At 45.6% G+C, this 115,343-nt stretch carries 111 protein-coding genes, 1 riboswitch and 1 other annotated feature (2 of these 113 running past the window's edge); of the genes, 88 read left to right on the plus strand and 23 right to left on the minus strand.

Annotation, left to right across the window (positions count from 1 at the left end; translation table 11 throughout):
- The 3 genes from Q0785_RS00620 to Q0785_RS00630 form a co-directional block, all read left to right on the plus strand.
- Positions 1 to 704 carry the end of a DASS family sodium-coupled anion symporter gene (locus Q0785_RS00620; RefSeq protein ID WP_298823774.1) on the plus strand. It extends 718 nt beyond the left edge of the window, so 704 of the gene's 1,422 nt are visible here — the last part of the coding sequence; its start codon lies beyond the left edge, outside the window; it ends in the stop codon at positions 702 to 704.
- Between the two features lie 63 nt (positions 705 to 767).
- Positions 768 to 1,937 (plus strand): CaiB/BaiF CoA-transferase family protein, encoded by a 1,170-nt coding sequence (locus Q0785_RS00625; protein WP_298823776.1) that lies wholly within the window; start codon positions 768 to 770, stop codon positions 1,935 to 1,937.
- A 30-nt stretch (positions 1,938 to 1,967) separates the two neighbouring features.
- Positions 1,968 to 3,143 (plus strand): acyl-CoA dehydrogenase family protein, encoded by a 1,176-nt coding sequence (locus tag Q0785_RS00630; protein ID WP_298823778.1) that lies wholly within the window; start codon positions 1,968 to 1,970, stop codon positions 3,141 to 3,143.
- Between the two features lie 73 nt (positions 3,144 to 3,216).
- Here Q0785_RS00630 and Q0785_RS00635 read toward each other — a convergent pair whose 3' ends face one another.
- A complete protein-coding gene (locus Q0785_RS00635) occupies positions 3,217 to 4,650 on the minus strand; it encodes a M20 family metallopeptidase (RefSeq protein ID WP_298823780.1) in 1,434 nt (477 codons plus the stop codon).
- 238 nt (positions 4,651 to 4,888) lie between these two features.
- Positions 4,889 to 5,116: a binding site (T-box leader), on the plus strand.
- Positions 5,117 to 5,207: 91 nt separating this feature from the next.
- On the opposite strand from Q0785_RS00635, the gene Q0785_RS00640 reads away from it, so the two are divergent.
- Together Q0785_RS00640 and serA are read left to right on the plus strand one after the other, a co-directional pair.
- A complete protein-coding gene (locus tag Q0785_RS00640) occupies positions 5,208 to 6,371 on the plus strand; it encodes an alanine--glyoxylate aminotransferase family protein (RefSeq protein ID WP_298823782.1) in 1,164 nt (387 codons plus the stop codon).
- A complete protein-coding gene (serA, locus tag Q0785_RS00645) occupies positions 6,368 to 7,954 on the plus strand; it encodes a phosphoglycerate dehydrogenase (protein WP_298823784.1) in 1,587 nt (528 codons plus the stop codon). Before Q0785_RS00640 ends, serA begins: the two co-directional genes overlap by 4 nt.
- 42 nt (positions 7,955 to 7,996) lie before the next feature.
- Here serA and Q0785_RS00650 read toward each other — a convergent pair whose 3' ends face one another.
- Complete coding sequence (locus Q0785_RS00650; RefSeq protein WP_298823786.1) at positions 7,997 to 8,782, minus strand: HAD family hydrolase; 786 nt, start codon at positions 8,780 to 8,782, stop codon at positions 7,997 to 7,999.
- Between the two features lie 138 nt (positions 8,783 to 8,920).
- Here Q0785_RS00650 and Q0785_RS00655 point away from each other — a divergent pair, with 138 nt between their 5' ends.
- Entirely contained in the window at positions 8,921 to 10,024 is a 1,104-nt protein-coding gene (locus Q0785_RS00655; protein WP_298823788.1) for a nitric oxide synthase oxygenase, read from the plus strand.
- Positions 10,025 to 10,037: 13 nt separating this feature from the next.
- Positions 10,038 to 10,253 (plus strand): hypothetical protein, encoded by a 216-nt coding sequence (locus tag Q0785_RS00660; protein ID WP_298823790.1) that lies wholly within the window; start codon positions 10,038 to 10,040, stop codon positions 10,251 to 10,253.
- Between the two features lie 261 nt (positions 10,254 to 10,514).
- Here the strand turns inward: Q0785_RS00660 and Q0785_RS00665 are convergent, their stop codons facing one another.
- On the minus strand, positions 10,515 to 11,258 hold the full coding sequence (locus tag Q0785_RS00665; RefSeq protein WP_298823792.1) for an SDR family NAD(P)-dependent oxidoreductase: 744 nt from the start codon (positions 11,256 to 11,258) through the stop codon (positions 10,515 to 10,517).
- 196 nt (positions 11,259 to 11,454) lie between these two features.
- Here Q0785_RS00665 and Q0785_RS00670 point away from each other — a divergent pair, with 196 nt between their 5' ends.
- The 49 genes from Q0785_RS00670 (at position 11,455) to Q0785_RS00910 (ending at position 61,935) form a co-directional block, all read left to right on the plus strand.
- Positions 11,455 to 12,174 carry a YebC/PmpR family DNA-binding transcriptional regulator gene (locus Q0785_RS00670; RefSeq protein WP_223639411.1) on the plus strand — a complete coding sequence of 240 codons (720 nt, stop codon included), beginning with the start codon at positions 11,455 to 11,457 and terminating at the stop codon, positions 12,172 to 12,174.
- Between the two features lie 210 nt (positions 12,175 to 12,384).
- On the plus strand, positions 12,385 to 13,965 hold the full coding sequence (locus tag Q0785_RS00675; protein ID WP_298823802.1) for a class I adenylate-forming enzyme family protein: 1,581 nt from the start codon (positions 12,385 to 12,387) through the stop codon (positions 13,963 to 13,965).
- Positions 13,958 to 15,184: an acyl-CoA dehydrogenase family protein gene (locus Q0785_RS00680; protein WP_298823804.1), complete on the plus strand. Its 1,227-nt coding sequence runs from the start codon at positions 13,958 to 13,960 to the stop codon at positions 15,182 to 15,184. Before Q0785_RS00675 ends, Q0785_RS00680 begins: the two co-directional genes overlap by 8 nt.
- Before the next feature lie 12 nt (positions 15,185 to 15,196).
- Complete coding sequence (locus Q0785_RS00685; protein WP_298823806.1) at positions 15,197 to 16,180, plus strand: NADPH:quinone oxidoreductase family protein; 984 nt, start codon at positions 15,197 to 15,199, stop codon at positions 16,178 to 16,180.
- Positions 16,181 to 16,196: 16 nt separating this feature from the next.
- The gene (locus Q0785_RS00690; protein WP_298823808.1) at positions 16,197 to 16,973 is read left to right on the plus strand and encodes an enoyl-CoA hydratase/isomerase family protein; all 777 of its coding nucleotides are present in this window, start codon (positions 16,197 to 16,199) and stop codon (positions 16,971 to 16,973) included.
- Between the two features lie 65 nt (positions 16,974 to 17,038).
- Entirely contained in the window at positions 17,039 to 18,154 is a 1,116-nt protein-coding gene (gene dctP, locus Q0785_RS00695; protein ID WP_298823810.1) for a TRAP transporter substrate-binding protein DctP, read from the plus strand.
- Positions 18,155 to 18,235: 81 nt separating this feature from the next.
- Positions 18,236 to 19,558 carry a TRAP transporter large permease gene (locus Q0785_RS00700; RefSeq protein WP_298823812.1) on the plus strand — a complete coding sequence of 441 codons (1,323 nt, stop codon included), beginning with the start codon at positions 18,236 to 18,238 and terminating at the stop codon, positions 19,556 to 19,558.
- 23 nt (positions 19,559 to 19,581) lie between these two features.
- Positions 19,582 to 20,130, plus strand: coding sequence for a TRAP transporter small permease subunit (locus Q0785_RS00705; protein ID WP_298823814.1), 549 nt, complete (start codon positions 19,582 to 19,584; stop codon positions 20,128 to 20,130).
- Between the two features lie 27 nt (positions 20,131 to 20,157).
- A complete protein-coding gene (locus Q0785_RS00710; RefSeq protein ID WP_298823816.1) occupies positions 20,158 to 20,742 on the plus strand; it encodes a TetR/AcrR family transcriptional regulator in 585 nt (194 codons plus the stop codon).
- A gap of 97 nt (positions 20,743 to 20,839) precedes the next feature.
- Positions 20,840 to 21,586 carry a 2-phosphosulfolactate phosphatase gene (locus Q0785_RS00715; protein WP_298823818.1) on the plus strand — a complete coding sequence of 249 codons (747 nt, stop codon included), beginning with the start codon at positions 20,840 to 20,842 and terminating at the stop codon, positions 21,584 to 21,586.
- A 13-nt stretch (positions 21,587 to 21,599) separates the two neighbouring features.
- A complete protein-coding gene (locus Q0785_RS00720; RefSeq protein ID WP_298823819.1) occupies positions 21,600 to 22,385 on the plus strand; it encodes an enoyl-CoA hydratase-related protein in 786 nt (261 codons plus the stop codon).
- Positions 22,386 to 22,406: 21 nt separating this feature from the next.
- Entirely contained in the window at positions 22,407 to 23,252 is an 846-nt protein-coding gene (locus tag Q0785_RS00725) for a 3-hydroxyacyl-CoA dehydrogenase NAD-binding domain-containing protein (protein ID WP_298823821.1), read from the plus strand.
- Positions 23,245 to 24,315, plus strand: coding sequence for a phosphotransferase family protein (locus Q0785_RS00730; RefSeq protein ID WP_298823823.1), 1,071 nt, complete (start codon positions 23,245 to 23,247; stop codon positions 24,313 to 24,315). The genes Q0785_RS00725 and Q0785_RS00730 overlap by 8 nt, the downstream gene beginning before the upstream one ends.
- Positions 24,316 to 24,343: 28 nt before the next feature.
- Positions 24,344 to 24,784 carry a MaoC family dehydratase N-terminal domain-containing protein gene (locus tag Q0785_RS00735; RefSeq protein WP_298823824.1) on the plus strand — a complete coding sequence of 147 codons (441 nt, stop codon included), beginning with the start codon at positions 24,344 to 24,346 and terminating at the stop codon, positions 24,782 to 24,784.
- Entirely contained in the window at positions 24,784 to 25,152 is a 369-nt protein-coding gene (locus tag Q0785_RS00740) for a MaoC/PaaZ C-terminal domain-containing protein (RefSeq protein WP_298823826.1), read from the plus strand. Before Q0785_RS00735 ends, Q0785_RS00740 begins: the two co-directional genes overlap by 1 nt.
- Positions 25,153 to 25,199: 47 nt before the next feature.
- Complete coding sequence (locus tag Q0785_RS00745; protein WP_298823829.1) at positions 25,200 to 25,973, plus strand: glucose 1-dehydrogenase; 774 nt, start codon at positions 25,200 to 25,202, stop codon at positions 25,971 to 25,973.
- Between the two features lie 30 nt (positions 25,974 to 26,003).
- Entirely contained in the window at positions 26,004 to 27,527 is a 1,524-nt protein-coding gene (locus Q0785_RS00750; RefSeq protein ID WP_298823831.1) for an AMP-binding protein, read from the plus strand.
- A gap of 12 nt (positions 27,528 to 27,539) precedes the next feature.
- Positions 27,540 to 28,931, plus strand: coding sequence for a TIGR00366 family protein (locus Q0785_RS00755; RefSeq protein ID WP_298823832.1), 1,392 nt, complete (start codon positions 27,540 to 27,542; stop codon positions 28,929 to 28,931).
- A 20-nt stretch (positions 28,932 to 28,951) separates the two neighbouring features.
- Positions 28,952 to 29,938 carry a quinone oxidoreductase gene (locus tag Q0785_RS00760; protein ID WP_298823834.1) on the plus strand — a complete coding sequence of 329 codons (987 nt, stop codon included), beginning with the start codon at positions 28,952 to 28,954 and terminating at the stop codon, positions 29,936 to 29,938.
- Positions 29,939 to 30,072: 134 nt separating this feature from the next.
- On the plus strand, positions 30,073 to 31,377 hold the full coding sequence (rpoN, locus tag Q0785_RS00765; protein WP_298823836.1) for an RNA polymerase factor sigma-54: 1,305 nt from the start codon (positions 30,073 to 30,075) through the stop codon (positions 31,375 to 31,377).
- A 286-nt stretch (positions 31,378 to 31,663) separates the two neighbouring features.
- Positions 31,664 to 32,302 carry an MBL fold metallo-hydrolase gene (locus Q0785_RS00770; protein WP_298823838.1) on the plus strand — a complete coding sequence of 213 codons (639 nt, stop codon included), beginning with the start codon at positions 31,664 to 31,666 and terminating at the stop codon, positions 32,300 to 32,302.
- A gap of 27 nt (positions 32,303 to 32,329) precedes the next feature.
- Positions 32,330 to 33,334 carry a thiamine pyrophosphate-dependent dehydrogenase E1 component subunit alpha gene (locus Q0785_RS00775; RefSeq protein WP_223639510.1) on the plus strand — a complete coding sequence of 335 codons (1,005 nt, stop codon included), beginning with the start codon at positions 32,330 to 32,332 and terminating at the stop codon, positions 33,332 to 33,334.
- Between the two features lie 14 nt (positions 33,335 to 33,348).
- Positions 33,349 to 34,329 (plus strand): alpha-ketoacid dehydrogenase subunit beta, encoded by a 981-nt coding sequence (locus Q0785_RS00780; RefSeq protein ID WP_298823841.1) that lies wholly within the window; start codon positions 33,349 to 33,351, stop codon positions 34,327 to 34,329.
- Positions 34,330 to 34,412: 83 nt separating this feature from the next.
- Positions 34,413 to 35,582: a dihydrolipoamide acetyltransferase family protein gene (locus tag Q0785_RS00785; RefSeq protein WP_298823842.1), complete on the plus strand. Its 1,170-nt coding sequence runs from the start codon at positions 34,413 to 34,415 to the stop codon at positions 35,580 to 35,582.
- Between the two features lie 17 nt (positions 35,583 to 35,599).
- Complete coding sequence (locus Q0785_RS00790; protein WP_298823844.1) at positions 35,600 to 36,367, plus strand: SDR family NAD(P)-dependent oxidoreductase; 768 nt, start codon at positions 35,600 to 35,602, stop codon at positions 36,365 to 36,367.
- A gap of 147 nt (positions 36,368 to 36,514) precedes the next feature.
- Complete coding sequence (locus tag Q0785_RS00795) at positions 36,515 to 38,422, plus strand: sigma-54-dependent Fis family transcriptional regulator (RefSeq protein WP_298823846.1); 1,908 nt, start codon at positions 36,515 to 36,517, stop codon at positions 38,420 to 38,422.
- Positions 38,423 to 38,643: 221 nt separating this feature from the next.
- Positions 38,644 to 39,792 carry an acyl-CoA dehydrogenase family protein gene (locus Q0785_RS00800; RefSeq protein ID WP_298823848.1) on the plus strand — a complete coding sequence of 383 codons (1,149 nt, stop codon included), beginning with the start codon at positions 38,644 to 38,646 and terminating at the stop codon, positions 39,790 to 39,792.
- Positions 39,793 to 39,806: 14 nt separating this feature from the next.
- Positions 39,807 to 40,391: a TetR/AcrR family transcriptional regulator gene (locus Q0785_RS00805; protein WP_223639527.1), complete on the plus strand. Its 585-nt coding sequence runs from the start codon at positions 39,807 to 39,809 to the stop codon at positions 40,389 to 40,391.
- 13 nt (positions 40,392 to 40,404) lie between these two features.
- Positions 40,405 to 41,907 carry a long-chain fatty acid--CoA ligase gene (locus Q0785_RS00810; protein ID WP_298823851.1) on the plus strand — a complete coding sequence of 501 codons (1,503 nt, stop codon included), beginning with the start codon at positions 40,405 to 40,407 and terminating at the stop codon, positions 41,905 to 41,907.
- Positions 41,908 to 42,038: 131 nt separating this feature from the next.
- Positions 42,039 to 43,169, plus strand: a complete 1,131-nt coding sequence (gene dctP, locus Q0785_RS00815; RefSeq protein ID WP_298823853.1) for a TRAP transporter substrate-binding protein DctP — start codon at positions 42,039 to 42,041, stop codon at positions 43,167 to 43,169.
- Positions 43,170 to 43,220: 51 nt separating this feature from the next.
- Complete coding sequence (locus Q0785_RS00820) at positions 43,221 to 44,528, plus strand: TRAP transporter large permease (RefSeq protein ID WP_298823855.1); 1,308 nt, start codon at positions 43,221 to 43,223, stop codon at positions 44,526 to 44,528.
- A gap of 13 nt (positions 44,529 to 44,541) precedes the next feature.
- A complete protein-coding gene (locus Q0785_RS00825) occupies positions 44,542 to 45,048 on the plus strand; it encodes a TRAP transporter small permease (RefSeq protein WP_298823857.1) in 507 nt (168 codons plus the stop codon).
- The gene (locus tag Q0785_RS00830; RefSeq protein ID WP_298823859.1) at positions 45,045 to 46,226 is read left to right on the plus strand and encodes an acetyl-CoA C-acetyltransferase; all 1,182 of its coding nucleotides are present in this window, start codon (positions 45,045 to 45,047) and stop codon (positions 46,224 to 46,226) included. The genes Q0785_RS00825 and Q0785_RS00830 overlap by 4 nt, the downstream gene beginning before the upstream one ends.
- A complete protein-coding gene (locus Q0785_RS00835) occupies positions 46,219 to 47,121 on the plus strand; it encodes a nitronate monooxygenase (RefSeq protein WP_298823861.1) in 903 nt (300 codons plus the stop codon). The genes Q0785_RS00830 and Q0785_RS00835 overlap by 8 nt, the downstream gene beginning before the upstream one ends.
- Complete coding sequence (locus Q0785_RS00840; protein WP_298823863.1) at positions 47,105 to 47,923, plus strand: enoyl-CoA hydratase-related protein; 819 nt, start codon at positions 47,105 to 47,107, stop codon at positions 47,921 to 47,923. The genes Q0785_RS00835 and Q0785_RS00840 overlap by 17 nt, the downstream gene beginning before the upstream one ends.
- A gap of 163 nt (positions 47,924 to 48,086) precedes the next feature.
- Positions 48,087 to 49,490 (plus strand): MBL fold metallo-hydrolase, encoded by a 1,404-nt coding sequence (locus tag Q0785_RS00845; RefSeq protein WP_298823865.1) that lies wholly within the window; start codon positions 48,087 to 48,089, stop codon positions 49,488 to 49,490.
- 83 nt (positions 49,491 to 49,573) lie between these two features.
- Positions 49,574 to 49,948, plus strand: a complete 375-nt coding sequence (locus Q0785_RS00850; protein ID WP_298823867.1) for a hypothetical protein — start codon at positions 49,574 to 49,576, stop codon at positions 49,946 to 49,948.
- 166 nt (positions 49,949 to 50,114) lie between these two features.
- On the plus strand, positions 50,115 to 51,359 hold the full coding sequence (locus Q0785_RS00855) for a dicarboxylate/amino acid:cation symporter (protein ID WP_298823869.1): 1,245 nt from the start codon (positions 50,115 to 50,117) through the stop codon (positions 51,357 to 51,359).
- A 180-nt stretch (positions 51,360 to 51,539) separates the two neighbouring features.
- Complete coding sequence (locus Q0785_RS00860) at positions 51,540 to 52,523, plus strand: LacI family DNA-binding transcriptional regulator (RefSeq protein ID WP_298823871.1); 984 nt, start codon at positions 51,540 to 51,542, stop codon at positions 52,521 to 52,523.
- The gene (gene rbsK, locus Q0785_RS00865) at positions 52,520 to 53,401 is read left to right on the plus strand and encodes a ribokinase (protein ID WP_298823873.1); all 882 of its coding nucleotides are present in this window, start codon (positions 52,520 to 52,522) and stop codon (positions 53,399 to 53,401) included. The genes Q0785_RS00860 and rbsK overlap by 4 nt, the downstream gene beginning before the upstream one ends.
- Positions 53,398 to 53,784 (plus strand): D-ribose pyranase, encoded by a 387-nt coding sequence (rbsD, locus tag Q0785_RS00870; RefSeq protein ID WP_298823875.1) that lies wholly within the window; start codon positions 53,398 to 53,400, stop codon positions 53,782 to 53,784. The genes rbsK and rbsD overlap by 4 nt, the downstream gene beginning before the upstream one ends.
- 18 nt (positions 53,785 to 53,802) lie before the next feature.
- Entirely contained in the window at positions 53,803 to 55,305 is a 1,503-nt protein-coding gene (locus Q0785_RS00875; RefSeq protein WP_298823877.1) for a sugar ABC transporter ATP-binding protein, read from the plus strand.
- On the plus strand, positions 55,286 to 56,230 hold the full coding sequence (rbsC, locus tag Q0785_RS00880; protein ID WP_298823879.1) for a ribose ABC transporter permease: 945 nt from the start codon (positions 55,286 to 55,288) through the stop codon (positions 56,228 to 56,230). Before Q0785_RS00875 ends, rbsC begins: the two co-directional genes overlap by 20 nt.
- A 13-nt stretch (positions 56,231 to 56,243) precedes the next feature.
- On the plus strand, positions 56,244 to 57,167 hold the full coding sequence (gene rbsB / locus Q0785_RS00885; RefSeq protein ID WP_298823881.1) for a ribose ABC transporter substrate-binding protein RbsB: 924 nt from the start codon (positions 56,244 to 56,246) through the stop codon (positions 57,165 to 57,167).
- Between the two features lie 121 nt (positions 57,168 to 57,288).
- Positions 57,289 to 57,558, plus strand: coding sequence for a hypothetical protein (locus Q0785_RS00890; protein WP_298823883.1), 270 nt, complete (start codon positions 57,289 to 57,291; stop codon positions 57,556 to 57,558).
- A gap of 262 nt (positions 57,559 to 57,820) precedes the next feature.
- Positions 57,821 to 59,323, plus strand: a complete 1,503-nt coding sequence (gene dacB, locus Q0785_RS00895) for a D-alanyl-D-alanine carboxypeptidase/D-alanyl-D-alanine-endopeptidase (protein ID WP_298823885.1) — start codon at positions 57,821 to 57,823, stop codon at positions 59,321 to 59,323.
- 140 nt (positions 59,324 to 59,463) lie between these two features.
- Entirely contained in the window at positions 59,464 to 60,186 is a 723-nt protein-coding gene (locus tag Q0785_RS00900; RefSeq protein ID WP_298823887.1) for a gamma-glutamyl-gamma-aminobutyrate hydrolase family protein, read from the plus strand.
- Positions 60,187 to 61,140 carry a dipeptidase gene (locus tag Q0785_RS00905; RefSeq protein ID WP_298823889.1) on the plus strand — a complete coding sequence of 318 codons (954 nt, stop codon included), beginning with the start codon at positions 60,187 to 60,189 and terminating at the stop codon, positions 61,138 to 61,140.
- A gap of 15 nt (positions 61,141 to 61,155) precedes the next feature.
- Positions 61,156 to 61,935 (plus strand): methyltransferase domain-containing protein, encoded by a 780-nt coding sequence (locus Q0785_RS00910; RefSeq protein WP_298823892.1) that lies wholly within the window; start codon positions 61,156 to 61,158, stop codon positions 61,933 to 61,935.
- A 49-nt stretch (positions 61,936 to 61,984) separates the two neighbouring features.
- Here Q0785_RS00910 and Q0785_RS00915 read toward each other — a convergent pair whose 3' ends face one another.
- The 3 genes from Q0785_RS00915 to Q0785_RS00925 form a co-directional block, all read right to left on the minus strand.
- The gene (locus Q0785_RS00915) at positions 61,985 to 62,890 is read right to left on the minus strand and encodes a YihY/virulence factor BrkB family protein (RefSeq protein ID WP_298823895.1); all 906 of its coding nucleotides are present in this window, start codon (positions 62,888 to 62,890) and stop codon (positions 61,985 to 61,987) included.
- Between the two features lie 266 nt (positions 62,891 to 63,156).
- Positions 63,157 to 64,464: a hemolysin family protein gene (locus Q0785_RS00920; RefSeq protein ID WP_298823897.1), complete on the minus strand. Its 1,308-nt coding sequence runs from the start codon at positions 64,462 to 64,464 to the stop codon at positions 63,157 to 63,159.
- A gap of 88 nt (positions 64,465 to 64,552) precedes the next feature.
- A complete protein-coding gene (locus Q0785_RS00925) occupies positions 64,553 to 65,182 on the minus strand; it encodes a YfbR-like 5'-deoxynucleotidase (protein WP_223639635.1) in 630 nt (209 codons plus the stop codon).
- 251 nt (positions 65,183 to 65,433) lie between these two features.
- Here Q0785_RS00925 and Q0785_RS00930 point away from each other — a divergent pair, with 251 nt between their 5' ends.
- From Q0785_RS00930 to Q0785_RS00940, 3 genes are all read left to right on the plus strand, one after another.
- Positions 65,434 to 65,910, plus strand: coding sequence for a metal-dependent hydrolase (locus Q0785_RS00930; RefSeq protein WP_298823902.1), 477 nt, complete (start codon positions 65,434 to 65,436; stop codon positions 65,908 to 65,910).
- Positions 65,911 to 65,972: 62 nt separating this feature from the next.
- On the plus strand, positions 65,973 to 66,161 hold the full coding sequence (locus Q0785_RS00935) for a hypothetical protein (protein WP_298823905.1): 189 nt from the start codon (positions 65,973 to 65,975) through the stop codon (positions 66,159 to 66,161).
- Between the two features lie 461 nt (positions 66,162 to 66,622).
- Entirely contained in the window at positions 66,623 to 68,269 is a 1,647-nt protein-coding gene (locus Q0785_RS00940; protein WP_298823908.1) for a DASS family sodium-coupled anion symporter, read from the plus strand.
- A 547-nt stretch (positions 68,270 to 68,816) separates the two neighbouring features.
- Here the strand turns inward: Q0785_RS00940 and Q0785_RS00945 are convergent.
- Both Q0785_RS00945 and Q0785_RS00950 read right to left on the minus strand, forming a co-directional pair.
- On the minus strand, positions 68,817 to 70,016 hold the full coding sequence (locus Q0785_RS00945) for an MFS transporter (RefSeq protein WP_298823911.1): 1,200 nt from the start codon (positions 70,014 to 70,016) through the stop codon (positions 68,817 to 68,819).
- 193 nt (positions 70,017 to 70,209) lie between these two features.
- Positions 70,210 to 70,641: a hypothetical protein gene (locus Q0785_RS00950; RefSeq protein WP_223639653.1), complete on the minus strand. Its 432-nt coding sequence runs from the start codon at positions 70,639 to 70,641 to the stop codon at positions 70,210 to 70,212.
- A gap of 316 nt (positions 70,642 to 70,957) precedes the next feature.
- On the opposite strand from Q0785_RS00950, the gene Q0785_RS00955 reads away from it, so the two are divergent.
- The 23 genes from Q0785_RS00955 to Q0785_RS01065 all read left to right on the plus strand — a co-directional run bounded on the left by Q0785_RS00955 (position 70,958) and on the right by Q0785_RS01065 (position 94,455).
- Positions 70,958 to 71,635: an SOS response-associated peptidase gene (locus tag Q0785_RS00955; RefSeq protein ID WP_298823916.1), complete on the plus strand. Its 678-nt coding sequence runs from the start codon at positions 70,958 to 70,960 to the stop codon at positions 71,633 to 71,635.
- A 46-nt stretch (positions 71,636 to 71,681) separates the two neighbouring features.
- Entirely contained in the window at positions 71,682 to 72,530 is an 849-nt protein-coding gene (locus Q0785_RS00960; protein WP_298823919.1) for a patatin family protein, read from the plus strand.
- A gap of 51 nt (positions 72,531 to 72,581) precedes the next feature.
- Positions 72,582 to 73,040: a GNAT family N-acetyltransferase gene (locus Q0785_RS00965; protein WP_298823923.1), complete on the plus strand. Its 459-nt coding sequence runs from the start codon at positions 72,582 to 72,584 to the stop codon at positions 73,038 to 73,040.
- 71 nt (positions 73,041 to 73,111) lie between these two features.
- Positions 73,112 to 73,561 (plus strand): Lrp/AsnC family transcriptional regulator, encoded by a 450-nt coding sequence (locus tag Q0785_RS00970; RefSeq protein ID WP_298823925.1) that lies wholly within the window; start codon positions 73,112 to 73,114, stop codon positions 73,559 to 73,561.
- Positions 73,562 to 73,842: 281 nt separating this feature from the next.
- Positions 73,843 to 74,784, plus strand: coding sequence for a nickel ABC transporter permease (gene nikB / locus Q0785_RS00975; RefSeq protein ID WP_298823927.1), 942 nt, complete (start codon positions 73,843 to 73,845; stop codon positions 74,782 to 74,784).
- A gap of 15 nt (positions 74,785 to 74,799) precedes the next feature.
- Positions 74,800 to 75,687 (plus strand): ABC transporter permease, encoded by an 888-nt coding sequence (locus tag Q0785_RS00980; protein WP_298823930.1) that lies wholly within the window; start codon positions 74,800 to 74,802, stop codon positions 75,685 to 75,687.
- A gap of 22 nt (positions 75,688 to 75,709) precedes the next feature.
- The gene (locus Q0785_RS00985; protein WP_298823933.1) at positions 75,710 to 77,263 is read left to right on the plus strand and encodes an ABC transporter substrate-binding protein; all 1,554 of its coding nucleotides are present in this window, start codon (positions 75,710 to 75,712) and stop codon (positions 77,261 to 77,263) included.
- A 7-nt stretch (positions 77,264 to 77,270) separates the two neighbouring features.
- On the plus strand, positions 77,271 to 78,287 hold the full coding sequence (locus Q0785_RS00990) for an ABC transporter ATP-binding protein (RefSeq protein WP_298823935.1): 1,017 nt from the start codon (positions 77,271 to 77,273) through the stop codon (positions 78,285 to 78,287).
- Positions 78,250 to 79,248, plus strand: a complete 999-nt coding sequence (locus Q0785_RS00995) for a dipeptide ABC transporter ATP-binding protein (RefSeq protein WP_298823937.1) — start codon at positions 78,250 to 78,252, stop codon at positions 79,246 to 79,248. Before Q0785_RS00990 ends, Q0785_RS00995 begins: the two co-directional genes overlap by 38 nt.
- A gap of 63 nt (positions 79,249 to 79,311) precedes the next feature.
- Positions 79,312 to 80,916 carry a gamma-glutamyltransferase family protein gene (locus Q0785_RS01000; RefSeq protein WP_298823939.1) on the plus strand — a complete coding sequence of 535 codons (1,605 nt, stop codon included), beginning with the start codon at positions 79,312 to 79,314 and terminating at the stop codon, positions 80,914 to 80,916.
- Positions 80,910 to 81,509 (plus strand): chromate transporter, encoded by a 600-nt coding sequence (locus tag Q0785_RS01005; protein WP_298823941.1) that lies wholly within the window; start codon positions 80,910 to 80,912, stop codon positions 81,507 to 81,509. Before Q0785_RS01000 ends, Q0785_RS01005 begins: the two co-directional genes overlap by 7 nt.
- On the plus strand, positions 81,506 to 82,039 hold the full coding sequence (locus tag Q0785_RS01010) for a chromate transporter (protein WP_298823943.1): 534 nt from the start codon (positions 81,506 to 81,508) through the stop codon (positions 82,037 to 82,039). Before Q0785_RS01005 ends, Q0785_RS01010 begins: the two co-directional genes overlap by 4 nt.
- Positions 82,040 to 82,219: 180 nt before the next feature.
- Entirely contained in the window at positions 82,220 to 82,702 is a 483-nt protein-coding gene (locus tag Q0785_RS01015; RefSeq protein ID WP_298823945.1) for an Rrf2 family transcriptional regulator, read from the plus strand.
- A gap of 21 nt (positions 82,703 to 82,723) precedes the next feature.
- On the plus strand, positions 82,724 to 82,957 hold the full coding sequence (locus tag Q0785_RS01020) for a DUF896 domain-containing protein (protein ID WP_298823948.1): 234 nt from the start codon (positions 82,724 to 82,726) through the stop codon (positions 82,955 to 82,957).
- 19 nt (positions 82,958 to 82,976) lie between these two features.
- A complete protein-coding gene (hslO, locus tag Q0785_RS01025; protein WP_298823950.1) occupies positions 82,977 to 83,858 on the plus strand; it encodes an Hsp33 family molecular chaperone HslO in 882 nt (293 codons plus the stop codon).
- A gap of 226 nt (positions 83,859 to 84,084) precedes the next feature.
- On the plus strand, positions 84,085 to 84,687 hold the full coding sequence (locus Q0785_RS01030; RefSeq protein WP_223640354.1) for an alpha/beta hydrolase: 603 nt from the start codon (positions 84,085 to 84,087) through the stop codon (positions 84,685 to 84,687).
- 162 nt (positions 84,688 to 84,849) lie between these two features.
- On the plus strand, positions 84,850 to 85,821 hold the full coding sequence (gene glsA / locus Q0785_RS01035; RefSeq protein WP_298823953.1) for a glutaminase A: 972 nt from the start codon (positions 84,850 to 84,852) through the stop codon (positions 85,819 to 85,821).
- 123 nt (positions 85,822 to 85,944) lie between these two features.
- Complete coding sequence (locus Q0785_RS01040) at positions 85,945 to 87,993, plus strand: catalase (RefSeq protein ID WP_298823955.1); 2,049 nt, start codon at positions 85,945 to 85,947, stop codon at positions 87,991 to 87,993.
- A gap of 125 nt (positions 87,994 to 88,118) precedes the next feature.
- A complete protein-coding gene (locus Q0785_RS01045) occupies positions 88,119 to 89,249 on the plus strand; it encodes a DUF2382 domain-containing protein (protein ID WP_298823957.1) in 1,131 nt (376 codons plus the stop codon).
- 228 nt (positions 89,250 to 89,477) lie between these two features.
- Positions 89,478 to 89,678 (plus strand): YwbE family protein, encoded by a 201-nt coding sequence (locus Q0785_RS01050; RefSeq protein WP_223639735.1) that lies wholly within the window; start codon positions 89,478 to 89,480, stop codon positions 89,676 to 89,678.
- A 65-nt stretch (positions 89,679 to 89,743) separates the two neighbouring features.
- Entirely contained in the window at positions 89,744 to 90,271 is a 528-nt protein-coding gene (locus Q0785_RS01055) for a general stress protein (protein WP_298823963.1), read from the plus strand.
- Between the two features lie 612 nt (positions 90,272 to 90,883).
- Positions 90,884 to 93,010 (plus strand): ATP-dependent helicase, encoded by a 2,127-nt coding sequence (locus Q0785_RS01060; RefSeq protein WP_298823965.1) that lies wholly within the window; start codon positions 90,884 to 90,886, stop codon positions 93,008 to 93,010.
- Positions 93,011 to 93,186: 176 nt separating this feature from the next.
- Entirely contained in the window at positions 93,187 to 94,455 is a 1,269-nt protein-coding gene (locus tag Q0785_RS01065; RefSeq protein WP_298823967.1) for an MFS transporter, read from the plus strand.
- 16 nt (positions 94,456 to 94,471) lie between these two features.
- Here the strand turns inward: Q0785_RS01065 and Q0785_RS01070 are convergent, their stop codons facing one another.
- Positions 94,472 to 94,786: a DUF3243 domain-containing protein gene (locus Q0785_RS01070; protein ID WP_223639749.1), complete on the minus strand. Its 315-nt coding sequence runs from the start codon at positions 94,784 to 94,786 to the stop codon at positions 94,472 to 94,474.
- A gap of 159 nt (positions 94,787 to 94,945) precedes the next feature.
- Between Q0785_RS01070 and Q0785_RS01075 the strand changes: the two genes are divergently transcribed.
- Positions 94,946 to 95,818: a VLRF1 family aeRF1-type release factor gene (locus Q0785_RS01075; protein WP_298823970.1), complete on the plus strand. Its 873-nt coding sequence runs from the start codon at positions 94,946 to 94,948 to the stop codon at positions 95,816 to 95,818.
- A 32-nt stretch (positions 95,819 to 95,850) separates the two neighbouring features.
- Here Q0785_RS01075 and Q0785_RS01080 read toward each other — a convergent pair whose 3' ends face one another.
- Positions 95,851 to 96,531 (minus strand): hypothetical protein, encoded by a 681-nt coding sequence (locus tag Q0785_RS01080; RefSeq protein WP_298823972.1) that lies wholly within the window; start codon positions 96,529 to 96,531, stop codon positions 95,851 to 95,853.
- Between the two features lie 143 nt (positions 96,532 to 96,674).
- Between Q0785_RS01080 and Q0785_RS01085 the strand changes: the two genes are divergently transcribed.
- The gene (locus Q0785_RS01085; protein WP_298823974.1) at positions 96,675 to 97,037 is read left to right on the plus strand and encodes a VOC family protein; all 363 of its coding nucleotides are present in this window, start codon (positions 96,675 to 96,677) and stop codon (positions 97,035 to 97,037) included.
- Positions 97,038 to 97,092: 55 nt separating this feature from the next.
- On the opposite strand, the gene Q0785_RS01090 is transcribed toward Q0785_RS01085, so the two are convergent.
- Both Q0785_RS01090 and Q0785_RS01095 read right to left on the minus strand, forming a co-directional pair.
- Entirely contained in the window at positions 97,093 to 97,737 is a 645-nt protein-coding gene (locus Q0785_RS01090) for a hypothetical protein (protein WP_298823978.1), read from the minus strand.
- Positions 97,737 to 98,567, minus strand: a complete 831-nt coding sequence (locus Q0785_RS01095) for an ABC transporter ATP-binding protein (RefSeq protein WP_298823980.1) — start codon at positions 98,565 to 98,567, stop codon at positions 97,737 to 97,739. Before Q0785_RS01095 ends, Q0785_RS01090 begins: the two co-directional genes overlap by 1 nt.
- Before the next feature lie 194 nt (positions 98,568 to 98,761).
- Here Q0785_RS01095 and Q0785_RS01100 point away from each other — a divergent pair, with 194 nt between their 5' ends.
- Positions 98,762 to 99,739 carry an iron-siderophore ABC transporter substrate-binding protein gene (locus tag Q0785_RS01100; protein ID WP_298823983.1) on the plus strand — a complete coding sequence of 326 codons (978 nt, stop codon included), beginning with the start codon at positions 98,762 to 98,764 and terminating at the stop codon, positions 99,737 to 99,739.
- A complete protein-coding gene (locus tag Q0785_RS01105) occupies positions 99,739 to 101,700 on the plus strand; it encodes an iron ABC transporter permease (RefSeq protein WP_298823985.1) in 1,962 nt (653 codons plus the stop codon). The genes Q0785_RS01100 and Q0785_RS01105 overlap by 1 nt, the downstream gene beginning before the upstream one ends.
- Positions 101,701 to 101,810: 110 nt before the next feature.
- On the opposite strand, the gene hmpA (Q0785_RS01110) is transcribed toward Q0785_RS01105, so the two are convergent.
- Together hmpA (Q0785_RS01110) and hmpA (Q0785_RS01115) are read right to left on the minus strand one after the other, a co-directional pair.
- Positions 101,811 to 102,992, minus strand: coding sequence for an NO-inducible flavohemoprotein (hmpA, locus tag Q0785_RS01110; RefSeq protein ID WP_298823987.1), 1,182 nt, complete (start codon positions 102,990 to 102,992; stop codon positions 101,811 to 101,813).
- 828 nt (positions 102,993 to 103,820) lie between these two features.
- Complete coding sequence (gene hmpA, locus Q0785_RS01115; protein ID WP_298823991.1) at positions 103,821 to 105,005, minus strand: NO-inducible flavohemoprotein; 1,185 nt, start codon at positions 105,003 to 105,005, stop codon at positions 103,821 to 103,823.
- Positions 105,006 to 105,102: 97 nt separating this feature from the next.
- Between hmpA (Q0785_RS01115) and Q0785_RS01120 the strand changes: the two genes are divergently transcribed.
- On the plus strand, positions 105,103 to 105,537 hold the full coding sequence (locus Q0785_RS01120; protein WP_298823994.1) for an Rrf2 family transcriptional regulator: 435 nt from the start codon (positions 105,103 to 105,105) through the stop codon (positions 105,535 to 105,537).
- A gap of 32 nt (positions 105,538 to 105,569) precedes the next feature.
- Here Q0785_RS01120 and Q0785_RS01125 read toward each other — a convergent pair whose 3' ends face one another.
- From Q0785_RS01125 to Q0785_RS01135, 3 genes are all read right to left on the minus strand, one after another.
- Complete coding sequence (locus Q0785_RS01125) at positions 105,570 to 105,992, minus strand: pyridoxamine 5'-phosphate oxidase family protein (protein WP_298823996.1); 423 nt, start codon at positions 105,990 to 105,992, stop codon at positions 105,570 to 105,572.
- A gap of 86 nt (positions 105,993 to 106,078) precedes the next feature.
- On the minus strand, positions 106,079 to 106,972 hold the full coding sequence (locus tag Q0785_RS01130) for a DMT family transporter (RefSeq protein ID WP_298823998.1): 894 nt from the start codon (positions 106,970 to 106,972) through the stop codon (positions 106,079 to 106,081).
- A 106-nt stretch (positions 106,973 to 107,078) separates the two neighbouring features.
- A complete protein-coding gene (locus Q0785_RS01135) occupies positions 107,079 to 107,309 on the minus strand; it encodes a hypothetical protein (protein ID WP_298824000.1) in 231 nt (76 codons plus the stop codon).
- Between the two features lie 213 nt (positions 107,310 to 107,522).
- Here Q0785_RS01135 and Q0785_RS01140 point away from each other — a divergent pair, with 213 nt between their 5' ends.
- Complete coding sequence (locus Q0785_RS01140; RefSeq protein ID WP_298824002.1) at positions 107,523 to 108,542, plus strand: STAS domain-containing protein; 1,020 nt, start codon at positions 107,523 to 107,525, stop codon at positions 108,540 to 108,542.
- Between the two features lie 787 nt (positions 108,543 to 109,329).
- Here Q0785_RS01140 and pepT read toward each other — a convergent pair.
- The 6 genes from pepT to Q0785_RS01170 form a co-directional block, all read right to left on the minus strand.
- Positions 109,330 to 110,547: a peptidase T gene (gene pepT / locus Q0785_RS01145; protein ID WP_298824005.1), complete on the minus strand. Its 1,218-nt coding sequence runs from the start codon at positions 110,545 to 110,547 to the stop codon at positions 109,330 to 109,332.
- Between the two features lie 255 nt (positions 110,548 to 110,802).
- On the minus strand, positions 110,803 to 112,008 hold the full coding sequence (locus tag Q0785_RS01150) for a M20 family metallopeptidase (RefSeq protein WP_298824008.1): 1,206 nt from the start codon (positions 112,006 to 112,008) through the stop codon (positions 110,803 to 110,805).
- A gap of 27 nt (positions 112,009 to 112,035) precedes the next feature.
- Positions 112,036 to 112,869, minus strand: a complete 834-nt coding sequence (locus tag Q0785_RS01155) for a MetQ/NlpA family ABC transporter substrate-binding protein (protein WP_298824010.1) — start codon at positions 112,867 to 112,869, stop codon at positions 112,036 to 112,038.
- A 38-nt stretch (positions 112,870 to 112,907) separates the two neighbouring features.
- Entirely contained in the window at positions 112,908 to 113,558 is a 651-nt protein-coding gene (locus Q0785_RS01160) for a methionine ABC transporter permease (protein WP_298824014.1), read from the minus strand.
- Positions 113,548 to 114,579 carry a methionine ABC transporter ATP-binding protein gene (locus Q0785_RS01165; protein WP_298824017.1) on the minus strand — a complete coding sequence of 344 codons (1,032 nt, stop codon included), beginning with the start codon at positions 114,577 to 114,579 and terminating at the stop codon, positions 113,548 to 113,550. The genes Q0785_RS01160 and Q0785_RS01165 overlap by 11 nt, the downstream gene beginning before the upstream one ends.
- A 138-nt stretch (positions 114,580 to 114,717) precedes the next feature.
- Positions 114,718 to 114,833: riboswitch (SAM riboswitch) on the minus strand.
- A 121-nt stretch (positions 114,834 to 114,954) separates the two neighbouring features.
- Positions 114,955 to 115,343, minus strand: the 3' portion of a protein-coding gene (locus Q0785_RS01170) for a glycerol-3-phosphate acyltransferase (protein ID WP_298824020.1). The gene runs 256 nt beyond the window's last position; 389 of the gene's 645 nt are visible here — the last part of the coding sequence; its start codon lies beyond the right edge, outside the window; the stop codon is at positions 114,955 to 114,957.

Raw genomic sequence — 115,343 nt, forward strand, 5'->3', positions numbered from 1 at the left:
CATTGCCGGAAGAGCAGAGCTATTTTCCGGCAATCAAAGAAGAAATGACCGAAAAGCTGAAAGAGTTAGGACCCGTCAATGCCCGAGAAATTCGTTGCTTGGCTATTCTGTTGACGATTGTGATCTTTTGGCTGACTGAGCCTCTTCATGGTCTGCATCCAAGCGTTCCCGCACTAGCCGGTGTGGTGTTGATGGCATTGCCCATTATCGGCGTCGCTGCATGGGAGCCTGTCGTCCGCATCAACTACAATACCGTTTTGTTGATCAGCGTCACCTTATCGATGGGCTATACATTTGTGGATTCAGGCGCTGCAACCACCATCAGCCAATACTTGAGTGTCGGTTGGTTTATGCAGCTTATTCAAAATCCATTTTCTGCCGTGGTGGTCGTCATTGTCCTGGCTCAGATTTTCCATAAAATGATTTCCAATGTTGCCACCGCTGTTGTTGTCCTGGTGCCGATCGTCATCAGTGTAGCCCAAAATGCGGGAATCAATCCCCTGGCCATTGCTTTTACAACAGGCTTGACCTGTCTTTTCGGATTTGTCCTGATTGTTGAATCCATGCCGAACCTGATTGCCCACAGCACGGGAATGATTTCCCAGAAAGATTTTTTGAAACCTGGTTTATACGCTACTGTCATTTCAATGGCGGCAACTGTTCTGGTCGCCGCCACTTGGTGGAATTGGATTGGGTTGATATGATTTTGCCCAGTTTGAAAAGATGGATTTTCTGTTCATCAATCGAATCAACAAGGAGGAATTCATATGTTGCCATTGGAAGGCATTACCGTCGTTTCTTTGGAGCAGGCTGTTGCAGCACCTTTTGCAACTAGGCAATTAGCCGATTTGGGTGCCCGGGTCATCAAAGTGGAACGACCGGGAGTGGGTGATTTCGCCCGGAATTATGATAAGACTGTGAAAGGACTGGCCAGCCACTTTGTCTGGATCAATCGCTCCAAAGAGTCGTTGGCGCTGGACCTTAAGCAGGAAGAGGCCAAAGAGGTACTGCATAAATTATTGGAAAAGGCCGACGTTTTCCTTCATAACCTGGCGCCTGGCGCAGTGGATCGCCTTGGATTCAGCGCTGAGGAATTGAAGGTGAAATATCCGAAGCTGATCATCTGCTCCATTTCGGGATATGGCACCTTCGGCCCGTATACCAATAAAAAAGCTTATGACTTACTGATCCAATGCGAAGCAGGCCTGGTTTCCGTAACCGGGACGGAAGATACCCCTTCCAAAGCCGGAATCTCCATTGCAGATATTGCGGCGGGAATGTATGCCTATACCGGGGTGTTGACCGCCATCATCTCACGCTACAAAACAGGGAAAGGTGCGATTATTGAAGTGTCCATGCTGGAAGCGCTGGCGGAATGGATGGGTTATCCGCTCTATTATTCCGCTTACGGAGACAATGAACCGCCGCGGACCGGAGCAAGCCACGCTACAATTTATCCGTATGGCCCTTTTGAAGCGGGGGATGGCAAAATGGTCTTCATGGGGATCCAAAACGAACGGGAATGGGTGGAATTCTGTGAAAGGGTTTTGGATAACCCTGAGCTGGCGGTTGACCCTTTGTTCAACAGCAATTCCCAGCGGGTGGTCAATAAAACAGCACTGAAAACCATCATTGAAGACGTATTTCAAGGAATGGATTCCGGGCAGGCCATCGAACGGCTGGAACAGTCCCGGATCGCCAATGCACGCCTCAATACCATGAACGAACTTGTCGACCACCCGCAATTAGCGGCACGCGACCGCTGGCGGGAAGTGGATTCGCCAGTGGGGAAATTGAAGGCGCTTATCCCGCCGGTCACTTCAGATGAAGTCGATACCGTCATGAATCCGATACCGGAAGTCGGGGAACATACGCATTCCATTTTGTCGGAGTTTGGATTTTCTGAACAGCAAATAACTAAGTTGACCACACAATGAAAAGGCAGCATTCGAAAGGGGAAAATGGAAATGGCGAAATTAACGCAGCAGGAAAGAGAACAATTACGGCAGGAAGTGCGGAAACTGTGTTCAGAATTCCCGAATTCCTATTGGAGAAAGCTGGACCTTGAGCGGGAGTACCCTTACGAATTTGTGGATGCGTTGACAAAAAGCGGCTATCTTTCCGCATTGATTCCTGAACAGTATGGCGGCAAAGGATACGGCATGACAGAAGCGACCATCATTCTGGAAGAGATTAACCGCTCCGGGGGCCACGCCGCTGGCTGCCATGCCCAGATGTATACAATGGGTGCCTTATTGAAGCATGGCAGTGAAGAGCAGAAACAACAGTATCTGCCCGGCATCGCAGATGGCTCGATTCGCTTCCAGGCTTTCTCGGTGACGGAAGAGAAAGCCGGCTCCAATACCACCGCAATCGAAACCTTCGCTGAAAAAACAGCAGATGGCTACCGGGTCAACGGCCATAAAAACTGGACCAGCCGGCTTTTGCAATCCGATTTGTTGATGTTGCTGGCACGCACGACGCCGCTTGCGGATGTGGGGGAAAAGAGGGCTGAAGGGCTTAGCCTGTTCCTCGTCGATTTGCGGATCATCCGCGAACAGCAGCCCGAATCCTTGGTAGTGGAACCGGTTCGGGCCATGTTCAATTACGCAACCAATCAAGTTTGGTACAAGGATATGGAAATTCCGGCCGAATGCCTGATCGGGGAAGAAGGCAAAGGGTTCCGTTATGTATTGGACGGGATGAACGCAGAGCGGACCTTATTGGCAGCGGAAGCGATTGGCGATGGTTATTTCTTCATCGACAAAGCCACCAGCTATGCCAATGAACGGGTAGTATTCAACCGGAAGATCGGAGAAAATCAAGGCATCCAATTCCCGATTGCCCGGGCTTATGCAGCGATCAAAGCCGCTGATTTGATGCGCTACGAAGCGGCAAAAAGATTTGACGAAAATGAGAAATTCGGTGAACAGGCCAACTTGGCGAAATTTCTGTCAAGTGAAGCAAGCTGGCAGGCGGCCAATGTCTGCCTGGATACATTCGGAGGCTATGGATTCGTCGATGAGTATGACGTCGAGCGGAAATTCAGGGAGACCCGGATGTACCAAGTAGCACCCGTCAGCAACAATATGATTTTGGCTTATCTCGGCCAGAATGTACTGAAGATGCCGCGCTCCTATTAATAGCCATAAGAAAAAGACGGCAGAAATTTTTCTGGCGTCTTTTTTGCGTCTATAAGAATGTTTACTTCTTACGTTATTTCAAAGCAGAGGGCTGAACCCCTTCCGGAATCGGACAGGTATAAGGCTCTTTCGCACGCTTCGCTTCGTGTTCAGCTTTGATCGCCTGCAGGTCTCTAGGGTTATTGAACAAATGGATGGCGGTATTCGCCATGGCCTCAGAGGACAAGAGCATGCCGCTGTGTGCAAATGAACTGATGCCTTGCGTCACCATCTGCCATGTGTGAAGAGGCGTGCCGAGGGCCGATGTGGCCGTTGTCACTTGAGCAGTTGGAACAATCCAGCTGACATCCGAAACGTCGGTGGAACCTGCCATAACTTCATCCGAAGGGACATATTCAGAAATCACATCCGCAAGATATTTTCCTTCGAACTCGCTGCCATCTCCGCTGTAGCCAAAAGTTTTCATGCCGGCGAGAAAATTATTTTTTTCTCCTTCAGATAAAGTCTGCCAAATTCCGGCAGCGAATTCCTTTTCTTCTTCAGTGGGCTGGACTGCTCCGGCTTCCTGCAATTTCTCATTTAGAATCGCCTCCAATGTCCGGTTCGGTTCATAGTTGGAGCAGGCTTTATCGAAGACGATCGTCATATCGGTTTCTGTCATCAATGCAGCACCTTCCGCGATTTTGCAGACGCGTTTGTAGATTTCATCGACTTGCCCCACTTTCGGCGCACGGATCAAATACAGAACCTCCGCTTCCGACTGGACAACATTTGGTGAAAATCCGCCGCTGTTGGTGATGGCGTAATGCATCCGTGCCTCCTGGACGACATGTTCGCGCAAGTAATTGGCGCCGACATTCATCAGTTCTACCGCATCCAATGCACTGCGTCCTAAATGCGGTGAATTTGCTGCGTGCGAAGCCACTCCTTTGAAACGGAAATAGACTTGATAATTGGCGAGGCTCGATAAGCTCATGATGGAATTGGCATAGGAAGGGTGCCAGGTCAAAGCGACATCCAAACCATCGAAGGCGCCTTCACGTACCATGAAGGTTTTGCCGGAGCCGCCTTCTTCAGCGGGACAGCCGTAAAATTTCACGGTTCCGTCGATTTTATTTTCAGTGAGATAAGCTTTGACGGCATATGCCGCTGCAAGTGAACCGGTGCCGAGCAGGTTGTGGCCGCAACCGTGGCCGATGCCACCTGGTACCAAGGGCTCTTGCTGTGTAGAGTTCGCTTTTTGGCTGAGGCCGGAAAGGGCGTCGAATTCACCTAGAAATCCGATGACCGGCTTTCCTTCTCCATAGGTTGCCACAAATGCGGTTTCAATGCCGGCTACTCCGCGTTCGACTGAAAATCCCTCTTTCTCCAGTTCATCAGCTAAGAAAGCAGCGGACTCAAATTCTTCGTAGCGCGTTTCAGGATGTTCCCACACGTATTGGCTGATTGATTCGAAGTGGTCTCTGTTGCTTGATAAGTAGTTAGTGACAGAAGAGTTAATTGCCATGTCAATTCCTCCTTTGAAATAAATTCATAATCATTATAACAAAAATATGTTCTTTTCCGGAAATGAGGTTGAATTGGTCCACTTCACCGAATTATGAAAATATTTTTTCGTTTTTATTAGAGCATGGGGCTTCTGGGTTTGTGAAAGATGGAAACGTTTGCAAAGAAGTCTAAATATTTTTTATATATTGACAACGTATTTTAGGCTGTATATGATGGAGTCAATTCAAATATACAGATTAACTATATTGATGGAGATACGCTTTATGCAGGGGAATCTCAAGAGAGCTGATGGTTGGTGAAAATCAGTGGTTTCGGCATTTGGCAGCACTTCTGAATAGATGGATTGAATACCCCAGTAGGTCCATCCGCTTCATGTCCGTTACGCATGTGAACCAATGAGACTGTCAGTTTTTTGACGGTGAATTAGGGTGGTACCGCGAAATGGAAGACTCTTCGCCCCTTGCATCTTTATGTAAGGGCGGAGAGTCTTTTTTGTCGTCTTTATACAATCACTGCCCGCAAAAGCGGGGAAATCGAGAGGGGAATGAAATCATTATGCTGACTGACCAACAAATTTTACGAATCCCAGGACCAACGCCAATTCCACCGAGTGTCCAACGTGCAATGGCACAACCGATGATCGGCCACCGTGGACAGAGTACATCCGAAATGATCAGTGACATCAGACCGAGATTGAAACGCGTTTTTGGAACCAAGCAGGAAGTTGTCATTTTGACGGGGAGTGGGACTGCGGGGCTGGAAACCGCAGTGGTTAATACAGTTGCTCCTGGTGAAGAAGTTTTGGTTCTCGTAACCGGTGCATTCGGTGATCGTTTTGCGAAGATTTGTAAAGCATATGGTATTCACACCCACGTTTTCGAAGTGGAATGGGGTCTTGCAGTCGATCCGGAAGCTGTAAAGAATTTTCTTGTGGAACATCCTGAAATTAAGGTAGTCTTCTCCACCTTCTGTGAAACTTCCACTGGCGTGCTGAACCCGATCAAGGAATTGGCAGCAGCTGTCAAAGAAGTATCTGAGGCGCTCGTCATTGTAGATGGTGTATCTTGTGTGGCGGGAACGGAAACCCAAATGGATAAATGGGGAATCGATGTTGTAGTCACCGGTTCACAAAAAGCCTTTATGCTTCCGGCAGGCCTATCATTCGTAGCGGCAAGTGACCGTGCATGGAAGAAGATCGAAGCGAACCCCCAGCCACGTTTTTACCTGGACCTTAAAAAACACAGAGACAATATTCTAAAAGACACAACGCCGTTCACTCCGGCTCTGTCGATTTTATTCGGATTGCAGCAAGTACTCCAATTGCTGGAGGAAGAAGGATTGGAAGCAGTATACGCAAGACATCACTTGATGAAGGATATGACCCGTGCTGCGTTTAAAGCATTGGGCATTCCGTTACTGACTTCTGACAAAGATGCATCACCGACAGTTACAGCCGTGAAACCGGATGATTTTGATGCGGAAGAATTCCGTAAAGTGATGAAGAAGGAATTTGCATTAGAAGTGGCTGGGGGCCAACAGCATCTGGCGAAAAAGATTTTCCGCATCGGCCACATGGGCTATTGTTCTCCGGCAGATATGCTGCAGACAATTGCCGCAATGGAAATCGGATTGGTCAAAGTAGGAAAAGAAATCGAACTCGGTAAAGGAATTGCCGCTGCACAGCAAGTCTTTTTAACAGAAGGGAAGAAAACCAAATGACTTTTCATGTATTGATCAGCGATCCACTCAGCGAAGAGGGGATTTATCCCCTGCGCCAGGCAAACGGCGTAAACATCGTCATGGAAACCAACTTAACTCCGGAACAATTGGGAGAGCGCATTGATGGGTTTGATGCCCTGCTTGTCCGTAGCCAGACCCAGGTGACACGGGAACTGATTGAAAAAGCATCAAACTTGAAAATTATCGGACGTGCAGGTGTCGGCGTCGACAATATCGATCTGGAAGCTGCTACAGAACATGGCATCATCGTCGTCAATGCGCCGGATGGCAATACCAACTCGGCCGCTGAGCATACCATGGCGATGCTGATGTCTATGGCACGCAAAATTCCACAGGCGTTCCACGCGCTGCGCAATCAAAAATGGGATCGTAAATCATATGTCGGCGTGGAATTGAAGAACAAAACACTTGGAGTTGTCGGCTTTGGCCGAATCGGACAGGAAGTGGCAGCACGTGCAAAAGGACAGCGGATGAACGTCATTGCCTATGATCCATTCTTGACTGCTGAAAAAGCGGAAAAGCTGGGTGTGGATTTTGGATCAGTGGAAGATGTTCTGAAAGTGGCGGATTTTGTTACTGTCCATACGCCTTTGCTGAAAGAAACCAAGCACTTGATCAATAAAGAAGCCTTTGAAATCATGAAAGACGGCGTCCAGATCGTCAACTGTGCACGCGGCGGCATCATCGATGAAAACGCATTGTTCGACGCAGTGAAATCAGGGAAAGTAGCCGGCGCTGCACTTGACGTTTTTGAACAGGAACCGATGATTGACTTCCGACTATTGGATTTACCGGAAATTATCGCAACGCCTCATCTGGGCGCCAGCACATTTGAAGCTCAGGAAAGTGTAGCTGTAGATGTCAGCATGGACGTGGTCAGCTACTTCACGACTGGAACTGTCCGAAACTCAGTGAACCTGCCGTCAGTACCGAAAGAGATCATGAAGAAAATCGAACCTTACTTTGATTTGTCAGAGCGTTTGGGTGCCTTTTTAACTGATTTAAGCGGTGCGGCCGCAGAGGAAGTTACGGTTCGCTATGCTGGAGATTTGGCTAATATGGAAGTGGGGCCATTGACGCGCAATATGCTGAAAGGCATGCTGAAGCGCCATCTTGGCAAGCACGTCAACGATGTCAATGCAATGTATATCGCCAATCAAAAAGGAATTGTGGTCAGCGAACAAAAGACTACGGAATCGAAAGGGTTTACGAGCCTGATCACTGTGGAAGTGAAAACAGCAAAAGGCACAAGAAAAGCCGCTGGAACGCTGTTGAATGGACAAGGTGCACGTATCGTTAAAGTGGATGATTATTTGGTGGATGTAGTGCCGGAAGGCCATCTGCTGTATGTTCGCCACAATGACCGTCCAGGCGTCATCGGGCGTGTCGGAACTTTGCTTGGCCAGGAAAACGTCAACATTGCGACGATGCAGGTTGGGCGCTCGAATGTCGGTGGAGACGCCATTATGATGTTATCGATTGATAAGCCTGCAGAATCAAGCAGCCTGGAGCAATTATCGAAACTGGATGAAATCCAGGGAGTCACACCCATCAACCTATAAGAAACACAAAAGAGGTCCTCATAGCGAGGACCTCTTTTGTGTTTAAATTTGTTCCAGCAGTTGAAGCAATTCCTCCAAATGCTGGATTTCGTATGTTGGGATGATGGATTCATGGGGAGCTTTTTGTTCCCGGTTGACCCAGACGGAGCGAATCCCTGCTTTTTCAGCACCAATAATATCTGTCATGAGGTTATCACCGACCATCAGCACGTCATCAGCAGAAAAATCGAATTTCGATAAGGCATGATGGAAGATGTCCGGATCTGGTTTGCCTTTACCGAACGCGCCAGAGATGACGATGTGATCAAAGTAAGGAGCGATTTCCGGTGTGATTTCAAGTTTGGTCTGCTGAAGGCTTGGCGAACCGTTGGTCAATAAAAGCAATTGATAATGGCCTTTTAAATCTTCCAGCACTTTTAAACTTTCTTCGTAGAGGATCGGGTTTCTTTTGCGCGCTTCGGGGAAGTATTCCGCAAGTTGAGCTCCAATGTCAGGGCTGTCGATGCCGATTTTTTTCAGTCCGGCTGTCCAGGATTCGCGGCGATATGCCGGTACAATGGTTTTCATCTGCTGAAAATCAGTTCCTTCATCGTCAAAATTCCCCCATAATCCTTCGAAAGGATTGATGCCGATCATCTTGGTGAATTCATATGTATTGTATCCTGCATAAAGCTCGGTCGCTGCAGCTCTTACCGCTTCTTCCAAACCTGGACAGTCCTGGCCTGTCAATTCTTCAGCCAACTGGCAGGTTTCCTCGAATGCTTTTTCAACACTTTTTTTATCCCATAATAAGGTATCATCCAAATCGAAAAAAATCGCTTTGACCATCGCTGTGAGCTCCTCCTGACAATATCTTTACTTTGTTCTAGTGTACTGGAAAAACGAATAAAAACATAGGCAGTTCAGAGTTCTGTCACTGAAAAGAATAAGGTGCAGGTGATATGATAGGGGCAAGGAGTGAATGCAATGACAATAAGCAATTCGACTATGCTTTTATTGGAAGAAGCCACTGACTATATAGAGATCTGCTGCTACGAATTAGGGAAGAGTGAGCGTCAGAAAGCTGACAGGCTGCTCGAGGTTATAGAGGAAATTGAAACCACTGGAACTTATACCCATACTTTTGAAGAACTGGAGCATGGAGCACGTATGGCATGGCGAAATAATAACCGCTGCATCGGTCGATTGTTCTGGAATTCACTGACGGTTTTTGACGAACGGCATCAAACGACTGTAGAAGGGATTTTTGATGCCTTGATCCAGCACATCGACTATGCTTCGAATAACGGCAAAATCCGTCCAGCCATAACGGTGTTCCGTGCTGAGCAGGAAAATGGAGAATCCATGCGTTTATGGAACCATCAACTGATCCGTTATGCGGGATACGAAACTGCAGAAGGCATCATCGGTGATCCAGGTTCAGTGGAATTCACGAAATATTGCCAGGAACTTGGTTGGCAGGGAGCTGGAACGGCTTTCGATGTTTTGCCTTTAGTGATTCAGCTGCCAGGAGACGTGCCTTTTCTGAAAGCGATTCCGGAGCAGTCGATCATGGAGGTCGACATCACCCATCCCGAAATTCCAGCATTTTCACAACTCGGCATCAAATGGTATGGAGTTCCCATCATTTCAGATATGAAGCTGGAAATCGGGGGCATTGCATACAAGATGGCTCCTTTTAACGGCTGGTATATGGGAACTGAAATCGGCGCCAGAAATCTGGCAGACGAAGACCGCTATAACTTCCTGCCCGCTGTAGCGGGACTCATGGAATTGAATACGCAATCGAACCGTTCGTTATGGAAAGACAAAGCTTTAGTCGAATTGAATATTGCTGTCCTGGAATCGTTCCAAGAAGCAGGTGTGACGATCGTCGATCATCATACAGCAGCCAAGCAATTCAAGAATTTCGAGAAAAAAGAAGAAGTGGAAGGGCGGGATGTTACCGGAAACTGGGTCTGGTTAATCCCGCCGATGTCTCCGGCTACGACCCATATTTTCCACAAGCCCTACAAGAACGATCTGGTTAAGCCAAATTATTTCCATCAAAAAGCTCCCTATCAATCATAAGGAGAGGATACTGATGAAGGAATTCAAAGTGACCTATTTTTTCGACCAAGAACATTATATCCGCCGGTTCATCCACGTCGAGTCACAGGAAAAGGCAGAAAGGCTGATACAAAGTGAGCGGGATCAGTATATTTCGTTTCATGACAGCCGCGGAATCTACCATGAGCTGAGTACACGGGATGTCCGGGTCATCCAGATATCGGAATACCATCGGACGGATAAAGTGTGAAATAGCAGCGCTGTCTTTTGAGGAGACGCTGCTTTTTTTAGGATTTGGAATCGAACGACTGCAAATAAGATTGAACGATTGCAAATTCAGCTGAACGACTGCAAATTCGTACGAACGCCTACAAATTCATTTGAGCGCCCATAAATCGACGATGCATGCATCTCAAAACAGACAAGAGCCCTTTGCCAAGTGGCAAAGGGCTCTTTCCTAAGATTTTATGCGAGTTTCTTCGGTTGTTTCGGAATAACAGCATTATTATTTTTATTTAAAGCTTAAGAACCCATCATCCACTGCGACGGTAGAGCCGTTAACGGCCGCTGCCTCTTCAGAGAACAGGAACTTGACGACGTTGGCCACTTTTTCAGGCTGGATCAGTTTGTTGTGCATATGAAGAGCCGACAGAGCTTTTTTCATTTCCGGATCGTCTCCAAGGATTGGGGTGTCGATAAAGCCTGGTGCCACACCGACGACACGAATGCCATGCTCAGCAAGCTCCAATGCTCCTGACTTCGACATCATGACGACTGCGGCTTTCGCTGCATTATAGTTGAAGCTGCCTTTTGCGGCCATCGATCCATAAATAGACGCTGTATTGACGATTGTTCCGGTTGTGCCGAGTTCAACCATTTTCTTCGCGCCGTAATAGATTCCATAATAGACGCTGTGCTGGTCGACATCGATTACTTTGTGATAAGAGGCGGGCTCCATTTCAAGCAAAGGCTTCACCAGGCCGATGCCTGCGTTATTGAAAAGACCGTTCAAGGTTCCGAATTTCTCGACGGCGAAATCAACCATCGCTTCCACTTGCTCCGCTTTCGACACATCCACTTTAAATGATGCGGCTTTTCCGCCTTCGGATTCGATGTGGGAAACGGTTTCGTTGGCACCGTCTTCATTGAAATCAGCTACAACAATGGCGTAACCTTCTTTTGCTAACTGGTACGAAGCATGCCGGCCAATTCCACTTGCTCCGCCAGTGATGATGAGTACTTTGTTTTCTGCCATGATGAACTCCTCCTAATAGATTCAAATTATTCCTACAACTTCACCGTACACCCTATTTGTCTCCCGTTCAAAGTATTCGCTCGTACAAAAACTGCGGTTTTTGACTGTAAAATACGTTACATCCGAAAAATTTGTACTATAATAGTACATAGTGAATATCATTCAGAATGAGACTTTATAGAGAGTAGGAAGTTCAATGGGACGCAAATGGAATAATATTAAAGAGAAGAAAGCATCAAAAGACGCCAACACCAGCCGAATCTATGCAAAATTTGGACGTGAAATATATGTGGCTGCCAAACAGGGAGAACCGGATCCGGAATCTAACCAGGCTTTGAAAGTGGTTCTGGAACGTGCAAAGACCTATAGCATTCCAAGAGCGATCATTGACCGTGCAGTGGAAAAAGCTAAAGGCGGGTCTGAAGAGAGCTACGATGAATTGCGGTATGAAGGATTCGGGCCGAATGGTTCTATGGTGATCGTAGATACATTGACAAACAACGTCAACCGTACGGCTTCGGATGTCCGCGCGGCTTTCGGAAAAAACGGCGGCAATATGGGCGTCAGCGGATCTGTTGCTTATATGTTCGACCATACTGCGGTATTCGGCATTGAAGGCAAAACTGCTGATGAAGTGCTGGAGTTGATGATGGAAGCGGATATCGATGTCCGTGACATCACAGAAGAAGAGGATGGCGTCATCGTCTACGCCGAACCAGATCAATATCACCTCGTGCAGGAAGCGTTCAAAAATGTCGGCATCACCGAATTTACGGTTGCTGAATTGACGATGCTCGCGCAAAATGAATTGCCGCTGCCGGAAGATGCCCAGGAACAGTTCGAAAAAATGATTGATGCCATCGAAGATCTGGAAGACGTTCAGCAAGTCTATCACAATGTCGATTTAGGCGAATAAAATAGAAATAGAGCAGGAGGCGTGTTGTGTAAATCACAACGTCTCTTTTTTTATCGATAAAAATATTCTGATAATTAGAAATTTGACTTGTAATTCAAAAAAAGAACAATTATACTAACTTTGAAGCAATAGTATAAAAATTTTGACTATTTATTTAAATTTATATGTAAGGGCTTTCATCTTTGGTTTTGAAAAGAAAGGGGGCATTTTATGGAACAACAGGAAGTAAGCTTGTTTGGGAGAAAAGGAGTCAAGGTGTTTAAAGATCGTCCACAAACTGTTGGAGAAATCATTCGTAGCAACAGCAAAACTTATGGCGAAAAGCCTGCCATTGTAACCGAAGATCAATCATTGAGCTATCGACAATTGGAAGAACTGGCGACAGCAATTGCGGCCAATCTTCAAAGCCGGGGAATTGCAAAGGGAGATCGTGTAGCAGTCATTGTTGGAAATCGTGCTGAATTTCCACTGCTGGTTATAGCCTGTGCAAAAATTGGAGCTATCATGGTTCCGATTAACGTTAAATTGGCGGCAGAAGAGCTTCACTATATCCTCGGACATTCCAAACCGAGCATTATCATCAGTGAGCTGGAGTTTTTGGAACAAGTGCAGAAGGCTAATAGGGAAGAGGCTGTGGTACCTGAAGAAAACATCTTTGTCATTGATGGCCAAAATTCATACGAACAACTATTGAAGAGGGATACGCCTTTTCTCGAAGTTCCGGTTACAGAAGAAGACGGTATTTTCATCTTGTATACGTCGGGGACGACAGGGCGTCCCAAAGGCGCTGTGCTGACTCATATCAATGTCATTCACAGCCTCATGAATTATAAATTGGTTTTCAAAACCGATGAAACGTTCAATACGCTGATTGCTGTACCCATGTTCCATGTAACCGGGCTGGTTGGTCAACTTCTGCATATGTTCTATGTCGGAGGCACAGTATATAGCATGCGCCGCTATCAAAATGAGGAATATATCAATCGAATACTGAAGCATAAAATCAACTTTCTTTTTAATGTACCCACCATTTTCATTATGATGTCCACCAGTGAAGAATTTCAAAAACACTCGTTTGACTTTGTGAAGAAAGTGGCTTTTGGAGGTTCACCAATTTATCAGCAGACCTTTACGATGCTGAAAAACGCATTTCCAAATGCACACCTGCACAATGCCTACGGCGCAACAGAAACAACTTCACCTGCAACATTAATGCCCTTAAACTATCCTGATTCTAAAGTGACTTCAGTCGGACTCCCTGTAGAGGTGGCGGATATCAAAATCATCGGTGCAGAAGGAAAAGAATGCGAAACCGGTGAATCAGGAGAACTTTACATTAAGGGTCCGATGATCATCAAGGAATATTGGGATAACCCGATGGCCAACCAAACCAGTTTTACGGATGGCTATTGGCATTCAGGAGATCTTGGCATTCAAGATGAAGATGGCTTTATTTATATTCGGGACCGGAAGAAGGACATGATCAACCGTGCGGGTGAAAAAATATTCTCAATTGAAGTCGAGGATGTATTGAAAGCCCACCCCGATGTAGTGGAAGCTGCTGTCATCGGGGAACCCGACCCGGTTTTCGGGGAAAAAGTGAAAGCGTTCGTGGTGGGTCCGAAATTGGATGCCGATGATTTCACTGGGTTAAAGGAACATTGTAGAAAGTCTCTGGCTAAATTCAAGGTTCCTGAAGAATTTGAACTGATCGATAGCCTGCCAAGAAATGCATCCGGAAAAATTTTAAAAAATACATTAAAAAACATTGGAGGAAAAACAAATGCTTAAAGAATTATCACCGAAAGCCGAAGAGTTACGAGGAAAACTACTGAAGTTCATGGATGATTACGTCTATCCGAATGAAGCGACTGTCGAAAAGTATCTACAGGAAGCGGAAGACCGTTGGACAATTCCTCCGATTATCGAAGAGCTCAAGGAAAAGGCGAAAGAGCAGGGACTGTGGAATTTATTTTTAGACCACCCGGAATATGGAGCTGGCTTGTCGAATTACGATTACTCGCATCTCTGCGAAATCATGGGCCGTTCCTTGATTGCGCCGGAGCTGTTCAATTGCAACGCACCCGATACCGGCAATATGGAGGTCTTCGTCAAATACGGAACAGAAGAACAGAAAAAACAATGGCTGGAGCCTCTGCTGCGTGGGGAAATCCGTTCGTGCTTCTCGATGACGGAACCAGCTGTCGCTTCTTCCGATGCTACCAATATCCAAAGCAGCATCGTCCGTGATGGCGATGAATATGTCATCAATGCGAAAAAATGGTGGACAACCGGAGCGATGGATCCCCGCTGCAAAATTGCGATTGTCATGGGGAAAACAGATCCGAATGCGGCGAAACATCAGCAACAATCAATGATTCTCGTGCCTTTTGATACACCGGGAGTGGAAATCATCCGTCCGCTGACTGTCTTCGGATACGACGATGCACCGCAAGGTCACGCTGAGGTTCATTACACGAATGTGCGCGTACCGGCTTCCAATATGCTATTGGGTGAAGGACGTGGCTTTGAAATTGCACAGGGCCGCCTTGGACCAGGACGCATCCATCATTGCATGCGTGCCATCGGAGCAGCCGAACGGGCACTGGAGCTCCTTTGCAAACGTGCTGACAGCAGAGAAGCATTCGGCTCTACTTTGGCCGAAAAAGATGTGATCAAAGAAATCATTGCCGAAAGCAGAATCGAAATTGAACAGGCGCGTCTCTTGACCTTGCATGCTGCCCATAAAATTGATGAGGAAGGTGCTAAAGCGGCACGTAAAGAAATTGCCATGATCAAGATTGCAGCACCTCGCGTTTCATTGAATGTCATCGATCGCGCTATACAAGTATTCGGTGGAGCCGGTTTAACCGAAGATTTCCCGCTTGCGGCACATTATGCCAATGCCCGGACACTGCGTTTGGTTGACGGTCCAGACCAAGTCCATCTACGTGATGTCGGGCGCCTGGAATTGCGCGAACAATTGAAGGAAAGTTCAAACGTAAAATAAGGGGGTATTGTGATGAAGGCTTGGACAGTGGTCCGAATAGGAGATCCACAGGAAGCTCTTGAGCTTACGGAGCTTATGAATCCTGAACCGAAAAACGGCGAAGTACTTGTGAAAGTGGAGTCAGCCGCCTTGAATTTCTTTGATATCCTTCAGTGTCAGGGAAAATATCAGGAAAAACCTGATCTGCCATTTACACCGGGCGCTGAAATTGCCGGTATTGTTGAAAAGGTGGGAGATGGGGTGGGCATACAGATCGGCCAGCGTGTTCTCGCTACACCTCAGTTGCCCGCTGGCGGCCTTGCCGAATGGGTGGTGGTCAAGGAAGAAGGGGTCTTCCCGATTCCGGATTCGCTTTCCTACAGTGAAGCAGCATCTCTATTCATCACGTACCAGACGGCATATTTCGCGCTGCACCGGACAGCGCGCCTTCAAAAAGGTGAAACCCTGTTGGTACATGCAGGCTCAGGCGGTGTCGGTTCAGCTGCCATCCAGCTTGGAAAAGCAGCAGGAGCTACTGTCATCGCTACAGCCGGCAGCGACGAGAAAACAGCGATCTGCAAAGAGCTTGGTGCCGACCAGGTCATCAATTACCGAACAGAGGATTTCGTCTCCCTAGTTAAAGAAGCGACAGGTGGAAAAGGCGCTAATGTCATCTTCGATCCTGTCGGTGGAGACACCTTTGACCGTTCCAGAAAATGCATCGCTTTTGAAGGCCGTTTGTTGGTTATTGGCTTTGCTGGAGGCAGGATTGCAGATGCACCGACCAATCATGCCTTGATTAAAAACTATTCGGTTGTGGGGGTCCATTTCGGATTATTCCGCAATTTATATCCGGAAGAAGTGATGAAAGCTCATCACGAATTGATGGATTTATACGAAAAGGGAGCTATTCGCCCGATGATCTATGAAGAATATCCATTTGAAAAGGTTCCAGAGGCATTGGATCTATTGGGTGACCGCAAAACCTATGGAAAGTTGGTTGTGAAACCCCAATGAAAAGGGAGGAAAGCGGATGGCTAAATTGGTGGAAATCAATAAACAGGCAGGAATCGGTTATTTGAAATTGAATAGACCGGAGAAGTTGAATGCCTTGTCGCGTGAATTAGTGCAGGAAGTCATGGTTGCCTTGGATGAATTGTCCGGCAACCAGGAAGTCAAGGTCATCGTTTTGTCAGGAGAAGGCAAAGCATTTTCTGCAGGCGGCGATATTTCATCCATGAAGGAGTTGGCGGATGCCCACGAAGTGGCAGAATGGATCGAGTATGTTTCGGGTCTGTCGAAAAAAATAATCAGCCTGGATAAATACGTAATAGCTGCAGTGCATGGTTACGCTGCGGGAGCAGGCTTCAGCATCGCTCTTGCTGCGGATTTCATTGTCGCAGATGAAAATGCCAAATTCGCTTTGAGCTTTTCGAATATCGGCTTGATTCCGGATCTGGGCTTGATCAAAGCATTAACTGAGCGTGTATCCCCGCCGATTGCCAAGGAATGGATTTCTTCAGCCAAGACTCTGTCAGCCGAAGAAGCCTACAGGCATGGCTTGATCAACAAAATTTCCACAGGTTCGGCAGTGGAAGCAGCAGCTGAATTTGCAGGGTTTATTGTAGACGGACCGCCCATCAGCAATAAATACGTCAAATACTTGGTTAATCATGTAGGAGAACTTCATAAAGAAACTGCTTTTATGCAGGAAAATATGATTCAGGCGATGCTGCTGCAGACTAAAGATCATCAAGAAGGCATTTCAGCATTTTTCGAGAAGCGGGTTCCTCAATTTTATGGCAAATAGTATTTTGGTTTTGTAAGCGGATACAAAAACACGATCACTATATTAAATGGATGGAGGGAGAAATTATGAAATCATTTAAGTCTCGTTTTTCAGTAGCAGGTCTAGGATTGGTGCTTTTGTTGTCAGGATGTGGAGGCGGTGAAGAAGCGGGTGGTGGTTCTTCAGAAGGAGAAACGATCACATTGCGTGCAGCCACTGGACTCAGTGCCCAGCACGCCTGGTGGGAAGCATCGATGGTGCCTTGGATGGAACGTGTCGAGGAACTGACGGAAGGACAGGTTCAATTTGAATCCTTCACCGGAGGCGAGTTGGTGGCGGTTCCCGATGAAGCGGAAGCTCTCGAAACCGGTACAGTGGACGTTGCTCTCGTTCTGCCGATTTACCAGCCGGATCAATTTCCGATGGCGGAAGTGACAATGCTGCCGTTGAATCATTCGGATACGATAATCGCTTCCAACGCCTGGAAAAATCTTCTTGAAAGTGAAGAGGAGCTGGCAGATGGACAGACCTATACTGAGATGCAATTTGGTGATTTTAAAGTATTCCCAATCTCTACTACACAGGAATATTCAATTTCAACAACCGGCCATGAATTCAATGCAGTCAGCGATGTAGAAGGTACTTCACTTCGCACGCCTTCACGGATCCATGAAATGTATGCGGCTAAAACGGGCATCAACAGTGTGACAATGCCTGCTGTAGAAATTTATGACTCCTTGAGCAGAGGCACATTCGAAGGAGCGTTTTACAGTATTGCCGACTGGACAGGATACGGATTCCAGGATTTGTTCCGTTATACTTTGACTGGCATCAATTTCGGACATTTCAACGCCTTTATTGGAATGAGCCAGGATAAATGGGAAGAGATGCCCGAAAATGTACAGGAAGCGATGACGCAAGCAAACGAAGAGATCTTCGAGCCTGGCGCTCAGGAGTGGATCAACCGCTCAGAAGAAATCATCCCGGAAAATGAAGCGAATGGCGGGAAATTCGTTGACTTTGCTGATTTGGATCCGGCAGTCCAGGACCATTTCAACCAAGGGATCGAAGAGACATGGACAGATTACGCAACATTGCTAGAGGAAAATGGAATGCCAGGAAATGAATTGGTTAAAATGTGGAGAGATCTTCTAATTGAAGAAGGCGGCGAGGTACCGGAAGCCATCATGGATCTGGAGTAGCCGTTTGGGACAAGGGAATAGCTTATCATCCAGTGAGCCGTTCCCTTTTCTTTCTATAATTTCATGCAAGGAGGTCTTGAGGTGGATAACTTACTGGTCATAGGAATTATTCTGGTAATGATGATTGTCCTGCTGATTGCAGGTCTTTATATACATTCGGTTCTCCTTGCCAGCGGCATAATCGGTTTGATTTTATTGGAGGGTTTCGGGATACTTCCCGGACTGCTTGGAAATGAACCCTTTAACCGGGTCGCAAGCTATACCTTAACAACCATTCCCCTTTTTGTTTTAATGGCGCAATTTATTCTTCAATCAGGCTTGGTTCAGGATATTTTTTATATGGTCCATAAGGTCTCAAAAGGAAAAAACAGTCTACTTGGAGTCTTAACATTGATTATTGGTGGAATGCTGGGGGCAGTTTCCGGTTCGGGAACCGCAACTTCAGCTTCACTTGGCCAAGTGGCAATTCCGGAGCTGCGGAAACATGGCTATAGTGCACCACTCGCTGGAGCGATAGCGGCATCGGGAGGTTCATTATCGGGAATCATCCCACCGAGCATTATTCTGATCCTTTACGGAGTGGCAACTGAGACACCCGTGGGCAGTTTGTTTGTCGGGGCATTTATTCCCGGCATACTGACCATGGCCATTTTTATCCTGGTGATGCTGGTGTATTTCCGATTGGAAAGAAAAAAACGGACACAAGCAGAAGAGCCGGCAATCAAAGAGGCCCCGGTAACAGAAAAATTATCTGCCATCCGTTTACTTATTGTGAGCGTTATCGCTATACTCATCGTTTTGGTGATTTTCGGCGGGATTTATTCAGGCGTCTTTACACCGACTGAAGCAGGAGCAGTGGGAGCATTTGTCGGTTTACTTGCTGCACTGGTTCTAGGTAAGGTCAATTTTCAATTTTTCAAAACCTCAGTTGTTGAAACCATCAAACTGACAGGGATGGTCATGATCATCATGATCGGGGCACAGATATTCGGTCGCTTTGTTTCGCTATCTCTGCTGCCTAGGCGTTTGATTGAATTGATCGAACCGATTATGGATACTCCGGTATTGGTGTTGATCGCCATTTCGGTTGTTTTGTTCATCATGTTCATGTTTATAGAAGGCGCAGCTGTAATCTTGATGTCAATTCCAGTCATTCTTCCCATCATTCAAGAGTTGCAGGTTGATATCCTCTGGTTCGGTGTATTTGTAGCCGTTATCTGTACGATTGGATTGATAACGCCGCCCGTTGGATTGAGTGTGTATGCAGTTGCTGGGGTCAGCGGCATCAGTTCAGGATCAATATTCCGCATTTCGATGGTTTTTGCCGTCGTCGCAATGGTCATTGTCTGTGGTTTGATGATTGCGTTTCCGGGACTTGCCACATGGCTGCCGAATTCCATGTGAGCGACTGAAGGGAGTGGGCTTGAGTGAAAGGTGTATGGAAGGCCTATAAAATTTTTCATTATATAAAACTGGCAGGAATATGGATCAGTGGAATCAGTGTACTGGTAATGATGCTGCTGATTGTGTACGACGTTGCTATGCGGACCTTCTTTTCCAGTTCGATACGCGGCGGCTTTGAAATTATTCAAAATTACATGATGCCTCTTGTCGTGTTTCCAGGTCTCGCCTATGTATATGCATCGGGTGTATTGCCGAAAATGGATTTAATCCTTGAAAAATTGAATAACTCTGCAAAAAGGATTTTGATTTTTCTTATGGTGCTGCTTGAACTATTCGTACTTGTGCTGATTGTCCAATTCAGTTGGGAATATGCTATGAGCGGCTTCGAACGCAAGACCGCCTTTCCTGCTGCCGGCACCTTGTATCCGCTGTATCCATTGTTCTTCCTAATTCCTATTGCGTTTGCCATGATTGTGATTGAAAATATTTTTATTTTGATCCGAAATATTTTGGAAAACAAGCCGTCCATGGTGATGAAGGAAACAGAGGCAAAGCCTGAAGAGTTGCTTTGAAACTGAATAAATGAATGAGGTGGTGGCATGAGTCTTCGGGAACGAAAAGCAGCCAAGAAAAAAGAAGATATTCTTCGTTCCGCGAGCCTGGTGATTTCACGGAACGGCTATCAGAATGCAACGATGGAAGACATTGCAGCAGAATTACTGATGACCAAAGGAGCTCTTTATTATTATTTTAAAAGTAAAGAAGAGTTGTTGTACAGTTGCCATGATCTGATTTTATCGGCGGCTATGGAAAAGGTGGAAGCCATCTGTGCAGAAGAATTATCTTCTATGAAAAAGATGGAAAAGGCGATTAAAACGCATTTGGACATTGCGATAAAGGAGAAGGAAGTTTTTAATCTGATTGTGAAGCCGGAACAGCTTTTTTCAGAAGAAAATATAGAAACAATCCTTCAAAAACGTGATCAATACGCTGGAATTTTTGACAGAATTATTGCCGAAGGGGTGGAACGGGGAGAATTCAACGTTTCGGATAAAAAAATGGCACGTATGATCATTCTTGGCGCCACCAACTGGGTACAGGTTTGGTATTCGCCTGAAGGCAAGTTCAGCAAAGAAAAGATAGAGAACATATACGCAGAGTATTTTTTGAAGATGCTGGCATAAATTAGAATCCACGAACATTACTCGGACTAAGTTTCTTTATATCCATTGAGTGATATCAACTTATTAAAGTGGAATTAATTCAAAGGAATTGATTGCGATGAGGAAAATTCATGTCATTACGCAAAAAGAAGCGGTGGCAGAAGAAAAGTTGAAAGGCTGTACAGCAGTGGTCATCGATGTCTTCCTCGCGACTTCGACGATTGCTTTTCTACTCGAAAATAATTTCGAGCCCATTTATGCAGTGAGGGACAGCGATCAGGCAGTTGAGTTATCCAAAAAACACAGTGAACCTCATATTCTATTAGGGGAGACAAAAGGGGAGTCCATTCAAGGATTTCAATATCCTGATCCTTGCCTAATCAAATTAAATGATGACAAGCAGGCAGCAATCATCTGTTCCACAAACGGCACCATTGCCATTGAAAAAGCGAGCAAAGCCAATGTGCTCTTCATTTCTTCATTGGTTAACGGCCACTTGATTGCAGAACGGATCCATCTGCAGGAAGATGCTTCCTCCATTGTTCTGGTCTGCTCAGGAAATGATGACCGTTTTTCAATGGAAGATTTTATTGGAGCCGGACAGATAGTTGAACATCTATCGAGAAAAGCGAGCTATGAATTATCCGATTCCTCTAAGCTGGCAAGAGAGGCTTATCTTCATGCACATGCAACATCATTCAAAGATTTGCATGAATGCGAAACCGCCGATTTATTGAAGCGGTTCGATTTTACAGACTCGGTGGAATTTGTTCTTCGGCACCATGAAATGGTGGATGTTGTGCCGCTTGTTAGAAATGGGGAAATTGTCAATGATCATCAGAAAATAACTCTTAAAAGAAGTTGAAGGAGGAAGGCCATTGCAGAAAGAACAGTGGACAGTGATTAAACTTGAGCGCCAGGAAATGATTGCAGTATTGACCTTGAACAATCCACCTTTGAATGTACTGACAGATGAGTTGCTGAACCAATTGAATGAAGCTGTAGAAGAAATTGAAAAAGATCAGGGGATTCGGGCAATTGTGCTGCGGGCAGCCGGGGAGAAAGCATTTGCTGCAGGTGCAGACATCCGCCAATTTCCAAGCCTGACAAAAGAAAGCGGCACAGCTCTGGTGGAAAAAGGAAAGGAAATTTTTGATAAGTTAGCTGCAGGAAAACCGGTTGTTTGTGCAGTTCAAGGGTTGGCTCTGGGAGCGGGGTTGGAATTGGTGCTTGCCTGTGATATTCGAATTGCTGAAGAAAATACTAAAGTTGGGCTTCCTGAAACAGGCTTGGGTATATTGCCGGGCTATGGTGGGACACAGCGCTTAGCGCGTTTGGTCGGTCCAGGAAAGGCCAAAGAGCTGGTTTTATCAGGTGAATTTTTATCCGGTAAGGAAGCACATGAAGCGGGCTTGGTGGAAAGGCTGGTGCCTTCGGGACAGGCATTCGAAAATGCTGTAAAGCTTGCTCAGGCAATAGCTTCGAAAGCACCGCTGGCAGTAGCGAATGCCAAGAAAGCGATTGATGAAGGACTGGAGCTGAGTTTAGCTGCGGGCCAGAATTTGGAGACACAACTGTTTGCAGAATTAGCCGAAACACAGGACATGCAGGAAGGTGTTAAAGCTTTTACTGAAAAGCGGTCTGCTGATTTTAAAGGGAACTAAAGTCTGAAGGGGGATGGAGCGATGAAAAGCATTGCGATAGTTGGTGCGGGAATCATGGGAAACGGCATTGCCCAGGTAGCCGCTGAAGGAGAATACGAAGTTTTCTTGTATGATGTCAATGCCGAAGGACTAGCGAAAGGAGTATCCAGAATTGAAAAGACATTAGCCAGGAATGTCGAAAAGAAGAAAATTGATCAAAACCAAAGCGATGGCATTCGCGGGCGAATTACACCGACGGGAAATATCGAAGACTTGAAAGATGTCGATCTGGTGATCGAAGCGATTATCGAACAAATTGAACCCAAAAAAAGTTTGCTGACAGAACTTGATGGAATCTGTAAGCCTTCCACAATCTTTGCTTCCAATACATCCGGGTTGAGCATTACAGAAATGGCCAGCTCTGTAAAACGCAGCGAAAAAGTGATTGGCATGCATTTCTTTAATCCGGTGCCAGTCATGCAATTGGTTGAAATCATCAGAGGCGAACAGACGAGTGATGAAACATTTGAAATCGCCCATCAAGTGGCCGAGCGTTTCAACAAAACAGCTATTTCGGTTAAAGAAGCCCCATTATTTGCAGTCAATCGAATTTTAACACCGATGATCAATGAAGCGATTTTTGTCTTATCGGAAGGCATCGCATCGGCGGAAGATATCGATAAGGGGATGATGCTCGGGGCCAGCCACCCGATCGGTCCGCTGGCATTGACCGATTTGATCGGTTTGGACACGATGTTGTTTGTAGCAGAAACCCTCTATAACGAAACCAATGATTCTAAATATCGTCCAGCCCCTCTCTTGAAGAAGTATGTGCGGGCAGGCCGTCTGGGACGCAAATCCGGACAGGGATTCTTTACTTATGACTAATGATCAGGGAGTGGATAGGATGAGTGCCGCAGATAAAACGATTGAGCCGATTGACTGGACCAAAATCGAAAAACATCTTCGCAAGTCGATATCGGGGTTGCCGGAAGGCGAAATGGAAGTTCAGCAATTTTCCGAGGGCTACTCGAATTTGACTTATTTGATACGGATTGGCAATTGGGAAGGTGTTCTGAGACGTCCTCCTTTTGGCGAAGTGCCGCCGCGTGCACATGATATGGAAAGGGAATATCGGATGCTTGAAAAAGTGAATCCAGTTTTTCCATTGGCTCCAAAGCCATATATATACTGTGAAGATCCTGAAATCATGGACAAGCATTTTTATGTTATGGAGAAAAAACAAGGCGTCGTGATCGATGACCAGCTTCCTGAGTCTTATGGCAGCTCTGAGCAGGTAGGGACGGCGATTTCAAAAAATGTCATCAATACATTGGTTCAGCTTCAGTCCATCGATTACAAAGAAGCAGGAATGGAAGAGATGGGCAAGCCGGAAGGGTTCATGGAGCGCCAAGTGAAGGGCTGGATCAAACGCTACAGTCAGTCAAAAACTGAGGAAATTGAAAATTTAGATGAGCTGGAAAGTTGGCTGTCAGCAAATATTCCAGTCAACGCGGAAACAACCATCGTCCACAATGATTTTAAGCTCAATAATATGGTGCTCGACCAAGAGAATCCAGGCAAAGCCGTCGGTATATTGGATTGGGAATTGTCTACTATCGGTGATCCTTTAAGTGATTTGGGCTCAACTGTCGCTTACTGGGGCGAACCGGATGATCCGGATATGGGCATCAATATCGTTACAAGCCAACCAGGATTCTTCAGCAGAAAAGAATTTATTGAGGAGTATGCAAAACAAAGCGGACGTGACGTTTCGAATGTCGACTACTATGTGACATTCGGCTTTTATAAACTCGCCGTTATTTTGCAGCAAATCCATTATCGCTGGAAAACCGGAGAAATCGATGATGACCGCTTCAGCGACTTGAATCAGGCTGTATCTAATTTAATGGACATGGCCAATCTAACCAGAAGCGGACAATTGATTTAACAATAACTTTCGTAAAGCGGGTGGATTTATGAGCGGACAAGCGATGGTTTTCGACTATGCCCCTTTTCTGATTGAAGCAGGCAAAATAAAGGAATTTGCGAAGGCGCTGCAGCTGGAAAATCCCATATACAGAGATGAAGAAACGGCTAAATCAGCTGGGTACCGAGGAATACCGGTACCTCCGACATTCATGACAGTCATTGATTTCTGGAATGACCACAACTTTTATCAGCTTTTCGCGGATTTTCTGAAGTTGAATCCGAATCACGTACTCCATGGTGAGCAGGCGTACGACTACTATAAAGTTATGGTGGCTGGTGATACCATTTCAGCACAAGTAAGGGTCAAAGAGCAGTTCCATAAAAAAGGGAAGAATTTCTTTCTTTTGGAGACAATCTACAGAAACCAAGGGAATGAAATCACGGCTGTGGGACGGGCCACCATCATAGAAATAGCGGAGGTGGACTGATGACTGAGCTGCGGACCATCATCAAAAAGCCTATTTTTCCAATCGATCTCGTGAAATATTCGGGTGCATCCGGTGATTTCAACGAAATCCATACTGTTCCGGCGATTGCTGAAGAAAAAGGGTTTGCTGATGTCATTGTCCGTGGCATGTTCGTGATGGGCTGGGCAGCGGCGGCTATAGAAGAATGGTTTCCAGAACGGCAGTTGGCGTCTTTTAATGTCCGTTTTCAAGCTGTCACCCATCCGGGAACCGTTCTCGTCATCACTGGAACGATGGTGGCTGAAAATAGTGGGGAAATCTTGATAAAAGATCAGCAGGATTCAACGAAACTGATGGGTTCTTTTATTGTAAAAAACAGCTCTTCCTAATACAAAAAGACGGAATATTCTTTCTATATAAAAGGAGAATAGATGCAATGCAAAACTACATGTACCCAACATTTGATCTGACTGGAAAAAAAGCGGTGGTAACCGGAGGGAGCAAGGGAATTGGGCTGGCGATTGCCGCAGGTTTAGCACATGCAGGAGCGGAAGTGCTGATCACCGGTAGAAATGAATCCGCCCTTATAGATGCTGTGGATGAAATGAAGAAACGAGGGTACCGGGTTTCCTGGAAAACTTCTGATGTGACAGTGAAGAAAGAAGTGGAGAAACTATTTGATTACATCGATCAAGAGTTTCAGCAAATCGATATCCTGATCAACAATGCAGGCATGAATATCCGGAAATCCCTCGTTGAAGTGGAGGAAGAAGATTGGGACCGAGTGATTGGTACCAATTTAAAAGGGATTTTCCTAGTGGGGCAGCAGGCGGCAAAGCGGATGATTGTCCAAAAAGGCGGACGCATCATCAATATCTCATCGATTCTCGGTAAAATCGGCAATCCGCTTCAGACCAGCTACGCGGCCAGTAAAGGGGGAATCGATCAGCTGACAAAAGTATGGGCATCTGAACTTGCAGAGCATGGGATAACCGTCAATGCCTTAGCTCCTGCTTACATAATCACTCCCATGACTGAACCTTTTTTACAGGATGAAGAAAGGCTGGAGAAAATCATCAGCCGGACCATGATGAAAAGGATGGGGCGAGCGGATGAAATGATTGGACCAGCTTTGTTTTTTGCGTCAGATGCCTCTACTTATGTGACTGGGCAAATTCTATATATCGACGGAGGATGGACAGCAAATTGAGAAGATGTGACGGAAGTAAGGAGGAGACAAATGGAATACGCAACTGTTTCAGAGCTGCTGGCAGCAAGGTGCAAAGAAGCTCCTGATAAGGAGTTTCTAGTGATCGAAGATAAAAACGGTTCGGTGGAGAGGTTGAGCTATCTTGAATTCCAGGAACAGGTCCGAAAGCTGGCACAGGTGTTAAGCGAAAACGGAATCAGGAAAGGGGATAAGATTCTGCTGCATCTGCCGAACGGCAGTGCTTTTATGAAATCCTGGTTTGCCATTCTGTCCATCGGTGCTGTGATGGTGCCGACAAATATCCTGTCGCCTGAAGAAGAAATGAAATACCTGGTGAGCCATTCGGAAAGCAAGCTGATCATCACTGAAAAAGAGTACGAGCAGAAATTTTCGAGCTTTGGGCTACTTTTGCTGTTTTCTCGTCTCGGAGAAGATCACAAAGGAACATGGCTGGAGGCTGAAATTGAAAAAGCGGAACCAGTCGTGAAGTTGCCGAAACTTTCGCCCCAGGACGAAGCCGCGATTTTGTATACATCAGGAACAACTTCAAAACCGAAAGGCGTAGTGCTGACGCAGCAGAATTATCTGCATACCGGAAAGCAGATGGCGGAAACGCTTGATTATAGCTCAAATGACCGAGTCCTAATCGTGTTGCCGATGTTCCATGGCAATGGCCAATACTATATGGCAATGCCTGCGCTTTATGCTGGAGCGAGTATCGCCATTACTGAAAGCTTCAGTGCAACCAATTATGTCAAACAGTCCAAACGGCTGAAAGCCACAGTGGGTTCACTTTTTTCAGCTCCCATTAAAATGATTCTAAAAAAAGACTATGATCCTGAAGATGCGGAGAATCCATTAAGACTCGTCATCTATGCACAAGCGTTGACAGACCAGCAATATGATGAATTTCGCACCAGGTATCGAGTTGAACTCCGCCAATTATATGGAATGACCGAAACCATTGCCATCCCTTTGATGAATCCTGTGGAAGACTTGCAGGACCATATCAGCATCGGTGGAGAAGCCTGCGGATATTCTGTCGTATTAAGAGATGGAGAAGGGCATGAAGTCAATACTGGCGAAGAAGGCGAAATTACGGTTTACGGTGAACCGGGTATGACAATCATGAAAGAGTATTTTAAAAATCCGGCTGCTACTGCGGAAACGATTCAGGACAACTGGTTGTATACCGGAGATATGGCGAAAGTGGATCCGAAGACCGGGCTTTTCTATTTTGTCGACCGAAAGAAAGACATGATGAAACGATCTGGGGAAAATATAGCAGCTGGAGAAGTTGAAGCGGTCATCAATGAACATGATGCCGTTTTCGAAAGTGCGGTCATCTCTGTACCAGATCCGGTATATGAAGAATCTATACATGCTTTTGTCATTTTAAAGGAGAGTCGGAAGTTGACTTCAGAAGAGCTTTTGGAATGGTGTCGCGCACGTCTGGCTAAATTCAAGGTGCCACAGGAAATTCACTTTACAGAAGAGTTTCCACGTACTTCAGTCGGAAAGATACAGAAACAGCAAATGAAAAAATGGATTTAAGGGGGAGCAGGAATGACTAAAGTGAAAAGTGCAGAAGAGCTGGAAAGGGAAAGAGTGTTGAATGCAAATAAAAATAATCCCCTCGCAAAAGTAGCGGGGCTGTTTGCCCGCATTGCAGAACGGTGGTTGCCTGATGCATTCGTATTTGCCATTATACTGACGTCCATCGCTTTTATTGCAGGAGTTATTTTCACAGACTCAAGCCCTTTTGACATGATGACCTATTGGGGCGATGGAATGTGGGGACTGTTGACATTCACGGCGCAGATTATAACCACCTTTGTTTTAAGTTACGCCTTAGCATTGACGAAGACAGTTTCTAACACTCTTGAAAAAATCGCGGCGATTCCCAAGTCGCCGAACTCGGCCATTTTGATGGTGACATTCACAGCTCTGGGTGCTTCCCTGATCAGTTGGGCCTTCGGTTTAGTAGTGGCAGGGATCATCGCGAAACTGGTCGCGAAGAAAGTCCATGACGTCGATTATCGTGTACTCGTAGCAGCAGGCTATTCGGGCTTCCTGATTTGGGAAGGTGGTTTGTCATCTTCTCCAGCGCTTTTCGTTGCGACAGCGGGACATGTCTTTGAAGGGGAAATCGGATTAATCCCTATTTCAGAAACTTTGCTGTCAGCTGTCAATATTGCCATTGTAGTCATATTGTTCTTCACGCTGCCTTTTGTCATGCGCTTGGTCCATCCGAAAAATCCCAAAGATCGTTACATTGTGGAACAGTCACGTTTAGAGGATCCGGTAGTCGAAGAAGACTCGCGTGAAGAAACCAATTATCCGAATGACAAGATTGAGAAGACTCGTTTGATTCCACTTATAGGTGGATTCCTCGGCTTAAGTTATTTGGTGAATCATTTTATTGCCAATGGATTTTCACTGGATTTGAATACAGTCAACTTGATTTTCCTGACAGCGGCCTTGCTATTGTTCTCGAATGTCCGGGAACTTGCTCAAGGACTGTTGAAATCCGTCAGCAGCGTCGGCCAATTTGTTCTGCAATATCCATTCTATGCAGGCATTATGGGAATGCTGAGTGCTTCCGGTTTAGCAGTATTGATATCCAATTTCTTCATTAATATTTCAACGGATACGACCTTGCCGCTTTGGACTTTCCTATCGGCTGGAATTCTGAATGTCTTTATCCCCTCGGGTGGTGGACAATGGGCGGTTCAGGCACCACTGGTGATTCCAGCTGCGCTCGAAATGGGTGTCGAACCAGCAAAAGTGGTGATGGCTGTTGCTTGGGGTGACAGCTGGACCAATATGATCCAGCCATTCTGGGCGATTCCATTGCTTGCGATTGCCGGTCTTAAGATTCGCGACATCATGGGATACACCATGATTGCTTTGATTTATGGAGGCTTAGTGATAGGCGCCTGTATGCTGATTTTCTAGAAAGAAAAGGAGAGGGTACCATGAAAGCGATTATCGTCGAAGAGACCGGTCCGCCTGGAGTGATGAAGCTTCAGGAAATGGATAAACCGAAGCCTGATGCACATCAGGTCCTGATCCGTGTTGAAGCAATCAGTGTTAATTTTGCAGATATTAAGGCTCGCCAAGGGCAGTACCATGGAGTGGCTGCAGATGCAGCTTTTACACCAGGCCTGGATTGTGCGGGAGTCGTTGTAGAAATTGGAGATCAAGTGAGCCGGTTTCAGCCTGGACATCGTGTGATGGCATTTCCGGCAGGCGGTTCCTACGCTGAATACGTCGTGGCGCCTGAGAATTTAACTTATCCGTTACCTGATGAAATCAGCAGCGAAACGGCCGCAGCTTCTTTGACCGTTGGCATCACTGCCTATAACGTCATCCAAAAAATGGCGAGGCTGGAAAAAGGGGAAACTATCTTAATCCATGCGGCGGCAGGAGGAATCGGTTCAACCGCTATTCAGCTGGCCAAGTTTTTCGGAGCTTCCAAAATTATCGGAACTGTCGGCAGTAATGAAAAAATAGCGCATGCCAAATCTTTTGGTGCAGACGAAGTCATCAATTATCGGTCAACGGATTTTGTGGAGAAAGTCAATGAATTGACTGGAGGAAAAGGTGCAGATGTCATTCTTGATACAATAGCAGGCGAGAATTTCGAAAGGAGCTTGAAATGCTTGGCTACATTTGGGCGAATCGTCTCTTTCGGGCATGCCAATGATGGATCAGTTCCAGGAATCGCAAAAACGGATCAGCTTCATTCAAACTGCCGCTCAGTCATTGGATACAGTACGGGCACATACCGAAAGCACCGCCCGGAATTCTTGAGAGAAGGTGCTGAAAAGGTAACCGAATATCTGCTGCAAAAACAATTGGAAATTGTCGTCTCCAAGAGCTTTGCATTGGCGGATGCCCCGGAAGCGCATGCCCATATTGAAAGCCGGGCGAGTATCGGCAAAGTTCTACTGATTCCTTAATAGATTTGCTGTTGAGCTGTTGCCCTCTAAAAGGGGGGCAATCGTTTAGCAGTTAAGAGCGCCATTATCCAACCTGCTCTCCTTTCTTCTTCAGATCAATCCCCGTTACACCCAATAAACCAGAGGTGATGTCTATGTATGGCGGTATTCAGTTGCAGCAAAAGCAAGTAAAAAAAATCCACATGACACCTGCTTTATCTCAGGCGATAAAGCTTCTGCAGTATTCGACACTGGAATTGGCGGAATTCCTAAATGAGCAGATTTCTGCGAACCCACTTCTTCAGCATCCTGATCATGTGAAAGGGGAGAGATGTTTTTCAACGGCTAAAAGTCCACTCGATCCTATTCAATTTATTGAAGCGGCAGAAAATAAACTGGAAAGCGAACTGCTGGAACAACTAGTTCTTTTGAATCTCGAACATAGACAGGAAAAGATGATGAAGTTTTTAATTTCCAACTTAGATAGCCATGGATTTTTAAGTGGGGGAGTCCCTGAAGCTGAGAGGGTGCTCGGAATTTCTAGGGCTGAAGCGAAAGGGTTGATTGGCTTGCTTCAGCAACTGGAACCAATGGGGATAGGTACAGCAAACTCAAAGGATTTTCTATTGCTTCAAATTGACTCCAGTCTGAGTTTTCACTACAAAGAAATTGCGAAAACTTTGATTGAAAATGACTTGGTGAAAATGGCGTCGGGCTCTTTTCATTTTCTTTCGGCTAAATATCAGGTCAACAGACAAATCCTTCAGGAAATTACAGATTTCATCAAGAACCTGAAGCTGTATCCAGCAGAGGAATATTCCCGATCTCCGGTTCCCTATGTAATACCCGATGTTGTGATCGAAGAGATTGATCGAAGATGGATCATCCATATAACCGATCATTTATTGCCTTCCATTAAATTGAATGAAAAATATATCAAAAACCTTCTGGCATCACAACAAGATGAAGTTGAGAGCTATGTGCAACAGCGATTAAAGGATGCCCAATTCTTAAGGAATAGCCTAAAGAGCCGAAAAGAAACCTTATACCATGTGACGGCAATGATCATGGACCATCAAGAGGCTTTTTTTCAAAAAGGTGAATCATTTATACAGCCTATGCGTTTGAAAGATCTGGCTCAAAAATTGCAGCTTCATGAATCGACAATCAGTCGAATCACCAGCAATAAATATATTCAGACACCCCATGGCTTATATACTTTCAAGTATTTTTTCACTCATGGTCTACCAAATTCGACTACTGGCCATTCAGAGTCTGTGTCGAGCATAAAAGTTAAACTGGCATCTTTGATTGAAAATGAAAATCCATCTGAACCATATTCAGACGAACAATTAAAGGTTTTATTGAAACAGCAAGGTGTACCGATCTCAAGAAGGACCATAGCCAAGTATCGGGAACAATTGAAATTTGCGAATTCCATGAACAGGCGGCGCTACTGAGCAGAAATAGGAATTTCTTATAGGAAATTCTCGGAAATGAGAAAAATGCAGCCTCAAAGCACGGCCAATTCCTTATGGTTCTCATTTTTTGAGTTGGCACGGAATTTGCATATATAAATAATGAAGGCGCCATTGCCTTAAAAGACACAAAAGGAGGTAGAGAAAAATCTCTTGAAAAGCGGAAGGCAATATATGCAAGCAAACAAGACTGTGAAAGAGGCGATCAATGCATTTATGAAAACGCTTTCTTTGGAAGGAGTCAAGCTTGCGGGAAAGGAGGCTTGAGATGAAGCCACTTAGCATCGTCCCGTTTGTCTCAGGGAAGCTCCAGAGCAATAGTTATGTGGTATCGGATGAAGAGTCATTTTGTGTAGTGATTGATCCGGGAGAAGAATCCACGGAACTATTGACGTATATCGGGGACAGGAAAGTTGATTACATCCTATTGACCCATGGTCATTACGATCATATTGGAGGCGTGGCCACTCTCAAAGAGAAAACTGACGCATCAGTCGCCATCCATTATGCCGAAGCGGAATATTTGAGTGATCCAGTGTTGAACCTATCATCGGAAAGCGGCAAACCAGTAGTTTGTGAATGGCCGGATATTTTGCTGAATGGAGGTGAGTTGGTTCAATGCGGAAAGTTTTCGGTAAAGGTGATCCATACACCTGGGCATTCTCCCGGAAGTATCTGCTATTTGCTGAATGACCACTATCTGTTTTCGGGGGACACCTTGCTGGCGGGATTAGTGGGACCGACCAATCTTCCTTCGGGAAATCGGGAACTCTTGAAAGCTTCCGTTAAAGAAAAACTCTATTCATTAAATGACGATGTAGAAGTTTACCCTGGACACGGGGAGGCAACAAAGATCGGAGCAGAAAAGAAGGATAATCTCTTTCCGAATATCAAAGCGTTTTTTTGAACCATCAAAAAAGAGGAGTGAAAAAGAATGGCTGAGACATATGTGAAGGAAGTCGAAACAAAAAGCTACACGAAAGAAGTGCTGGTGGATTTTTACAAGACAATGGCGAAAATCAGAAAGTTTGACGAGAATTTGATCAAGTTGATGGCTGAAGGGAAAGTTTCGGGATTTTATCATTCCGGCATCGGTTCTGAAGGGCTGTCAGCGGGCTCTATCCGGCAAAACCTGCGGGATGAGGATTATATCTATTACAACCATAGAGGGTGTAACCAGAAGATCGCGAAGGGTGTACCGCTGTCGAAAATTTACGGGGATTTCCTCGGGACGATTGAAGGCACTACGAGAGGCTTGGGTGCGGGAATCGTCCACAGTGCGGATCCATCGCGAGGTGTACTGGGACAGGCAGGAACAATCGGTTCCCAATTGGGGTTAAGCGTCGGAACCGCCTATACTTCGAAGTTGACTGGCAGCGATCAGGTGACAGTGGTGTATTTTGGAGACGGAGCAGCGTCGCGTGAAATGCTTCACGGTTCTTTGAACTGGGCCGGACTTTATAAGTTGCCGATCATCTATATTTGTGAAAATAACGAATACGCCATTTCCTGCCATGTATCTGAAACGCATTCCGTCAAAGAAAATATTGCGGATTGGGCCGACGGTTATGGAATTCCAAACTGTGTCGTAGACGGCAATGATGTGCTGCTGATGCACGAAGTTGTAAAGGAAGCGGTAGAGCGGGCGAAACGCGGAGAAGGCCCAACTTTCATCGAAGCTCAGACGTTCCGCCATCGCGGACATTTTGAAGGTGATCCATACGATTATGTGGATGTGGAAATTCTGCAGAACTGGAAAGACACGAAAGATCCAATCACCAATTTTGCAGCTAAACTGATGCTCGATAAAGTAGTGACAGAAGAAGACCTTGAAAAGATCAATAAAGAGATTGATGTGGAAATAGCGGAAGCTATTCAAAAAGCAGAAGCGGCACCACTGCCGAATCCTGAAAGAATCTACGAAGGACTATTCGCGTAAAGGGGGAGAAATGGATGAGAAAGATTACTATGCGTGCAGCGTTACTGGAAGCTTTAAATGAGGAAATGGAGCGGGATGAAACGACCGTTCTGTTTGGGGAAGACGTCGGTAAATTCGGCGGCATCAATGCCGTAACAAAAGGATTGTATGAAAAGTTCGGAAGTACCCGTGTATTTGATACACCGATTGCTGAACCGACAATCGTCGCGGCAGCAGTGGGAATGGCGATCACTGGAAATGCCCGTCCGATTCCTGAATTGCAGTTTGGTGACTTTGTAGGAATCGCTTTTGATGAAGTTTTCAACAAAATGGGGAAATGGCGGTTCATGCATGGCGGCCAGATGGAAATGCCAGTAACTTTGCGCTTGCCTATCGGTATTGCGGGCGGAGCAGGGCCAGAGCATTCACAAAGCCCTCAGGCATTATTCATGCACGGTCCCGGACTTCAAATCGTTATTCCTTCCACTCCTTACGATGCTAAAGGGTTGTTGAAAACCGCAATCCGCGATAATAATGCCGTATTATTCTTTGAACATAAAGTTCTTTATGATATGAAAGGCGAAGTTCCGGAAGAGGAATACTTGATTCCATTCGGTAAAGCGGACATTAAACGTTCTGGCACAGATGTCACCATTATCGCCACGGCTCTGCAGGTCCATACTGCTTTGGCAGCTGCCGATGAGCTGGCGGCTCAGGGAGTGGAAGCGGAGGTTATTGATCCGCGTACTTTGGCTCCTTTGGATATGGAGACCATCCTGGAATCAGTCAGAAAAACAGGGCGGGCCTTAATTGTCCATGAAGAACCAAAAACAGGAGGCTCTGGCGCGGAAATTGCGGCTCAAATCCAGGAAGGTGCTTTGTTTGATCTCAGTGCACCGATCAGAAGAATCGGTAGTCCGGATGTTCCAATTGCGCAAAGTATTTATCTGGAACAATTTTATACACCGAATAAAGAGCAGATTACCAAAGTGGTCAATGAATTGATGGAATATTAGAAGCCAGGGGCTGGACAAGGAATTATTCCAAACCGGCCCCTCTTTAGATTTTTTACGATTACTTTTGGAGGGGAGTGCATAAGATGTATGAAGTGAAAATGCCTCGTTTAGGGGTGACGATGCAAAACGGCACAGTTACCGAATGGTTGGTTGAAGAAGGTGAGGAAGTAAAAAAAGGTGATTATTTATTTGAGTTGGAAACCGAAAAATCGACCTTGGAAATAGAAGCTCAGGAATCTGGGATATTGAAAAAAATCATCGTTCCTGCTGATGTTGAAGTTCCGGTCAATACAGTCATTGCCATTTTAGGTGCGGCGGATGAAGAAGCGGATTTGTCGATATATACACATGACGCGAAAGCAGCGCCTGCAGAAAAAACAGAAGAAGTTGTGAAAGAAGCGGCTGCTCAGGATCAATCGAAGCCAGCTGCAAGAAAAGGCGGAGTTTCACCGAGAGCGCGGAAACTCGCAAAAGAACTTGGGGTTTCTTTGGATACCGTAGACGGAACTGGAAAAGATGGAATCGTCACTGAAGAAGATATCCGTAATGCATCAGCTCCAGCTTCAAGCTCAACTATTAAAGTGAAAGAGACGATTTCGCTCAATGGTGTTAAGAAAGCAATGGCACAAAATGTCCTGAACAGCTGGCAAAGCATTCCTCAGTTCACTCAAATGGTATCTGTTAATATGACGAAGGCATTAGCGGTGAAAAAAGAGCTTGGCGATGTTTCATTGAATGACATTATTGTAAAAACAGTCGGCAATGCAGTGGAGAATTATCCGCTCGTCAACAGCAAGTTGGAAGACGACAATAAAATCACTGTCTACGAAGAAGTGAATATCTCTGTAGCCGTCAACAGCTCTCATGGACTGGTGGTACCGGTTGTGAAAAATGCAGAGAGCAAATCGATTCAGGAGATTTCTGCAGAAATCAAACAGCTGGCCGAAAAAGCGGAAAACAAAGAATTGGCAATGGAGGATTATGAAAATGGCACGATCACCATTTCCAATCTTGGAAGCCTTGGCATAGAATCGGGAACCCCGATTGTCAATAGCCCACAATCAACCATCATCTTTGCCGGCGCAATCCGGAAGACGCCGATCGTGGGTGAGGATAACGAAATTTCTGTTGCCCCGATTATGGTTTTGTCGATCTGCTACGACCACCGCTTTATCGATGGCGTGACAGGTGCCCATTTTACGAATGAAGTGAAGAAAGCATTTGAAAATTTAACAGTGGAAGAATTGAGTTGAAGAATAGGAGGATGGCTATGAGGTTAGCAGGGAAAACAGCGATCATTACGGGGGCAGGAAGTGGTCAGGGAAAAGCATCTGCTTTGCTATTCGCTGAACAGGGAGCAAAAGTTGTCATTGCCGAATGGAATGAAGAAGCGGGAAAGCAAGTGGAAAAAGAAATCATTGATGCCGGAAATGAAGCGATGTTTTTCAAAACGGACATTTCAAATGAAGAGAATGTCCAAGAACTGGTTAGCGTCGTTCAAGACAAATACGGCCGCATCGATATTTTATTCAATAATGCCGGCATCGGTTTTTCTTCCCGTTCCAAGTACACCATGGCCTCTATTCTAGAGACACCGTTGGATGACTGGAACAGCATTATGGGTATTAATCTGAATGGCACTTTTTTGATGTCGAAGTATGTCATTCCGGTAATGATCGAGCAAGGGAAAGGGAGTGTCATCAATAACTCTTCTTTAAATGGCATAATCGGTGTCACTGGAGCAGACGCCTATACGGCGTCAAAAGGCGGGGTTGTAGCATTGACACGTGTGATGGCAGCCGACTACGGGAAGCACAATATCCGTGTCAATTGCATTTGCCCGGGTGCAATCAATACACCGATGATCAGCGAAGTGCTGGATATTCCGGAAATCGCTAAAAACTACGAAACGGGTCCGCTTGGAAGAGTGGGAGAACCGGAAGAAATTGCCGGAGCTGCGTTGTTTTTGGCATCTGATGAAGCCAGTTATGTAACTGGAGTCATTCTGCCGGTAGATGGCGGATGGAGCACAGTTTAAGCAGGCGGCTTCATATCGGAAAAGGGCGGAAGTCCGCCCTTTTTCTATACATACTAAAAACGGGAGTGGTTGGATTTGGCTGACATACATGTATATAAACCCACCGACGCAACTGTCAGGCGCCCCGAAAAAAACAGGAAGCTGAAAATGGCTTGGACAAATCATGTTAAATGGAATACGCCGGAAGGTGAAGTCCGGGAAGTCATAGCGGAGTCTTGGAGCCGTTCCAAAGAGTATGGGATAAATCCCGATCTTTTGGCAGCGCCGGTAATCTGCACTGAAAAAGCAATAGAAAGCAAAATCCGGAAAAACATAGAACTCTTGAACCTGATCCGTCCTTTATTGGATGATCTTTTCGCTGTGGTCCGTGGAAGCGATAGCATCATTGCATTTTCAGATAAAGAGGGTGTCATTTTGGAATTGTTTGGAGACAGTGAAATTGCTATGAATGCGGCAAGTGCTAATTTCAAAGTTGGCGCCAAAATGAGTGAAAGGCATTCTGGAAGCAATGCCATCGGAACAGCAATTGCAATCGGCGGTCCGATCCAACTGGTGGGAGCAGAGCATTATTGTGTAGCGTGGCATACTTCCCATTGTTCAAGTGCCCCTATCCGTGATTCGCTTTCATCTGAAATTATCGGTGTTATAACAGTGGTCGGCTATTTGAATACCGCTCATCCGCATTCCTTGGCTTTGGTGAAGGCAGCTGCCGAAGCAATCATGAAATTGATTGAACAAAAAGAGCTGGAGCATGAAAAGTATATGAGCAACCATTACTTTAATGCTGCCTTGGAATCGGTTTCGGATGGAATAGTCATCGTTAACCTTCATGGTGAAATTCTTCGTATGAACAAAATTGCTGCACACCTTCTTCATCTTCCAGGAAGTAATTTTGAAAAGCTCAAGATAAACGAGATTGAAAAGCTGAAGTCTTTTTCAACGGACTTAACTGAAACGATCAATGAACATGAAGTGATATTGAAAGGCGAATCCAGTGTAGAAAGCGGAGGCGGAACCCAATTCTTTCTGACTTCCCGAAAAATAAGCATCGAAAAGGAGCATATCGGAAATATTCTGATCCTCAAACGGAAAGTGTCGAAAGAATTGATGAACAGGACGGCGGTACACCAGTTCTCTTCTCTTGTGGGAGAAGAAGAGGGTTTTCGGAAAACAGTGGACTATGCAAGAAAAGCAGCCAAAACAGATAAAAATGTCTTATTGATCGGCGAAAGCGGAACGGGGAAAGAACTGTTTGCCCAGGCTATCCATAATGACAGTTCAAGACAGCGTGGTCCTTTTCTTGCCATCAACTGTGCTTCAATTCCGCAGGAGCTGATTGCCAGTGAATTATTTGGCTATGTAGATGGTGCTTTCACGAATGCGGCACGCGGCGGCAAGAAAGGGAAGTTCGAAGCGGCTCATGGAGGAACATTGCTCCTTGATGAAATCGGCGATATGCCCTTGGACCTCCAAGCGAACTTATTGCGTGTTTTGGAGGAAAGAGAGATTACACCTCTCGGGTCAAACCGCTCAAAGTCGGTGGATGTCAGAATCATCGCAGCCACCAATCAGGACTTATTGTCTCTGGTGAAAGAAAAGAAATTCAGGCTTGATTTATTTTATCGATTGAATATCCTGACTTTGGAGATTCCGCCTCTCCGGAAAAGGAAAAGTGACTTGCCGCTTCTGGTCGATTATTTTTCAAGAACAAAAAAACTGGCACCTGAAGCAGTAAATGCCTTTATGGCTTATGAGTGGCCGGGGAATCTCAGAGAGTTAAAAAATGTATTAGAGCAAATGGAGGTATTCTGTGACGGGAGCATTTTAACGTTGGAATACCTACCAGCTTATATAGCGAAAGAAACATCACCGCAGGAAAATCCGGAATTATATAAAATAACAGCAAAAGAAACAAAGGCACAAATGCTGAGAGCAGTCTTGCGGCATTCAGAAAAAATAGAACAGGCTGCAAAAACTTTAGGTGTCTCTGTCAGCACCGTCTATCGGTGGGCGGATGAACAGAATATCTCGGTAAAGGAAAGTTTTAAAAAATAGTCTTTTCCTAAAACCTCAAACAATATTTGTTTGAGGTATTTTTCTGCCTGATGGCACAAGGTGGTGGAAGTCAGGAAAGTAGGTAATATAACATATTATTTAAACTATGCGTTAAAAATTAAAGTATTAGTAAGAAAGTTATTGCATATTCAAAAAAAGGCAGGTAATATAAAATAAATACAAATTTTCAGATAATTATAAATGCTTAAAGGAGGAGACACATGGAAGCATCTTTTTTAACTGAAGATCATCAACTGTTCAGAAAATCCTTGAGAAAAATGTTGGATAAAGAAGCTTATCCTTTTTATGAAAAATGGGAGGAAGAAAAAGCGATTCCACGAGAGTTTTGGACCAAGCTTGGCGAGAATGGTTTCTTATTGCCATGGGTGGATGAAAAGTATGGCGGTTTAGCTTTAGATTTTTCATATTCATTCATATTGACAGAGGAATTAGAGCGTGTGGGAGTTGGGCTCGCTAGCGGGATTTGCCTTCACTCTGATATTGTAAGCCCTTACATATCTTCTTATGGGACAGAAGAGCAAAAGGAGAAATGGCTTCCAAAGAGTGTAACTGGTGAATTCATTTCAGCTATTGCGATGACTGAACCAGGTGCAGGCTCCGATTTAGCAGGCGTCAAAACGACTGCGCAACGAAACGAAGATCATTATATCCTGAATGGTGAAAAAACATTCATCACCAATGGGCAGAATGCAGATTACATTGTGGTGGTGTGTAAAACAGATTTGAAAGCGGAACCTGCTCACAGAGGCATCAGCTTATTGATCGTTGAAAAAGGTACAGAAGGATTCCGAACAGGCAAAAAACTCCACAAGATGGGCATGCATTCGGGGGATACTGCTGAACTGATTTTTGAAGATGCCAAAGTTCCTGCCGAAAACTTGCTCGGTGAAGAGGGAAAAGGGTTCTATTACTTAATGGATAAGTTGCAGCAGGAACGTCTGGTTGTCGCATTACAGGTTCAAATAGAGGCGGAAGAAATGTTGCGTTTGACGATTGATTATGTAAAAGAACGTAAAGCATTTGGAAGCCGTATCGCAGATTTCCAGAATACCCAATTCAAAATCGCCGAAATGGCAACGGAAATCGATATAGGAAGAACGTACGTCAATACACTGACAGAAAAACATATCGCGGGCGAAGAAATTGTCAAAGAAGTATCCATGGCAAAGTGGTGGATTAGTGAGATGGCAAAAAGGGTTGCTGCTGAATGCCTTCAGCTCCATGGTGGATATGGCTATATGGAGGAATACGAAATTGCCCGGCGTTATCGCGACATCCCTGTCACGAGCATTTATGCGGGCACAACAGAAATCATGAAAAACATCATTGCCAAGAAAATTCTGGCCTAGGGGTGGAAGAAAGCATGAAGCTTGCGGAAAAAAGGGCCTTAAAGAAAAAAGAGGAAATATTGATGGCCGCCGTGGCTATCGTGAATCGCAGAGGGTATTCAGGCGCTACGATGGAAGAAATTGCTGCTGATCTGCTGATGACTAAAGGAGCGCTTTATTACTATTTCAAAAATAAAGGCGACTTGATGTTCCAATGCCATAATCTGGTGCTTGGAGCCGCCATTGAGGAACAGGAAGAACATCTAAAAAAAAGCGGTACAGCAGAAGCAGTTCTAAGAGCAATGATCGTTACACATATTGATTATGCAATTGAAGAAAAAGAGACATTCAATATGATTTTGAAGCCTGAACAGATATTTACGGAAGAACAGTTGACTGCAGTACTGGATCTTCGGAAATTCTATTCCCATTTATTTGATCAGATCATTGGTAGGGGAGTCGAATTCGGTGAATTCGAAGTAAATGATCCACTGATTTCCAGAATGATCATTCTTGGGTCGATGAACTGGATACAGCAATGGTATCGGCCTGGGGGACGGCTTTCAAAAGAAGAGCTGCAAAAGACATTTGGGGATTCGATCATTAAATTATTGAAATAAAGGGGCGGGAAGAATGTTCATTACTGAAAATTTAGAAGCAAATGTCCAAAAGTATCCGGATAAAATCTACACTTCCTACAACGGACGAGAATGGACTTATAGAGAATTCTTCGAAAAAGCTCAGCGTGTAGCTGCTTATTTTCAGAATAAGGGGTATCAAAAAGAAGACATCATCGCTTTGTATTCATTGAATTCAGATGTTTTTCTAGTTTGCTATTACGGGATCCAGCTCGGAGGGTTTACTGTTATGCCGGTCAATACGAAACTGGCTGCACCAGAAATTGAATATATTTTTTCGAATTCTGAAGCCAAAGCCTTGATTTATGATGTTCGGATTGAAGAGACAGTTGATCAGACCAGTTATTCATTTGAGGATTTACTCGTAATTGGCGGCGAAAAGGATTCGTTAGGAAAAATACTTGAGGATGAATCCCTTCTATTTACTGCTGCTGAATTAGCGGGTGAAAATACGGCAGTTGTCATGTATACATCAGGAACGACCGGAAAACCAAAAGGAGTAATGTTGACCAACAACAATGTGAAAGCCGCGGGTGAAATCTGGTCTGAAGCCATGTCGATTACAGAAAGTGACCGGATGCTAGTTTCGACACCGCTCTTCCATTGTGCAGCAAGCCATGTATTTGTTGTTCCAGTCACTTATAAGGGCGGGAGCATCATCATCGAAGAAGCATTCTCTCCTGATAAAACGCTTGATATGCTGCAGCAGGAGAGTCCGACAATGTTCTTTGGAGTACCGGCCATGTTCAGTATTATTTTGAACTTACCTGATATCAAGAAAGTTGAACTGCCGAACCTTCGTCTGTTTGGTTATGGGGCAGCCCCCATGCCTTATGAACTGGTGAAGACATTGAAAGAAACGTTTCCGAATGTAGCCGTACAAAATTTATATGGCCAGACTGAAAATGCTCCAGCCGCCTCCACCTTGAAAGATCATCTGGCTCTAGAAAAAATCGGGTCAGTTGGAGAAAAATTGCCCCAAACAGATGTTCAGGTAGTAGATGAGTTTGGCGAGCCTCTTCCTGTTGGGCAGGTTGGAGAAATAGTAGTGAAAGGGCCTCAGGTCATGAAAGGTTATCTGAGAAATCCTGAAGCCACTCACCAGGCAATCAAAAACGGCTGGCTCTATAGTGGGGACTTGGGTAAATTTGATGAAGATGGGCTGTTGTATATCGTAGACCGGAAAAAGGATATGATCATTCGAGGCGGAGAAAATGTATACCCGGTCGAAGTGGAAGAAGTTCTTTACCAGATTCCACAGCTCATGGAATCTGCTGTAGTGGGAGTGCCACATGAAGTTTATGGCGAAGTTCCGAAGGCTTATGCGGTACTGAAGAATGGTCAGTCTATAACTGAAGAAGAGATCAAAAGCTATTGTGCAACGCAGCTTGCAAAATATAAGGTGCCTTTCGAAGTTGAATTTATGGAAGAACTGCCAAGAAATGCTTCCGGTAAAGTATTAAAACATACATTACGGGCTAAAGAAAAAATTGGTTGAAGAGGAGGAAAAAGTGTAAGCGTTTTCTTGTAAATGGGATTTATCAGAAGCAGAAAAGCCATGTTGCTGCCACCGGAGCTCTCGTATTACAGCAAAATAGAAAAAATAATAAATACAAAGGGGATTTCATTATGGAAAAAATGAAGTGGATGTCTGTTGTTTTGGCTAGTGCTCTCGTTTTAAGTGCCTGTGGTGAAGAAACTGGTTCATCTTCGTCAGGTGAAGCAGAAGCAGGTGGAGAGGCGAAGAACTTTCGTGCCTCTTCTGGTGTACCCGACAAGCATTTCTGGCATCGAGGTTTCTTTGAACCATTAACAACTGCTGTAGAAGAAGAATCCGGCGGGCAAGCAACATTTGATATTTTCACTTCTGGAGAACTGGTGACGCTCGGTGGGGAATTGGACGCGCTTAACTCGGGACAGATCGATATTGCGCTGACCTTGATGCCGCCTTATGATCCGCAAAGATTTCCTTATACCGAAGTGGTAATGCTTCCAACTTTGACTTCTGATGCGGGTATCGCCACAGAAGCCATGGCCAAAATGATGGAGAGTGACCGCGAAATCGCTGATGGAAAGACATACTACCAATTGGAGTTCGAAGATAAAGATCTTGTAGCTTTTGCGAATCCTGCAACAGAGCCGTACGTGCTCTCGACGACAAACCAGAAGTTTGAATCTGCGGCTGATTTTACAGCTGCACTTCGTGTTCGTACCGCTTCTCGCGTTCATGAAATTTTGGCGAACGAGTTAGGGATAACAGGGCAATCAATGCCGATTTCTGACGCTTATGATGCGTTAAGCCGAAATGCCTTGGATGGAATCATCTATAATGCACCTGATTGGATTGCATTCGGATTGGATGAACTGATCAAACATACAATCACAGGAGTCAACTTAGGACACTTTGTCGGACACACTGCAATGACTAAAGAGACATGGGACTCATTATCCCCTGAAACTCAAGAGGTATTCCGGGAAAATGCTGAGTCGATTGTGCATGAAGGTGCGGCTTTGACAATGGGCGAAACAGAAGAGAATATTGCTTCCAATAAAGAAAAGGGTGGAGAAATAACTCATTTTGACGATGTTACTCCGGAAGTGCATGATTTGCTGGAATCAGCCGTCGTCAACTCTTGGAATGATTGGATTGAAGATTTGGATTCACAGGGGTTGGGCGGTAAGGAGATGGCTCTTCTATGGAGAGATATGCTTGTTGAATCCGGCGCAGTTCTTCCTCAGGATATTTTAGACTTAGAGTAGTTAAATCAGGAGCCTCTGTGCTCCTTTTTTAAAGTTAGGGGGAACTTGTCTATGGAAAATATTATAATTATCATCTCGCTTGTTCTTTTTCTTTATTTTTTGATCGCAGGCCAATATATCAGCTCCTTAATGTTTTCAATCGGTATATTAGGGATTTTTCTGATTGGCGGGATGGATCTTTTAAGTGGTTTTTTGCAGAATGAACCATTCACCAGAACAGCCAGCTATGCATTGACTACAATTCCACTGTACATTTTAATGGCCCAATTTGTCATGCAGGCCGGCATTGTCAAAGATCTGTACAGTTTGATGTATACCATATCACGTGGAAGGCCAGGACCTTTGGGCGTGATGACCATTCTGCTGGGAGGGTTATTGGGTGGAGTATCTGGATCTGGAACGGCAACTTCTGCTGCGCTCGGACAGATTGCTGTGCCGGAGCTTCAAAAAAGAGGGTATCCGGACCACTTGGCTGGAACGATTGCAGCCGCCGCCGGTTCGCTTTCTGCCATCATTCCTCCGAGTGTCATTCTGATTCTGTATGGAGTGGTGGCGCAAATATCAATTGGATCTTTGTTTACAGCGGCACTCATCCCAGGCCTTTTGCTTATGCTGGTCTTTTCTGTAGTTGCAATCTTCTATTTGCGGATGAATCGGGAAGCACTGAATGCTGCTTCAAAAACATTTGTCAGCGATAATGTGCCGATTTCCCGTTACATCGTGGTAACGATTCTTGGCTCATTGATGGGAATCTCTATTTTCGGAGGAATTTACCTTGGTATTTTTTCTCCTACAGAAGCAGGCGCTGTAGGTGCATTTATAGCCTTGATCATGGCTGCATTACTGGGGAAACTGAATTTGGATTTTCTGAGAACCTCCTTGGTTGAAACAACAAAAATTACAGTTATGGCTATGTTCATTGTTATTGGTGCCTCACTTTTCGGAAGATTTATTTCGTTGTCTCTGGTACCCCGAAAAATCATTGATTTATTGGGACCTCTTCTTGAAACGCCAACTTTAGTCATAATTATTATAATGGTCTTCTACTTCTTCCTATTTATGTTTATCGAGGGAGTGGCGGTTATTCTGATGACTGTACCGATCATTACGCCTATATTGGAGACAATTGCTGTAGATCCTCTCTGGTTTGGAATTATGCTGACGGTTGTCTGTACAGTCGGAATGATTACACCTCCAGTTGGAATCAGCGTATATGCCGTTGGAGGAGTGTCCGGTATTCCTATTGAGCGGCTATTTAAAACTTCGACTATTTTTGCAGTAGTCGCAACAGTAGTTGTAATCGGGTTATTGATTGCATTCCCGGAATTAGTGACTTGGTTACCAAGCCAGATGAGATAAGGAAGGTGAAAGCATGGTGATTTTGGAAAAGATAAATAATATTCTTCGAAATGCAGGAAAATATTTTAGTGGTATCTCCATTTTTCTGATGATGTTGATTATTGTAGCAGATGTTTTTATGCGAAACGTTTTTGGAAGCCCGATTTCAGGAACTTATGAAATCGTTCAATTTTTCCTGATGCCCATGGCCATCTTTCCAGCATTGGGTTATGTCTACTGGGTAGGTGTTTTGCCGAGGCTTTCAGAAATAATTGCAAAAACGCCAAAAGCTTTTCAGAAGTTCAATGACATATTGATTCTTGTTATTGATTTGGGCGTTTTTACTCTATTGACCTATTATGGATTCCTGTTCGCCATGTCAGGTTTTGAAAGCCAGATGGCTGTCCCATTAGGAGGGAGCTTAGTCTCGGTCTGGCCTATTTATTTCTTAGTGCCCATTGGTTTTTTATTTGTTCTATTAGAAGTCATTTTAAGGTTCTTCAGAAAACCTAGAATCGAGGAAGGGGAAGTTGGAATATGAATAATGTCTACTTAATAGATGGAGCGAGAACGGCTTTTGGAGGATTTGGAGGGTCATTCGCCAATACCGATGCTACGGAACTTGGAGCGGCCACAGCAGTGGAGGCCATGAAGCGCTCGAACGTCAAAGCGGAGGACATCAATCATGTTTTTTACGGAAATGTCATTCACTCCAGTTTGAATGCTGCTTATATCGCTCGCCATATCGGTTTGAAAGCGGGGGTACCGAAGGAAGTGCCTGCCCTGACACTGAACCGTTTGTGCGGATCAGGCGCTCAGGCTGTCGTGACGGCAGCCCAGCACATTCTGTTGGGAGAGGCGGACCTGGTGCTGGCGGGAGGTGCGGAGAATATGTCGATGTCTCCGTATTCCAGTTTTGATCAGCGCTTCAGCAAGTCAAAAATGGGCAATCTGCAATTTGATGATATGCTGACGGCGACATTGACAGACCAGTATACAGGCAGCGGGATGGGAATGACCGCCGAAAAACTTGCGGAACAATATGATATTTCACGTGAAGAGCAGGATGCTTTTGCAGTGGAATCAAATCAAAGAGCGGCACGGGCAACGGAATCCGGTGCATTTGCGGAACAGATTGTCGGTGTCGAAGTAAAAACGCGAAAAGGTGTCGTGGTGGTCGATAAAGACGAACACATCAAACCGGATGCCAGTCAGGAAGCTTTGTCGAAACTTCGGCCATCGTTCAAAAAAGATGGAACGGTTACGGCTGGCAACGCTTCTGGTATAAACGATGGAGCGGCATCTTTGATCGTGGCTAGCGAAGAAGCGGTGAAAAAGCATAGCCTCAAGCCGATGGCGCGCATTGTATCCTGGGGAGTCGTTGGAGTGGATCCGACCATCATGGGCATCGGACCTGTACCCGCTATCAAACAGGCATTGGAGCGGGCTGAATTGACGCTTGATGATATTGACTTGTTTGAACTGAATGAAGCATTTGCGGCGCAGTATTTGGCGGTGGAGAAAGAGCTCGGTTTGGACCGTGAAAAGGTCAATGTCAACGGCGGTGCGATTGCCTTGGGACATCCGGTCGGTGCGAGCGGTGCGCGGGTCTTATTGTCTTTGGCATATGAACTGAAGCGCCGGGGCGGCAGATATGGAGTAGCCAGTCTGTGCATTGGCGGAGGCCAGGGAATTGCGGTGGTGATTGAACATGCTTAAGCTGCCGGTCATTGTTGCACCGATGTTCTTGGTGTCAACACCAAAAATGGTCATTGAAGCATCGAATGCAGGAGTGGTCGGATCGTTTCCGCTGTTGAATGCGCGTCCGATCGAAACCTGTGCCGAATGGCTGAAAGAAGTAAAGGAATCTCTTGGAGAAAAGCCCTGGGCAGTCAATTTCATCTGCCACCGCGGTTCGAATAAGCGATACGAAGAAGATTTTGAGTTGATCCGCCAATTCGAACCGCCCATCGTCATTACCTCACTTGGTTCGCCGGCCGATGTCATCGAGATCGTCCACGCGTATGGCGGTCTGGTCTATTCGGATGTCGCCAATATCCGGCACGCGAAAAAAGCGGCTTCCAGCGGAGTGGACGGCCTAATACTTGTTTGCGCTGGAGCGGGAGGGCATGGCGGCACGATCAACCCCTTCGCTTTTATTGCCGCAGTCAAAAAGTTCTATAGTGGAACGATTATTTTGTCCGGTTCTTTGTCTACAGGAGCGGATGTGGCTGCAGCTAAGTTGATGGGAGCCGATTACGCCTATATGGGTACACGTTTTCTGGCAGCGGAAGAAAGCAGCGCACCGGAAGAATACAAGCAGATGGTCATCGATTCGTCAGTGGAAGATGTTCTTTATACCGATTCTTTCAGTGGAGTACCGGTCAACGTGCTGATTCCGAGCTTAGTGAAACAGGGAATCGATCCTAAGACTTTGAAGCCGAAAGACGAAATCGATCTGTCTCACTTGGTGAATGCCAAAGCTTGGCGGGATATCTGGTCGGCTGGCCATGGAGTCACCACCATCACCAAACGGGAGACGACAAAGGAAATTGTGGACCAATTGCTTGCTGAATATGAGGAAGGGGTGGCTGGGCTTGTACGAAACGATTAAAACTGAGCTTCAGGACGGGATTCTGACATTAACCTTGAATCGTCCCGATCACATGAACGCTTATACCGAAAAAATGAATGAGGAATTGCTGCATTTCTATCGGGAAGTCAATGGCGATGACAGCGTGCGCGTCATTGTGGTGACTGGCAGCGGCCGGGCATTCTGCGCAGGTATGGATTTATCGGAAGGGGGATCGACTTTTTCCTCTGAGCAATCCTCCGATGAGTACCGGGACCTGGGCGGCCAGGTCAGCCTTCAAGTATACGAAGTCAACAAGCCGATCATTGCCGCAATCAATGGACCGGCTGTTGGAATCGGCATGACGATGACTTTGCCGATGGACATTCGGATCGTCAAAAAAGACACGAAAATCGGTTTTGTCTTCGGCCGGCGCGGTATCGGTCCCGAGGCGGCCTCGGGTTGGTTCCTGCCAAGAGTTGTGGGAATCGGCAAAGCGCTCGAATGGACATTGACGGGCCGTTACATACCGACTGCCGAAGCAGTGGAAAGCGGTTTGATGCAATACGAATCGGAAGATCCGCTCGCTAAGGCTTATGAAATCGCCCGGGAAATTGTCGAAAACACTGCTGCCACTTCAAACAGCTTTACCCGTCAGCTGCTGTGGAAGATGCTGGGGCAGGATCATCCGCTTGAGTCCCATTTGGTTGAATCCAAATTTCTGCACTGGGCCGGTCAGAATGCGGATGCTGATGAAGGCATCCAGTCATTTGTCGACAAGCGCAAAGCGGAATTCCCGATGAAGGCCAGTGAATTGCCGGAGTTTTTTGAGAAGAAAAATTAAAAGATCAAACTAGAGTTGGATCCAAACGTCATGAGAATGGCATTCGGATCCAACTTTTTTGTAGGTAAGCGCAAGTTGCTTCTCCATAAGCAGAATAGTTTACACCATATACCCCTGGTGGTATATTGAGGTTAATAAAAAAATGCTGAAGGGAATTGATGAGATGTTATTACGATACTTCTATGACGAAAATTTAGCGCACGCTTCATATGTAGTAGGTTGCCAGGCGACCGGGGAAGCGGTGGTAATAGATCCGATGCGCAATATTGAAGCCTACGAAGAGCTCGCGGCAAAAGAAAATCTGAATATTGTCGGAGCGCTTGAAACGCATATCCATGCTGACTTTGTTTCAGGTTCGCGTGAATTGGCGAATCGTTTCGGAGCCACCTTGTATTTGTCTGATGAAGGCGATGCGGATTGGAAATATCAGAATATCGATCACCTGAATCATCGATTACTGCAGCACGGCGACCAGTTCAAAATCGGCAATCTGGTGTTCGAAGTGATGCATACACCGGGCCACACGCCTGAAAGCATTTCATTCCTATTGACGGACCGTGGCGGTTCAGCGGATAAAGCAATGGGTATTTTCACTGGAGACTTTGTATTTGTCGGCGATGTGGGAAGACCTGACCTGCTCGAAAAGGCGGCAGGCATACAGGGGACTTCTGAAGCGGGGGCAAAAGAGTTGTTCGAGTCACTTCAACGCTTTAAAAAGCTGCCGGACTATCTTCAAGTATGGCCGGCCCACGGAGCAGGAAGTGCCTGCGGGAAAGCACTCGGCGCCGTGCCATCGACTACTGTCGGCTATGAGAAGCTGTTCAACTGGGCATTGCAGTATGATGATGCACAAGCATTCCAAAAAGAACTGCTGGATGGACAACCAGAACCGCCTTATTATTTTGCGGTCATGAAATCGGTCAATAAAACAGGTGTGGAATTAGTGAAAGATCTCCCGGAGCCAAAAGTTATCGGTTCAGTCAAAGAGCTTGAGGCATTGATTGCGGATGGCCACCAGGTTCTGGACTTGCGCCCTGCCCCTTCATTCAGTAATGGCTATATTCCAGGAACCATCAATATTCCGTTCAATAAATCTTTTGCCAATTGGGCCGGCTGGATCACCGATTATAAAAAGCCGCTTTATCTGTTGCTGGAGCCGGAATCCTTGGACCAGGTGCTTGAGGTTCTGCATTCCATCGGTATAGATGGTATAGCAGGCTATGCCGACGTTTCGAAGGCAATCAATGAAGCAGCGCATTTGGATACCTACCAAAACGTGACTCCTGAACAAGCTAAGGAGCTCATTGAAGACGGAGAAGGCTATGTATTGGATGTCCGGAGCCAGACTGAATATGAAGAAGGCCATATTGAAGAAGCTGACCATATTATGATCGGCACATTGAAGAACCGTCTGGAAGAAGTCGAGACAGACAAAACAGTAATCGTTCAGTGTCAGGCAGGTGCACGTTCTGCAATTGCGGCCAGCATCCTCAAAGCGAATGGTATCGACAACCTGGTGAACCTGACCGGTGGCTATTCAAAGTGGAAAGAAAAAATGACGGTTTAATCGTTTTGGAACTTCAACCAGATTTCATACGAAATCACCAGTTGAAAAAATGAGTGAACTCCACAAGAAGAAGGAGAAATGAAATGATAGCAAGTGTAATGCTGATTGGCCTCCCCGTTTCCATAGCAGCCTATGGAGTTTATAAACGGCATGTTCCGGTTCATGGAGTAAGACAGGAGCAGCTTGACCGGATTGATGGCAGCTCCTACGCTTTGCTGGATGTCCGGGCTTATAATGTATCCGATAAAGAGCCGGTTTCCGAGGCTTTCAATCTGCCGATTTCTTATTTTTCAAGAGGCTACCAGGAAATACCGAAAAAGCCGATTCACCTGATTGCAGAAAATCAATTGGAAAAAAATTTAGCAGCCCGCCTGCTCCATCAAAAAGGATTCAATGTGGCCAGCTATAGTTTAATGAACGAAAACCGTAAAGACAAAATGCATACCGCATGCTGTTAACCTCAAACCTGTGTAAATGAGATCTCATTTACATAGGTTTTTTATATCTTAAAATAGTAAATTTATTTTGAAAACACAGTAGATTCGGCGAATTACTTAAAAGTTGTCACCAATATACACTTTCCTATAAAATGTTTTTATGTCTAGAAACGAAAGAGGGAAATGAATGAAAAAACCTGGCTTAACCGTAAAAGTACTGAGCGGACTCGTTTTGGGAGCACTCGTAGGTTTGTTGATAAACCTATTCGCACCTGGATCTTTTGAAGCGTTGAATACATATCTATTTGTGCCACTTGGCCAAATATTTTTAAGTTTGATTAAAATGCTGGTTGTTCCACTTGTTTTATTTTCCATTATTCTCGGTACAGCCGGGCTTGGCGATCCTGCTAAATTAGGAAGGATCGGCATTAAGACGGTCAGTTATTTTCTGATTACGACCACTATTGCGATAGTGATCGGCTTATCATTGGCAGCGCTCATCCAGCCGGGGCTTGCTGGGGACTTCGATCTCTCAAGTGCAGATTTTGAAGTGCAGGAAGCGCCATCTGTAGGTGAAACTCTATTGAATATGATTCCTTCCAATCCGATTGCGGCTTTAGGGGAAGGGAATATGCTGCAAATTATCGTCTTTGCTGTTTTTGTAGGATTGGCACTGACGGCTCTTGGCGAAAAGACCAAGGGAATTGTCCATTTACTTGAGCAGGGCAATGACGTCATGATGTACCTGGTGGGAATCGTCATGAAGTTCGCTCCATACGGGACATTCGGCCTTATTGCTACAGCTGTCGGTTCGCAAGGGTTCTCCGCTATGAAAGCGATGGGCTCTTATATGCTGGTAATTGTAGCGGCACTTTTGGTTCACGCACTCTTCACTTATGGCGGGACCATCAAATTTTTGGCGAAGAAAAACCCAATCTGGTTTTTCAAAAACTTTGCGCCAGCAATGAGTGTCGGCTTTAGTACATCAAGCAGTACGGCCACCCTGCCGATTTCTATGGAAGTGGCGCAGGATAAGTTAGGTGTGCCGAAGTCCGTCAGTTCCTTTGTACAACCACTCGGAGCTACGATCAATATGGATGGGACGGCCATCATGCAAGGGGTTGCAACGATGTTCATTGCCCAGGCATACGGCATTGATCTATCCGCAATGGACATTGTCACAGTTGTTCTGACAGCTGTACTCGCAAGTATCGGTACGGCAGGCGTTCCAGGCGTTGGATTGATTATGCTTGCGATGGTATTGAGCAGTGTGGGTCTTCCGCCAGAAGGCATCGGCCTTGTCATCGGAATTGACCGCCTGTTGGATATGACACGGACAGCAGTCAATATCTCAGGAGATGCGGCATGTGCAGTTTATGTGGCAGAAACTGAAAAAGATAGAGATTTACGAATGGAAAATATGAATGCTTAATGAGAAAAGGGTTTCCGCAGCGATGCGGGAATCCTTTTTGTCTATCTATAGAAGACAACACTGATTTTCAAGCAAAAAAAATTCGTGCAACTGGAAAATGTTCACATTGACAACAAAACCTTAACAATATATATTATGTGTAACCGGTTACACATCAGGGGGAGAACGGAGTCGTTTTTTATGACCACTATTAAAGATGTAGCGAAAAAAGCAGGGGTCTCCGTGGCTACGGTTTCCAGGTTTTTAAATGACAGTGGATATGTAAGTACAGAAGCTGCCAAAGCAGTAACCGCCGCAGTTGAAGAACTGCAATATGAGTTGAATCCGGTCGCGCGTTCATTGAATACGAAGAAATCGAACTTAATCGGCTTGATTTTGCCTGACATCACCAACCCTTTCTTCCCGGAACTTGCGCGGGCGGTTGAAGATGTGGCTTTGACTTATGGGTACACAGTGGTGCTGTGCAATTCGGACGAAGATCCCGAAAAAGAAAAGAACTATATTGAAACATTAAAGAAAAAATACATTGCGGGTTTTATCGTGACGTCCAATCAGCTCGATGCGCCGCATTATGCCAATGCCAATGTGCCGATTGTGGCACTTGACCGGGCGATCAACGAGAAAATTCCGACTGTCTCCTCAAACAACAAAGAAGGCGCGGTCATGGGGACGAATGCTTTGCTGGAAAGAGGATGCCAAAATATCCTGTTCCTCCGGGGACCTGAAGAATTGAATCCGGCGAACGACCGGTATGAAGGATTTATGGAAGCAATTCAAAATTCGAAGGTGCATTACCGAGTAGTGACTAGCCCCTTCCACTTTGCTGATTCACAGGAGATTGTGGAACGTGCACTAGAGGCCGATCCAACAATCGATGGCATCTTTGCCAGCAGTGACGTTTCAGCGGCAGGTGCTTTAAAAGCGGCAAGTACGATTGGAAAACATGTGCCTGATGACTTGCAGATTGTCGGCTTTGATGGAGTGGCAATGGGCGAGATGCTGTCGCCTGGATTGACGACAGTCGCTCAGGATGTCTACAAGATGGGCGCAGTTGCGACCCGGGTCCTGATTAAGCAAATTGAAAACAAAGAAATCGATCAGAGTTTTTATGAAGTTCCCGTGAAATTGGTCATTCGTGGAACAACAAGGAGTGTGTCGGAATGATTACAGTAGTAGGCAGCATCAATATGGATCTGGTCGTACAAACAGACCGTTTTCCAAAACAAGGAGAAACAGCTTTAGGGAACCTTTATACGACAGTTCCTGGCGGTAAAGGCGCCAATCAGGCGGTGGCAGCTGCAAGGCTTGGAAGCGGTGTCCATATGATCGGAGCTGTCGGGCAGGATGCATTTGGGGATGAGCTGGTGGCAGGATTGAAAGAAGAGGGGATTCAGGTACAGCACGTCAAACAGACTGACGGTGCCAGCGGGATCGCCAATATTCTTCTGTCCGAAGGCGATAATCGCATAATCGTGGTGCCAGGGGCAAACCATAGCGTCACAACAGAAGAAATCGATGCGTTAACGGATCAACTCGCTGCAAGCTACTTGGTGATGATGCAATTGGAAATGCCGATTCCTGTTATTCAACGGGCTCTGGAGATTTGCCATCAACACGGCGTTCCCACTATTTTGAACCCAGCACCGGCAAGTGGATTTACGGCTGAACTTCTGCCTTACTGCACCTACCTGACGCCCAATGAAACAGAAGCGGAAGAAATTTTTGGCGGCGATTGGGAAGCAGCTTTAGAGGAATACCCAAACCGTCTTGTAGTGACGCTCGGACAAAAGGGTGCGCAGTTCTATGATGGAGAAAAGCATGTCCTTGTTGGAGGCTTTCCTACAAAAGCAGTTGATACCACTGGAGCCGGTGATACCTTCAACGGCGCACTTGCTTCAGCGCTGGCAGAAGGGCAGGCTTTTGAAGAAGCTGTGCGTTTTGCGAATGCTGCTGCATCCTTGTCCGTAGAGAAGTTCGGCGCCCAGGGAGGCATGCCGGAACGGGCAGCTGTAATCGAGCGGATGGCAGGTGGCCGTCCATGAAGAAACATGGCATCATCAACCGTGACATAGCGTCAGCCTTGGCGTCGTTTGGACATACGGATCTTCTGGTGATCGCGGATTGCGGGTTGCCGATTCCGAAAGACATTCCGTGTGTGGACTTATCTTATATGATAGGGGAGCCTGCCTTCCTGACTATCCTGGAAGCTGTACTGGCTGACTTCGAAGCAGAAGCAGCGTTTATTGCCCGGGAAATAACAGCCGGCAATCCTCAAGTTGAAAAAGCGATCCTGGAAAAAATAACAGCAGACTATATAACACACGATGAACTGAAAGAACTCACCAAACAGGCGAAATTGATCATCCGCACAGGGGAAGCGACACCATACGCTAATATTGTCCTTCGATCTGGCGTTATTTTTTAAAAAAGGCAGGTGAATCCAATGATTAGAATGACCGATATCTCCAAATCGTTCAGCGGCAATAAAGTATTGAAAAACGTCCATTTCGCTCTCGAAAAAGGTGAAATCCATGCTTTGATGGGCGAAAATGGCGCCGGCAAATCAACTTTGATGAAAGTGATGTCCGGAATTTACACACGTGATTCAGGAATGATTGAAGTGAAAGGCGAACAAGTCAATTTCACTTCTCCAAAACAAGCTGAAAAGGCAGGCATTGCGGTCATCCATCAGGAATTGAACATCCTGCCTCACCTGTCGATTGCGGATAATTTATTTCTTGGACGGGAAGAAACCATTGGCCGCACCGGAATATTGAAAACCAAGCAGATGGAAAAAAAGACGCGCCAAATTCTGCTTGACCTGGGTCTTGATATCAATCCTGCTGATCCCGCCAGTTCCTTATCAGTCGGCAAACAGCAGATTTTAGAAATTGCCAAAGCATTGTCAGTGGATGCAGAAGTGATCATCATGGATGAGCCCACGGCAGCGCTGACAGACCGTGAAATCGATAATTTGTTCAAAACCATCCGGGACCTCCAGAAGCGCGGTGTTTCTTTCATCTATATTTCTCACCGAATGGAAGAGATCTTTTCTCTTTGCGACCGAATTACCATTTTACGCGATGGTGAATTTGTCGGAGAGCGAAAAATAAGCGAAACTTCCTTCGATGAAATTGTTCAGATGATGGTCGGCCGGGAGCTGGGAGAACGTTACCCGGAACGGAAATCGACAATCGGTGAAATCAAACTGGCTGTTAAAGGCCTAAGCCGAAAAAATTGTTTCGAAGATATTTCTTTTGAACTCCGAAGAGGTGAAGTGCTGTCCATTGCAGGGCTCATGGGAGCGGGACGTACAGAAGTGGCACAATCGCTTTTCGGCTACAAGAAGCTGGACGGTGGTACGATCGAGTTCGACGGCAAACAAGTCAGAATTGATACGCCAAAAAAAGCCAAAGAAATGGGCATCGGCTATGTCACGGAAGATCGGAAATCAGAAGGGCTTGTTGTCGACTTTACAGTTGAGGAAAATGTCAGCATGACGAATTTTGCGGCCATATCCAAAAACGGCTTGATTTCTAAAGACAGGGAACGCCAGCTTTACGACACGATGGTCAAACGCCTCGGCATCCGTACATCCGGCCCTGACCAGGCAGCGAAATCCTTAAGCGGCGGAAATCAGCAAAAAGTGGTGATTGCAAAATGGCTTGGCATTGAACCGAAATTGCTGATTTTGGATGAACCGACACGCGGAGTTGATGTCGGTGCGAAAAAGGAGATTTACTCCATCATCAACGAACTGGCTGAGCGTGGTGTGGCGATTCTAATGATTTCTTCAGAATTGCCGGAAGTGATCGGCATGGCTGACCGCGTCCTGGTGATGCACGAAGGAAAAATAACAGCTGATTTAGCGAAAAACGAAATGACACAGGAACGAATTATGCATTTTGCTACAGGAGGTGGAAAACTTGCAGTTGAAGACCAATAATCAATCAATCTTACAAAAAATCGCTCCATTTATCGGGTTAATCCTCATTATCGTGATTATCACCATTTTAAATCCAGGATTTTTATCGGTATCCAATTTAATGAACGTCCTTCGGCAGGTTTCCATCAACGCTTTGATCGCCTTCGGGATGACTTTCGTCATTCTGACAGGAGGCATCGACTTATCGGTCGGAGCGACTCTCGCTTTAACGGGAGCTGTCTCAGCAGGAATGATGGCAAGCGGGGTAGATCCGATTTTTGCTATGCTGCTTGGGCTTTTGCTTGGGGCAGTTCTGGGCGCAATTAACGGAGTCATTATTGCAAAAGGTAAAGTGGCGCCTTTTATCGCTACATTGGCGACAATGACCATTTATCGAGGTTTGACATTGGTCTACACAGACGGACGTCCTATTTCAGGATTGGGCGACAGCCTGACGTTCCAGATGCTTGGGAAAGGTTATTTCCTTGGAATTCCTATTCCGGTAGTAACCATGATCGTCAGTTTCGCAATTTTGTATTTCATATTGAAAAAGACGACTTTCGGGCGCCGTGTCTATGCAGTAGGCGGCAATGAAGAAGCCTCGATCTTATCAGGGATCAATGCAGACCGCATCAAGATATATGTATATTCGTTGCTTGGGTTATTGGCGGCATTAGCTTCACTGATTTTAACATCGCGGCTAAATTCGGCTCAGCCGACTGCCGGTGAGATGTTCGAGCTTGATGCCATCGCTGCTGTTGTTCTAGGCGGTACAAGCCTGACCGGTGGCCGTGGATGGATCGTGGGCACGCTAATCGGTGCTTTGATCATTGGTGTACTGAATAACGGTTTGAACTTGATTGGGGTTCCGTCCTTCTTCCAGCAAGTGGTGAAGGGTGCAGTCATATTATTAGCGGTTCTTCTGGACCGTAAAAAAACAGCATAAGGGGTGCAGGAAAATGAAAAAAATGCAATTGGGGTTCATTTTAATGGCAATGATGATTTTGGCGGCTTGTTCAATGGAAGCTCCAGGTTCAAGTTCTGAAGAGGAAAGCGGCGATGGCGGAGAAGCAAGCGGCGATTACACAATCGGGTTTTCAATTTCGACATTGAATAATCCATTTTTCGTTACACTGAATGAAGGTGCTGAAGCGAAAGCTGAAGAGCTTGGTGCGACATTGACAGTAGTAGATGCACAGGACAATGCTTCAAAGCAGGCAAGTGATGTAGAGGATTTGATCCAGCAGGAAGTGGATCTGATCATGATCAACCCTGTAGACTCTGAAGCGGTTGCGGCCGCAGTAGAATCAGCGAATGCTGCAAACATTCCGGTCATCACCGTTGACCGCAGTGCTGCAGGTGGCGAAGTGGTTTCCCATATCGCTTCAGATAATATCGCTGGCGGTGAAATGGCAGGCGAACACTTGGTTTCAATCGTGGGTGAAGGTGCTCAGGTTGCAGAACTTGAAGGCGTTTCAGGATCTTCAGCTGCACGCGAGCGTGGAGAAGGTTTTAACAATGTCGCGGCTGACAGCCTTGAGGTGGTCGCTAAACAAACAGCGAACTTCAACCGTTCTGAAGGTTTATCCGTAATGGAGAACATTCTTCAGGCAAACCCTGACATTACAGGTGTCTTTGCTCATAACGATGAAATGGCGTTAGGTGCTCTTGAAGCAATTGAAGCTTCAGGAAAAGATATTGCGGTTGTCGGATTTGATGCAAATGAAGATGCAGTTAAAGCTGTAGAAGAAGGCCGGTTAGACGGTACCATTGCTCAAAAACCTGAAATGATCGGTGAAATGGCCGTTGAAACGGCAGTCCAGTCACTTGAAGGTGAAGAAGTTGAAGCATCGATTCCTGTCGAGCTGGAATTGGTGGAGTAAAAAAATAAAGAATAGATATGCGGGTAACATTTAAGGACCACAGATACACTCAATTGACTTGAGTGGTCTGCGGTCTTTTTCTGTTATACTGTTGTCAAAAGCTGAAACAGGAGGTCAAGTTATGAAAGATGTATGGATAGTGAAGTACGGTGAGCACACAATCCGAGTCGTCAATACATGGACCAATGAAAAACTGTTTGTGGATGGAGTTTTGCAGGATGAACAGGTTGGTTTTCATTTAACTTCCCGCCTGTTTGGAAAAGTGAAGAACGAAGATGGCCAATATGAAGAAATCAAGGTGTCGATTGGATCTTGTTTCTACAAAGTGGAATGTCGGATTTTTGTAGGCGACCGGCTGCTTTATACAACAGATTTGCAATGGGGCGGATGACTCCGTGGCAATAGAAATACACATACTCGAATAGGTTCAGCGGAGACTTGAAGTCTCCGCTGAACCTTTTTCTATGAGATGGAGTAGGTGAATCGGGCTACTGGTTTCACTAAGAGAGGAAAAACAAAGAAGTTTAAATGGATAATATTCCTATAAGTATAAAAAAGTTCTATGTTTAAAGGTTCATTTAATGAATTAACTGAAAATTCGAGAGGGGAATATGGTACATTCTTTAACATATTATGGGATAGGGGTTGGAATGATGAATGGCAAAAAGTTTCTAAAAGGAAGTGTATTTCTATTATTGGCAGGCGTATTAGCGATTTCGCCGATTCATTTGGCTGATCAAAAAATAACAGCAGGGGCAGACGACGAATACGCATCTCTGGTCAGCGAAATCAACCAGATTCTTCAGGATCAACGGCTGGATGGAGCTTTGGCAGGCGTCAGCATCCGGGAAGCGGAAACAGGTGAAAAAATCTATGATCATTTTGGAGACACCCGATTGATACCGGCTTCAAATATGAAGCTCTTCACCGCTGCAGCAGCATTTGAAACCTTGGGTGAAAACCACCGGTTCTCCACTGAGATACATACGGACGGCATAATAAAAGGCAAGTTGCTTAAGGGCAATCTCTACTTAAAGGGCAAAGGGGATCCGACCTTGCTGCAGGAAGATTTTGAGCAGTTTGCACAAGAGCTGAAAAACCAAGGGATCGAAAAAATTAAAGGCGATCTGATCGGCGATGATACTTGGTATGACGATGTTCGACTGTCAGAGGATATCACCTGGCAGGACGAAGTTTATTATTATGGAGCACAGGTATCCGCCTTGACTGCCTCGCCCAATGAAGATTATGATGCGGGCTCGCTTATCGTTGAAGTGAATCCGGGCGATTCAGCAGGTGCAGAGCCGGAAGTGTCCATGTCGCCTGAAACGGATTACGTAACCATTGTTAACCAGGCGCAGACAGTGCCGGCAGACCAGCCCAAAACGGTTTCCATCAGCCGTGAGCATGGAACCAACGAAATAATAGTTGAAGGGAATATCCCCGTGGAAGGTTCGCGGACGCGGGAATGGATCGCTGTGGATGAACCTTCAGGCTACGCCCTGGATTTGTTTGAAAATGCATTGCTTGCTGAAGGCATCGAATGGGCCGGTAAGCATACGCTGGAAATGGGCGTAACTCCTGAAGGAAGTACATTATTGCTCGAGCATGAGTCGATGACGCTCGCAGAGTTTTCGATTCCGTTCATGAAGCTCAGCAATAATGGCCATGGTGAAGTATTGATCAAGGAAATGGGCCGCGTCGCCCAAGGGGAAGGCAGCTGGGAAGCAGGATTGGAAGTGATGGAGGATGTAGCCGGTACAATTGGCGTCAACACGGATACAATTTTGCTGCGTGATGGCTCTGGGATGTCCCATGTCAATTTGATTCCTGTGAACGAAGTATCGCAACTATTGTTTGGAGCCCAGAACAAATCCTGGTTCGGCAGCTACCTGAATTCTCTTCCGGTTGCGGGAAATTCAGAACGATTTGTCGGTGGTACATTACGGAATCGGATGAAAGAAACAGCAGCTCAAAATAATGTCAAAGCGAAAACAGGTACATTGACCGCTGTATCCGCTTTGTCTGGCTATGCCACAACCAAAGACGGCAAGCCATTGATTTTTTCAATCATCATCAATAATGATCTGGCATCAGTCACGCCCATTGAAGACGCCATTGCCACGGCAATCGCTGAATCAGGTGAAGAACAGTAAGACCAGTACGGGAAGCTCATAGGCTTCCCGTTTTTATAATGGAATTCATAATCGATAAACTTCCTGGATAAGCTGGTATTCCATTAACAAATTCTGTATGTTTATTATATTCAGTTTTTACAAAAGGAGGCTATACATAGATGAAACCCATTATTGGAGTTACTGCGTCTTTGGAACTCGGACGTGACGAATATGGCATCGAACTTGCGGATACAGAAGCGATTGTAGCAGCAGGCGGCTTGCCGGTCATGCTTCCGCACTTAATGGAAGAAGCGGATATCGATGAAATTGCAGAGCATATCGATGGGTTGTTCCTTGCTGGAGGCTATGATATCGATCCTACTTTATTTGATGAAGAGCCGCATCCGAACCTTGGGGTGATCATCCCATCGCGCGACGCATTTGAATTGGCGTTGGCAAAAAAAGTACTGGCTTTGAAAAAACCGATTTTGGGTGTTTGCCGCGGAGCTCAGATTTTGAATATCGCTGTCGGCGGCGATATGTATCAGGACATCACGACGCAAGTAAAAACAGATCTGTTGCAACATCAGCAGAAAGCGCCGCGATTCCATGGTTCTCATTTTATTGACGTAACGAAAGGGTCGTTGCTGCACCGGTTATCAGGAGTGCGACGCATGAAAGTGAACAGCCGTCATCACCAGGCAAATCGGCAAGTGCCCGAGCCTTTCATCGTCAGTGGCGTATCGAGTGATGGGATTATAGAAGCGATTGAAAGCACGCAGCATCATTTTGCATTAGGCGTGCAATGGCATCCGGAAAACATGGCACGGGCTAAAGACTCGGCATCGCTCGGCATTTTTACAGGGTTTATCGAGGCATGCCGCGAAGAAGGGGATGAGTAGATGAAGATTTTCGATACGCATTGTGACGCGTTGCTGAAGCTGCAGATCGCCAAGCGGAATACCTTATTCAAAGGCGAAGCATTGGACTATCGGCAATCAAATGAACTGGAAACCAATTTTGAAAGGCTGCAGGCTGGAGGAGTGAAAGTGCAGTTTTTTGCTGTCTTCATCCATCCGGAATTCCCATCCGACGAAAAATGGCAGCATGCGCTGGAACAGGTGGATTTGTTCTACAGTGAGATACTGAAGAAAAACCCGCTGATGAAGCATATCAAAAGCTGGCAGGATATCGACTTGTTAAAGCCCGATGAAATTGGAGCGGTTTTGACTTTGGAGGGTGCGGATGCATTCGGAAACGATTTAGCGAAGCTTCGCCATCTCTATCGGTTAGGTGTACTGTCGATCGGCTTGACCTGGAACAATGCCAATCTTTGCGCCGATGGTGTGGGTGATCCGCGAGGCGCTGGATTGACGGTGCTCGGCAAAGAAGTGGTCCACCTCAATAATGACCACCATGTTTTCACCGATGTCTCCCATCTGTCCGTCAAAGGATTTTGGGATGTCATGGAGCTGGCGAAATATCCGATTGCCAGCCATTCCAATGCGCGGGCCCTTTGCGATCATCCACGCAATTTGGATGACCAGCAAATTCAGGCGATGTTCGCCAATAATGGAATGATCGATGTTGTGTTTGCTCCGCAGTTTATCAATAATGACAGTGAACAGGCGACGATATCCGATTTGATTCGCCACATTGATCACCTCAGTTCCTTGGGTGGAATTCACCAAATAGGCATCGGGTCCGATTTTGATGGGATTTCTTCGCACATTACAGAACTCGGGGATGCATCAGAATTCCCTAACCTGATCAATGAGCTGCAGAAGCATTATACCGAAGTGGAAGTGGAAGGATTTGCATACCGCAACTTCCTGGATCATCGTCCCGGGATGTAAGTGAGGGGGAGAAGTATGGAGAAGACGCCAAAACAAAAAGTGAAAGAAGTTTTCGGGAAAAATGCCGATAAATACGTAACCAGCAACAGTCACGCTAAAGGAGATGATCTGCCGCTGATTGTCGAATGGCTTCAGCCTAAGAAGACCTGGACTGTGCTGGATATCGCAACGGGAGGGGGTCATGTCACTAAAACACTGGCTCCCCATGCAGGGACGGTATTTTCTACAGATCTGACAGAAGAAATGCTGGAGAATACGGCCAAGCATCTGCGCGGCAGTTTCGATAACATCCAATATGTAGTGGCGGATGCTGAGGCTTTGCCATTTTTAAAGGAAAGTTTTGATGCAGCAGTGTGCAGGATTGCACCGCATCACTTTCCGCATCCGGACCGATTTATCAAAGAAGCGGCACGGGTCTTAAAAAAAGGGGGAAAATTTATCCTGATCGACAATGTGGCACCTGCAGATCAGGAGCTTGCAGAATTTATGAACACCACCGAAAAACTGCGGGATGACAGCCATTCACGCTGCTTGCCGAAAGAAGAATGGGCGAATCTGCTGGAACAGAATGGCTTGGTGGAACTGAAATCAGCGGACCGGAAGAAGACATTCGATTATCCTTCGTGGGTAGCTCGAACTGTTGAAAGTGAAGCGCAGATGGAGCAGGTTTCCCTGCATTTGCTTAGTGCGGATGAAAAAGCCACTGAATATTTTTCAATAGAAACCAGTGCTGGAAAGATTCAAACCTTCACAATTGATGAGTGGATGGCTCTGTACGAAAAAACAGACCATTGAGAAAATCAAAAAAAGCCCCTTCACCAAACCGATGAAGGGGCTTTCCTGTCTAATATTTGTTCATGGATGACTCTGCATCCTTTGCTTCTTTCTGATTTGCTTCACTTTGTGCGACAGGATCAGATGAAGTATCTGCTTTCGCATGTTTGCGTCTGTGTAGGATAGCGTTAATTTCAGCACCGATCACCAGAATCAGACCGGTCAGGAAGAACCATAACATGAGTACGATAAGTCCTCCAAGACTGCCGTAAGTGGCAGAGTAACTGCCGAAATTGGCAACGTAGATTGAGAATCCGAATGATACGACTTGCCATAGCACGGTTGCAATTACCGCTCCGATAATGACTTCCTTAAATGGGAAATGCTTATCAGGAGCAAATTTGTACATAAGTGCCAAGACGATACTCATGACCGCAATGGAAATGACCCAACGCAGGATCTGGAAAATGATTTCTGTTTGTTCTGGAAGACTCAAGAAGGATTTAACCATCTCAATAATTGTACCGCCGAAAATTGGCAGGACGAGTGCGACAATAACCGCTACGAGCATGCCAAGTGTTAAAACGATGGCTGTCGCTTTCAACTTAATGAATGAACGGGTTTCTTCGATGCCATAGGCTTGGTTGGTTGCGTCGATAAAGGCGGTCAGCGCATTAGAAGCGGACCAAAGCGTACCCAGAATACCGAATGTCAACAAACCGCCTGATGGAGTGGTGACAACACTGACGATCGTCTCCTCGAATGTGGCAGCCACTTCTCCTGGAAGAACGGTGCCGATGAAATCCACCGCACGTTGTGGGTCGATCTGAAGATAAGGCAAGATAGCCAGCAGCAGGATCAATAAAGGAACGATAGCTAAAAGATAGTAATAAGCCTGCGCCGCTGCAAGGGTCGTTGCTTTATCTTTTTTAAATTCACTGCCAAGTTCTTTGGCAAACCCCATAGCTTTACTCATATGAAAACCTCCATTTTTAAAATTGGTTATTCTTTATATGCCCCGTTATACATAGGATTAACCCTAAAATGGAAACAAAAGCTGATTTGCAGGAAAAAGGGCTGGAAATCTCGAATGTGGTGAAAGGTTCATTGAAAGGGCAAATTTGAGGAGAGCCAAAAGCCTGAAACCTTGATATACTGTGGTTTCCAATAGCTGAAAAAAATACAGCATTATTGAAATTTTTTTTTGCAAAGAAAAAAACGTCCGGCAAGCGGACGCTTATTTTAAGGTGATTTTGGCAAGAGGTCACATGCCACTTTTAAAATATGGTGATTCTCCATTTCAACGATGGACCATTGGCAACCGCCTTTTATAAAGAGATCTCCAGTTTCAGCTTCAATCAACTGGTGCTGAATCCAGCCGGCGATCGTATCGATGTCTTCGCTGTCTTCAAAAGTAAATCCGAACCGTTCTTCCAGATCCTTCAATAGGACACGACCATTCAAAAGATAGCGGGTATCACTTTCCTTAATAATTTCTTCATCTTCTTCTTCATCAAATTCATCGCGGATTTCTCCAACAATTTCCTCTAATATATCCTCCATTGTTATCAATCCGGAAGTTCCGCCATATTCGTCGATGACCAAAGCGATATGCGTACGGTCTTTCTGCATTTTCACCAAGGCATTTTGAAGCGGCGTGGTTTCATGGAAGTAAGGAAGATCGTGTATCAGTTCTGATAACTCAAATTGACCGTTGACGGCATAATGCGTCAAGACTTCTTTGGCATTGATGAAACCGATCAGGTCGTCTTTGTCTCCATCTCTTGAGATGGGGTAACGGGTAAAGCGGTGTTCACGGATTTCAGCCAGAAGTTCTTCAGTTGATAAATCATCTGAAAAAGCGATCATTTGCGTGCGTGGAATCATGACATCTTTTGCGCTGCGTTCATCAAAAGCAAAGATATTCTGCATATAGGACAATTCGGTTTGGTTGATTTCTCCACTTTGGAAGCTTTGAGCCATAATGATTTTCAGCTCTTCTTCTGAATGGGCCTGTTCTTCTTTCGCAGGTTCCACCCCGAAAACCCGTAATAGGATGCGAGCTGAGCCATTAAGGATGAAGATGAACGGATACATGATTTTGCCGAACCAATACAGGAAAGGCGACAAAAGAAGCGTCATACGTTCTGCAAATTGCAGCGCCAACGATTTTGGTGCCATTTCCCCAACGACAACATGCAGAAAAGTCACCAGCGAGAATGCCAAAATAAATGAAATGATGGTGGAAGCAGAAGAAGGAACACCGAGCGTATCAAACAAAGGATGTAAAAGCCGTTCAACGGTAGGTTCCCCCAACCAGCCCAGTCCGAGGGCGGTGACGGTAATTCCCAACTGACACGCTGACAGATAATAATCAAGGTCACTGGTGATTTTTTTGACCAGCACAGCTTTTTTGTTTCCTTCATCGATCAATTGGTCGATGCGCGACATCCGGACTTTAACGACGGCAAATTCTGAGCCGACGAAAACGGCCGTTAACGCGATTAATAAGACGAGCAAAGCTAAATTCACTAAAAGTATGGGGTCCAATAAATTCCCTTAAATAAGGGATTCACCTCCGAAAGTATTTGTTGAAGTTAAATTTACCATAATACAAGCACGAAACATAGAGCAAAGCTTAGTGCTCAGAAATGATTTGCCGTGTAATCTCCTTCACGTCGATGGCCGTATCTTCATTGATGACATCGTCGAGCATGACGTTCTTGAAATAATCGATGCTTGCAGGCAAGGGAAGATCCAATATTTTAGTCAAAGCGATCCGGTACATGACGACAAATTCCTTGTCGGTATTGCCGCGTTTCAACTCTGCGAACGCTTCGTAAAATTGATCGAGCTTATCCGCCAGTTCAAGCAGGCGGCCTTCAACGGTAGAATCTTTCCCTTCCTTCATGCGATCGAAAAAGACATCGTGAAACTCTTCGGGAATCTCGCGCAGGATGAACTTCTCCATCATGCCTTCTTCCACTTTTGCGATCATTTCCTTCAATTCGGGAGAAGCATATTTGACCGGAGTCTTGATATCCCCGATGAATACTTCGGCAAAATCGTGATTGATGGTTTTTTCGTATAATGCCTTCCAGTCAACTTCACGTCCTGCACGTTCTTCAATTGTTGCAAAAAACATCGCGTATTGGCTGACTTTCCACGAATGGGCTGCAACATTATGTTCTTCAAATTTAAATCTTCCAGGTGCACGGATAATCCGTTCCAAATCATTTAATGATGTAAAAAATCGATGAATTCCCATAATGACGCCTCCTTCTAGTTGAATTGAATAGTAAGTTGTAAGGATGCGAGTCTGCGCAAAAGGACTTGCAGACCACCTTGATCTTCACACATGGCTGCAACAGGTATGGGAGTTGCCGAAGGCTTACACCTGCCTCATGTGAATTCTTCATATCCCTACTCTTTAATAATTAAATTCCTTGTCTTCAGCATACACGATTTTTAGTATAATATACATGACACCGGTAAAGCGTGACGAAGGAGAAGAGGAGCATGACAGGAAAGACACACATCATAGGCGGCATCGCAGCATCTCTTGCTTTTGCACAAGTTACAAATTACGAGCCGGTCATATTGCTCGGAGCAGGCGTCATCGGGGCGCTGATTCCTGATATTTGCCATGGCAGCAGCAAGATTGGGCGTGCATTGCCTCTTTTATCGAAATTGATCAACGGTCTTTTCGGACATCGGACATTCACGCACAGCCTGCTGTTTTTGGTTCTATTTGCGATTTTGCTGCATAACTTTATGCCGATGGAAGCAATTTCAGCAGGGGTGCTCGTCGGGATGGTAAGCCACATCGTCTTGGATATGGCGACAAAAAGGGGAGTCAAACTATTCTTCCCCATAAAATTGACCGTCCGGTTTCCGCTGACTGCTACGACTGGCGGCACTTCAGAAAACCTGGTTTTTGCATTGCTGTCACTTCTTTGCGTCTATTTCGGTTATGACGTTTTTCTTTCGCTGTAAACGTTTTACTTCATGACAGAAGGGAAATGGAAGAACAAACGCTCAGAGGAGGAATGATCTTAATGGCTAAAAATGATTTTTCAAAAGATACAAATCCACAAAGCAGCCACAATCGCCGGCAGCGTGAAGAATTTGAAAGCATTGATCAGGAGTCGAGAGAAGATGGCGACAAGATGCAGAAAAAGGGAGCTCACAGCAATACAGGAGTGGGCGATGAACAGAATCCGATCGGAGAATCGGAAGAAAAGTAGCTGATTCGTAAAGAACTGGCCTACAAAGAAATTTAAAGCAAGGGGCTGACTCGTAAGTCCCTGAAATAAAACCACTGGAGAAAAATCATTGATTTTTCTCCAGTGGTTTTTGTTTTGGATTTGATTTTTTGGATTTTATTTGAAAAGAAGAATTATTTTATTCCATTAATAGAGCTTACTGTCCAAGTTGGATGAAATACAATCCAAATACGAAAAATACTATCCAAACTCGTCACAATACTGTCCGCGAGCTAAAAAGCTTCAGAAATTGGGTAGTGACGGTCTTAGAAATACCTTGAGGGGACAGCTTTGGTGCTCAGTAATAGATCAAACGGCACAGACCGTTTTTCTTTGTATAAAGAAACCCATCTTTGGGCTACTTGTCTGCGAGAGCATAAAGCTATACAATTATGAAGGTAATTATTGAAAAATTAGTTTTTTTAAGACAATGGAGGGATAATATGATTTCTGCAACGTGGAACTGGATGTGGGAAAAACACGATCAGGCAAAAGAAACATTTCGATTCTTCACCAACCCTGGAGGTGGGGTGCCCGAGGACCGTGATCGAGCGGAAGATGCCGGATCTTATGATGAACGCAAAAAGAACCGCAGCTACAATACGCCTCAGTTAATCGGTCTATTTCTGGGGCCGTTGCTTTTCATCTTGACGCTGCTTTTCTTTAATCCTGATGGGCTGCCCCCAGAAGCGAAGGCCATACTGGCCAGTACAATCTGGATTGCGACCTGGTGGATTACGGAAGCCATTCCGATTCCCGCAACATCGCTCCTGCCGATTATTCTTTTTCCGATGACCGGTGGACTTGATGTCAACTCAACAACATCTGCATATGGCAATGATACAATCTTTCTTTTTATGGGCGGCTTTATGATTGCCCTTACAATGGAGAAGTGGGATTTACATAAGCGAATTGCCCTTACTATTATTTCTGTCATCGGTACCAATACCGAACGGATTATTCTTGGGTTTATGGTTGCCACCGGATTCTTGTCGATGTGGATCTCCAATACGGCCACAGCGATGATGATGGTGCCGATCGGACTGGCGATCATCTATCAGGTATCAGAGGCGCTGAAGGATGACTCTTCGATCGATACTACAAAAGAGAATTTTGGTTTTGGTAAAGCCTTGATGCTCGGGATTGCCTATTCCGCATCACTTGGCGGGATTGCAACATTAATCGGAACACCCCCTAACACCTTGCTGGCTGGTGCGGTCAATGAAATCTACGGCATTGAAATCACTTTTGCACAATGGATGCTGTTCGGTGTTCCATTGGCCTGGATTTTTATTTTAATCGCCTGGATTTATTTGGTAAAAGTCGCTTACCCACAGAAATTGAAGCATCTGCCTGGGGGGAGCGAAGTGATACGCCAGCAGAAAACGGATTTAGGCGCTGCTTCTTATGAAGAAAAAGCAGTCTTTGTTGTTTTCGTAGCAGTGGCACTTGCCTGGATCAGCCGCTCTTTTGTTTTGGATGCCTTTGCACCAAATCTGGAAATGTCGGATGCCATGGTGGGGTTGATTGCTGCCATGATTTTGTTCATCATCCCTTCGAAAAACAGAAAAGGCGACCATTTGCTGGACTGGGCAACAGCAGTCAAACTGCCTTGGGGCATTCTGCTGCTGTTTGGTGGTGGACTTGCCATCGCTGCTGGCTTCACAAACTCCGGTCTGTCTGAGTGGATCGGAAATCAATTGATCGGACTGCAGGGAATCAATGTCCTGATTATTGTTCTGGTAGTAGCTGCGCTGGTCTTGTTTCTAACGGAAATCACTTCCAATACAGCGACTGCTTCCATGATGTTCCCGATCATGGCATCTCTTGCGGTAGCGCTCAGCATCCATCCATATGCGCTGATGGTCACTGCAGCTGTGGCGGCATCGTGTGCATTTATGCTGCCGGTTGCTACACCGCCGAATGCGGTTGTCTTCGGATCCGGATATTTAAAGATTTCAGATATGGCTAAAGCCGGATTCGCCCTCAATATATTCGGCATTTTCTTTGTTTCATTTGCGGTGTTTTACTTCTTGCCGCTTGTCTGGGGACTCGATCTTATGTCGATCCCAGCAGAATTTCTCGAATAAAGTGAAGTAAATAACAAAAAGCAGGCTCACCTTATGGTTGAGCCTGCTCAGACTGTAGACAAAGCCTGACCAAAGTGTATAGCAGTGCATAATCTCCAAGCGGTCCGGCCACTTCGCTTTCCATGGGCTCAGCTTCAGCCTCCTCGTCACTGGAAAACCCATGCTCCTGCATCGCTACGCTAGCTTCGTCGCAAAGGCTTGGCCTCACAAGTTTCGGCCAATGCCTTTCCTGCGGGGTCTTCAGCTATCGTCGCTGCGCTGCTCCCACAGGAGTCTTCGTGGCCAGTACGCTTGGGAGCGTGTTGCTTCAATCAAAGAGAGAAGCTTACTAGTCAATATCAGGAAATGTAGTCTCTGCAAATCTGGTAAATCCTTCACTCAAGGATCCGTAGCGCAAGGCGGCGAAGGGCAAAGATATGCTCCTGCATCGCTGCGCTAGCCCGTGGAAAGCGTCCGCCTGAAGCGCAGGTTCCGGTATAAACAGGATGAAATGTATATTCATGCTTTAAATGACATCAATATTCTTTTATCTACAAGCTCAGCAGGCTCACCTTATGGTGGAGCCTGCTTTTTTTCTGTAGAGAGTGACAGCCATTATATAAAGAAGCGGCAAGATTGCGGTGAAAAGAACCAGGCCGGTCCAGCCGACAGAGGTCCACAGAGGACTCAACAGGGAACTTCCTGCTGCCACCCCAATGTAGTATGACACTAAATACAAACTGGAAGCACTGCCCTTATGATGGTCTGCCTGCTGGCCGACGGAAGCGGCAGTCAAGGAGTGGGAAGTGAAAAAGCCCAGGCAAGTCACACAAAGGCCGACGACGATCATCCAAAGATAGGGGCTGAGTGTCATGAACATACCGGCTGACAGGATAAAAACTCCCGCTAAACGGACATTGCGCAAGCCGAATTTCTCGGCAGCCCGTCCCGCGAGTGGAGAACCGATGACACCAATGCCATAGGCGAAGAATAAATACGAGATGGCTTGCAGTGACATGGAGTAAGGCGGGCTTTCCAAATAGAACGGCAAGTACGTCCAAATCCCGGTAAAGGAAACTTGTAAAATAGCGCCCAAACCGAAAACGACGAGAAGTGCCGGATTCTTCAAGTGGAACAGGAATCCTTCAATGTCTTTTGCAAAGCTCAGTTGGCTGGAGTTGAAATTCTGTGAAGGCGGCAGGAGGTAGACAACAGCTGCGAATAATAGAAGTCCTGTCACAGCAAATGCATAAAATGAGAACTGCCAGGAGAAATGGTCGGTCAGATAGCCGGTTAAAACACGCCCGAGCATGCCGCCCAGTGCGTTGCTTGATATGTAAAGAGCCGTTGCGTAGGCAATATTCTTTCTGTCGATTTCTTCGCTGATATAAGCAAGCGCAGCCGCAGGAACACCTGCCAGCGCAAATCCCTGGATAAAACGAAGAATCAGCAGTACGGTAAATGAATCCGTCATGGGAATGATGAAAAAAGGGATCGCTGATCCGAGTAGCGAATAGATGATATAAGATTTTCTGCCATTACGGTCAGAAAAGAACCCAAGAACGATCAATCCAAGAATCAAACCGACTATGGTCAATGACAAGGATAAACTGGCTGTAGAAACAGAGACTTGAAATTCGCTTACAAAAACAGGCAGCAAAGGCTGTACAGCATACATATTTGCAAAAATGAACAATGAGGCAAAAAGAAGACTGAGTATGATTTTCCAAAACTGTCGGTCTTTTACGGTATAACGCTGAGCATCCATAGGTCACTTCCAATCACTGATTGCTTTTTTGTCTCGGCAGCCTTAAGCCGGCAAACTGCAGATGAGCAAAAACTTCTATACTTCCATATATTTTAACATTAAAAACAATTAGTCCAAATGGCAAATTGGTCTAAAAAGCACTGCCTTTAAAGAGGTATAAAAAAGCCCGCATGCCCAAAGGCTGCGGGAAAACTTATATTTTGTTGAAGAATGAGACAATTTGTTTTTTTGTAGGTTCCTGCAAACGGTAACGCAGTTCCTTGTTTTGGGTATTGACGATATGATAGGCCGGATTCTCAGCGACAGTGAACTTCCAATGCGGTTTTGTATTTTTCTTTTTGATTTGAAGTTCTGGAAGCATCATTTTTTTCGTAAAGCTTTCAAGCTTCGCCATTAAAAAGGTGTCCATGTACCGTACGAGCAAAAAGCCTTGTTGGCGTTCAGGATCGAACTTTGCCAAATTGAATTCACTGACGTCAAAACCTTTTTCATATCGCTGAACAGATGGGGATAATACAAAACAATCTTCATTCATAAAGATAGTTGAGTTTCCTTGTTGTTTCAGCCCTAATTCTTCAACCAGAAAATCCTTGTTGACGAGACTCATTTCGCGTGCAGTAGCCATGTGATTCCTCCTAATATAACTCGTTGTTCTTCTATTATAACACTATTTAGCCATTTAAGGGGCTGTAACGTTTTTTCCCTGGATTTTAAGCCTTAACGGGTGTAAAGGCTTAGGGCTATTGATTTAAAGGAATAATGGCATATGCAAAATCCAGCAGGACAACCCGCCGGAAGAACAAGGGAAATGACTGATTTCACCTTTACAATAAAGGATATACTATCTGAATATTTTCAAAATACAGGGCGGAAGAAAAGAAGGTAGTAGAATTATCTGGTATATTTAAGATAGGAAACCTTTAACGGAAGGAGCGGTAGAGATGTGTGGAAGATACTCATTATTCACCGATTACACTGTATTGATTGAACGCTTCAATATTGAAGCAGCAGCGATTGATGAAGACGAATATTCGGCAAGCTATAATGTGGCGCCTTCCCAGGAAGTGGTCGCGATCGTAAATGACGGAGAGAAAAATCGGCTTGGCAAACTCAAGTGGGGGCTGATTCCTCCATGGGCAAAAGATGTGAAAATCGGTTATAAGATGATTAATGCACGGTCGGAAACTGCAGCGGAAAAACCCAGCTTCCGCAATGCCTTCAAAAAGAAGCGTTGTTTGGTGGTGGCGGATTCTTTCTACGAATGGCAGCGCAAAGATGGAGAAAAGATACCGATGCGCATTAAATTGAAAACGGGGGAGCCCTTTGCTTTTGCGGCTCTTTGGGAATCGTGGAAAGCGCCTGATGGCAAAACGGTCAATAGCTGTTCCATCTTGACGACAGGTCCGAATGCTTTGATGGAGTCGATCCATGACCGGATGCCTGTCATTCTATCAAAAGAGGACGAGAAGATTTGGCTGGATCCCGATGTCGACGATGTTGAAACATTGAAAGGACTGTTGAAGCCCTATAAGGCAGAAGACATGGAAGCCTATCGTGTTTCAGATGAAGTCAACTCTCCAAAGAACAATAAATCGGAATTGATTGAAAAAGTCGGCTGAACCAGCTGGACCCTTTACTGATTTTGCGATTATAGGGGGGAGTTAGATGAAGAGCGGGTTGATATTGGAAGGCGGCGGAATGCGGGGCGTTTATACAGGCGGTGTTCTGGAAAAGCTGTTGGAAGAAGAAATTTTTGTCGACTATATCATCGGTGTTTCGGCAGGAGCCTGCCATGCATCTTCTTACATTTCCAGACAAGCTGGACGCAATCGCGAAGTGACCATCGGGTATGTTAACCATCCGGAATACATCTCTGTGAAAAATCTACTGGTGAAGCGGGAGCTTTTCGGAATGGATTTGATTTTCAATGAAATCCCGAACAGCCTGGTTCCTTTCGATTATGAACGCTTTAATGACGCAACGGAAGAGTTCGTGGTCGGCACGACGGATTGTTTAACCGGCGAAGCAGTATACTTTGAAAAACAAAGTCGGCCGGAAGATGTGCTGGCCATTGTCAGAGCCTCCAGTACGCTGCCCTTAATGGCACAGCCGGTGGAATTTGCCGGTAAATTATTGATGGATGGCAGTATTGCAGACCCGCTTCCGATCCGTAAAGCGTTATCGGACGGGGTGACCAAACCGATCATCATTTTGACAAGAGAAAAAGGCTACCGGAAAAAACAAAGTCGGTTCGCTAAAATCATGCCGGCATTTGTTCGCCGGTATCCTGCTATCGCCAAGAAAATGGAAAGCCGGCATCGTAATTACAATGAAACAATGGAATTTATCGAGCAATTGGAACGTGAAGGGCTGGCCATGGTGATACGCCCGATGAACCTTTATAAAATAAGAGGTGTAGAAAGAGATCAGGAGCGGCTGGAAGCTTTGTACAACCAAGGCTATCAGGATGTCACCGACCGATTCCAGGAACTGCTGGAATTTCTTCAGAAATAAGTTTAGAAAATGAGAATCGCATCGTGGTAAAGTTAGGTTGGGGTGATGGTGATGGTGATAGTGATGATTCATATCGTAGATCATCAAAATGAACAGCTTGCAAAAGAAATACAGGGAATCCAGCAGGCTGCTTATCGAATAGAAGCAGAATTGATGGGTTTCTACGGTATTCCACAGCTTCATGAAACGATCGCTCAAATCCAAAACAGCGCCGAAACCTTTGTCGGATACAAGGAAGAGCAATTGCAGGGACTCCTATCGTATCAAGTAAAAGAAGGAGAAATCGATATACACCGGCTCGTCGTGCATCCTGATCATTTCCGTAAAGGTGTCGGCAGAAAGTTGGTGGCATACTTGCTGGGACATTTTAGAGGCTATAGATTCACGGTCAGCACCGGCACTGCAAATAAACCAGCCATTGCTCTATATAAAACATTCGGGTTCCAGGAGCAGCGCTTATTTGAAGTAGCTCCGGGCATTACATGTACCCAATTCAGCTTGAGCAATTAAAAAGGACCATGTCTTTACCCAAAAAAGTAACTAGAGATTCAGATTTCAAAATAAAAGCTTGAGGTGTATTCATGAGATTAGATCACATCGATCGAAAGATATTGGAGTTATTGACTGTAAACGGACGGATTTCATATGTGGATATTGGAAAAGAACTGAATTTGTCGCGGGTAGCGATCCGTGAAAGAGTCCACCAATTAACGGAAGCCGGTGTCATTGAAAGTTTTACAGTCGTCATCAACAGTGAAAAAGTCGGTAAAAAAGTATCCGGATTTTTTGAAGTGGATTGTGAACCGGCTTCGTTGGTCGAGGTGGCTCAAACTTTGGCGGATAACCCCAGTGTGGCCAGCTGTTACCAAATGACAGGTCCATCCACTCTTCACATGCATGTGCTGGTCGATGATTTTATCGATCTGGAAAAATTCATCAACGAAGAACTCTATGCCCTCGAAGGCATTACAAGAGTAGAAAGCCATATTCTTCTCCGGCGCTTCAAGAGCCGTACCGGGATGAAACTATAAAGGTCTGCAGCTTATGGAGCTGCAGGCTTTTTAATTTGTGTAAGGGAACTTCTTGAAAGCATCTAATCGATAATTTCTTTTCAGTAGTAAAACATATACAAAAAGTTAGACAAAGAAGAAAATGAAGAACTTTAAGTAAGGTAAATAATGAAAAATTCGTATTGTTGAAAAAATAGTGTAGATTTTTATTTCCTTGTGCTCTATAATCGAAATTATCAATTTATTTACTTTTAGTAAGTAAAATTGAATAAATGCTTAACAAATGATTTGGAGGTGTGAAATTGATTTCTTTAATAACGCGTCGAGCTCTACAATTGCTGTTCTTATTGTTCGGTATTTCATTCCTCGTATTTTCTTCGATGTACATCGCTCCAGGAGATCCAGCTGCTGTGATTGGAGGACCGACAGCTACAGAATCAGATATTACAGCAATTCGGGACAATTTAGGTTTGAATGATCCCTTTCTCACCCAGTACGTACGATATGTAGGAAATGCGGTTCAAGGAGATTTCGGTTACTCCTATCAAACCTCTCAGCCGGTTGCAGATGCTATCATGGTGCGGTTTCCAAATACCTTGAAATTGGCGATTGCCAGCATGATTGTGGCAGTAATCATCGGAGTTATAACTGGACTGGTTTCTGCATTGAAACAGAACTCCTTATTGGATATCTCAGCAACCACATTTGCGCTCGCGGGTATTTCGATTCCGAATTTTTGGCTTGGTGCTTTACTGATTTTAATATTTTCCGTAAATCTTCAATGGCTTCCTGTAGGTGGAATGTCGAATCCGTTTTATACAATTGACGGTATTAAAGAATTGGTTTTACCGGCAATCACTCTTGGAACAGGCTCTGCTGCTATGATTGCCCGGATGACCAGATCTTCTATGCTTGAAGTGATTCGTGCCGACTATGTTCGGACGGCTCGGGCGAAAGGTGTGAGAGAGCGCAATGTGATTTGGATTCACACCTTAAAAAATGCGATGATCCCAATCATTACGGTTATTGGGTTGAATTTTGGCTTCCTTTTGGGCGGCACAATCATCACTGAAAAAGTATTTGCCATCAATGGTGTCGGGCGTTTGATGATCGATGCTATTGCAGCACGTGATTTCCCGATGGTACAGGGTTCTGTTTTACTGGTGGCAACCTTGTTCGTAATCGTTAATTTAATCGTGGATATCGTTTACACGTATATTGATCCACGTATCAAATATGAATAGAGAGGTGGGGAAGCCATGACAACAGCCGACACTATGGAGCTGAAACCTAAAAAAAGAGAGAAATATTATATTACGACGATTAGGCGTTTACTTAAAAATAAGTTAGCGGTCATTGGGCTCGTTATCGTTGTTCTTCAGGTTCTAATAGCGGTTTTCGCCCCATTCATTACAACTCATAATCCCGTCACACAAAATCTAGCGAATAGGGAAATGCCGGTTTTCAGCGAGGGACACTGGTTGGGAACGGACAATTACGGACGTGATGTCTGGAGCCGCATTGTTTATGGAGCACGAATTTCCCTTGTGGTAGGAAGTGTGGCTGTAGTTTTAGGTCTTGTCGGAGGCATAATACTCGGCATGTTGGCCGGCTATTATCGGAAAATGGATGCTATCATCATGCGTTTTGTAGATCTGCTTTTTTCATTTCCGGGAATTTTATTGGCTATGTTGATTATTGCGATTCTCGGTACAAGCTTGGTGAACGTAGCGATCGCCATCAGTATCTGGTCGATTCCGACCTGTGCCCGCATTGTCCGGGGATCGGTATTATCTATAAAAGAAAAAGAATATATCATGGCAATGCGTTCGATGGGTGCATCCGATCTTCGTATTATGGTCCGCCATATTTTGCCGAATGCGTCAGCGCCCATCATCGTTTTCGCTACCATGCGGATGGCAACAGCAATCCTCTCAACTGCTGCGCTGAGTTATCTCGGACTAGGGGCGCAGCCGCCAACACCTGAATGGGGAGCGATGATTTCCCAGGGACAGGATTTCATGTGGTCTTCGCCACATTTGACGATCGTGCCGGGAATCGCAATTATGCTGACTGTTTTTGCTTTTAATGTATTAGGCGATGGCCTTCGGGATGCGCTTGATCCAAACATGGATTTACAACAATAAAACATATTGGGGGACTTTATTGATGAAAAAACAATGGCTGCTTTTATTGACATTAATCGGAATACTGATTTTAAGTGCATGTTCGGAAAGTACAATTCCGGAAGACGCAACCGGCGGAGAAGGAACGGCTTCTTCAGAAAATGTAGAGCAGGAAGTGATTTATGCTTCTACTACAGATGCAGTAGGACTTTCGCCGACTTTAACGAATGACTCGGTATCTTCAAGTGTTATGTCGCAGATTTATGAAAATTTGTTTGAGCGTAATCCTGAAACGATGGAACTTGAACCGAAATTAGCTGAGTCCTATGAAAATATAGACGAGCTGACGTGGGTCATCAAGCTGAAAGAAGGAATTGAATTTCAGGATGGCACACCATTCAATGCGGAAGCAGTGAAGTACACGTTTGAAAAATTAATTGATCCAGCTACTGCCGCTCCGCGTGCTTCTTTATTGGAGCCGGTTGATACCGTTACAGCAGTTGACGAAACGACTGTAGAGATTAAAACGAAATATCCGTACGGACCTTTATTGGCAGCTTTGTCCCACTCAAATGCTGCGATTATTTCACCAACAGCTGACGAAGCTCAGGACTTGATGCAAGAGCCTGTAGGCACAGGTCCTTTCAAATTTACAAGCTGGAATCAAGGAGATCAAATTGTTCTGGAAAAAAATGAAGATTACTGGAACGGCGCTCCTGATCTGGACAGAGTGACTTACAAAGTCGTACCTGAAGTTTCAACAGCAATTTCTATGCTGCAAACCGGTGAAGTCAACTTCATCGACGCTTTACCATCAGAACAGCTATCACGTGTTGAATCACTGGAGAATATCGAAGTGACGAAAAAAGAAGGCACACCGGTTTATTATCTGACATTCAATCATTCAACGGAACGCAATCAGAATCCGGACTTCCGGAAAGCGGTAGCAAGCGCAATCGACCGTGATGCTTTCGTGGAGAACTTAAATGGTTTGGGTGTCAGAAGCGACAGCATTCTTGGGCCTCAAGTTTTTGGGTATGACGAATCAGCAGACGATGCTGGAACTGACTATGATCCGGAAGCGGCAAAACAATTAGTGGAAGAAAACGGATTCGGCGATGAGCCGATTAAATTGCTGGCTGCCAACCGAGACAACTTTATCCTCATGGCAGAGATTGTCCAATCACAATTGACAGAAGCAGGGTTCAACGTAGAGATTGAAACAATGGAATGGGCGACGTTCCTTGATACTGCACGTGCTGGAGAGTATGATCTGACATTCCTGAGTTGGTCCAATGTAACAAGTGACGGTTCTGAAATGCTGTATCCAAACTTCCACTCAGATAATGTTGGGGCTTCTAACCGAGCACAGTATAGCAATCCTGAATTTGATGAGCTTGTCGAAGCATCACGCACAACAGTAGATCAGGAAGAGCGCAAAAACCATCTGGCAGAAGCGAACCAATTGATGTTAGATGAAGATGTAGCCATTGTCATGTACCACGGTGTAGTGACTGCTGCTACAGATCAATCAATCCAAGGGCTTCAACTGGATCCGAATGGACAATGGTTCTTACAAAATGTAACAAGAGAGTAGGGAAAGTATGGCAGAGACATTACTTGAAGTGAAAAATTTAGTGACGTCTTTTCGTACAGCGGAAGGTTCATTACAAGCGGTCAGAGATGTCTCTTTTCATGTAAATAAAGGCGAAACCTTATGTATCGTCGGAGAGTCCGGATGCGGAAAAAGCATTACGTCTTTATCTGTGATGCGGTTGCTGCCTTCGAACGGGACCATTGAAAGTGGAGAAATCTTCTTAAGTGGGGAGTCTCTCCAAACGTTTTCAAATGAGCAGATGCGTCAGCTTCGGGGAAATAAAATGTCAATGATTTTTCAAGAGCCGATGACTGCGTTGAATCCAGTGCTGACCATCGGATATCAATTGCGGGAGCCGCTGTTTCTGCATCATAAATTGTCAAAAGCAGAGGCCAATAAACAAAGTATCGAATTGCTTAGGCAAGTAGGTCTACCAAATGCAGAGAAACGATTGAATCAGTATCCGCATGAACTCAGTGGGGGAATGAGGCAGCGTGTCATGATAGCCATGGCACTTGCCTGCCACCCGAGCCTATTGATAGCGGATGAGCCGACCACCGCTTTAGACGTAACAATTCAAGCACAAATTTTAGATCTGATCAAAGATTTGAAGGATAAATTGGATATGGGCGTCTTGATGATTACACATGACATGGGGGTTGTGGCAGAAGTTGCCGATCGTGTCATGGTCATGTATGCCGGAAAAAAGATAGAAGAAGGGCCAGTACAGGAGATTTTTGAAAATCCTCAGCATCCCTATACAATAGGATTATTAAATTCAGTACCGAATGTAGATGATCCAGAATTTGAATTAGAGCCGATTCCGGGAAATATGCCAGGATTGAATGAAAAAATAACTGGCTGCCGGTTCCACCCCCGATGCAAGTTTGCGATGGATAAATGTAAAACAGACGTACCTCCGGAATTTAATGTAGGAAGAGGGCATTATGCGAGTTGCTGGCTAGCAGACAAGGAGGTGAAACCGCTTGACGACAATCAAAGAAAAGTCACCCTTAAAGTCTGATATCTTATTGGAATTGGATAATGTCAAAAAATATTTCCCGATTAAAGCTGGAGTTTTAAAACGGGTGAAAGGTAATGTAAAAGCAGTGGAATCCGTTTCCCTGAAGCTCTACAAAGGCGAAAGTCTTGGAATAGTCGGAGAATCAGGATGCGGCAAGTCGACTTTGGGCAGAACCATTTTAGGATTGGAAGAGCTGACGGATGGAAAAATTTATTTCAATGAGCAGGAGATTCAAGATTTAAAGAGAAAAGAGAAGAAGAAGTTCGTAAAAGAAATGCAGATGATTTTTCAGGATCCTTATGCTTCATTGAATCCGCGTCAACGTATTGGGCATGCATTGGATGAAGTCTTTAAGATGCATACGGACATGCCGTTACAAGAAAGAAGAAACGCAGTAGAGGACCTGTTGAAAGAAGTCGGTCTAAAACCCGAACATTATGACCGTTACCCTCACGAATTCAGCGGTGGACAGCGTCAGCGGATCGGAATTGCCCGTGCAATAGCCTTGAATCCTCAATTCATTATTTGTGATGAAGCAGTTTCAGCATTGGATGTCTCTGTACAGGCGCAAATATTAAAATTGTTAAAAACGCTCCAGGAAAAATACAATCTCTCCTATTTGTTCATTTCACATGACTTGGGAGTGGTTCGCTATTTCTGCGACCGTGTACTGGTTATGTATTTAGGGCATACAGTAGAGATGAGTGATGTTTCCAATATTTTTAAGAATCCACTTCATCCATATACACAGGCATTATTATCCGCCATTCCAAGACCAACAGTGAATGCCAAGGTAGAGCGGGTCCGCTTGGTCGGGGATATGCCTAATCCGGCAAATCCCCCTTCAGGCTGCCCTTTCCACACTCGTTGTCCCATCGCACAAGAAGTTTGCAAAGTGGACAAACCTGCATTTATCGAACATGAAAAAAATCATTTTGCAGCTTGCCACTTTGCCGGATAACCAATAAGCCGAATGCGGGAAGTGTTTCCGCATTCGGCTTTTATACTGACAGGAGGAGTTTTCATGGACTACTTACAAAATCCGTTTGCATCACAACGGCATACCGTATTTTCAAAAAAAGGGATGGTGGCGACTTCACAGCCACTAGCGGCACAGGCCGGCATTGAAGTTATGCAGAACGGGGGAAATGCCATTGATGCAGCCATCGCAACTGCTGCGGCGTTGACGGTTGTCGAGCCGACATCGAACGGCATCGGTGGAGATGCCTTTGCGCTGGTCTGGGTCAAAGACAAGCTGCACGGCTTAAACAGCTCAGGCCCTGCACCAAAAAGTATCTCTCCGGAGGCAGTCAAAGCGCTTGGTTTTGATAAAATGCCGACACATGGCTTGGTGCCTGTAACGGTTCCAGGCGTGCCTGCTGCATGGGCAGAATTGTCGAAGAAGTTCGGCAAGCTGTCACTGGCGGATGCTTTGAAGCCTGCAATCCGTTATGCGGAGGAAGGTTATCCATTAACGCCGATTCTCGGGAAATACTGGAAAGCTGCCTATTCCAACTATAAATCTTCATTTACAGGTGACGAGTATCAAGCTTGGTTCGATACTTTCGCACCGAACGGCCGCGCACCGGAAATTGGTGAGATGTGGTCATCACCTGACCATGCCAGAACCTTGGTTGAAATCGGGCAAACCGATGCACGTTCTTTTTATGAAGGCGCCATTGCGGACAAAATCGATGACTTCATGAAAAAGCACGAAGGGTTTTTATCGAAGGAAGATCTGGAATCTTTCGAACCTGAGTGGGTTGAACCGGTTTCTGCGGAATACCGAGGTTATGAAGTTTGGGAAATTCCACCGAATGGCCAGGGGATGGTCGCTTTGATGGCCTTGAATATCTTCAAAGAGATGAGCGAACCGAAATGGCAGTCTGCCGATACTTACCATGAGCAAATTGAAGCGATGAAACTGGCATTTACAGATGGCAAAGCATTCATTACGGAGCCTGAATATATGCCGGTCAGCACGGGACACCTACTATCTGAAGAGTACGCCGCAGCACGCGCTGAAACCATCGGCGAAACCGCTTCTGATCCGGAACCTTATGAATTGCCCAAAGGCGGTACCGTGTATTTGTCGGCAGCAGATGAAGAAGGCAATATGATTTCCTATATCCAAAGCAATTACATGGGCTTCGGCTCAGGCATCGTCATTCCAGGGACTGGAATCGGGCTGCAGAACCGCGGAGCGGACTTCTCCCTTAATTCTGAGCATCCGAATGTGCTGGCTGGCGGCAAGCGGACCTTCCATACCATCATTCCAGGATTCCTGACAAAAGGCGGAAAAGCTGTAGGGCCATTCGGTGTAATGGGTGGATATATGCAGCCACAAGGACATTTCCAAGTGATCACCAATACCATCGATTATCTAATGAATCCACAAGCTGCACTTGATGCACCAAGATGGCAGTGGATGGAAGGGAAAACCGTTCTGGTGGAACCGAGCTTCCCGAACTACCTGGCGCAGGCTTTAGCCCGTAAAGGCCATAAAATTCAAGTCGCGACAGATGGCGGCAGTTTCGGAAGAGGCCAGATTATTTGGCGCAATCCCGAAACAGGTGTGTTGGCCGGAGGTACCGAATCGCGTACAGATGGTGCGGTGGCTGCTTGGTAGGCGCTAGAAAAGCGGAGAAAAAGAAACAGGGGATTTCCAGTCTGAAAATCAATAAAGACCTTTTCTTCGCTTTTTTCCGTGTAGGCTTACTTGGATTCGGTGGTGGACCCGCTGCTATCCCGCTTTTTCACCGTGAGGCGGTCATCAACTACAAATGGATGACAGAAGATGAGTTCGGCGACACATTGGCTTTAGGGAATACGATGCCAGGTCCGATTGCCACGAAGATGGCGGGCTATATTGGCTATAGGGTCAATGGAATCGTGGGCTGCCTTGTAGCACTGGCTGCTTCCGTTGTCCCGACAGTGGTCCTGATGATCATCCTGTTGGGTATTTTACAGAAATACAAAGATCTTGAATGGGTCAACAGCATGTCAGCCGCCGTGGTTCCCGTCGTAGGCGTCATGCTGGCGGTGATGACATGGGATTTCTTTCAGAAATCCGGCAAGGCATTGGGAATCGGCCGAGCCATCCTGTTTACAGGGATCGCCATTATCCTGCTGGAATTATTGAATATTCATCCGGCGATTGTCATATTAGGTGTTTTGGTTCTTTCCTTAACTTCCTTTAAGAAAGGAGTAGAGTCAAAATGATTTATTGGTCCATCTTTTTAGCATTTTTTATTCCCGGTGTTCTAGGTTATGGCGGGGGGCCTGCTTCCATTCCGCTTGTGGAAAAAGAAGTGGTGGACCGTTATGGCTGGATGACAACTCAGGAATTCGGGGAAGTTCTGGCATTGGGCAATGCGCTTCCCGGTCCGATTGCAACAAAAATGGCAGGGTACATCGGCTATATGGAAGGCGGAATATTGGGGTCGATTGTCGCTTTGTTCGCTTCAGTGGCACCGTCTCTTATACTGATGGTCCTTTTGATGGTGACCCTTTTGAAATACAAAGACTCACCGAAAGTCAAAAACATCACCAAGCTTGTCCGCCCAGTCATTGCTGTATTGCTCGGGGCTATGACTCTCCAATTTTTCATGACTTCAGTTGATACTTCAGGAACTGTACAAACAGTGATTCTGATCATCATCAGCTATTGGCTGCTGGAAATCAGGAAAGTGCATCCGGCTTTTGTCATTTTAATGGCGCTTGCTTATGGAGCAGTGTCCGGAATGATTTAGTTTTGCGATCTAATATAAAATATTTTCAATCAGCTGATTTGAAGATGATCAGGCCATCCAATTGCGGATGGCTTTTTTTAGTTTTGGAAAGCCAGGCACTATTATTTACTTTTAATTCAAGATAGTTTATTGTGGACAACAAGGATAAAGTTTATCCGTAATTGAAAGAGGGTGATTTGGGTGCATATGAAACCAGGTGTAGAGCAATCGGTGTATGCAATTCTTCTATTGAATATGCTGCCGGACAAGGCGGTGCTTCCGGGCGAAGCCATCAGCCAGCAACTCGGGACTTCCCCGACCTATTTTCAAAAGCTCTTAAGAAAACTGGTCAGTGCAGGCTTGATCACTTCTGTACCAGGCGTTAAAGGCGGGTTCAAGCTCAACAAAAAACCGGAAGACATTAATGTGTTTGATATATATATGGCCATTGAAGGACAGCAAGCGCTGTATACCTCAAGTGGAGTGATGGGCGACCTGCTGGAACTTGAGGAGCCGGAGCGATGCTGTCTGTTGACGGATTTGATGATCGATGCAGAAAATGCATGGCGTTTCCGAATGGAACAGGAAACAATTGCTGTTCTTTCAGAGAAAATGAAGGAGCAACGATTCCAGGAAAAAACAAAAAAATTAACCGAATGGCTGTCCCAAAAACTTGTAGGTTAAAGAGAGAAGAGAGGGAGAACAATGATCGCGATTTTACCGCGCATCAATCAATTGGCAAAAAAAGCACGTGAAGAAGGGCTGACAAACGCGGAGCAAGTGGAACGTCAAGTACTGCGTGAAGATTATTTGCGGTCAATCCGCGGACAGATCGAATGGACTGTCACCAATATGACGGTCATCGATCCATTGGGTGACGATATCACGCCTGACAAAGTACGTGCAAAAAAACAAGGCGATCAAAGCTTAAAAGCTTGATATAGAAAGGGAGAACAATATGAACGATTATTTAGTGAAAGCTTTAGCATACGATGGACAAGTCCGTGCTTATGCTGCGCGTACAACAAAAACTGTAGGAGAAGCGCAGCGCCGCCATTATACATGGCCGACTGCATCTGCAGCGCTTGGCCGTTCCATGACAGCGAGCGTCATGCTCGGTGCGATGATGAAGGGCGAAGAAAAACTGACCATCCGCATTAACGGCGGAGGTCCGATTGGCACAATTTTAGTGGATGCAAATGCAAAAGGAGAAGTCCGTGGCTATGTGACGAATCCCTTGACCCATTTCGATTTGAACGAGCAGGGAAAACTGGATGTCAAAAGAGCTGTAGGTACTGACGGTACATTAGCGGTTTCGAAAGACATTGGATTGCTTCAGCCTTTTGTCGGGCAGGTTCCTTTAGTGTCCGGTGAATTGGGTGACGATTTCACCCATTATATTGTCACTTCAGAACAAATCCCTTCATCAGTAGGTGTTGGCGTAATCGTCAATCCTGATAATACCATCCAGGCTTCCGGCGGATTCATCATCCAATTGCTGCCGGGAACTGAAGAAAAAGTCATCCTGGAAATTGAAGAACGCTTAAAAGTCATTCCGACTATTTCCAATATGGTTCGCCAGGGCATGACGCCGGAAGATATTCTAAATGAGGTATTGGGCATCGGAAACGTTAAGGTGTTGGATGAAATGCCCGTCCAGTTTCAATGCCAATGTTCAAGAGACCGCATTTCCAGAGCCATTCAAAGCTTAGGAACTGCTGAAATCGAAGACATGATCGTTACAGACGGCCAAGCGGAAGCACAATGCCATTTCTGCAATGAAAACTATCTATTTTCAAAAGAAAATCTGGAAGATATGTTGAATCCAGAGGCAGGATAACTATAGGAGGTCCACGCAGTTTGTGCGATGGACCTTTTCTATTGGAGGAAAAGAAAATCTATGATATCATTATCTTGAATTCGAGATAAGTTTCTTTTAGTGAAATTAGGGAATTGGAGAAGCAGCTCGACTCAGTCCGGTAAGTCACTCTTTACCGGCATATCGATGGGCTGAAATTTAGCTCCCAACGTCAACTTATCTAGATTACAACTGGAGGTTATTCATGATGAAACATATTTTTCAACAAGGCAGCAATCCTGCTAAACCAACTTTTCTGATGCTTCATGGAACAGGTGGAAATGAAAATGACTTGCTGGCCATCGCTGCCCATATCGACCCGGAGGCTTCTGTATTGAGTGTTCGCGGCAACGTATCGGAAAATGGCATGCCCCGCTTTTTTAAACGGTTATCAGAAGGTGTCTTCGATATGGAAGATTTGAAAGTCCGCACAGAAGAGCTCCATGAGTTTATTGGAGAGGCTGCTGAGGAGCATGGATTTGACCGTAGTAATGTCATCGCAATCGGTTATTCAAATGGCGCCAACATTGCCGCCAATTTGTTGTTCACGTATTCAGACTCATTAAAAGGAGCAATTCTTCATCATCCGATGGTGCCCAACCGCGAGGCGGATTTGCCCGATTTAACAGGTGTTCCCGTGTTTATCGCAGCAGGCACCAACGATCCCATCTGTCCGGCAGAAGAATCGACAGATCTTGACAAGCTGCTGACAAGCGCCGGTGCAAACACTGAGTTGCATTGGGAAGACTTCGGCCATCAATTGACGATGCCTGAAGTGGAAGCCGCCAAAGCCTGGTACGACAAGTTATAAAGTAAACCTTCCCTGTACGCAGGGAAGGTTTTTTTCTTTCATTCATTGAGTATGGATGCAAAAAGCAGACAATGCCTAAAGTTGTTGATCCTGCATGGTTAACAGCTTTTGACAAAGCCGACTGCTTTCATTCATGATAGGAGGAAAGAAGTAGAAGGAGGGATGGCAGTGCAAACCAATCCGCGTATTCAGGAGCAGTTAGAGGCTTGGGTCAAAGATAATAAGGGCCATGCCGTATTGGGAACCACCGCGCAGTACATACCGGCACTTGGAAAAGAGGATCCGAGCCAACTCGGAATCTGTATGGTCGATGATGAGGGGAATTATTATTGCGCAGGAGATACGGATAAGGAATTCACTCTGCAGAGCATTTCAAAAGCGTTGACATTCATCGCATTGAGCTGCCATTACGGGTTGGATTTTGTGTTGGAGCGGGTGGATGTAGAACCGACCGGAGAAGCGTTCAATTCAATTATCCCGTTTGAAATCCATCGTCCGAACAAGCCGTTCAATCCCTTCATCAATGCAGGAGCAATCACGATTTCAGCGTTGCTGCCAGGACAGACAAGCCAGAAGAAATATGAATTCCTGCTGCATTTTCTGGAAGAACTGGTGGGCCATCCGCTTGAGCTTGATAAGGAAGTATACGATTCCGAATGGAAATCATCTCATCGGAACCGGGCATTAGCTTACTATTTGAAAGAAGCGAAGTTCCTGGATCTCGAAGTGGAGGAAGCGCTGGATATTTACATTCGGCAATGCGCGATTAAAGTGAGCACGAAGGATTTGGCATTGATTGGCCTGATCATCGCATATGACGGGTTCAATCCCATTACAAAGGTAAAGCATTTTTCTGAAGAAATCGCACAGGTGGCGAAAGTCCTCATGGTCACATGCGGCATGTATAATTCTTCCGGAAATTTTGCAGCTCATGTCGGGATTCCGGCGAAAAGCGGTGTCTCAGGTGGTATCATGGCTGCTGTTCCACCGAAACTCCACTCGCAAACGTATGAATTCCGGGCAGGAGCGGGCATTGGTGTCTATGGCCCTGCAATCGATGTACAAGGAAACAGTGCAGCTGGCACGATGATGCTGCGGCAAATTTCGAAAGAATGGGATTTAAGCATTTTTTAATAGGAACTCCGCAGGCTTCAACAGCCTGCGGAGTTTTTTGCTGAATAAATTAAAAATAGAGGTGTGCATTAAAACAAGACAGGGTAGTAAAAGAAGGAATATAAAAATAAAAGGAGTGGCAAAATGGCGAAAGAACCTGAAGTGAATGAAAACAGCAAGAATGAACAATTGGAGCAGTACCGGACGGATGATAACGGTAAGAGCTTGACGACTAATCAAGGGCTGAAAATGGCGGAAGATGAATTTTCATTGAAAGCAGGAGAGCGCGGCCCCACTTTGATGGAAGATTTTCATTTCCGTGAAAAAATGACCCATTTTGACCACGAACGGATTCCAGAGCGTGTTGTCCATGCCAGAGGATATGCTGCACATGGTGTGTTTGAGGCGTATGAATCGTTGGAGCATTTGACAAAAGCCAAGTTTCTGTCTGAAAAAGGCAAGAAGACGCCTGTATTTGTCCGTTTCTCCACAGTTGCCGGATCGAAGGGATCTGCTGAAACTGTGAGAGATGTCCGAGGATTTTCTACGAAGTTTTATACCGAAGAAGGAAATTATGATCTGGTCGGCAACAATATGCCGGTGTTCTTTATTCAGGATGCCATCAAGTTTCCGGATTTTGTCCATGCTGTGAAGCCGGAGCCGCACAATGAAATGCCGCAGGCCGCAAGTGCGCATGACACCTTATGGGATTTTGTCATCAACAACCAGGAAACAGCGCATATGATGATGTGGCTGATGTCTGATCGCGCAATTCCCCGCAGTTTCCGGATGATGGATGGTTTTGGTGTGCATGCATTCCGCTTCGTCAATGCTGAAGGAAAATCACATTTCGTTAAATTCAATTGGAAATCGACGCTTGGAACCCATTCTCTTGTGTGGGATGAAGCACAGAAAATCGCCGGAAAAGATCCGGATTTCAATCGTCGGGATCTGTATGATTCCATTGAACAGGGAGATTTCCCTGAATGGGAGCTGGGCGTCCAGATTATCGCGGAGGAAGACGAGTTCAAGTTCGACTTTGATCTGTTGGACGCCACGAAACTATGGCCACAGGAAGAAATTCCGATTCAGATCGTCGGAAAAATGACCTTGAACCGCAACGTCGACAATGTCTTTGCGGAAACAGAACAGGTGGCTTTCCATCCGGGGCATGTGGTACCGGGAATCGATTTCTCGAACGATCCTTTGCTGCAAGGTCGCCTGTTTTCCTATACAGATACCCAGTTGCTGCGCTTGAATGGACCGAATTTCCACGAACTGCCGATCAACCGTCCAGTTTGCCCATTCCACAATAACCAAAGAGATGGTTTCGGACGCCAAACGATCAATAAAGGGCGAGTATCCTACCAAAAGAGTTCATTTACGAACAGTACGCCAGCTCCTGTCAGTGAAGCTGAAGGCGGCTATTCTCATTACCAGGAAAAAATGGAAGGACGTAAAGTGCGTGCCCGCAGTGAGAGCTTTAAGGATCATTTCTCACAAGCGACCATGTTCTGGAACAGTATGACAGAACCCGAACGAAAGCATATTGTCGAAGCTTTCAGCTTCGAGCTTGGAAAATGCCAGGAGAAGTGGATTCGTGAAGGCGCTGTCGAGATGTTCACGAATGTCAACTTGGAAATGGCGCAGGCAGTGGCTAAGAATATCGGAGTCGAGCCTCCAATAAGCGGTGGATCTGATGTGATTAAAGCTTCTCCGGCCTTGAGCCTGGACAATACCGTGAAATCCCCAGATACGCGTAAAGTCGGAGTCCTGGCAGATAAAGGCTTTAATGATGCAGAAGTGCTGAAAATTCTCGAAGGACTCCAGGCGAAAGGTGTTCAATACGAAGTGGTCAGTGAAATGCAAGGTACAGTGATGGGCTCGAGCGGTAAAGAACTTGAAGTCGACCATACATTCACCACGACCGATCCGGTTCTATATGACGCCATTTATGCCGTCGGAGGACCTGATGTCAGCAGGAAGTTTGCTAAAGAGGCAGCCCGCTATATTGGAGAAGCATTCGATCATTACAAACCGATCGGTGCGACACATGATGGCCAGCAATGGCTGAAGGCAGCCGCAATCGAAGATCAGCCAGGAGTCGTTGCTTCAAACGATGCTTCCAATTTTACAGAGCCGTTCCTTGAAGCCATCACAGCGCATCGCCATTGGGATAGAGAAGTCGAATAAAGAAGAAAAAAACAGCCGAAACTAAAATCTTAAAACGCTGAAATGTTTAAGAAAAAACATGCGGGGTATTTTCTAAACTAAGCAAGCATTTTCAAAATACGCATAAAAAATTGGAGGAATAGAAAATGGCCAACAATAAATTTATGGGAACATTCAACAGTGAAACGGAAGTATTGAAAAAAATTGAGGAATTGAAAGCACAAGGTTCCCGCGAAGAAGATATGTATGTAATGGCACGCGATAAAGATCAAATTTCAATGGTCCGGGGACGGACAGATGTGGATTACAAATCATCCGAAGGCAACTGGATGGATAAGTTCATGGGATTCCTGTCAGGGGATGAACCTACACGCCAAGCTTTCTCTGGAATGGGTGTAGATGAAGCAGAAGCTGACCGTTATTACAAAGAAGTACAGAACGGCAAAATCCTATTGTTTGTAGACCGTGAGTACGGTGCGAACTATGAAGGTAAAGCACCATACGACAACACTTCTACGAGCAACGCGGCAGGCACAATGGGTGCAGCCGGAGCTACCGGGGCTACCGGAGCGGGATTAGGAAGCAGCAGAGGCCGTATGGATGACGAAGCTGTAGCCAAAGATGGTTTGACAGTGGATACAAATGCTGAAAATGACGTTTATTACAATAAAAAAGACGATAAGTTCAGCCGTGATACTACGGAAACAGCCGGTGTCGGAAAAGATTCAGGCACAGGTTTCGGTTTAGGATCAGATCGTACGGTTGATGATGTCAATCGCACGGATAACTTTGACGCTAAAGACAGAGACCTTGATCGCACTGGCACGGATGAAGAAAAACTCCGTCTGCATGAAGAACGGTTAAATGTCGACAAAGAGCGTGTACAAACCGGTGAAGTGAATGTCGGGAAACACGTTGTCGAAGAGAACCAATCAATCGAAGTACCTGTAGAGCGTGAAGAAGTATATGTAGAGCGCCGTCCTGTAAACGAAGAAACAACTGGGAATTCCTTCGATAAGGATTCTGGTTTAACTGGAGATGCTTATCAAGAAGGCGAAAACATCCACATCCCAGTATCAGAAGAACGCGTTGAAGTTACAAAAAAAGACGTAGTAGCTGAAGAGATTGTGGTCGGAAAACGCAAAGTGCAGGACACTGAAACTGTTAATGAGACTGTACGTCGTGAAGAAGCGGATATCGATGAAGATACCAATGTGACAGACGACGAGTTAACTCGTAAAGACCGCCAAAACCGCACTGACCGAGACCGTTTATAATCTATGAAATGAAAGATGAGGCGGGGAGATATCCCCGCCTTTTTTTATACGGCTGCGTAAAGTTTAGAGCAATAAGCAATGCGGGCAGTTGAAAGAATTAACCCATAAGTGGCTGCTTTGCACCAAGGAAGGAAAAGGGTGACTTTTCCTTCCTTGGTTTTGATTTGAGCCTGTTTTGTTCAGCTGGGAGGAATAGCGTATGATAGAAGAAAGTAAGGAGGGATAAGCGTGGACGGTAAAAAAAGAAGTGACGTGAAACCAGGTATTGAAGTAAATGTGATTTTAAAACAAGATCAGCGTTCAGGAAAGAAAACCCGCGGCATCGTCAAGGATTTATTGACGAACTCGGCAACTCATCCGCATGGCATTAAAGTGCGGTTAGAAGACGGACAGGTTGGACGAGTCTGTGAGATTTTGTCTCAAAAGTAACTGTTGTTTCGAGCTCCTGGCATAAGGGTAAATTACAATAACCCCTTATTAAAGGAGAGATCAGCATGCTGAATCGATTCATCGAAACCTATCATACACAGGAAGAAGTTCTGCAGAAAATCAAAGAACTGAAGAAAGATGGCTATTTGGAAAAAGATATGTATATTATGGGCAAGTCAAGTGACCAGCTATCCTTATTAAAAGGAAAATCAGATGTTGAAGTCCATTCATCTGAAACGGGCTGGGCTGATCGATTCGCCACTTTTTTAACAGGTGACCAAAAAGTTCATCAAGCCTTCCTGAATATGGGCATTGATGAAAATGAATCAGAACGCTACTATCGGGACGTACAAGAAGGCAAGCTACTGCTTTATGTAAACAAAGATGCACACGATGCATTTGAATTGCCCGAAGACGATAAGACGGAAATTCAACAGGACAAACTTGAGTCGGAAGGTCCGCGTACTATAGAAGAAGAACGCGAAGGGAAAGCGGTCGAACTGGATGAACGGCATTACGAAGATCCCGCATTCAGAAAAGACAAGCGCAATGCAGACCCAATCAGCAAGCCGGACGAAAAGAACTTTATTTAGAGAAAAGCGGAAGCGCCCGTGTAGCCCCGACAAGCGCTGGAAGCCTTACCGATAATGGCGTACTTTGCCATTGTTGGTAAGGCTGAAGCGACTCGAGAGGCTGGGCGCTGGAGCTGGACAATAAGAAAAGCGGAAGCGCCCGTGTAGCCCCGACAAGCGCTGGAAGCCTTACCGATAATGGCGTCCTTTGCTATTGTTGGTAAGGCTGAAGCGACTCGAGGGGGTGGGCGCGCTGGAGCTGGACAATAAGAAAAGCGTAAGCAGCCATGTAGAGTCGACGGGCATAAGACGCACTGGCGAAGCGGCATGTTCTCAGCCGCACAGCATGAAAAGTGGAAGTGCCTGTTCAACTCTGACAGGTATAAGACAGACCAGCGAAGTGGCGCTTTTTGCCACACAGCTGGGTTGGCTTATGACCCAAAGAGCTGGGCGCTGGAACTGGACAATGAGAAAAGCGTAAGCGTCCGTATAGCTCTGCCGGTTATAACACAGCACATGCTTTATTCCACTTCGAAGTTTCTCTTTATCTGCTTGAACAGAAACGGACCCATTAAAACGGGTCCGTTTTTGTGTTAATATAGGGATATTGAAAAATGAAGGAGCCCCCTCATAATGAGCCAATTCTTTGAACGCAAAAAACAGGAACTCGGAGTCCAATTAAATAAAATACAACGAAAAGCGGTAGAGCGGACGGAAGGCCCCCTGCTTTTGCTGGCATGTCCCGGATCTGGAAAAACAACTACGATGATTATGCGCATCGGATACTTGATTGAAGAAAAAGGTGTTTCTCCAAAACGGATCAAAGCGATCACGTTCAGCAAAGCTTCAGCCAACGATATGCTCGAGCGCTACAAACGATTTTTCCCTTCACTGCAACCCATCGATTTCTCGACCATCCATAGTCTGGCCTTCCAGATAACCCGTGATTATTTTTCAGGTTCACGTTACGTTATGATAGAAGGCAATGAGACAAATGGCCTTCACAAGAAAAAGCTGCTTCGTGAGATGTACAAAACTGAAAACGATGAGCCGATTACAGATGACCAACTGGAAGAGTTGATTTCATTTATCAGTTTCGTGAAAAACAAAATGTTGCCTAGAACAGAATGGGCCAAGCTGAAGGAACCATTTCCAGGTGCTATTGAAATCCTGAAAACCTATGAAGCCTTTAAAGAGAACTATGACGTTAGGTTGGTCGATTTTGATGACATGCTGTCGCTGGCCTATGAAGCGCTTGAAAAAGACAAGGGCCTATTGGCGAAATACCAAGGACGCTGGGATTACATCATGACAGATGAAAGTCAGGATACCTCATTGATCCAGCATGCCATTGTGGAAAAACTGGTGGCACGACATCAAAATCTCTGTGTGGTAGCCGATGATGATCAGTCAATTTATACATGGAGAGCTGCTGAACCGACTTATCTACTGAAGTTCAGAACGGTTTATCCAGATGCCTACATCATGAAAATGGAGCGCAATTACCGTTCATCCCAAAACATAGTCCACACCGCCAATGAATTCATCAAGACCAATAAAAAGCGCCATGACAAAAATATGTTCACTAAGCAACCCGAAGGCGATCCGATTGTTTTGAAACGTTTGGGTTCAGAAGAAGCCCAATTCAAATACCTTATGAAAGAGCTCAAGGAATTGACCGATTACGGCGACGTGGCTATTCTATACCGCAACAACTCTTCGTCCACTCTGCTGATGAGCGAACTTGAGCGCTTAGGCATCCCTTTTTACATGAAGGATTCAGATAACCGCTTTTTCTCCCACTGGATTGTAGAAGATATGCTGAACTTCATGCGTTTCAGCCTGAAGCCGGAACGTATCGACATCTATTCGAAAGTAGCTTCCAAAACCAATGCCTATTGGTCAGGCAGCCAACTGAAGATGCTGAGCCGGATGAATCCGACAGGAAACAATGCGTTTGAAGATATCAATTTGACGATCACCTTAAAGGAATACCAGATTAAAATTCTGGCCGAACAGAAAAAATGGTTTGCTTCATTGAACGGTATGAAGCCATTGAAGGTCATCCGGACCATTCGTGGGGAAATGGGCTATGATCAGATGCTTGCGAGCCGCGCGGAGAAATTTGGTATGAAAATGACTTATTTAACACAAATTTTAACGACTTTGGAACAGATTGCTGAACCGCTTGAGTCCATGACTGCGTTCGCAAAACGGTTGAAACAGCTCGAGCAGGTAACTCAGCAGGCAAAGGTGGAAAAAACCGACGATATGCTGACTTTGTCGACGTTCCACAGCTCTAAGGGTCTGGAGTTTGAACGGGTGTATATGATCGATTTGGTGGAAGGCGTCATTCCCACTGAAGAAGATGCGGAGAATCCAGATACGTTGGAAGAAGCACGGCGCCTGTTCTATGTCGGGATGACCAGGGCTAAAAACCATTTAGAGCTGATCAGCTACGGCAGCGAATCCCGTTTTGCGGATGAAGTGCGCAAACTGATCATCCCTGAAAAAAGGTCGGTGACAGCACAGCGGACTGCAGCCAAAACGCCAATCAAAGTGAAGGTACCTGATAATCCGAATGCGATCCATTCAGAAGATGCTTTGCGTCAAGGCGTTCAGGTCCGGCACCGTGTATTCGGTGCGGGAGAAATCATTGAACGGGATAAGGAGCGCATTTCCATCCAATTCGCAAAAGAACGAAAAGATTTGATGATCGATATTTGCTTAAGCTATAGATTATTGGAGATCATCGAGTAGCACTTCTGAAGAAAATAGAAGAAAACGCTCCAGGCGGACGCTTTCCGCGGACGAAGCTAGCGCAGCGATGCAGGAGCATCGGTTTTTTAGGAGCTGCTTTGTGGAATATCCACAACAGAATCGTTTCTGTTATGGATTATTAGTTCAACATATATAAAGAACGCGGGGAAACGGGAATGAGATTGAAGGATTGGGATCGAAGTTTAAAAGTTCGCCTGGTAGGCGAATTTTTCATGAATACAAGTTATTGGATGGTATTTCCGTTTTTAGCGATATATTTTGCTGAAGAATTCGGCAAAGGAATGGCGGGATTGCTGCTGGTGATTTCACAGGTGTTTTCAGTTGCAGCAAACCTGGTTGGCGGTTATTGTGCGGACCGTTTCGGCCGTAGACGGATGTTGGTCGTGGCTTCTATTGCGCAGGGTTTTACGTTTCTGTTATTTGCTTTTGCCAATTCACCTTGGCTGCAATCACCAGAACTTGGTTTTGTCGCGTTCACTCTTGCAGGAATGTGCGGCTCTCTATACTGGCCGGCAAGCCAGGCGATGATTGCGGATGTCGTACCGGAAAAATACCGGAGCGATGTCTTTGCGATTTTTTACACAACTTTGAATATTGCTGTTGTAGTGGGACCGCTTTTTGGTGCGATTCTATTCTTTTCTTACCGTTTCGAGCTATTGCTGGCGGTGGCAGTGATTTCGATGCTGCTTGGTCTGGTGCTGAGATTACTGACAAAGGAAACCTTGTCCCAGGTTATGGTGGACAAATGGCAGTCACAGACGGCAACAGGATGGACTGGCGCGATTTTAAAACAATTTAAGGAATACGGTCTGATTTTCAAAGATCGTTTATTTCTATTATTCATCATTGCCGGTGTTTTGGGTGCCCAGACGTTTATGCAGTTGGATCTTCTGATTCCCGTCTATTTGAAGGAAACGATTGACAGTCAGACAGTAGCCACTCTTTTTGACCGGGAATGGTCCGTCACAGGAGAAACTTCCTTTGGCATTCTGTTGGCTGAAAACGGATTATTTGTTGCGCTGCTGACGGTGGTGGTTACCCGATGGATGACCAAATTTCCAGAGAAATGGGTTTTCTTCACATCTGCTGCTTTCTACGCATTGGCGATGTGGCTGTTTCCGTTGACTTCATGGTTCTGGATGTTTGTAGTCGCAATGGCTGTTTTCACATTTGCGGAGCTGATGGTCGTTGGACTGCAGCAAAACTTCATCTCAAAATTGGCGCCCGAGGACATGCGGGGCCAATATTTTGCAGCGGCCAGTTTGCGGTACACCATCGGCCGGATGATTGCACCGGTTTCCATTCCGATGACAGCCTGGTTCGGTTTTGCGTGGACATTCGGTCTTTTGGGTCTGCTTGCACTCGCCAGCGGCTTCGTCTATCTATTGATGTTTCATCTATACGAAAAAAGGCCTTCCCATTGAGGAAGGCCTTTTTAAATTATTTGTCTTGGTCTTTAGCTAATTTCACCAGCATGTGTGCCAGCATATGCTGTTCTTCTTTATCGCCGACCTGCCATAGGCGCTGCAATAAATACTCTTCGCTGTTTTTTGGATCTTCTTTCTTAGCTAAATATCCTGCAACTTTTTCGGCTAATTGTGCGATGCGTTCTTCACTTAAGCCCATTTTTTCTCCGATTTCCACTTTATCACCTAAATAATTGATGAAAACTGAGAAGTCCGCTAAAATCTGCTCTTTTTTCTTGTCATCTGTATTCTTGAGTTTATCTTCAACTTGCTTGTTGATGTTTTCCATTCTGTAACACGCTCCTTCAAATTTTTTATCATACTGTCTATTTACCACTGCCGCTGAATTTTAAACGTCGTCTCAATAATCATTCAGAAGATTCGTTTAAATAAACTTCCTTCGGGTAATCAGATAACAAGGATGGAATACAAGGAGGATGATGAATGAATGACTTTATACGACGAAATCCAGGAATTGAAGAGTTTTGAATGTCCAGACCGTTGCGTGTTAAGTGTTTATCTCAATACCAATCCAGCTGACTTAAACGCCCAAAATGGGGCATGGAAAATCCACCTGAAAAATGGCTTGAAGCGACTAGACGAATACTTAAAGGCTTCCAATGATGAAAAAGAAATACAGGCATATAAAGCCTTGAGAAAAAAAGTTGAAAAAGAAATTTTAGATAATCAAAACGACCTCCAGAAGGGTGTCGTTATTTTTGCATCACCGCATAAAGATTTATGGTCTGTCCACTATGTTCAAGTTCCAGTGAAAACAAGTTTTCACTGGGAGACGAAGCCCGCTCTTGAAGAGCTTCGCTATATGTACAAAGCCTATCCGTATGCGGGCATCATTTTGCCGAGCTTTAAAGGAATCCGTGTAATCGATACATCGATGGGGATTATCAATGAAGAATTCTTTTATGAATTCGATGCCGGGCTGGAAGTTTGGACAGAACAGAAAGGCGTACGCAGTTCTGGACGCATTCAGGGAAGAGCCGGCAGTTCAGGAGCAGGATCCGTTGGCGGCGGTGCTGCTGGAGGAAATAGTCCGGTCATCGGCGGCAGCGGGGGAGGAAGCCCTGTCGATGAATTGGATCACCGGCTGAAAGAAAACCTCGAACGCTTTTATAAAGACATGGGCAGCAAGATCGAGAAATTGAAAAAAGAACGCAAATGGGAAGAAATCCACGTGGTCGGAGAAGCCGAGCACGCCAAGTCCTTCTCTAAAGCGCTCCAAAAGAAACCGACAAGCTGCGTCTATAAAAACCTGATCAATAACGATCCAGGGAAAATCCTGCACGAAGTATTTGAAGTATAAGCAAAGCACCTCAGCATTTATGCTGAGGTGCTTTACTTTGGTGTTGGACAGAATGTACAGGTATTAAAAGATGGCATCTCTTTGTACAGGCAGCATGTTTTTCTAAGCGGCTTTGATACAGCCTGCTGCAGGGGGGTATCGCCAAGCAGTTTGGCGAAATAGGAAGTTTTGACCGGCTTCCAATTAGCGGCATCAAGCAGCCATTCCATATCTTCTGCAGTTTTTCGCGGTTCCCGGGTTTCCAGTCCGGCATAAAACCAAAGAACAGAGCCCAGTACGTTCTCCCAGCAGGTGATGGGGGAAATTTTTATGTGTTTTTTGAATTCTTTCACCAGTTCATCTACTTGTTGATGAAGGATTTCGTGGAAAGCCTGATATTTTTCATCGCCTTCAAGAATTTGAAAGGAAGACGAGTTGACATGGGTCTGCAGAAGCGGCAACCCGTAATTATGGACCCGGTCAAATTGGAGATCCTTCCAGTGGATCGAGAAATAACCGCCATGCTGATGGATCAGGCTGAATTGAGCAGTTACAAAGAGAGCGTACTGGCGGAAGAAATAGGATACGGCTGCTCCGGCGTAGTCGGTCTCACACCAGGCTTTCAGTTCTTCGATCAGAACGGGAATGTCCTGGCTGAGCGGCTGCTGCGGAAGGCGGTCCACTGCTACGGATTGGCTGCTCAATGAATACCTTGCCTGTTGGGGTAAGGTCATGTGGAATCACCTCTTTATTTTTCATGCTACGGCAAACGAGTGGAGTTTGCAAAGTGATTGGATAATCTTATGGAAAAGCTTAAAAACATTCGTATATTCTTTTGTTGCTAACTTGGATAAACTGAAGACAAAGGAGTGAGGACATGGGATTTTCTATTTTACACATCGATCATGTACAGGTGGCAGCGCCGGCTGGAAAAGAAGAGCAGGCGAGAGAATTCTATACAGGTATTTTAGGAATGCAGGAAATTGAAAAGCCGAAAGCTTTACAAGGAAGAGGCGGAGCTTGGTTTGAATTCGGTAGCCAGCAATTGCATGTAGGCGTGGAGGAACCCTTTTCGCCAGCCAAAAAAGCACATCCGGCATTTCGTGTAGCGGGTTATAGTGAACTGAAGGCTCATTTATCAGCAACCGGTATTGTATGGAAAGAAGATGACAGCATTCCGGGCGTCCAGCGATTTTTCGTCTTCGATCCTTTCGGAAACCGGCTGGAATTTTTGAAATGATCACTGCTGAAAAGAAATCAAAAAAAAGAAAACGCCCTGCATATGAGCAGGGCGTTTATTTGCGCAAAGGACAATATGGGCATTTATCCGTTTCCGGCAATTCTTTGTAGAGACAGCAGGTTATGCGTTTGTATTCGCCTTTAGACTGTTCCAGACTGTGTCCGCCTAGAAATTGCTTGAAATGCGATTTGCGCATTTCCGGCTGCCAGAGTGTGTCGTCCAGTAAAGCCTGCATGTCCTGTTCAGCCTGTACCGATTGTTCCATGCCGTACATCCAGATGGCATATCCCCAAATATTTTCCCATAGAATCAATTTGGAGATGGGACCGATCTTCCGGAACCTTTCCACGACAGGACTTGCGTATTCCTTCAAGACCATTTCCAGGTCGCCTTCCTGGCGAGGCCTCAACCACTTTCCATCAACTTCAAAAGCGATTCCGTAATCGGCTTCAGTCAAGTGGACTTCACTAAGTGGGCCAGCCCACACTTGTTGATGTGCCAATAAATAAAGCTGAGCGGTTATAAAAAAACCGAAGCGCCGCATGAAGATAGACGAGGCTACGGCTTCAGTGGGTGCCCCGGATTCACGGGTGACTTTTTGGATCAATTCAAAAGAACGGTTTTCCATGCTTTCGGACAAAGTCATAAATCCATTTGCATTCGGTTGGAGGTGTACTTGGAAAAGATCCAGTTTTTCCATTATTGCGCACTGCTTAACGCTTGGCGGATTTCAGGGACGATGCAACGGCCTCTGCCAAACGGAACACAATGGGGAGTTCCAAACAAAGGATCTTTGGAAACCTGGCATTCCATTCCGAAAACGGAACGGACCAAATCGCAGCTAATGACATCTTCAGGCGTTCCCTGTCCGAATACATCGCCGTCTTTAATGGCGATGATGTTATGGGCATAGCGGGAAGCAAGATTTAAATCATGTAGAACCATGATGATTGTACGGCCTTGAGTTTCATTTAACTCAAACAGCAAATCCAAAATTTCGATTTGATGTGTCATGTCTAAATAAGTAGTAGGTTCATCCAAGAGAATAATCTCGGTATCTTGGGCAAGTGTCATGGCAATCCATGCACGCTGACGCTGTCCCCCTGATAATTCGTCTACAGGCTTGTCGCGGAATGCATCAACGCGCGTCGCTTTCATAGCGGCTTCCACTTTTTCTGTATCTTCTTCGGTCCAGCGTTTCAGCCATGACTGATGTGGATAACGGCCTTGTTTGACCAGGTCGTGGACTGTCAGCCCTTCAGGTGATACCGGTGATTGAGGGAGAATGCCCATTTTTTTCGCGACTTCACGTGAAGACATGCTATGGACTTCTTTACCTTCCAATAGTATAGAACCTTCTTGAGGTTTAAGTAGACGCGCAATCGAGCGAAGAAGGGTGGATTTGCCGCAGCCATTGCTGCCCACAAATACCGATATTTCGCCGCGCGGAATCGATAAATTCAGGTTTTCGAAAAGTAGATTATCTGTATATCCAATTGACAAGTCGTTGGTTTTGACGGCTGTTGACATTGCGCAATTCCTCCATATCTTTCACTGTAATTCTGTTTGATAGGATTTTCGTTACCGTTACTATAGCATAAAATCTTATTAAATGAGAACAATTTTCACTAAGATTTTCAGAAAATGCTTTACAAATGTGACAGATAGACCTAGAATAAAGACGTATTGAGAATCGTTATCAAACAACTTGGAGGATAAATAAAATGAAGAAGCCCTTACTAATTGTACTAACAGCTATCCTTTTACTTATACTAGCAGCGTGTTCAACAACTGAAGAAGAGCCGGCGGCGCCAGCTGAAGAAGCTGAACCGGTCACAATCCAAGGAACCAATGGCGAAGTGACATTAGATGCGCCAGCCCAAAAAGTGGTGGTTCTGGAATGGACGTACGCAGAAGACCTATTGGCAGTCGGTGTGCAACCGGCGGGAATGGCCGATATTTCAGATTATGGAAACTACGTGAATATTGAACCGCAATTGGATGAAACGGTTGTGGATGTCGGCGGCCGCCAGGAACCGAACCTGGAAGCCATTGCAGCTTTAGAACCAGATCTGATCATCGGTGTGAGTTTTCGCCACGATGGCATGCTCGAACAATTGGAGACGATTGCTCCTACAGTGATTTTCAATCCATATCCCGAAGATGAGAGTATCGATCTGTATCAGGAAATGGAAACGACATTCCTCGAAATTGCAAAAGCAGTTGGAAAGACGACAGAAGGCGAACAGGTCTTGACTGACTTGGAAGCACAGTATGAAGAAAAGGCGGCTGAAATTGAAGCGGCTGATTTGAAAACAAAAGACGTTATTCTAACACTTGCCTATAGCGGGGCCCAGGCTCCGGAAATTCGTGTCTTTACGCCAAACTCGATGGCTTCCATCATCTTGGAGCGCATCGGCTTGAATAATGTCCATGAACCGGACCAGTTTGAAATTTTCGGATCCAGTACATTCAATGTAGAAGGATTGGTTAAATACGAAGATGCCAACTACCTTTACACAGTACCGGAAGAAGATAATATTTATGAAAATCAGCTAAAAGGAAATCCTGTCTGGGAAAATCTTGCGTTTGTCCAAGAAGGCCGGACATATGATTTAGGCGCGGATACCTGGTTATACGGAGGACCGTTGTCTGCTGAAACATTGATGAACCAAATCACTGATGTATTGGTGACTGACTAATGCTCCGAAGATTACTGAACAAGTCCACTGTCTCTCTGACAGCGGGCTTTTTCCTGCTTATTGTGCTATCTGTCATACATCTGATTCAAGGTCAGGCGGATTATACAGTATCCGAACTGTTGACAGGAGTATGGACGGAAGGGCGTATCCAAGATATTGTGCTTTCTTTCCGATTGCCGCGTCTTGCGATGGGCCTGCTGGCTGGAGGGGCGTTGGCAGTTTCCGGCGCCGTCTTGCAAACTTTGACGAATAACCCATTGGCTTCTCCAGGAACATTGGGAATCAATGCAGGGGCATTTTTCTTTGTGGTTCTGTCCACCATCTTTTTTCCAGGACTGCTTGGAGCTTTTCCATTTGTTACAGCTCTTCTGGGCGCCGTGCTTTCTTCGCTTTTGGTCGTCGGCCTTGCTGGAAATCAAATGGAGCCTGTGCGTGTAGCGCTGACGGGAATGATCATTTCACTGCTGTTTGCGTCCATTACTGGAGCGCTCCAGTTATTATTTGAAAATCAGACAAATGGTCTCTTTCTATGGGGCTCTGGAACATTGGTTCAGCTGAATTGGGAGGGCGTCGCTTTTGCGGCACCGGTCATTCTGCTGATGTTCATCTGCGCAATGCTGCTGGCGAAACCAATGGATATTTTATCGCTGGGAGAAGATATCGCGTCTTCACTGGGGCAGAATGTCCGGGTAGTTAAGCTGGCTGCATGGGGAGTCGCCATCGTTTTGGCTGCTGCAACAGTAAGTGTCGTTGGTCCGATCGGCTTTATTGGTCTGATGGCACCGCACATTGTCCGCATGATGGGGATTCGTGGCCATCTCCAAATTTTCATCCATTCCTTTATTTGGGGAAGTGTCTTTTTGGTCGGTGCGGATGTACTGGGCAGATTGATCCAGCCGGGCCAGGAAGTGCCGGTTGGTGCTATGACCGCATTAGTCGGCGGTCCATGGCTCTTGTATCTAGCATGGCGCACGGCCAAGTCCTTGAAGCGCGGAGAGCGCCAAATGGGCGGCACCACCAAACCGATCCGGTTAAAATTAATCGTACCAGTGCTGGTGGTGATCATTTTAGGAATCACAGTCATGGCATTGAGTTTCAACGGTTCTGTCTGGACCTTCGCCTGGCTGGAACCAGTCGTCTGGAATTTCCGGGTGCCGCGGGTCTTAACTTCATTTATTGTAGGTGTGATGCTGGCGATTACCGGAGTCATCCTTCAAGGAGTGCTCAGAAATCCGCTGGCAGATGCCAGTGTGCTCGGTGTCACTTCAATGGCAGGAGCCGGAGCGATGCTGTTGCTGGTCCTTTTCCCGTCTATTCCACCTAAGTTCATGCCACTGGGGGCGACGGTCGGTGCAGCTTTGGCACTTGGCATCATCCTGGTGACAGCTTGGAAGAATAATTTCCAGCCGATGCTGGTTGCGTTGATGGGAATTGCCATTTCCGCATTCGGTTCGGCAGCGACACAGGTTTTTATTGTTAAGGCGAAGCTGGCAGTGGCCAGTGCACTTGTCTGGCTGTCAGGCAGTACTTATGGCAAAGGATGGGACGATGTTCAATTTGCGCTGATTCTATTGGCTGTATTCATTTGGCCGGCGATCTATCTGACACGCAGCTTGGATACACTGACCTTCGGAGATGACGTCGCGGCAGGGCTTGGATTGAATATCCGTTCTACGCGTGTATGGGCGTTGATCATCGGTGTAGCCATTTCGACGGTGGCCGTATCGATTGTCGGCACTATCGGATTTGTGGGGCTTGTGGCCCCGCATATCGCCCGGCGGCTGGTCGGTTTCCGCCATTTGCCATTGATGCTGGCTTCTGGCTTGCTTGGCGGGTTGCTGCTGGTCACCGCTGATTTTGTCGGACGCATCCTGATTGCGCCAAAAGACATTCCGAGCGGGTTGGTTGTAGCATTAATTGGTACACCTTATTTACTTTACTTACTGCGCAAGATGAAATGAAAAGAATCAACCAATAGCAAAAGGACCTGCCCTGTTGGCGGGTCCTTTTGAGTTGGGTGGAAAATGAATACACAAAAAGCTGCCCGGCAAGCGGACAGCTTTTTATAAAATTATGCAGTTTGAAGAGCGATGGCTGGACCGAAGAATTCAAAGTGGATCTGTTCTTCTTTCATGCCAAGTGCCCGCAATTCTTTAATCATGGCTTCCATGAAAGGTACAGGACCACATACATAGACATCACCTGTGATATCGACGTATTCTTCCAGAACCGCTCTTGTGATATAGCCTTGAGGCTGATCAGAATAAAGTGTTTTATAGCTTGCATTGTCCATAGACGCGATGTATTTCTGGATATCTTTATCGAAAGCATGCATTGTTTCATTGCGTGTAGCATGCAGGAACGTTGTTGGACGTTCTGGAGTCAATGTAGCAACAGTTTCGAACATGCTCATCATCGGTGTGATGCCGACGCCGCCGCTGACGAATGCAACAGGTGTATTTTTTTCCGTATCAAGAATGAATTCACCTGCTGGTGCGCTGACTTCAAAGCTATCCCCTACGTTCAATTGATCATGAAGGTAAACGGATACGAGGCCGTTCGGATCATTGTCTGCATCGCGTTTAACGGAAATGCGGAACTCATCTTCCTGTGCAGCTTGAGATAGGCTGTACTGGCGGTTGAATAAATACTCTTCACCTGGAATCGACAAGCGTACAGAGATATATTGGCCAGGCTGATAAGCTGGAACATTTTTTCCATCTGCTGGTTTTAAATAGAAGGAAGTGATGTTTTCACTTTCTTTCTCTTTGCGGACAATCGTAAAGTCTTTAAAGAAGCTCCAGCCATTCTCCTGAGATTCCATTTTTTCATACATATCTTTTTCAACGCCGATGAAAGCATCTGCGATTACGCCATATGCTTCTGCCCAAGCATTGATGATGTCATCAGTTGCGGCATCGCCCAATACTTCTTTGATCGCTATTAACAGATATTCTCCAACAATCGGATAATGCTCTGGTTTAATTCCTAAACTTACGTGTTTGTTGGCAATTTGTACAACTGCCGGAAGAATAGCCTCCAGATTGTCGATGTGGACTGCTGCAGCATAAACCGTGTTTGCCAAAGCAGCCTGCTGACGTCCTTTTTTCTGGTTAGCTTGATTAAAAATATTAAAAAGTTCAGGATGCGCTTCAAACATATTTTTGTAGAATACCGTCGTAATGGCTGTGCCGTGCTCTTCTAATACCGGTACTGTGGATTTGATGATTGTTCTTGTCTCTTGTGATAACATGCTCAATCTCTCCTTTTGTTTTCTATACTTTGACTATACTCCCACATTCCGTTTAAAGATATATTTAAAATACATCTTTAAAATTTAGACACATTTAACTTCACAGAAAAGTCACAACAAGGAAAAGTGTAAGCGCCTGTGTAGAACCGACAGGCTTAAGGCAGTTTGCCGAAGCGGCATGTTTTCAGCCGCATAGCACGAAAAGTAGAAGTGCCTGTTTAGCTCTGACAGGCATAAGGCAGACCGGCGAAGTGGCGTTTTTTGCTACACAGCTGGGGTGACTTATGACCCGAAGAGCTAGGCGCTGAACTAGACACCAGAGTGGCTTACGACCCGAGGAGTTGGCCGCTGGAGTCTGGACAAAAAGAAAAGTGGAAGCAGCTGTCCAGCTCTGCCGGGCATAAGACAGACCAGCGAAGTGGCGCTCTTTGCCACATAGCTGGGTTGGCTTATGACCCAAAGAGCTAGCTGCTGGAACTGGACAAAAAGAAAAGCGGAAGCGCCCGTGTAGATTCGCCGGGCATAAGACAGACCAGCGAAGTGGCGCTCTTTGCCACATAGCTGGGTTGGCTTATGGCCCAAAGAGCTAGGCGCTGGAGCTGAACAAAAAGAAAAGCGGAAACAGTTGTCCAGCTTCGATAACTGCAAGAGAGAAGGGGGGATCATTTCTATTTCATTCCATAAAGGAACCAGTCATTTCTATTGATTGGCTATACTTTCCAAATGCACTGAAATACTTTCCAAAACGATTGAAATACTTTCAGAAATAAATTCTTCGTCAAGAAAGCGCAAAAAAAGCCCAACATCAGTTGGGCTTCAAGGTCGGCTTTAATTGCCTGTATTCAAATCCATTGCAGGACCGAAGAATTCGTAGTGAATCTGTTCTTCCGGAATGCCCATGCCGTGGAGTTCACGAATCATGATTTCCATAAATGGAGCCGGTCCGCAAACATAGATGTCACTTTCGGGATCAACATATTCCTCGAGCATTTCCCGGGTAATAAATCCGTTCGGTTCATCTGAATAGACGGTTTTGTAACGGGCATCATCCATCATCATGGCATATGCCTGAATGTCATCATCAAAAGCCTGCTGCAGAGGATTGCGGGCGCCGTGAAGGAAAGTGGTCGGCCGCTCTGGTGTAGAGTTTGCGACTGTCTCGAACATACTCATCATCGGCGTGATACCGACACCGCCGCTGATGAAAGCGACCGGTGAAGTTTTTGTGGTATCTAGGACAAAGACGCCAGCAGGTGCACTGACTTCTACTTGATCGCCTTCGTTGATGCTGCGGTGCAGATAATTGGAAACAACGCCGTTTGGATCGTTGTCATTTTCACGCTTTACGGAAATGCGGAATTCATCCGGTTTCGGTGCCTGGGAAAGACTGTACTGCCGAATCACCAGAAACTCTTCGCCTGGCATTGATAAACGCACAGAAATGTACTGGCCTGGTGTGTAGGGCGGAACATTGGATCCATCCGCAGGCTTCAAGTAGAAGGAAGTAATGACTTCACTTTCTTTCACTTTTCGGGAGACAATGAAATCCTTGAAGAAAATCCAGCCGTTGTCCTGTGCCTGGGTTTGTTCATACATCTCTTTTTCGACACCGATAAATGCATCGGCAATGACGCCGTAAGCTTCTGCCCATGCTCCAATGATTTCATCCGTCGCAGCATCACCCAACACTTCCTTCATCGCTTTCAGCAGATATTCTCCAACGATTGGATAGTGCTCAGGCAATACTCCGAGAGAGACATGTTTGTGGGCAATTTGGACAACAGCTGGCAAGATCTCTTCTAAGTTATCGATGTGCACCGCCGCTGCATATACTGCTTTAGCCAAAGCTGTTTGCTGACGGCCCTGTGCCTGGTTGGCATGATTGAAGATATTCAGCAATTCGGGATGGGCTACGAACAGATTCTTGTAAAACGTGGTGGTGATCGCCACGCCATGTTCCTCCAGAACCGGGACAGTGGATTTGACGATCGTACGGGTTTCTTCCGATAACATGCTGATCTACTCCTTTTCTCAATAAAGTCTTGAGGCTCAATTACTTTCGGACTTTGTGAAAAGCCGTTATAATGAACATGCAGAAGAGGTGAAAAAAATGAGATTGACCATGTATACAGACTTCTCATTACGTGTTTTGATTTACTTAGGCACCAAAGAACCAGATAAGCTTGCAACGATACAGGAAATTTCTGATGCATATAATATATCCAAAAACCACTTAACGAAAGTTACATTCGAACTGGGCAAAGCCGGTTTTATCCATACCGTCCGTGGACGAGGCGGTGGAATACGTCTTGCTGACCTTCCTGAAAATATAAATGTAGGAACCGTAGTCAGGCGAATGGAAGATGATTTCCATTTAGTTGAATGCTTTAATTCAGCGACGAACCGCTGTCCAATTTCCCCTATCTGCGGTCTGCGTGGCGTATTGGGCAAGGCTCTCAATGCTTATCTGTCCGTATTGGATGAATATACGCTTGAAGACCTGATGTTCAACAGGGAAGGGCTTCGCGAAATCCTTCAGACATAAAAAACGGCTCAATCAATTGAGCCGTTTTTTATTTATAGTTCCAGCACGTGCGGCTCTAACCCTTTTGTATTCATCAAGCGGACACGATCGGGTTTGATGGCAAGAATGATGAGATTTGGATCATCAGGACCTTCAAACCATCCTTCCAGATGCTCGTTCCACACTTTGTCGATCATTTCGCGATCGTCATTCAGCGACATGGTTCCTTCGATTTCCAAAAATGTATCGCCGACCCCTTCGCCTTCATAACCTAAAAGAATATGGGCATGCGGATTAGCTTCCAATTCGTTGACTTTCTGTGTTTTTTTGCTGGTGGCGGTGTAAAGTGTAAAATCATCGTTAAAAAAAGTCATATAACGTGAATGGGGTTTTTGGCCTTTTATCGTTGCTAAGGTCCCCACATAGCTGTCTTCTAAAATTTTCAACGCCGCTTTTTTTACATCTTCCTGATTCATCCATACCACTCCTTTTATGTTTGTACTTATCCTATTCCTTTTTAAACCCTTACTAAACATAAAAGGCCTGCTTGGGCAGCAGGCCTTTAAATTTGTTCGACTATTTTCGGTGTCCGGTTAAACGCACTAGGGAGCACCATTCCGATCAGAATGATGAAAATTCCGCCGACTTGAAGCGTTGATAAGGTTTCATTAAGGATAAGGACCGATGCAATGACCGCCACCGGCAATTCCATAGCACTCAAAATAGAAGCAAGTCCCGAGCCGACATGCGGCACTGCGACGGAAAAGAAGTAGATGGGCATGATGATTCCGAAAAAGCCCAACAATAATCCATAAACCCATAGGCCTTCATTGAACAACTGTCCGTTCCACACAATTTCAGGTGTTTGGAATAAGCCAACGACAATGGCTGCAAAAAGTGATACATAAAATAGGCGGGCTGAAGTATCCATGCCTTCGATCTGCTTGCCATTGACGAACATGAACGCTGAGAAACAAAAAGCCGCAGCCATTCCCCAAACCCACCCTTGCCAAGGAATCCCGCTTAGATCTGTGCCGATGATGCCAGCTGCAAATAAAGTTCCGGCAAATAGCAGAACCAAAGAAAAGACTTCCGTCCGCTTCAGCCATCGGCGGTTGACGATGCAATCCAGGAACATGCCGATCCAGGTGAATTGGAACAGCAGCACAACGGCCAATGAAGCTGACAGGTAGTTAAGGGAATGCGCGTAGACCATGCCGGTGGCAGCAGTAAAACTGCCGGATAGCATTAAAATCTTCCATCCTTTAATCCCGGGCATTTTACGTTGTGTTGCAAAAAATAAAAGAGCCGCTAAGGCGAACCCTATAAAGTATTGGGCGGTCACTGCTTCTGCAGCAGTAAATCCATTTTTCATGGCCACTTTAATGATGGTGGAGAGAACTCCATAACAGCTCGCTGCTATGACGACCATCAGTGGGTAAATCCAGTTTTTCATTTTCTTTCACTCCTGTTCAAACGAGAATCATAGCATAAAAAGACCGCTGAGGATAGCCTCGGCGGTCTTTTTTGAAAGCATTCACTTTTACGAAAATTCATGCTGTTTACTCTGGGAATTTCTCTTCACTGGACGAACTGTTCTTCGTTCCGCGCTTATCTTTTTCTTCCCGTTTTTCCTGCTTTAAATCTTCCATTGGAATAGTATCCACATTCATTTCTTCTTCATGCATTTCGGTGAGGGTCTTTTTATCGGTTTTGTACTGCTCAGGGTTATCCATAGGACCACCGTCGCTTATGTTACGGTCTTCCTCTTTAAATGGCTTTTTATCTGACATGTAAAGCACCTCTTCCTGATTGTGTTACTTTGTGTATTCCTTTTATAAAACCTTTTAAAACATAGAGTGAATACGCACTTCCAGTTTAAATGCCTGATGAAAACTGTTTGTTTCTTTTAGAGCAGCGTTGCAAGGAGCGAAAATCATTTTTATCGCCATGTGAAGTATAATGAATATGATAAAATGGAATCAGTGAACGAAAGGAGTTGCAAGATGAATACGAAATCAGCAATAACAGTAGGCGGCTTGAATTTCGAATGGGAGTTGGCTGAGGGCCGCTTTCTATTTGAAGGTCAGGAATCTGTTCTTTTTTGGACAGCATCAGCAATGAAAATGTTTTTTGATTCGATAGAAGAGATTTCCGGAAAAGATGCAGCATATGTTGTGCTGGAAACAACAGGGTTTCGCCAGGGGCTTGTAGTAGGAGAATATTTCCAAGAGATGAAAGGGGTCTCCATTGCAGACGCTGCCGAATTGATCACCAATACATACGCCTCTGCAGGTTGGGGATTGGCGGAAATTAAAGAGCTAAATGAAGAAGCATATACACTTGAAGTGCACTTGAAAAACAGCTGGGAGCATACAATCAATATGGCGCAAGGGAAAGAGCAAGGCGGAAGTTTCCTGCCTGCCCATTACGCTGGAATTTTCTCGTCGCTATTCAAGCAAAATATTTGGTACAAAGTCGTTCATTATCAATTGGATGGTTTTACAGAAACCATCATTCAATATTTCCCTTCAGAACAGACCATTGAAAAGAATATCCATCAACTGTCCCGTATGAAAGAAGCGGAAAAGATCAATGAGCTTGAACGATTAGTGGATGAAAAAACACAGGAACTGAATGAAATGATCAAAGAAATCTCATCTCCGCTCATTCCGGTCCTTGAAGATATCGTCGTCGTTCCGTTGTTGGGAACTTATGATGAAGCCCGCGCGGAAGAGCTGTTGGTGAAAACACTGGAGAACATGCCAAAACACAAAGCCAAGTATTTAATACTGGATTTGACGGGAATAAACACCAACTTTACACAGCATGCCGCAATGCTGATCGAAAAATTAGGCTCAACTGCATCGCTGATTGGTACACAAACCATTCTGGTGGGGATCTCAGCGGGAATGAGTATGACCATTACGGACTCAGCCATCAACTTATCGAAATTTCAATGTTTCCAAACTTTGCAGCACGGCATCCACTATGCCCTGGCGCAAAACGGGAGAAGCATTATGTAAGAAAAGCGCAAGCGCCCGTGTAGCTCTGCCGGGCATAAGACGCACTGGCGAAGCGGCGTTACTTCAGCCGCATAGCCAGAGTGGCTTATGACCCAAAGAGCTGGGCGCTGGAGTCTGGACAAAGAAAAGCGCAAGCGCCCCGTGTAGTTCTGCCGGGCATAAGGCAGACCGGCGAAGCGGTGCACTTTGCCGCATAGTCGGGCCGTAGAGGATGGACAACAAGAAAAACGCTGCAAACAAAAATTTTTTACTCTAAATCAAAAGGCGTATTGGACCCAGTCCAATACGCCTCAGACTGTAGACAAAGTCTGACCAAAATATATAGCGGTGCATAATCCCCAACCGGTCCGGCCACTTCGCTTTCCATGGGCTCAGCTTCAGCCTCCTCGTCACTGCGTTCCTGCGGGGTCTTCAGCTCTCGCTGTCCCACAGGAGTCTTCGTGGCCAGCCCGTTTGGGAGCGTGTTGCTTCAATCAAAGAGAGAAGCTTGCTAGTCGATATCAGGAAATGTAGTCTCTACAAATCTGGTAGAACCTTCACTCAAGGATCCGGAGCACCAGGCGGCGACTCCTGCGGGAGCAGCGAAGCGACGAAGTGCCGAAATCCACTCGGGCGCCAGTCCGAGTTAGTTCGGCGCGAGCCCGTGGAAAGCGTCCGCCTGAAGCGCAGGTTCCAGTATAAACAGGATGAAATATATTCATTCTTTAAATAACATCAATATTCTTTTGCCTACAAGCTCAGGCGTATTGGACCCAGTCCAATACGCCTTTTTGTATACGATGCCAACTTACTTGGCGGATTTTACAATTTCAATAATGACTTGTGTGGCTTTTTCCATATTTTCAGCAGAGATGAATTCGTATTTTCCGTGGTAGTTTTCGCCGCCTGTGAAAATATTCGGTGTGGGCATTCCCATATAAGATAATTGGGAACCATCCGTACCGCCGCGCACGGGAACGATATTCGGTTCTATTCCCAAGCTGTTCATCGCACGCTCTGCATTGTCGACGATTTCCATGACGGGTTCAATCTTTTCGCGCATATTATAGTATTGGTCTTCGATTTCCAAGATGACAGCCTGTTCGCCGTACTGCTGCTGGAGTTTCTCGGCAACCGCCTGCATATGCCGCTTCTTGTCCTCGAATTTCGCTTTATCGAAATCACGGATGATATAGGTCAATTCCGCGGTTTCAATATTGCCGTTGAAATTATTCAGATGGATGAAGCCTTCATAACCCTCTGTCAGTTCAGGTACTTCGCTCTTCGGCATTTCCTCCTGGAATTGAATGGCGACCGTTTGGGCATTGACCATTTTGTCTTTTGCTGATCCTGGATGCACGCTCTTGCCTTGAACGGTTAATTTGCCGCTGGCTGCGTTAAAGCTTTCATACTGCAATTCGCCAAGAGGGCCACCGTCCATGGTATAGGCATACGCAGCGCCAAAGCGCTCAACATCGAATTTATGGGGGCCGCGGCCGATTTCTTCATCTGGTGTAAACGCAACACGAATTTTCCCATGTTCGATTTCGGGATGTGCATTCAAATATTCCATGGCCGTCATGATTTCGGCGATACCGGCTTTATTGTCTGCCCCGAGAAGTGTTGTGCCGTCTGTGGTAATCAAGGTATGACCTGCATAATTTTTCAAGGCAGGAAAATCCGACACAGTCATCGTGATGCTGTCGTTCAACGGGATATCCTGTCCATTATAATTGTTGATGCGCTTTGGGTTCACGTTTTTACCAGTGAAGTCTGTTGCGGTATCGACGTGCGCCAGAAAGCCGATTACCGGGATATTCCGTTCGGTATTTGCCGGCAATGTGCCGAATAGATACCCCGCATCGTCCATGCCGACATCCGTCAGGCCGATAGCCTTCATTTCCTGTTCCAATTCACGCAACAGGTCCCATTGTCCGGCTGTAGAAGGTGTAATCTCACTGTTTGCATCAGATTGCGTATCGATTTTTGCATAACGGACAAGCCGTTCGATTAAAGTCTCCAACATATGTAATCCCCCTTGAATTTGTTCTATATAAGTTGAATTTTAGGATCAAAATTTATATACGCCGCACCGGCACTAAGAAATTATCTAACTAACTTGGTGTAAGTTCATAGATATTCACTAACTTCCTGATCGACTTGCGGCCTATGGACTATGAAACACATCAGTTCAACTTATATAGTAGTATTTTAGCACGAAGCAGGAAAATGATGAAAATTCCAGTTAAAAAAGCGATGCCCAGGTTAGGGCATCGCTTCATCAATTTTGCTGTTTAGCTTTAACGGCATCAGCATGTGCTGCTTTCACTCGTTCCAGAAGTTCAGGTTCTGTCAGCAGGCGGTAACCGGTATTGGCCAAGGCTTTGGCGCCTTTGATCAACGCATCATTGCCGTGAGCTGATTTTGCGGCTTCGCGGAATTCGGCAGTGTGGGCAACCAGACTTTCCGGACCGATTTTGATATACCCATGGGCAGTTGGAACTTCATAGCTGATATTGCCGGCATCTGTAGAACCGAGGCCGGAGATGCGGGAATCAGCCACTGTTTCACCCAATGATTCAAGTTCGCTGCGGACAACGGCATCCAATGCAGGGGTGATGACCAAATCACGCACTTCATTCTGGAAGCGTTCGATTTTCACTGTCGCGCCAGTTGCATGAGCAGCGCCTTCCGCGATAGCCCTAATTTTGCGGGCAGTATCGGATGTTTTCTTCCATGAGTCTCCGCGGATATAGAAACGGGCAGAAGCGTATTCCGGAATGATATTCGGCGCATCGCCTCCATGAGTGATGATTCCATGGACTCGTGCATCCGATGGCAATTGCTGGCGCAGGGCATTGATGCTGTTGAAAAGCTGCAGAACGGCATCCAAGGCATTGATGCCTTCTTCAGGAGATCCTGCCGCATGTGCTGGTTTTCCGTAAAAGTGAAATTCCAATGGGTCGACAGCAAGAGAAGGCCCGGTGACAGCTGAATTTCCGGAAGGATGAAGCATCAAAGCGGCGTCAATGCCCTCAAGCAACCCATGTTTAACGAAGCTGCCTTTGGCACTGCCATTCGGCCCTCCTTCTTCTGCAGGAGTTCCAAGCACGACCACACGTCCGCCTGTTGAGTCTAAAGTTTCCGCCAACGCGATGGCCGCAGCAATACTGGTCGTTCCAATGATATTATGGCCGCAGGCATGTCCAATTCCGGGAAGTGCATCATACTCAGCAAGATAAGCGATTGTCGGTCCAGGAAGTGTACTTTCTTTGGTGGCAAAAAAAGCGGTATAATGGCCGGCGACACTTTTGTCGACCTTAAACCCAGCGTCTTCAAGCCGTTTGATCAATAAAGAACTGGCGAAAATCTCTTGGTTGCCGATTTCCGGGTTTGCGTGGATCGCCTGGCTTGTTTCAATATAGGTCTCGCTTCCGGAATCGATGGACTGGGAAATGGACTGTGCTGCTTCCTTGATAAATGTCATTGGAACTCCTCCTAAGTTGGGTTCGTTTTATTGGTAATCGACCAGTTCGTCAACTGTTACAACGGTAGGGATTTGACCGCCTTTTGTATGTTCGATGATGAATTCAGCAGTGTCTTCTTCCTGATACAATTCAACAATTTTCAGGTAGGCTTCGTTATCCGCCTCTTCAGCGTTTGCGGCAATCAAGTTGATGTAAGGTTTGGCTGTTTCGCTTTCACGGGCAATCGGATCATCAGTCGGATTTAAGCCAGCATCCACTGCAACGCCGTTGTTGATGACCGAACCGGCAACATCTGGCATAGCGCGCGGCGTATGGCCGGATACCATCGGCATAATTTCAATGTTTTTCGGATTCTCGATGATGTCTTCTGCTGTGCCAGTAAGTCCAGCATCTTCAGAAAGGGTGATCAGTCCGGCTTCATCAAGCAGTAGAAGGGCACGCCCCATATTGGTTGCTTCATTCGGCATTGCGATCTGTGAACCTTCGGGAATTTCATCGATGGATTCATATTTATCGGAGTACAAGCCCATCGGTGCAATGACGGTGGAACCGATCGGTACGATATCGATGTCGTGCTCTGTAACAAATTCATCAAAATAAGAAATGGTCTGGAAAGCATTCAAGTCGAGTTCGCCTTCGGCAAGCGCCAAGTTTGGTGCCACATAATCAGAGAAAGTTTGGATTTCGAGGTCGATGCCTTCTTTTTCGGCTTTATCGCCAATATAATCCCAGATGGTTGTATCGGAACCGCTGATGCCAAGTGTCACTTTCGTGTTGCCATCGGAACTGCTGTCGTCTCCGCAGGCTGCTAAAAGTAAGGCTGATAGTGAAAGTAATGCTGTCGCTGTAAGTTTTTTCATGAGTAATTCCTCCAGTTTTTCTATGTTGTTTTTATTTTTTAGTTGCGCCGTACGGTTCTTGACAATACATTTCCAAGAGATTGAACACCCTGCACCAGCACTACAAGAATCGCTACGGTAATGAACATGACGAGCGTATCAAAGCGTTGGTAGCCGTATGTGATGGCCAAGTCGCCAAGCCCGCCGCCTCCGATGGCACCTGCCATGGCGGATGCACCGATCAGGCCGACCACTGCTATCGTCAATGCGAGAACTAAAGAGCTTAAAGCTTCCGGAATCAGGAAGCGGAAAATGATCTGCATCGGCGAGGCACCCATCGCCTGAGCCGCTTCGATAACGCCTTTATCAACTTCCAATAATGAGTTTTCAATTAGCCGTGCAATATAGGGGCCGGCGTAAAAGACAAGTGGAACGATGGCGGCTGCTGTTCCGATGGACGTGCCGACAATCAGGCGGGTCAATGGGATGATGGCAACCATTAAAATGATGAACGGAACCGAGCGGAAAATATTGATGACGATATTCAACATTTTGGAGACCGGTTCATTTTCCAGCAAATGGCCTTTGCGGGTGACCACCAGCAGGATGCCGAGCGGAAAGCCGATCAAAAGGGAAAAGCCGAATGCTGCGCCGGTCATGTAAATGGTTTCCCATAGAGCTTCTATGATCTGTTCATAGTTAACTGACATAATTATTGACCTCCTCTACATGGATTTCACTTTCTCGGATGGAGGACAAAGCCAATTCGATTTCACTGGGCTCGCCGGAAAATTCCACGATCAGGTTGCCGTACGGGACGCCTTGCAGCTCGGTGATGTTGCCGAACAGCACATTCAAATCAACTTTGAAATCGCGTGATACTCGGGACATGAACGGTTTGCCGACGGAAGTGCCGGTAAACTGGAGGCGGTAGATGGCATTATCGCTTTTAGCATCCTGAATTTGTGCCAGCAGCGAATCAGGAAGTTCGTCGTTCATGACGGAGCGGACAAACCGTTGAGTGGTTGGTTGCTGCGGATTCGAGAAAATATCGAAGACGCTGCCCTGCTCGATGACTTTCCCTGCTTCAAGCACAGCCACTTTGTCGCAGATTTCCCGGATGACGCCCATTTCGTGAGTGATGAGCAGAATGGTGATGTTGTATTCCTTATTGATTTTGCGAAGCAGGTCCAAAATCGATTTAGTCGTTTGCGGATCAAGTGCCGAAGTTGCTTCGTCGCACAGCAGAACAGATGGATTAGTAGCAAGCGCCCGGGCAATGCCGATCCGTTGTTTCTGTCCGCCTGACAGCTGATCCGGGTATTTTTGCGCCTGGTCAGCAAGACCGACAAAGTCGAGCAGGTCGGTTACCTGTTTTTCAATATCTGCTTTTGGTGTCTTGGCAAGCAAGAGTGGCATAGCGACGTTATGGTAAACCGTTTTTGAATTCAGCAAGTTGAAATGCTGGAAAATCATGCCGATATCTTTTCGGATGGTGCGGATCTCCTTGCTGGATAAAGTGGATATATCTTTTCCTTGAATCAATACGCGTCCTGCAGAAGGACGTTCGAGCAGATTCACAGTGCGGATCAGTGAACTTTTTCCGGCTCCGCTAAAGCCGATGACTCCATAAATTTCGCCGGTTTCGACGGTCAGGTCAATGCCGTTCAAGGCATGGATTTCCTGTTTTCCTGATTGATAAGTCTTTGCGACGCCTTCGAATTGAATCATGGTGATTGAACCTCCTCATGCTGTAATGGGTCTTATCAAATCGATGGTGTCTCACATTCTTCTGAGATAATGGACAAAAAAGAGCCCCCTTTTTTCTTATCCATAAGAAAAAAGAAGGCTCCTGTTGAAACCATCTAATTCTCATCTTCCAAATGCGCAAATGGCATTTGCAGGAGTTGGCACAGTTTTTGCGGTTAAACAAATCTGCTGCCGAAACGTCTCAGGGCCTGTCCCTCGGTTTCTCTTGATAAGAAAGTGATGTATGCTATTCGATTCGTGATTCCTACTTTATGGTGAAATAACAAAAATGTCAAGAAGAATTATGATATTTATTTCACAATCTTTCAAATGAAAGCAATAATTAGTTAAACTCCTTTACTTTATAGGGGTTGAAGGCTTCTTCTTAAAGATGGAGGATACTTTGCTCTCGCTTCCATTCTTTATTCGAATAATGTTTTCGCTATGCTTCCATACCGCCATTGCGAATAAAGCCAAGGCTGTGAGTAATGGCCATGGTCCAACAGCAGGACCGAAAGCAATCATAAAATAAACCGCGTAAAGCACCAGTACGCCAATGACCAAATAATCGGTGGCGAGCGAAACGCCGATGAGCAAGAGCAGTCCGACCAGTCCAAGCTTCCAATCGAGGGCCAGCATGACGCCAATTACAGAAGCCGTGCCTTTGCCGCCATTGAAATTCATATAGAACGGAAAGTTATGGCCGAAAATTACGCCGGCACCTGCGATGAACAACAGGGTCCAGA

This window comes from uncultured Planococcus sp. (assembly GCF_947501725.1).
In the GTDB taxonomy this organism is placed as follows: Bacteria; Bacillota; Bacilli; order Bacillales_A; family Planococcaceae; genus Planococcus; species Planococcus donghaensis_C.

Coding starts and splice junctions, on each gene's coding strand:
- Q0785_RS00845 (WP_298823865.1), top strand. CDS start 48,087: ATGTTATTACGATACTTCTATGACGAAAATTTAGCGCACGCTTCATAT.
- Q0785_RS01160 (WP_298824014.1), bottom strand. CDS start 113,558: ATGTCAGTTAACTATGAACAGATCATAGAAGCTCTATGGGAAACCATT.
- Q0785_RS00740 (WP_298823826.1), top strand. CDS start 24,784: ATGACTGAGCTGCGGACCATCATCAAAAAGCCTATTTTTCCAATCGAT.
- rbsB (WP_298823881.1), top strand. CDS start 56,244: ATGAAAAAAATGCAATTGGGGTTCATTTTAATGGCAATGATGATTTTG.
- dctP (WP_298823810.1), top strand. CDS start 17,039: ATGAAATCATTTAAGTCTCGTTTTTCAGTAGCAGGTCTAGGATTGGTG.
- Q0785_RS00825 (WP_298823857.1), top strand. CDS start 44,542: ATGGTGATTTTGGAAAAGATAAATAATATTCTTCGAAATGCAGGAAAA.
- Q0785_RS00860 (WP_298823871.1), top strand. CDS start 51,540: ATGACCACTATTAAAGATGTAGCGAAAAAAGCAGGGGTCTCCGTGGCT.
- Q0785_RS00670 (WP_223639411.1), top strand. CDS start 11,455: ATGGGACGCAAATGGAATAATATTAAAGAGAAGAAAGCATCAAAAGAC.
- Q0785_RS00935 (WP_298823905.1), top strand. CDS start 65,973: ATGGCTAAAAATGATTTTTCAAAAGATACAAATCCACAAAGCAGCCAC.
- hslO (WP_298823950.1), top strand. CDS start 82,977: ATGAACGATTATTTAGTGAAAGCTTTAGCATACGATGGACAAGTCCGT.
- rbsD (WP_298823875.1), top strand. CDS start 53,398: ATGAAGAAACATGGCATCATCAACCGTGACATAGCGTCAGCCTTGGCG.
- Q0785_RS00970 (WP_298823925.1), top strand. CDS start 73,112: ATGAGATTAGATCACATCGATCGAAAGATATTGGAGTTATTGACTGTA.
- Q0785_RS01100 (WP_298823983.1), top strand. CDS start 98,762: ATGAAGAAGCCCTTACTAATTGTACTAACAGCTATCCTTTTACTTATA.
- Q0785_RS00940 (WP_298823908.1), top strand. CDS start 66,623: ATGATTTCTGCAACGTGGAACTGGATGTGGGAAAAACACGATCAGGCA.
- Q0785_RS00680 (WP_298823804.1), top strand. CDS start 13,958: ATGCTTAAAGAATTATCACCGAAAGCCGAAGAGTTACGAGGAAAACTA.
- Q0785_RS00785 (WP_298823842.1), top strand. CDS start 34,413: ATGTATGAAGTGAAAATGCCTCGTTTAGGGGTGACGATGCAAAACGGC.
- dctP (WP_298823853.1), top strand. CDS start 42,039: ATGGAAAAAATGAAGTGGATGTCTGTTGTTTTGGCTAGTGCTCTCGTT.
- Q0785_RS01060 (WP_298823965.1), top strand. CDS start 90,884: ATGAGCCAATTCTTTGAACGCAAAAAACAGGAACTCGGAGTCCAATTA.
- Q0785_RS01085 (WP_298823974.1), top strand. CDS start 96,675: ATGGGATTTTCTATTTTACACATCGATCATGTACAGGTGGCAGCGCCG.
- Q0785_RS00710 (WP_298823816.1), top strand. CDS start 20,158: ATGAGTCTTCGGGAACGAAAAGCAGCCAAGAAAAAAGAAGATATTCTT.
- Q0785_RS00960 (WP_298823919.1), top strand. CDS start 71,682: ATGAAGAGCGGGTTGATATTGGAAGGCGGCGGAATGCGGGGCGTTTAT.
- Q0785_RS01040 (WP_298823955.1), top strand. CDS start 85,945: ATGGCGAAAGAACCTGAAGTGAATGAAAACAGCAAGAATGAACAATTG.
- Q0785_RS00850 (WP_298823867.1), top strand. CDS start 49,574: ATGATAGCAAGTGTAATGCTGATTGGCCTCCCCGTTTCCATAGCAGCC.
- rpoN (WP_298823836.1), top strand. CDS start 30,073: ATGTATGGCGGTATTCAGTTGCAGCAAAAGCAAGTAAAAAAAATCCAC.
- Q0785_RS00985 (WP_298823933.1), top strand. CDS start 75,710: ATGAAAAAACAATGGCTGCTTTTATTGACATTAATCGGAATACTGATT.
- Q0785_RS00780 (WP_298823841.1), top strand. CDS start 33,349: ATGAGAAAGATTACTATGCGTGCAGCGTTACTGGAAGCTTTAAATGAG.
- Q0785_RS00875 (WP_298823877.1), top strand. CDS start 53,803: ATGATTAGAATGACCGATATCTCCAAATCGTTCAGCGGCAATAAAGTA.
- Q0785_RS00890 (WP_298823883.1), top strand. CDS start 57,289: ATGAAAGATGTATGGATAGTGAAGTACGGTGAGCACACAATCCGAGTC.
- Q0785_RS01065 (WP_298823967.1), top strand. CDS start 93,187: ATGAGATTGAAGGATTGGGATCGAAGTTTAAAAGTTCGCCTGGTAGGC.
- Q0785_RS01155 (WP_298824010.1), bottom strand. CDS start 112,869: ATGAAAAAACTTACAGCGACAGCATTACTTTCACTATCAGCCTTACTT.
- glsA (WP_298823953.1), top strand. CDS start 84,850: ATGGCAGTGCAAACCAATCCGCGTATTCAGGAGCAGTTAGAGGCTTGG.
- pepT (WP_298824005.1), bottom strand. CDS start 110,547: ATGTTGGAGACTTTAATCGAACGGCTTGTCCGTTATGCAAAAATCGAT.
- Q0785_RS00750 (WP_298823831.1), top strand. CDS start 26,004: ATGGAATACGCAACTGTTTCAGAGCTGCTGGCAGCAAGGTGCAAAGAA.
- Q0785_RS01105 (WP_298823985.1), top strand. CDS start 99,739: ATGCTCCGAAGATTACTGAACAAGTCCACTGTCTCTCTGACAGCGGGC.
- Q0785_RS01150 (WP_298824008.1), bottom strand. CDS start 112,008: ATGACATTTATCAAGGAAGCAGCACAGTCCATTTCCCAGTCCATCGAT.
- Q0785_RS00735 (WP_298823824.1), top strand. CDS start 24,344: ATGAGCGGACAAGCGATGGTTTTCGACTATGCCCCTTTTCTGATTGAA.
- Q0785_RS00635 (WP_298823780.1), bottom strand. CDS start 4,650: ATGGCAATTAACTCTTCTGTCACTAACTACTTATCAAGCAACAGAGAC.
- hmpA (WP_298823991.1), bottom strand. CDS start 105,005: ATGTTATCGGAAGAAACCCGTACGATCGTCAAATCCACTGTCCCGGTT.
- Q0785_RS00965 (WP_298823923.1), top strand. CDS start 72,582: ATGGTGATAGTGATGATTCATATCGTAGATCATCAAAATGAACAGCTT.
- rbsK (WP_298823873.1), top strand. CDS start 52,520: ATGATTACAGTAGTAGGCAGCATCAATATGGATCTGGTCGTACAAACA.
- Q0785_RS00990 (WP_298823935.1), top strand. CDS start 77,271: ATGGCAGAGACATTACTTGAAGTGAAAAATTTAGTGACGTCTTTTCGT.
- Q0785_RS01140 (WP_298824002.1), top strand. CDS start 107,523: ATGAATACGAAATCAGCAATAACAGTAGGCGGCTTGAATTTCGAATGG.
- Q0785_RS00675 (WP_298823802.1), top strand. CDS start 12,385: ATGGAACAACAGGAAGTAAGCTTGTTTGGGAGAAAAGGAGTCAAGGTG.
- Q0785_RS00775 (WP_223639510.1), top strand. CDS start 32,330: ATGGCTGAGACATATGTGAAGGAAGTCGAAACAAAAAGCTACACGAAA.
- Q0785_RS01045 (WP_298823957.1), top strand. CDS start 88,119: ATGGCCAACAATAAATTTATGGGAACATTCAACAGTGAAACGGAAGTA.
- Q0785_RS00950 (WP_223639653.1), bottom strand. CDS start 70,641: ATGGCTACTGCACGCGAAATGAGTCTCGTCAACAAGGATTTTCTGGTT.
- Q0785_RS00800 (WP_298823848.1), top strand. CDS start 38,644: ATGGAAGCATCTTTTTTAACTGAAGATCATCAACTGTTCAGAAAATCC.
- Q0785_RS00900 (WP_298823887.1), top strand. CDS start 59,464: ATGAAACCCATTATTGGAGTTACTGCGTCTTTGGAACTCGGACGTGAC.
- Q0785_RS01020 (WP_298823948.1), top strand. CDS start 82,724: ATGATCGCGATTTTACCGCGCATCAATCAATTGGCAAAAAAAGCACGT.
- Q0785_RS00980 (WP_298823930.1), top strand. CDS start 74,800: ATGACAACAGCCGACACTATGGAGCTGAAACCTAAAAAAAGAGAGAAA.
- hmpA (WP_298823987.1), bottom strand. CDS start 102,992: ATGTTATCACAAGAGACAAGAACAATCATCAAATCCACAGTACCGGTA.
- Q0785_RS00930 (WP_298823902.1), top strand. CDS start 65,434: ATGACAGGAAAGACACACATCATAGGCGGCATCGCAGCATCTCTTGCT.
- Q0785_RS00655 (WP_298823788.1), top strand. CDS start 8,921: ATGACAATAAGCAATTCGACTATGCTTTTATTGGAAGAAGCCACTGAC.
- Q0785_RS00910 (WP_298823892.1), top strand. CDS start 61,156: ATGGAGAAGACGCCAAAACAAAAAGTGAAAGAAGTTTTCGGGAAAAAT.
- Q0785_RS01075 (WP_298823970.1), top strand. CDS start 94,946: ATGACTTTATACGACGAAATCCAGGAATTGAAGAGTTTTGAATGTCCA.
- Q0785_RS00905 (WP_298823889.1), top strand. CDS start 60,187: ATGAAGATTTTCGATACGCATTGTGACGCGTTGCTGAAGCTGCAGATC.
- Q0785_RS00915 (WP_298823895.1), bottom strand. CDS start 62,890: ATGAGTAAAGCTATGGGGTTTGCCAAAGAACTTGGCAGTGAATTTAAA.
- Q0785_RS00745 (WP_298823829.1), top strand. CDS start 25,200: ATGCAAAACTACATGTACCCAACATTTGATCTGACTGGAAAAAAAGCG.
- Q0785_RS00730 (WP_298823823.1), top strand. CDS start 23,245: ATGACTAATGATCAGGGAGTGGATAGGATGAGTGCCGCAGATAAAACG.
- Q0785_RS00755 (WP_298823832.1), top strand. CDS start 27,540: ATGACTAAAGTGAAAAGTGCAGAAGAGCTGGAAAGGGAAAGAGTGTTG.
- Q0785_RS00835 (WP_298823861.1), top strand. CDS start 46,219: ATGCTTAAGCTGCCGGTCATTGTTGCACCGATGTTCTTGGTGTCAACA.
- Q0785_RS00855 (WP_298823869.1), top strand. CDS start 50,115: ATGAAAAAACCTGGCTTAACCGTAAAAGTACTGAGCGGACTCGTTTTG.
- Q0785_RS01120 (WP_298823994.1), top strand. CDS start 105,103: ATGAGATTGACCATGTATACAGACTTCTCATTACGTGTTTTGATTTAC.
- Q0785_RS00760 (WP_298823834.1), top strand. CDS start 28,952: ATGAAAGCGATTATCGTCGAAGAGACCGGTCCGCCTGGAGTGATGAAG.
- Q0785_RS00725 (WP_298823821.1), top strand. CDS start 22,407: ATGAAAAGCATTGCGATAGTTGGTGCGGGAATCATGGGAAACGGCATT.
- Q0785_RS00770 (WP_298823838.1), top strand. CDS start 31,664: ATGAAGCCACTTAGCATCGTCCCGTTTGTCTCAGGGAAGCTCCAGAGC.
- Q0785_RS00690 (WP_298823808.1), top strand. CDS start 16,197: ATGGCTAAATTGGTGGAAATCAATAAACAGGCAGGAATCGGTTATTTG.
- Q0785_RS00955 (WP_298823916.1), top strand. CDS start 70,958: ATGTGTGGAAGATACTCATTATTCACCGATTACACTGTATTGATTGAA.
- Q0785_RS01030 (WP_223640354.1), top strand. CDS start 84,085: ATGAAACATATTTTTCAACAAGGCAGCAATCCTGCTAAACCAACTTTT.
- Q0785_RS00805 (WP_223639527.1), top strand. CDS start 39,807: ATGAAGCTTGCGGAAAAAAGGGCCTTAAAGAAAAAAGAGGAAATATTG.
- Q0785_RS00925 (WP_223639635.1), bottom strand. CDS start 65,182: ATGGGAATTCATCGATTTTTTACATCATTAAATGATTTGGAACGGATT.
- Q0785_RS01055 (WP_298823963.1), top strand. CDS start 89,744: ATGCTGAATCGATTCATCGAAACCTATCATACACAGGAAGAAGTTCTG.
- Q0785_RS00685 (WP_298823806.1), top strand. CDS start 15,197: ATGAAGGCTTGGACAGTGGTCCGAATAGGAGATCCACAGGAAGCTCTT.
- Q0785_RS00630 (WP_298823778.1), top strand. CDS start 1,968: ATGGCGAAATTAACGCAGCAGGAAAGAGAACAATTACGGCAGGAAGTG.
- Q0785_RS00795 (WP_298823846.1), top strand. CDS start 36,515: ATGGCTTGGACAAATCATGTTAAATGGAATACGCCGGAAGGTGAAGTC.
- Q0785_RS01000 (WP_298823939.1), top strand. CDS start 79,312: ATGGACTACTTACAAAATCCGTTTGCATCACAACGGCATACCGTATTT.
- Q0785_RS00625 (WP_298823776.1), top strand. CDS start 768: ATGTTGCCATTGGAAGGCATTACCGTCGTTTCTTTGGAGCAGGCTGTT.
- Q0785_RS01130 (WP_298823998.1), bottom strand. CDS start 106,972: ATGAAAAACTGGATTTACCCACTGATGGTCGTCATAGCAGCGAGCTGT.
- Q0785_RS00830 (WP_298823859.1), top strand. CDS start 45,045: ATGAATAATGTCTACTTAATAGATGGAGCGAGAACGGCTTTTGGAGGA.
- Q0785_RS01010 (WP_298823943.1), top strand. CDS start 81,506: ATGATTTATTGGTCCATCTTTTTAGCATTTTTTATTCCCGGTGTTCTA.
- Q0785_RS00945 (WP_298823911.1), bottom strand. CDS start 70,016: ATGGATGCTCAGCGTTATACCGTAAAAGACCGACAGTTTTGGAAAATC.
- Q0785_RS00790 (WP_298823844.1), top strand. CDS start 35,600: ATGAGGTTAGCAGGGAAAACAGCGATCATTACGGGGGCAGGAAGTGGT.
- Q0785_RS00665 (WP_298823792.1), bottom strand. CDS start 11,258: ATGGCAGAAAACAAAGTACTCATCATCACTGGCGGAGCAAGTGGAATT.
- Q0785_RS01070 (WP_223639749.1), bottom strand. CDS start 94,786: ATGGAAAACATCAACAAGCAAGTTGAAGATAAACTCAAGAATACAGAT.
- dacB (WP_298823885.1), top strand. CDS start 57,821: ATGAATGGCAAAAAGTTTCTAAAAGGAAGTGTATTTCTATTATTGGCA.
- Q0785_RS01090 (WP_298823978.1), bottom strand. CDS start 97,737: ATGGAAAAACTGGATCTTTTCCAAGTACACCTCCAACCGAATGCAAAT.
- Q0785_RS01095 (WP_298823980.1), bottom strand. CDS start 98,567: ATGTCAACAGCCGTCAAAACCAACGACTTGTCAATTGGATATACAGAT.
- Q0785_RS00650 (WP_298823786.1), bottom strand. CDS start 8,782: ATGGTCAAAGCGATTTTTTTCGATTTGGATGATACCTTATTATGGGAT.
- Q0785_RS00820 (WP_298823855.1), top strand. CDS start 43,221: ATGGAAAATATTATAATTATCATCTCGCTTGTTCTTTTTCTTTATTTT.
- Q0785_RS00810 (WP_298823851.1), top strand. CDS start 40,405: ATGTTCATTACTGAAAATTTAGAAGCAAATGTCCAAAAGTATCCGGAT.
- Q0785_RS00715 (WP_298823818.1), top strand. CDS start 20,840: ATGAGGAAAATTCATGTCATTACGCAAAAAGAAGCGGTGGCAGAAGAA.
- Q0785_RS00660 (WP_298823790.1), top strand. CDS start 10,038: ATGAAGGAATTCAAAGTGACCTATTTTTTCGACCAAGAACATTATATC.
- Q0785_RS01165 (WP_298824017.1), bottom strand. CDS start 114,579: ATGATTCAATTCGAAGGCGTCGCAAAGACTTATCAATCAGGAAAACAG.
- Q0785_RS00640 (WP_298823782.1), top strand. CDS start 5,208: ATGCTGACTGACCAACAAATTTTACGAATCCCAGGACCAACGCCAATT.
- Q0785_RS01125 (WP_298823996.1), bottom strand. CDS start 105,992: ATGAATCAGGAAGATGTAAAAAAAGCGGCGTTGAAAATTTTAGAAGAC.
- serA (WP_298823784.1), top strand. CDS start 6,368: ATGACTTTTCATGTATTGATCAGCGATCCACTCAGCGAAGAGGGGATT.
- Q0785_RS01080 (WP_298823972.1), bottom strand. CDS start 96,531: ATGACCTTACCCCAACAGGCAAGGTATTCATTGAGCAGCCAATCCGTA.
- Q0785_RS01135 (WP_298824000.1), bottom strand. CDS start 107,309: ATGTCAGATAAAAAGCCATTTAAAGAGGAAGACCGTAACATAAGCGAC.